Raw genomic sequence first — 115,343 nt, 5'->3', positions numbered from 1 at the left:
GCGTTTCGGGCTCCAGCTCGGCGATGATTTCGCAGGCGCGCACTTTTGGCGCGCCGCTGACCGTGCCCGCCGGGAATCCCGCAAACAAGGCATCGACAGACGAGGCGCGCGCGGTGTCGAGCTGCCCGACGACATTCGAGACGATGTGCATGACATGGCTGTAGCGTTCGACGGTATAGCTTTCGGTCACGCGCACTGTGCCCGCCTGGGCAACCCGGCCGACATCGTTGCGACCCAGGTCGAGCAGCATGAGGTGTTCGGCACGTTCCTTGGGATCGGCGAGCAGGCTGGCCTCGTTGGCGCGGTCTTCTTCCGCCGTTTTCCCGCGCGGGCGCGTCCCGGCGATCGGGCGGATGGTCACTTCGCCGTCGCGGATGCGCACGAGGATTTCCGGGCTTGACCCGATCAGAGCAAAGCCGGGCAGATCGAGGAAATAGAGAAACGGCGAGGGGTTGATCCGGCGCAGCGAGCGATAGAGCGCTGACGCCGGAAGCGGGAACGGCGTGGTAAAGCGCTGCGCCAGCACGACCTGAAAGATGTCGCCCGCCTCGATATAGTCCTTCGCCTTGCGCACCATCGCGGCATAGCGTTCGGGCGGCATGACCGGGTTGCGCGCTGGCTCGACCGGTTCGGCAAGGCGCGGCTCTGCGGGCAGGGGGCCGTTCAATCCGGCCAGCGCCGCATCGATCCGTTCGCCCGCGGCCTCGATCGCGCGCGCCGGGGCCAGCGAAGAGGCCCAGATCGGCGCGACGCCAAACAGTTCGTCGCTCAGCCGGTCGAACACCAGCAGCACGGTCGGGCGCACGAACAGCATATCGGGCAGTTCGAGCGCGCTGTCGGGCGCGCGCGGCAGTTTTTCGACGAGGCCGATCGTTTCATAGCCGAAATAGCCGACCAGACAGGCCAGCACCGGCGGCAATCCGGCGGGCACGTCGATGCGGCACTGATCGACCAGCTTGCGCAATTCTTCGAGGCTGTTGCCGGGCATCGGTGCAAAGGTATCGCGACAGGTGGCCCAGGCGCGGTTGATCTCTGCCGCCGTGCCGCGCGCGCGAAACACCAGATCGGGGGCGAGGCCGAGCAAGCTGTACCGCCCTCGCACTTCGCCGCCCTGCACCGATTCGAGCAGGAAATCGCCCCGGCCTTCGCGCATCAGTTTGAGCGCGGCGCCGACCGGGGTTTCGGTATCGACGATCAGCCGCCGCCAGACAAGCGCGGGGCGCCCGTCGCTCAGTGCGGCGAGCGCGGCGGCAGCGTTTTCCGGCGCCGCAAGATCGAGATCGGCGGTCGCGCTCACTGTTCGCCCGAGGGCTGGCTGCCTGCCAGATTGCTGCGCACGGTGCCGATGGCCTTTTCGTTGCGCTTCGAGCCGATTTCGCGCGTGATCGCCGAGCGCAGTTGCTCTTCGTATTCGTGGCCCGCGGCCTTGCCGAGTTCGCTCTGTGCCTGTTGCACCATCGGGTCATTGGCCGCGATCGTGCCCGGTTCGACCGAATCGAGCGACACGATCAGCCATCCGGCCTGATTGGGAGCGGCGAGCTTTTTCGCGCCGGGCCTGGACATCGAAAACATCAGCGCGAGCGGTGCAGGCACGCGGCCTTGCATCTGCGCGAGCTGTTCGCGCGTAATGCCAAGATGATCGATCGGCGGCAGCGCGACGCCGAGCGCCTTGCCCGCCGCATCGAGCGGGGTCTTTTTGGCGAGCGCGGCAAGCACTTTGTCGGCAGCGGCAGCGGCGGCGTCGGCGCCATGCTGACGCGTCCAGTCGGCAGCGACTTGCGCCTTGATTTCGGCCAGCGGGGCCGGGGCTGCAGGCGTGATCGCGCCAACGTCATAAACGGCAAAGCGCGCGATGCCGGCTGCGGCTGCGGGCACGGCGGCGATCTGCGCCATGCCTTCATGCTCCATGCCGAATGCGGTCTGGAGCAGGGCTTGAACTTCGGCGGGCAGCTTGGCCTCGGGCTTGCCGGGCACGGTGCCGTCGGACTGCACCGCGTCGGTGGTCTGCACGGTCAGTCCATAGGCTTTGGCCACATCGCCAAGGCTGGTGCCGCCTTCGATTTTTTCGCCGATCTGGGTGGCCAGTTCGGTCAGCGCCGCCTTGTGCTTTTCGCCGGCCAGCGCCGCGACGATTTCGCCGCGCGCTTCGTCGAGAGTCTTGCCCGGCTTTTTGGTGATTCCGTCGATTCGCGCGACGACCCAGCCGAGCGCGCCCTTGACGGGGCTCAGCGTCTTGCCTTGCGCGCCGGCAAAAACGGCGTCGGCCACGGCCTTCGAACCGTCGGTGGCCAGCTTGTCATGTGTCGCATCGGCAATCTTGGCGGGCGCAAGCCCTTTGGCGGTGGCGGCGGCCTCGATCGATTTTCCGCCCGCCACTTCGGCGGCAAACGCCTTTGCCGCCATTTCGGTCGGCAGGATCACCTGGGTGATCGAGCGCATTTCGGCGGGGGCATATTGGGCGGCATTGGCCTGATAGCGCTTGCGCACATCGGCTTCGCTCGGCGCGGGGACGGATTTCAACGAGGCTTCATCGATTACCGCATAGCGGATCGTGCGGCGCTCGGCACGGCTGTAGCGGGCGAGGTTCGCCTTGTAGAAATCGCCGATCTGGCCATCGTTGGGCGCGGTCTTGGGTGCAAAGGCGGCAGACGGCAGGAACAGCAGGTTGCCGGTGCGCTTTTCCTTGAGCAATGCGGCATAAGTTTGCGTGACGCCGGCCGGCATCAGCGCGCCTTCGGCGGCGCCGGCAAAGACCAGGCGACTCATCTGCCCTTTGGCGATGTCGTCGCGCACCAGTTTGTCGGTCAGCCCGCGCTGGGCAAGCAGCTGGTTATAGGCGTCCTGGCTGAACTTTCCGTCGGGGCCCTGAAACGCGGGCAGCTTGGCGATTTCGCTGTCGACCAGTCGATCGCTGATGCCCATGCCGTATTTTTTACCCCATTCCCACGTCGCGGCGCGGTCGATCAGCCCGGTCATGACTTCTTCGAGCACGCCTTGTGCCAGAAAATCCTTCATGGTCAGCGTCGGTGCGCGCTGACGCTGGCTTTCAAACGCGTTGCGGATGGTCTTGTCGAGCTCGCCGGTGGTGATCCGTGAGCCGCCCACGCTCGCCACGTTTTCCCCGCCGATCAGGCTGCCGGTGCGCATGCCGCCGACATCGGCCCCGGCAAAGGCGAGCACGATCAGGACAAGAAAGACAAGGCCCAGCACGGCGCCGAGGCGAGACCTGGTAATGGCACGGAAAAAGTCGAGCATGACAGCCGATCGATAGCAGGAACAATGCGCGCTGCCTTAGATAGAGTTTCGATGTTCGCCAAGCCCCACAGATAGGGTTCGGTCATGCATCGGTCATCCAGGGGCAACGATCCCCCGCATCACCCCATTGGCATTTTGCAATCGCGGCGCGCATTTGGTAGCCGCATTGGGAACAAGCCGATTCCCGATGAGCGTGCCGCCCGGCGGAAACGTTTGCGCGGAATGGGTGACAGAAATTCAGGAACAAGCAGGGGCTTATGGCGCATCGACCCTATATCGTGGGCAACTGGAAGATGAATGGCACCCGGGCCATGCTGGCCGAGGCGCGCGCCATCGACCGGGGCGCGCAGCGCTACAGTGGTGTTCAGGTCGCGCTGGCGCCGCCGTTTCCACTGCTCGGCCTGTTGCGTGAAGAAGTCTCGGCCATCGGCGTCGGGGGGCAGGATTGCCACACCGCCGTCAAAGGCGCGCATACCGGCGATGTCTCGGCGGCGATGCTGGCCGACATCGGTTCGGGCTTTGTCATCGTCGGACACAGCGAGCGTCGCCGCGATCATGGCGAGACCGACGCCGTCGTGCGCGCCAAGGCCGAAGCCGCGCTGGCGGCGGGGCTCGGCGTGATCGTGTGTGTCGGTGAAACGCTTGAAGAGCGCGACGGCGGGCATGCCGAATCGGTCGTCGGGCGCCAGGTCGATGGCTCGCTGCCTTTGGGCGAGGGGGCGATCGAGGCTGCCGCTGCGGGCAAGCTGTCGGTCGCCTATGAGCCGGTCTGGGCCATCGGCACCGGGCGCGTCGCGGCGGTCGAGGATGTCGTGGCGATGCATGCCGCGATTGCCGCGCGGTTCGATGCGCTGTTGGGTGATGCAGGTCAGGACGTGCGCATCCTTTATGGCGGGTCGGTCAATGGCGATAACGCAGCCGGGCTGCTCGCCGCCAAAGGGGTTGGCGGGGCGCTGGTCGGCGGAGCCAGCCTGACTGCCGACGCCTTTTTGCCGATCGTCGCGGCGGCAGGGACAGTCGAGGCCTGAGCTCTTTGCCCTTTGCGTGCCGTTCTTCGCGCCGCGCCAACTGGCCGGGCTTGCACTGTGGCGTCCTCGCGCCTAAGTGCGCCATCAATCCGCGATGCGCGGAAATCCATTCAGGCGAGTAGCCATGACCTTGTTTCTTTTCCTTACCGTGGTCCAGGCGATCGTTGCGGCGCTGCTGGTCACGGTGATCTTGATGCAGAAGTCCGAAGGCGGCGGCCTCGGCGTCGGCAGCAGCCCGTCGGGTTTCATGTCGGCGCGCGGCGCGGCCGACTTCATGACTCGTGCGACGAGCGTGCTGGCGACGGCGTTTGTCGTGCTGTCGGTCGTGCTGGCGGCACTGGCGGTCAATGCCACGGCGACTCACAAGATCGACACGTCGCTGAACCGTTCGGCCCCGGCGCCGGCCGATCCGCTGGCGGGTGCGCAAAATGCCCCTGCCGCTCCGGCGCAGGCTCCGGCTCCGGCGGTGAAGCCTGTCGCACCGGCTGACCCGCTTTCGGGCGCCGCGAAGCAGTAACACTGTCTCGGCAAGAAGATGGTCCCTAAAGGGGCCGCTTCGGTCGGCAAATTCAGCTTGGAAGAGGTGTCGGTCGCGCTTTCGCCATGATGGCGAGGCGGGGCCGCGCTTTTTCGTGATGTGAGTCCATGGACTCGGGGGTACGTGCGAATTGCGGGGGATATTTTCCCGGCAGACGCTTGCGCCCCTCCAACCTCTGACGTTAAGGCTCAACTCCCATGGCGCGGTACATATTTATCACCGGCGGCGTGGTCTCCTCGCTCGGCAAGGGTCTTATGGCGGCGAGCCTCGCGGCTTTGCTTCAGGCGCGCGGCTATCGCGTGCGGATCCGGAAATTCGACCCTTATCTCAATGTCGATCCGGGCACGATGAGCCCCTATCAGCATGGTGAAGTCTATGTCACCGATGATGGGGCAGAGACCGATCTCGACCTTGGCCACTATGAACGCTTTACCGGCGTCTCCGCGCGTCAGGCCGACAATATTACCTCGGGCCGAATCTATCGCGACATCATCACGCGCGAGCGCCGCGGCGATTATCTCGGCGCGACGGTGCAGGTGATCCCGCATGTCACCGACGCGATCAAGGAATTTGCCCAGGCTGAAACCGACGATCTCGACTTCGTGCTGTGCGAAATCGGCGGCACGGTCGGCGACATCGAAGGCCTGCCGTTCATCGAGGCGCTGCGTCAGCTGCATAATGAGCTGGAACGCGAACTCACCTGTTTCGTCCATGTCACGCTGGTCCCCTATATCGCGGCGGCGGGCGAGCTGAAGACCAAGCCGACGCAGCATTCGGTGCGCGAACTGACCGGGCTCGGCATTCAGCCCGACATCTTGCTGTGCCGCTGCGAAAAGCCGCTGCCCGAAGGCGAACGCGCGAAAATCGCGCAGTTCTGCAATGTGCGCAAATCGGCGGTGATTCCCGCGCTCGACGCCAGCAGCATCTATTCGGTGCCGCTGCAATATCATGCCGAAGGGCTTGATAACGAAGTCCTGCGCCATTTCGGCCTGACCGCGCCCGAGCCCGAATTGTCGCGCTGGATCGAAGTCGTCGACCGCTTTCACAATCCCGAAGGCGAAGTGACGATCGGCGTGGTCGGCAAATATGTCGGCCTGCCCGATGCCTATAAATCGCTCAACGAAGCGCTGGTCCATGGCGGCTTGGCCAATCGGGTCAAAGTCCATATCCGCTGGATCGACGCGGAGCTGTTTGAACAGGGCGATGCCGAAATCGCCGCGCAGCTTGAGCCGTTGCACGCGATTCTCGTCCCCGGCGGCTTTGGCGAACGCGGCACCGAAGGCAAGATCGCCTCGGTCCGCTTTGCCCGCGAACGCGGCGTGCCGTTCTTCGGCATCTGCCTCGGCATGCAGATGGCCTGCGTCGAAGGCGCGCGCAACACCGCCGGGATTGCGGGCGCCGGCTCGACCGAATTCGGCGCTGTCGCCGATCCGGTGGTCGGCATCATCACCGAATGGATGACGCCCGAAGGTCTGGAAACGCGCGCCGAAGGCGGCGACCTTGGCGGCACGATGCGGCTGGGCGCCTATGAAGCGCGGCTCGACGGCAATAGCCGCGTCGCCTCAATCTATGGCGCGACCACGATCAGCGAACGCCACCGCCACCGCTACGAAGTCAACGCCGCCTATCGCGCGCCGCTCGAAGCGGGCGGGCTCGTCTTTTCGGGCATGTCGCCCGACGGCCTGCTGCCCGAAATCGTCGAGCGCCCCGACCACCCGTGGTTCATCGGCGTCCAGTTCCACCCCGAACTGAAAAGTCGCCCCCTCGACCCGCACCCCCTGTTCCGCGACTTCATCGCGGCGGCGGTGAAACAGGCACGGTTGGTGTAAAGCACCGTATTATCGTCATTCCGGCGCACGCGGGAAACGCAGTTCACCGGAGGTAATCCAGTGGCAACGTAGCAATGACACGCGAAATTGATCCCATGGTCTACCTCATGGCGTCACAGCGCAACGGTACGCTTTTTACATCGGCATAACGTCGAATCTGCTGCAACGCATCGCGCAACACCGTCAGGGCACGCTCGGCGGTTTCACCGCTGCCCACAACGTCAAACTGCTCGTCTGGTACGAACCACATGCAACGATGGAGTCCGCCATTTTGCGCGAAAAGCGGATCAAGGCATGGCGCCGCGCCTGGAAACTGGACCTGATCGAAAACACCAACCCGGAGTGGCGCGATGTCGCGACCGACTTCGGCTTCGAACCGTTGCGCGAAACTGGATTCCTGCGTTCGCAGGAATGACGATGGTTGGGGCGGATATGCCAACAAGATTGGCCGGTCTTGTGTGGTTTCCGGTCAGGCAAGTTTCGGGCGGGCACATGTCGAAAACAGACATTGCGATTGGGGCATATGCCCGCGAATGGCGAAAATGTTATCGACTGCTACCTCAGAGGCTGGCTGTCCTCACTTCCCTTGCTGCTCGATGAAATGAGCCACAGTCTTGACCACGTTTGGCGCAAGCGGCAGATTTGGGTCAGCATAGGTGGCGAAGTTTGCCCGCCGGTCATCCGACGCGACTTGCTTCAAGACGTGATTTGTTTCGGGCAGCAGCATGAGCGTGGCGGACGGATCCGCTGCCATGAGACGGTGTGCGTCCGCCACGCTGACCTGAAGGTCTTTTTGTCCCTGTATCACCAGTACCGGCTTGCTGGCCTTGGCGATGAGCACGGCCGGGTCCACAGCAATTTCGCTGATCAGGAAGCCTTGTATTTGCGGCCTGAACAATGTGGTGGCCAGAGGTGGCGGCAGGCTCGCCGCATCGACACGCTGGCCTGCGGACAGCGTGTCGATTGCGCGGTTCGCTGCATCGAGGATCGGGGCGTTGGCCGGGTTGGCACCAAGCTGCTCCTTGAGCACCACGCCGAGCGGGCGGCCGGGAGTAGACACCAGCACCAATCCGCAAATGTGCTCTGCCCCGGAAGCGGCAGTGGCGAGCGCGACAAGGCCGCCCTCGCTGTGCCCCAAAAGCCAGACGCAGCGCGCGCCGGTTCGCTGCCGGATCGCGGCGATCCAGGATTTTGTATCCGTCACATAGTCACCGAGCGTCACGGCATTGCCATCGGGGACCGCCGCCGCGCTAGCCAAAAGGCCGCGCTTGTCTATCCGGACGCTCGCGATCCCGTTCTGGGCAAGGCCCTCTGCGAGGAGGCGGTACGTCGCGGCCTTTATGCCGAGTGGGCTGTCCCCGTTGCGGTCGGTGGGGCCAGAGCCGGGCAGAATGAGCACCACCGTCCCGACCGCGCCCGCATCGCCAGTGATAGTACCCTTCAGTGGTCCGTTGGGTCCTGCGGCGGCAATATCGGAAACCGTACCGTTTACCGGTGAGACGAGCGCAGCTGCCGTTCCCAAAACCAATGAAGCGAACAACATGCCATCTCTCCGTCGACTTGCATCGCCGCCTATAGCGACCGCACGTGAACGTATGAAGTCTGTAAGCGCAGGCGTGCCCACATGAACGACCGGCGATTAAATGGACTACTGTTTCGAGGTGGGAACGGCAGCTTGTGGTCGTGACCAGACGACGGATTCGAGCCCGCCAAGCATCTGCGAGAACCCGCCATGGCCCCCACGCAAAAAGGGCGGACCGTTGCCGATCCGCCCCACAGTCCGTACCAGTTGATCGCGGATCAGGCCGCTTCGCTCGATCCGCCGTCGATCACCGACAGCGGCTTTTGCGCGCCGATCAGCACTTTTTTCGGCTTCATCGCTTCGGGCACTTCGCGCACGAGGTCGACGGTCAACAGGCCATCGGCAAGATCGGCGTTGTCGACCCGCACGAAATCGGCGAGTTCGAAGCGCCGTTCAAAGCCGCGGTTGGCAATGCCGACGTGCAGGAACTGGCGCGCGTCGGGCTCGGCCTCGGTCTTGTTGCCCTTGACCACGAGCAGGTTCTGCTGCGCGGTGATGTCGAGCTCTTCGGGCTTGAACCCGGCGACGGCGAGCGTGATGCGATACTGGTCATCGCCGCGACGTTCGATGTTGAACGGGGGGTAATTGTCCCCGGTCTGGGCGCGCGCCTGCCGTTCGAGAAGGTCGAACAGGCGGTCAAAGCCCACAGTGGTGCGGCGATAGGGGGTAAAGTCAAAACGATTCATGGCATATCCTCAAACTGAGCAATCTGCACTCGACCCGCGCGGACCCTGAAACGGCGCCCTCACGAGCCATACGATGGATCATGCCCGACTTGCGGCGCATGGTCCGATGCGTCATGTGTGGTGGCCAAACCCAATTTCAAGAGGCCGTGATGAGTGATGCCGACGCACCCCAGCCGCCGCTGGTTGAAATCTACACCAAGTGGGGGTGCCCCTACTGCTACCGCGCCAAGGCACTGCTCGAAGAAAAGGGCGTGGCGCTGACCGAATACGACATCACGATGGGCGGGCCCAAGCGCGCGGAAATGCTCGAACGTGCGCCGGGCCGGACGACCGTGCCGCAGATCTTCATCGACGGGCGGCTGATCGGCGGCTGCGACGATCTGATGGCGCTCGATGCCAAAGGCGGGCTCGATCCGCTGCTCGGGCAATAGCCATGGCCGATCACCAGACCGCCGTGCGGATCGCCGTGTTGCAGATGACCAGCGGGATCGACCCCGCCGCCAATGCCGCGACGATGGCCGACGCGCTGACGCGCGCGGCGAGCGAGGGTGCGGCGATGCTGTTCACGCCGGAAATGGCGGGCTTGCTCGACCGTGATCGCAAACGCGCGCGCGAGCATATCCTTCCCGAAGCGCACAATCCGACGCTGGCCACTTTGCGCGACGCGGCGGCGAAGGCGGGGATATGGCTGCACGTTGGCTCGTTGCCGGTCTGCGCCGAAGGCGATGGCGAGGGGCGCTTTGCCAACCGGACATTCGTGATCGATCCGACGGGTGCCGTCGCGGCCCGCTATGACAAGATCCACATGTTCGACGTCGATCTCGCCACCGGAGAAAGCTGGCGCGAATCCGCCGCCTATCGTCCGGGCGAGCACGTCGTTACGGTCGATTGCCCGGTCGGTCGGCTGGGTCTCGCGATCTGCTATGACTTGCGCTTTCCGGCGCTGTTCGAGGAACTGGGGCGGCGCGGTTGCGATGCGATCGCCATCCCGGCGGCGTTCACCGTGCCCACGGGGCGCGCGCATTGGCACCTGCTGCAGCGCGCCCGCGCGGTCGAAGCGAGCGCCTTTGTCATCGCGCCGGCGCAGACCGGGCATCACGCCGACGGGCGCGAGACGTATGGTCATTCGCTGGTGATCGATCCCTGGGGCGATGTCCTGCTTGATATGGGCACGGATGCGGGGCTCGCCTTTGCCACGCTCGATCGCGCGCGGCTTGGCGAAGTGCGGCGGCAATTGCCCAGTCTCTTGAACCGGAAAACGCTGTTGAACAGGCACATCTTGTGAAACAGCGCGAAATCCCCAGATTGCGATCATGATTGTTTTTGACCTCGAATGCAGGGTGAACGGGCACCGTTTCGAAGGCTGGTTCGGATCGTCCGACGATTTCGCCGAGCAACAGGCGCGCGGCCTCGTCGCGTGCCCGGTGTGCGGCGCCAGCGATGTCATCAGGGCGGTGAGCGCGCCGCATATCGGCCGCAAAGGCAACCAATTGCCCGAACCGGTGCGCAAGAGTTCGGCGCCTTCTGCCGCCATGCCGCCGGTCAATGCGCAACAGGCCAATGGCGCGCTGCCGCCCGAAGCCCTGGCCGTGCTCAAGACGATCGCGACGATCCAGGCAGAGGCGCTGAAATCCTCAACCTGGGTCGGCAAGCGCTTTGCCGATGATGCCCGCGCCATGCATTACGGCGAAAAGGACGCCGCCCCGATCCACGGCCAGGCCACGCCCGAAGAGGCCAAGGCGCTGTTCGAAGAAGGCGTCGAAATCGCCCCGATCCTGTTCCCGCTCGCCCCGCCAAAAGAGCTCAACTAGTTGCGCCATGCTGCCAACCCCCTTATGGCAACCCGCGTGCGCCCGTAGCTCAGCAGGATAGAGCACCAGATTCCTAATCTGGGGGCCATGGGTTCGAATCCCGTCGGGCGCACCACTTTCCCAAACAGGACAACTGCATTCGCGCGGCGTGCCCATTGGGCATGGTCCATGTGGTGTCGATGGTTGAATGGGGTGATCTGCCTGCGGAGTTCCTTGCCTGGAACCCCTGTGATTGCCGCCGCGCATTTCCGGCTCGGCCCATCCTGAAACGGATGACGGGACAAGCCGGAAATGCATTGTCGATCCGCGCGGTTTGTGGCCAGTGGATTGTTTTTGACATTTGCATCCCGCCATCCGGATAGCACGGTCGCAAATGTCAAAAACGGAAAATCCACTAGAATCAAAAGTTTCTGGTGGTCCGAAAAGATTCTGACATTTGCGCACGACCTAGCCGAGAGCGGTAGCAAATGTCAGAATCGGACCACTAGTCGCCAGTGTAGACGGCGCTGCCGTCCGATGCTTTGAGCGTATCGGTCCATTGTTTGCGCACCAGATCCTTGACGCTTTTGGGCATCGGGACATAATCGAGCGCGCGCGCGGCATCGTCGCCGTTTTTGTAGGCCCAGTCGAAGAATTTCAACGCCGCCACGCCCTTTGCCTTGCTGGCCTGCTGCTTGTGCAGGAGGATGAAGGTGGCGCCGGTGATCGGCCAGCTGGCAGCGCCCGGCTGGTCAAGCAACAGCAGATAATTGCCTTTGGCATGGGGCCAGTCCGCGCCCGCTGCGGCCGCTGCGAAACTGTCGGCCGATGGCGCAACGAAGGCGCCGCTGGTATTTTGCATGTCCACATAAGTCATGTGGCTGTTTTTGGCATAGGCATATTCGACATAGCCGATCGCGCCATTGGTCTGTTTGACATTCGCGGCCACGCCATCGTTGCCCTTGCCGCCCAGACCCACCGGCCAATTGACCGAATCGCTCGCGCCGACTTTGCTCGACCACGCGGCATTCTTCATCGCAAGATAAGTGGTAAACAGGAAGCTTGTTCCCGATCCATCCGACCGATGAACAATGGTGATCGGCAATGCGGGCAGTTTGATCCCGGCGTTGATCGATGAAATTGCGGGATCATTCCATTTGGTGACTTTGCCAAGATAGACGTCACCAAGCAGCGCGCCCGTCATGTGCAACTGTCCCGATGAAATCCCCGGTACGTTGATCACCGGCACGACGCCGCCCATGACGGTGGGAAACTGATACAGCCCGTTCTTGTCGAGATCTTCGGGCTTCAAAGGCTTGTCGGATGCGCCGAAATCGACGGTGCCGACCGTGATTTGCCTGATGCCGCCTCCCGAGCCGATCGCCTGGTAATTGATCGAGCCATGGCCGCCGCTGTGATAGGTATCGGCCCATTTCGCGTAGACCGGCGCGGGGAAAGTGGCGCCGGCACCCGAAATGCTGTCCGACGCGTCAGCCCCGCCTCCGGGCGAACCGGGCGCCCCATGCGTGCCGCACGCGGCCAGAGCCATGCTCAACAAGAGCGGCCCCGCAGCAAGCGCGGGCAAGCGAAGAATTTGCGGAAGGATCATGACAATATTTCTCCACCTCTGTGGTAGCGCTTAATATTCATCTGAAATATTTTAAAATGAAGCATAAATTTTATAAATATATGCGCAAAAGCATTCTATTTGACCATTGGTGTTCGATGACGGGGCGTCAAGTCCATTCCTTGTGGAATAGGCCGCCTGCAGGGGGCGATGACGGTCGATCCGCTGCGCTGCAAATCACCATGTCGGCGTGCGAGAGAATAGCCCGATGTCGATGGCGAAGCCATAGGGCTCATCATCATCGAACGCGGCGCACGCACTTTACGCGCATGCCTCCTTATTGCGCAGCGCGATGGCGCAGGATCAGGCCGTCCTGGTGGCCACGCCAGAATCCTTTCCAGGTCGGATTGGTGCCGCCTTTGCTCATCGCGGCGTAGCCGGGCGCCTCGCCCTGCCATCCGGCGGGGTCGGAGGATTCGCTCGGGACGTCGAAATAGGCGTTGCGCGTGGTATCGTCTTTGAGGCGGCTGTCGAGGAATGCCGTGATGAAATGCGTGGCGATCGCGTTGATGCGGTCCTTGCGCCAGACCGGGTCGGCGAACCAGTCGAGATCCCACAGGCGGCCCTGCATTTCGGGCGGCGGGGGATTGGTGCCGATGTCGTGGCCCGCGCCCGCGAACACCAGCAGATGACGGTCGGCATGGATCGCGGCGGCAAACAGCGCTGCCGGGCCCTGTTCATAGCCGACCGTGCGATCGTGGCTGCCGACGATGATCAGCAGGGGCGTGGTGATGGCTGCAAGACCGGCGCCGTCGGGGCCCCAGACGGACCAGGGCGCGCCGCCTGCGGGGGAAATGGCCACGATCGCGCGGAGGCCCGCGTCGGTCACGTCCGTTCTGCCAAAGGCCGCAATCAGCGCGGGTGGCAGCGCTGCGACAGCCGGGCTTTTGGCATCGAGCCGTCCGCCGGCCACGGTCAGCGCGCCATAGGCGCCCATCGAATAGCCGGCGAGCGCGATCCGGGACGGGTCGGCCAGCTTGCCCAGCATGCCCCCGCGCAGCACCTTGATGCAGTCGACAATGTCGAGCGGGCGCGTCAGCAGCGCGGCAGGCACTTTTGCGCGGTCCCAGATCGGCGGATCGCGATGTTCGGGGGCGACTACGACATAGCCCTTGGTGGCGAGGTTTTCGGCCAGCCAGCTGAGCATGACCGGATCGTTGTTATACCCGTGGCTGAGCACGACCAGCGGGAAATGGTCGCCCGACGGCTGCGCATCGGCCAATGCGATGCCGGGCACGGTAAAGGCCGCGTCGGGATGCCCCTGTTCGCCGGTCAGTGTCGCCGAATAGGTCACCGGCATGGCGCCGGGAACCGCGCGCGCCGGATACCAGATGCGCAGGCGCAGCACCCGGTCGGTATGCACTTCATGGCCGGCGAGCAGCGAGGCCAGCGGATCGAGCCGGTCATGCACGGCGATCGTGCGCATGGTCACCCCCGCCGCAGCGGGGCCCGGCGCGGCGAGTTCGGGCGCATCGATGTCGGGCAGGCTGGGCGGACGGGCGATCGCCGTGCCCGGCGCGATCAGCAGCGCCGCGATCAGCGCGAGCTTTGCGGCTCGGGGTCTCGGGCGGTGGATCAAAGGCGTACTTCGATTAGATATGGGCCCGCCTCGCGCGCCGAGCGCAGCATCGCCTGCGTCAGATCCTCGACGGTATCGACCGCGCAGGACGGCACACCCATCGATTTGGCCATGGCCTGCCAGTCGATGCGCGGACGGTCGAGCTCGATCATCGCCAGCGCGCGCTCTCCGGGCGTTCCGGCGCGCATGTTGGCATATTCGGCTTTCAGGATGGCATAGCTGTTGTTGGCAAAGATGATCGTGGTGATGCCCAGGCTTTCGCGCGCCTGGGTCCACAATGACTGGATCGTGTACATCGCGCTGCCGTCGCCGGTCATGCAGAACACGCGCCGATCGGGGCAGGCGAGCGCGGCGCCGGTGGCGACCGGGGGCGAATAGCCGATCGACCCGCCCATGTTGTTGATCATGTCGTGCGGGCGCGCACCCATCGTATAGCCCATCGTCTCGCGCCCGGTGGTCAGCGATTCATCGACGATGATGGCGTTTTCGGGGATGGCATGGGCGAGCGCGTGGGCGATGCTGATCGGACCCAGCGCGCCGGTGGGGCAGGCGGTCTCGATCCGGGGCTGCATGCGCGGTGCGTGCCGTGCCCCCAGCGCGTCGAGCAGCATGGTCAGCGCGAGCTCGCTGTCTTCGTCGCGCTCGGCCAGCACGTGGACGGCTGCATCGGGGCCTTTCAACAGACTGGGCTGATCGGGATAGCTGAAAAAAGCGACCGGCTCGGTCGTTTCGACCGTGATGATATGTTTGAAATCCTTCAGATAAGCCAGCGCGGGGGCGACCGAATAGGGAATCCGTTCGAGCGGGACGCGCCCGGCGCCGCGTTCGCAGCGCGCGGTGAAAAACTGGCTGGCAAGGCGGACCCCGGTCGCCGCCGCAACGCTGCCCGCCAGATCGAGCGCGCGCCCGCGCGTCGCCTTGTTGGCCAGGATCAACAGCGCGGGCTCGCCGCTTTTGAGCACTTGCGCGATATGTTCGACGCGGGCGAGATCGGGGGTGCGGCGTGTGCGCACGACCGGTGGCACGGGCAGGGGCTCGCCCGCATCCTGCCAGCTGGCATCGCCAGGCAGGATCAGCGTGGCGATCTGTCCCGGATGGCTCGATGCCGCCTGGACCGCGGCGGTGGCGTCCCAGGCGATGCTGCGCGCGGAATCGACGCGGCGAACCCAATGCGACAAGGGCCGCGCCAGCCCCTCGATGTCCGAGGTCAGCGGGGCGTCGTATTGCAGGTGTTTGGTCGAATGCTCGCCCACGACATTGACCATGCCCGACGAGGCCCGCCGCGCATTGTGGATATTGGCAAGCCCGTTGGCGAGCCCGGGGCCGAGATGGAGCAGCGTCGAGGCCGGGCGGTCGGTCATGCGATACCAGCCGTCCGCCGCGCCCGTCGCGACCCCTTCGAACAGGCACAGCACGCTTTTCATCGCCGGGTTGTCGAGCGCGGCGAGGAAATGCATTTCCGAAGTGCCGGGATTGGCGAAACAGATGTCGACGCCCAGCCCGGTCAGCGTCGAAACCAGCGCCTGCGCCCCGTTCATGCTGGCCCCGTTCATGCGCGCCTCCATCATGCTGCCACCCGGCGTTCGAGCCGACGTTGCTGCTCGGCCAGTTCGTCGGGCAGAGTGCCAAAGCGGGCAAGGTCTCGCGCGTTGCCTTCGGCTTCGCCGCGCCAGGCGGCGGGATCGACCGCCATCAGCTCGGCCAGCGCCGCTTCGCCGATCGACAGGCCCTCAAGATCGAGATCGCCGTCGAGCGGGACACGGCCGATCACGCTGTCGCGGGCATCGAGCGTGCCGCAAACGCGCCCGACGATCCATTTGATCACGCGGATATTGTCGCCGAAACCGGGCCAGAGGAACTTGCCCGCCGTGCTTTTGCGGAACCAGTTGACGAGGAACACGCGCGGCAGATTGGCGCCGCCTGCGGGCGCGGTCCGGGCAAGGCCGATCCAGTGCGCGAAATAGCGGCCCATGTCGTAGCCGCAGAACGGCAGCATGGCGAACGGATCGCGGCGCAGCGCCCCGACGGTGTTTTCCGCCGCCGCCGTGCCTTCGGACGCGAGATTGGCGGCAAGGTAGACCCCGTGATCCCAGTCGAACGCCTCGGTCACCAGCGGCACATTGGTCGCGCGGCGCCCGCCGAACAGGATGGCGCTGATCGGGACGCCGGCGGGATCGTCCCATTCGGGCGCGATCGAGGGGCATTGCCCGGCCGGAACGGTAAACCGCGCGTTGGGATGTGCGGCGAGCAATCCACCGGCCGGATCCCAAGGCTCGCCGCGCCAGTCGATCAGGTTTGCGGGCGGCGTATCGCTCAATCCTTCCCACCAGACATCGCCATCGGCGGTCAGCGCGCAATTGGTGAAAATCGTGTTGCGGGTCAGTGTGTCGATCGCATTGCGGTTGGTCGCGGGGCCCGTGCCGGGGGCAACGCCAAAGAACCCCGCTTCGGGATTGACGGCATAGAGCCGCCCATCCTCGCCCAGCCGCATCCAGGCGATGTCATCGCCCACGGTTTCGACCGTCCATCCCGGCAAAGTCGATTGCAGCATGGCCATGTTGGTCTTGCCGCAGGCGGACGGGAACGCGGCGGCGATATAGTGCGCCGCGCCTTCGGGGGGCGTGACTTTCAGGATCAGCATGTGTTCGGCCAGCCAGCCTTCGTCACGCGCGATGACGCTGGCGATGCGCAGCGCCAGACATTTCTTGCCGAGCAGGGCATTGCCGCCATAGCCCGAGCCATAGGACCAGATTTCGCGCGTTTCGGGGAAATGGACGATCCATTTGTCATCGTTGCAGGGCCAGGCGGCATCCGCCGCGCCGGGCGCGAGCGGCGCGCCGACCGAATGGACGCAAGGCACGAAGAACCCGTCATCGCCCAGCTCTTCGAGCGCGGCGCGGCCCATCCGCGCCATTGTCCGCATCGACAGCACGACATAGGCGGAATCGGTGATCTCGACTCCGATCACACTGCCCGGCGAGCCCAGCGGGCCCATGCAGAACGGCACGACATACATCGCGCGCCCGGCCATCGCCCCGGCAAACAGGTCCGCCAGCGTGGCGCGGGTCTGCGCCGGATCGCGCCAGTTGTTGGTCGGGCCGGCGTCTTCTTCGCGCGCGGCGCAGATGAACGTGCGGCTTTCGACGCGGGCGACATCGCGCGGGTCGGATCGCGCGAGATAGCTGCCGGCGCGAAGATCGGGATTGAGCGGGATCAGCGTACCCGCCGCAACCAGTTCGGCGGCCAGACGATCCCATTCCTCCTGAGACCCGTCGCACCAGACAACCGCATCCGGCTTTGTCAGCGCGGCGATTTCGGCGACCCAGGCGTTCAGCCCGGCATGGTGTGTCGGACCTGCCACAGCGGCGTCGGAAAAAGCGGATTGGTCGTTCATCGCTCAGGCCTCGCTCCGGTCATTTTGCGGCGATCGTGCTGGCGATCGGCGGTTATGCGGGCAAGTTGCCGTGTCCCGGGGCCGCGCACAAGCCCCATGGCGCGGGTTTCTTGACCGGCTGCTTTCCGTTGCAGTTTTATGAAATTTGATTAGATGCGGGATATTGCGCTGCCGCGAAAACGCGGGTTGCACCGAAAAAGTGCGTGGGAGAGGCCCAACATGAGGGGGAACCATGCTTAAAACAGATAAGACTTCGCTGGCTGCTTCGACGGCTTGTGCTCTCGTTCTTGGCGCTTTTGCGCTGGCCCTGCCGGGTTTGGCCCATGCCGATGAACCGGCGCCTGCCGCGCCTGCGGCTTCGAGCGGCGAAATCGTCGTTACTGCGACGCGCCGCAGCGAACGGGCGCGCGATGTGCCGATCGCTGTGACTTCGATCTCGGGCGACAAGCTCGACACGATCAATTCGAGCGGCCTCGACATCCGTTTCCTGTCGTCGCGCACGCCCAGCCTGCAGATCGAAAGCTCGTTTGGCCGCGCCTATCCGCGCTTTTACATCCGTGGCCTTGGCAACACCGATTATGATCCCAACGCGGCGCAGCCGGTTTCGGTGGTCTATGACGATGTCGCGCTTGAAAACCCGATGCTGAAAAGCTTTCCGGTGTTCGACTTGTCGGCGGTCGAAGTCCTGCGCGGTCCGCAGGGTACGCTGTTTGGCCGCAACACGCCGGCGGGCGTGGTCAAGCTCGATTCGGCCAAGCCGACCGATACTTTCGGCGGCTATGGCTCGGTCGAATGGGGCACGTATGATACGATCAACGGCGAAGCCGCGCTGAACGTGCCGCTGGGCGGCGGGTTCTCGTCGCGCTTTTCGGGGATCGTGCAGCACCGCGACAACTGGGTGACCAACACCAATTACGGTGCGGCAGGCTCGGTCGCTCCGGCCAAGCTCGAAGGCTATACCGATATCGCCGGTCGTGCGCAGATCGCCTATGTCTCGCCCGATGGCAGCTTCCATGCGCTGTACAATCTCCATTTGCGCGGGCTCGACGGTTCGCCGCGCCTGTTCCGCGCCGGGATCTTTCAGCAGGGCAGCAATGCTTTTGTGCCGGGGTTTGACCCTTCGAAAGCCGGCATCGACGGTTTTTCCAGCCAGTCGATGTCGCAGTGGGGCACCAACCTTCACCTCGACAAGCATTTCGACGGTCTGGGTACGCTCTACTCGATCACCGCCTATGAACATGCGCGGGTGGAAAGCACCGGCGACATCGACGGCGGGGCGAACTACGTCTATCCGACGACCGGGCTCGGCAATGCGCTGTTCGCCGACAACACCGGCGGCGTGACCCGGCCCGACGAATTCAGCCAGGAACTGCGTTTCGTTTCCGACGAATTCAACGGCATCCGCCTTCAGGGCGGCGCTTATGTCTTCACGCAGAAGCTGACGTACAGCGAATTCGATTATGCCTATAACTACGCGGGCGCAGGCTACACCACGCGGAAGGCCGATCTCGATCAGGATATCGAGCATAACGACCGCAACACCAACATCGGCGTCTATGGTTCGGGCGAATACAAGACCGGCAAGCTGTCGTTGCGCGCCGGTGCCCGCTATTCGCATGATCGCAAGCGCGATACGGTGTGGGGCTATTCGTCCGGGCTGAGCTCGGTCTATGCCGACCTTGGCGCGACCGCGATGGCGCCCAACGGCAATTCCTATCCGGCTCTGGCGCCGCAGACCGCCTCGGTCAGCGGCGGCTATGTCACCTGGGATGCCAGCGCGACCTATGCGATCACGCCCAAGGTCAATTTCTACGCCCGCGCCGCCACCGGCTATCTCGGCTCGGCAGTTCAGGACCGCGTGACATTCGGCTCGATCCAGAATGTTGCCGGCAAGCAGACCACGCTCTCGGCCGAGGCCGGGTTCAAGGGGACTGTGCTTGACGGCGTGGTGAACTTTGCCGTCGACGCCTATTGGAGCCGCACCAAGGACATGACGCTGACCGAAGTCGGCGGGGTCGGCAACTCGGCGGCGCTGGTGACGGTCCCGCGCGTCTATGGCAAGGGCGCCGAAGCCGAGCTGGACGTGCGTCCGTTCAAGGGCTTTACCCTGTCGGGCAGCGGCAGCTACAACTATACCGTGATGCGCGCGCCGGGGCTGGGCATTCCCTATTGCGGGGATGGCTGCACTTTGACCAATCCGGTCAACGACAACGGCCTGGCCCTGATCGACGGCAACTCCTTGCCGCAGGCCCCGCGCTGGGTCGGCAGCGTCAACGCGCATTACGAATGGCCGTTGGCGAATGGTGGCAAGATGGTGTTCAACACCGACTGGGCCCATCGCAGCTCGATCAACTACTTCCTCTACGCGGCATCCGAGTTCAAGGGCCGCTCGTTGACCGAGGGCGGGATCAAGGTCGGCTACACGACGCCGACCGGATGGGAATTCGCGTTCTTCGGGCGCAACATTCTCAACCAGATCCGCGCGATCAGCGCGATCGACTTCAACAACCTGACCGGCATGATCAACGATCCGCGCATCTGGGGCGGTTCGCTTCGCAAATCGTTCTGATTGGGCAAGTCGTTCTGATCAGAGTGTAAATCCCGAAATTTGGCCCCTTTTCGCACCATGCGGAAAGGGGCCTTTTTCGTTATCGGGAAAACGAATTGACCATCAGCGCATAAAGCCGCCCGGCATCGACGCTGCGCACGACATCGGCGCTCTGTTCGCCAAGGCCGGGCTGGTAATGCTCGCTCCAGCTCAAGGTATCGCCATAGCCGGGGCCGAACTGGGTCGAAACATCGATATAGAGCCGGTCATGCGCGGTCACCAGCGAGGGATCGAGCCACACGGCAGCGGCGATTTCGTCCCACAGCGGCCAGTTTGCGGGCAACTGGTGCACCCAGGGTTTGAACGGTGCGGGAGCGGCGGCTTCGAGCCGGGCGATCAGGTCCGGGGACATCTGCGTGGCTGTCGACGGATCGACGGGGATCATCGTGATCGCGCGCCACGGGCTGCGCGAAACAAGGCTGGCGGCTTCGGGGTCAAAGCGGAAATTGAATTCCCGGCGCGGCGAATTGGCAAATTCACGCGCGAAATCGGCTGCCGAGCGATTGTTCAAGGCCTGATGCGGATTGAGGCTGCCACCCATATAGACCAGCGCCTTGACCAGATGGGCAAAGTCGGGATCGAGCTTTTCGGCGAGCGCCAGATTGGTCATCGGGCCACAGGCGACAATGGTGATTTCGCCCGGATATTTGTGCACCATGCGGATCAGGAACTGCGCCGCGCTTTCGGCGATCGCATGCGTTGTCGGATTGCCATAGGCGAGGTCGGTCACCGGATCGTTCGGGCCATGGTACGCGGGTTCGGGCTGCAAAGTCGGCTCGACCCAGTGGCGCATCCACACCCCGCGCCAGGTCAGCTTGCCGTAAAGCGTTTCCCAGCGGTCGGTCGCAGCCTCGCTGTTGACGAGGGGAAACGTTGCGCCTTGTGCCACCGGCACGTCGGTCCGTCCGAGCAGTTCGAGCCCGCGCAAGGCCTGCGCTGCGGCGCGATTGGCCCACAAATCGCCCGAAACGCTGGTGAGCCCCAAAACGTCGACATCGCCCGATTTGAGCAGCATGACCTGCATCATCGAAAACCCGTCGTCGTCGATGATCACCTTGCGCTTGTCTGCGGCATCGGCCGTTTGCGGCAGGGCCAGCGCAAGCAGCCCGGCCAGCAGGGACAATGTCAACAGGGGCAATTGGGACAGGCGCATCGAAAACTCCGTGATTGACGCATCCGCTCCGTCCCGCGCCCGTTGGCCGGACCGCGCTTGTTGCGGCGGTGTTTCGCAGACTTGCCGGTCATTTGGCAACCATGGCGCCGTCCCTTTGTAATGCCCTGTGGTGGCCCGCGTCGGTGAAGCGGATTTTAACTGTGGTGTTGCGCGCTGCCGGTGCGCAAGATGCATCAAACTCGTTGTCGCCTGCCTATGCATTAACCCCTGTTTAGCGCATTTCGTTCATGGTCGCCGAGGTCAACAGGGTGGGAGCCGCTGGTGGGTACGGGAATCAACGGGTTTGCTGCAGACATCGCCGTGGTCGAGGCGCCGCGCGTTTCGACGTGGCAATCGACCGCGCTTTGGCAGCGACTGACCGGCAGTCTGGCCCGCTATCTCGCCGCAGGGGTGATTGCGCTATGCGCCGATACGGCCTTTTTGATGGCGTTGGTGCGGGTGGGCGCTTCGCCGACCTGGGCTGCGGCGGCGGGCTTTACACTGGGCATCGCGGTCAACTGGCTGGTGGCGAGCCGCCTGATGTTTGCCGATGGCGTCGCCGCGCCGGGGCCGGAGCGCCGCCGCCAATTGGTGATCTTTGTCGCGACGGCGATGGTCGGCATGGCGTTGACCATGGCGATTGTCGGTGGTGGAGTGGCGGTGGGGATCAGCGTGCATGGTGCCAAGCTGATTGCCGTCGGCGTCAGCTTTGTGGTCACGACCGGCATGCGCCATGTCCTGGTGTTCGGCCAATCGCGCTTCGGCTGATCGATAGCGCAGCGGAGAGGGGCATGGATTTGAACAGCGTCGCGGGGCGGGGGGCGCCCGGCGCCGGTTCCGGGCGAGCGTCGGCATGGCAGGTGCTTGCCTTTGCGCTCTATGCCGTATGGGTGATCACGATCGGGCTTCATCACGAAGCCTGGTTTGACGAGATGCAGGCCTGGTTGCTGGCGCGTGACAACAGTTTCGGCGCGCTGATCGGGACGTATGCGCGCTATGAAGGCACGCCCGGATTGTGGCACGCGATCTTGTGGGTCGCTGCGCGCGCGGGGCTGCCGTTTGCGGCAATCTGGGTCCTGTCGGTGGGCTTTGCGATCCTCGCGGCGGCGGTTGTCGTGTGGCGCGCACCGTTTCCGCTGCCGCTTCGGCTCGGGCTGCTGGCCACCTGGTATTTCGGCTATCAATACAGCGTGGTCGCGCGCGGCTACTGCCTTGATCTGCTGCTGGTATCGATCGCGGCGAGCCAGTTTGCCGATCGCGTCAGACGACCGCTGCCTTATGCGCTGGTGGTCGGCGTGATCGCCAATATCAATGCATTCAGCTTCCTTGCCGCCGGTCTGCTCGGGCTCGATCTGGCGATAGGGCTGGTGATGGCCCGCAAATTGGGCGATTGGCGCGCACTGGCCGCGCTGGCGCTGGCCGCGGGGCTTGGCCTGTTTGCGATGTGGACCGCGTGGCAGCCTGCCGACAATGGCTTCATGGCGCAAGTCACGCGGATGAATCCGCTGGCCAGCGCGCTGGTCTTTGTCGCCAATGCGCTGTTCGACCGGGTGACCCCGTGGAGCGCGGCGCACCAGAATGGCCTCGATGCCGTGTTGGGCATGGTCTTGTCGGCGGTGTTTCTGGGGCTGATCGCGCGCCTGGTGATGGCGGGGCGCGATCGGGCGCTGATGCTGACGATGCCGGTTGCGCTGATCGTGTTTTCGGGCGCCGTGCTCGCCAGCAGCTGGCATGGCGGCGTCTTGTTCATGATCGTGCTGTTCGTGCTGTGGACGCAGTGGGACAATCCGGTTGACCGGCAAACCCGGCGCCTGATGATCGGCGCTTTGGCCCTGCTCGAAATTTCGCAAGGGGTGCAGACGCTGCGCAGCGGGATCTATGATCTGACCCATGCCTATTCCGCCGGGCGACCGGCGGCGGCGGCGGTCACCGCCTGGCAGGCCGACCATCCCGGCGGACGGATCGCCGCGTTTGGCGGGCAGAGCTTTGAAACGCAGCCGTGGCTCGCGCGCAATGTCTTTGCCAATTATCACGGCGGCGCGCCGCATCCGCAATTCGTGCGCTGGAATACCGACGAAACCTGGCATGCCTTGCCCGCCCCGCGCGAATGGCCGGCGTTGCTTGCCACGCGTCCCGATGCCGTGCTGGCCGCAGTCGTCTGGTTGCCCGGCCCGGTGCAGCGCGATCCCGCCGGGCAGGCTTGTCGCGCCGGTTATGTCATCGATCGCGCGTTTCCGGCGGCGATGGTCTGGCGCGGGATTCCCGAAGACAATACCCTGTTTCTGTTTGAACGCGCGACAAGCGGGCGCTGTTTCCATTCGGCATAACGGAAAAGAAAAAGGCCCGGCTGTGGGGGAACAGCCGGGCCTTTGCCGTGATCACGCGTGAGGGGTTCGCGGATCAGAAGTGGTAGGCAACGCCTGCCAGAACCTGGTTACGGTTCCACTTGCCGGCGCCTTCGCTCAGGTCGGTATAGCGGTATTCGAGACGACCGGTGATGTTCTTGGTCACCGCGCGTTCGACGCCCGCGCCCAGAAGCCAGCCGTTCTGGCTGCCCGATGCATAGACCGGCACAGTGGCGACCGACGTACCGGCGCGCACGTTGCTGTAACCGCCGCGCACATAGAGCAGCGTCTTGGTGTCGACGAGGTAGCCCGCGCGGAGCGACAGGTCGATCGAACGCTTCGGGTCGATCGTGGTGTTGCCGTCGCCGAAATGCGCGCTGATCGGGAAGTTCAGTTCGGCCTGCGCGCCGATCACGGCATGCGGGGTCAGCTTGTAGTCATAGCCCGCGAAAATGCCGAGCGTGCCGGTGTCGCCCTTGGCATGAAGCGAAGTCGCGCCGACGCCGGTGGTGGGATCGTTGACGCTGTTCTGTTCCCAGCCGCCCTGCACACCGACCGAAGGGCCGGAAAAGGTATCGGCATGAGCAGACGTGGCAGCGAGCGCAACAGCCGCAGCGGCAACAATAGCAATGGTCTTCATTTTCTAGTCCTCCAGGTTTCCGGCCATGCGCCGCGCCGTAGGCGCGGCATGGGGGGGATGATCGTGGGCCCCGTTGTTTCTGCGGGGTTCGCGATCACGACCGGAACGAGGGGGGAAATGGGCGCGTTTGGGCCTGAGGATAAGATGTCGGATTTGTGACAGATTGTTGTCGGATTGCGTCTAATTGAAACTGATTTTGGTTATCATCTGAGGCCATTTGGCCACAGGTTGGTCGTGAGAAAATCGATGAAGCTGCGCACCGACGGCAGAATTCCGCGCGGCAGCGGATAGACCAGATGCAGGCTGTATTCCGGCGTCGACCAATCGGGCAGGACATGATGCAGCCGGCCATCGCTCAGCGCAGGCGCGGCTGTGGTTTCGGGCAGGAGGGCAAGGCCGATCCCGGCAACCGCGGCGGACAATTGAATGTTGAGATCGTTGGTCAACAGTCGGGGCGCGCCGGTGACGCGGCAGGCGGGGCAATCGTTGCGGGTCAATTGCCAGCGCACTTCGCTGTCATAGAGGTCATCGGCGCGCGCGATCAGCGGGATACCGGCCATGTCGTCGGGATGCGCCAGCGCGGCGGTGGTGTCGGCAAGCGCGGCACCGGCAACGAGAATGCGGCGGACCCGGCCTATTTCGCGCGCGACCAGGCTCGATCCGGGCAAGTCTTCGACACGCGTGGTCAGCGCAAGATCGAGATCGCTGTCGAGCGGGTTGATCCAGCGGTCGCCGTGTTCGACGATCACCGTGACTTTGGGATGTTCGGCCAGATAGAGCGGCAGGATCGGCGCGATATAGATTTGCGCCGCGACCACGCTGCAGCCCAGCCGAACGGTCCCGGTGGGCTCTTTCTGCAATTCCGCAACGCTTTCGAACGCGGCGCGCGCGCTGCCGAGCACGGTCTGGCATCCCTGGTAAAACCGCTGCCCCGCGTCGGTCAGCGAGATGCTGCGAGTCGAGCGATGGATCAGCCGCACCCCCAGCGTCTCTTCGAGCATCGCCACACTGCGGCTGAGCCGGGCCTTGTCGACGCCGATCGCGCGTGCCGCAGCGGTAAACCCGCCATGCTGGGCAACGGCGGCAAAATACGTGAAGTCATTGAGATTCATGGGTGCTCTTCATCAGCCGAGTGGCGGGCCTGTGACAGGGCAAGGCTTGCCCTGTGATGAACCGTCATGTCGGGATGATGCGTGCGCCGATCAAGCCCAGCTGGCAAGTGGGCGCAATTGCGGGGTTTTCTTGTGCAAGTGATGCTCCATGCGGCCGAGCAGCGTGTCGAGCCAGTCGATCGCTTCGAGCAAGTAGGGCCCCTTGTTCAGCATCACGCACTCGGCCCGCGCGCCCATCGCCGCATCGGTCAGCTCGCCCCGATTGGGCATGCCTTCCTTGACGAGTTGTTCGAGCACTTGCGTCGCCCAGATTACGGGCACTTGCGCGGCCTCGGCGATCCACAGGATCTCTTCCTGCATTTCGGCAAGCCGGGCAAAGCCGATCTCGATCGCCAGATCGCCGCGTGCGATCATCACGGCGACCGGCTGACGCGCGGCGGCGCGCACGATGATCTCGGGCAATTCGCTGACCGCGCGCGCCGTCTCGATCTTGAGCACCAGCGCCATGCGGTCCCAGTCGTGCGGGCGCAATCGCGCCAGTTCGGCCTGAAGCGCGGCGACATCGTCGGCATTCTGCACAAACGAATAGCCGATTCCGTCGGCGTGTTTGGCGACAAAGGCCAGCGCGGCGCGATCCGCTGCGGTCAGTGCGGGAATGGCCAGAGCCGTATCGGGCAAGTTGATGCCCTTTTCCGAGCGCAGCTTGATCCCCTTGTCGCGCGTGCGGACCACATCGGCGAGCAGCATGGGCCCTTCGCGCGCGGTGATCATCGCCGCGACATGGCCGTCGTCGATCAACAACCGCTGCCCGGGAGCGGCGGCGGCAATCGCTTCGGGCAGAGTGCATGTCACGGTGAAGCGGACATCGGCGGGGACTTTGCAATCGATCGCGTCGGGCGCGACGATGGCGATCCGGTCGCCGGTGAACACGTGTCGCGCGTGATGGTGCGCGCGGATTTTTCCGGTGCGCAGCTTTGGCCCGGCGAGATCCATGAACACTTTCATGGGCGGCGCCCCCGGCAGTGTCGCCGCGCGTGCGTGGGCAATCATCCGCTCCCACTGCGCAGGGCCGTCGTGGGCGCAATTGATGCGCAGGGCTTCGACCCCGCGCGCGGCCAGGTGCTGCATGAATGCGGGATCGTCGGCCGCTTCGGTCGGGCAGGTGACCATCAGCGCGGCGCTGCGTGTGTGCCGGGCGGTGCCAAACAGGGCCTCGGCAGCGGCGGCAAGGCGCGCGTCGCCGGCAAAGAAGGTATCGTCATCGACCGGCGCGCGCCAAATTTCGCCATTCAGCGCGGCAAGCGCGGCGCGCACCGTGATCAGCGCCGGTACGACCCGGCTTTCGAGCCTGCCCAGCGAGGAAAGGCCCAGGCGCATCAGCGCGCGCTGCAGCGGCCGCAGATCATGGCGGCGCAACGCGAGATAATCGGCGAGGTTTTGCGCGCAAGGCTGAAATCCGGGGGCGATATCCCATTCGCGCCATTCGGCAAGCATGGCTTGCGCATCGACGGCAATGCTTTGGATCAGGGCATCGATTTCGATGATGAGCGTGGCAGGTGGGACAAAGCGATCGGCCATGAGCGAGTCCCGTAGTGCGCAATTGCGTCAGGTTCGCGTCATTGTGCGGCGATTGCCTTGACCTGCGGCAAGTTGTGCGCGTCTTTGCGATGTTAGTATTGCAAGTCATTCGCATCTACGGCAAAGGGAGGATGAGAATCGTTCGCAAAAAGGGACCAGCATGACTCACGCCTCGACGCAGATGCCACCACGCAGCAGGACGTCATTCGTGCCGCCCGCATGTGTTCCCCGGGGCCTCGCGATCGGCGCGCTCGGGCTGTTTGCCCAGGCTTTTCCGGCGCTTGCCGCCGCTCCGGGCGAGTCCGGGGCGCAGGCGAGCACGCCCGCGCCGCCGCAGCTCGGTTCGGTGACCGTCACCGATACCGCGATCGACGAAGGCAGCTTGCGCGCCGATCGGCAGCATTCGGACAAGGCGACTGCCGACCTGATCGACACGCCGCGCGCGATTACCGTGCTGACCCGCCAATTGCTCGATGACACGCGTTCGACCACGCTGGCCGAAGCGCTGCGCATGGTGCCGGGAATCACGCTGGGCGCGGGCGAGGGGGGCAATCCGCTGGGCGACCGGCCGTTCATTCGCGGCTCCGACAGTTCGAACGCGATCCACATCGACGGCATTACCGACATCGCCGCGCAAAGCCGCGAGACATTCGACATCGAAAGCGTCGAAGTGACCAAAGGGTCCGACGGGATCACCAATGGCAGCGGCAATGCGGCGGGATCGATCAACATCGTTTCCAAGGCGCCCGAGGCGCGTCGCTTCGTCGCGGGCGAAGCCGATGCGGGCACGGCGGCCTATCGCCGTTTCACGCTCGATGTGAACCAGCCGCTCGCCCCATCGGTCGGCTTTCGGCTCAATGTCATGAGCCATGATCAGAATGTCGCGGGCCGCGCCGAAACCTGGCAACGGCGCTGGGGGATTGCCCCGTCGGTGGTGTTGGGGATGGGCGGGTCGACCAGCCTGCGGCTCGACTGGTATCATCTGCATACCGCCGAATTGCCCGACGCCGGCATTCCCTACACGACTGCGGCAAGCGCGCTGTCGCCGGGGGTGACCGAAATCGCGCCGCTGGACACCACGCCCTTTGCCACGGCCAACGGGCAGACGATCAGCCGCGCGCGCGATGCGTTTTACGGCCTGGTCGATCGCGATTTCCGCGTGACGACGACAGACGCCGGTTCCGCGCGATTTGAACACGCGCTGGGCGACGGTTTTCGCCTGACCGATACCTTTCGCTACAGCCATATCAATCAGGCCTATCTCTGGAGCCAGCCCGACGATTCCAAAGGCAATGTCTATGCCTATGGCACCGTTTCGCGCCGTGCCATCAGCCGCCAATCGCGCGAGACCGGCATCGTCGATCAGCTCGGCGTGACCGGCGATGTCGGCACTGGCGCCCTGAAGCACAGCCTTGCCGCCGCGCTCGAATACAATTGGCAGCAATCGGGCTATGGCAGTTATTATGCCGACACGGCGGGGACCGCGCTTCCGCTGGCGATTGCCTGCCCCACGGCAAGCAGCGGCAGCAACGCGATCTGCACCAGCGCGGCCAACCCGCACCCGTTCGACGTGTGGAGCGGCGCGATCGTCGCCGGTTCGCCGCAGACGCGCACGCTGGCCAACTGGACCACATTGTCGGCATCGCTGTTCGACACGATCCGGATCGGCGACCGGTGGATCGTCAACCTTGGCGCTCGGTATGATCACTATGCCACCCATGCCAGCGCGGGCCTGTCGCCCACCGCAACCACGCCGCGCAACTGGGTCGGGATCGACAACGATCTGTTCACCTGGCAGGCGGGGCTGCTCTATAAACCGCGCTCGAACGGCACGATCTATGCCAGCGCGTCGACGTCTGCCATCGCGCCCGGCTCGTTTCTGGCGCAAGGGTCGGAAGACAACGCGATCGTTTCGTCCACGACCACGATCGACCCGCGCGCTCTGCAGGTCCAGCGCACGACCTCGCTCGAACTCGGCACCAAGTGGAACCTGCTGTCCGATGCGCTGACGCTGACGGCTGACGTGTTTCAGACGCGCACGACCAATGCCCGCGCAACCGATGCCGACGGCAATGTCAGCTATATCGGGCTCAAGCGCGTGCGCGGTATCGAGCTGGGTCTGGCCGGGAACCTGACGTCGCAATGGAGCCTGTTCGGGGGCTATACGCATACGCCTTCGGTGGTGCTTGGCGGTGGTTATGCACTGGTGGCCGGGGTCTATGCGCCTGTGGCGGGCACCGGGCGGCGCGCGCCCAATACCCCGCTCGACAGTCTGACGCTGACCACGCAATACAAGGTCACGTCCAAATTCACGCTCGGCGGCGGCGCGATCTATTCCGCCAAAGTCTATGGCGGGTTTGCCTATGGCGCGACGTCGCAAGTGGTGCGCGCGGTCTATGTTCCGGCGTATTGGCGGTTTGACGCCGATGCCGGCTATCGCTTCAACGAGCATGTCACGGTCAAGCTCAATGCGCTCAATCTGACCGACACGCTCTATTACGATCAGGCCTATGCCAGCCATTATGCGCATCAGGCGGCGGGGCGCACGGTGCTTGCATCGCTCGCGCTGAAGTATTGAGCGATGATGCGCAGCGTCGAAAACTGGTGCGCGCTGCTTGGCGGCCCGCCTGAGGCGCTGGCTGCGGCGCTGGCGGGCGCGGCGCGCGCGGGCGATCCCCAGGCCTTGCTTCAATATGGTCAATGCCTGCTCGACGGAGCCGGTGTGGCGCGCGATCCCCGCGCTGCGCTGGCCGCGTTTCACCAGGCGGCGCAGGCCGGATTGCCTGCGGCGATCAACATGGTCGGGCGCTGCCTCGATCAGGGTTGGGGCGCGCCTTCTCTGCCCGGCGAAGCGGCGCTCTGGTTTGAGCGCGCCGCTGCGCTGGGGCATGATTGGGGGCAATACAACTGGGCGACCTTGCTCGCGCTTGGGCGCGGTGTGCCGCGCGATCGGGTGCGTGCGCTGGCGCTGTTTCGCCGCGCGGCGGAGCAGGGGCACGCCAAGGCGGCGGGCATGGTCGGCCTGTTTCATGAAGAAGGCTGGGCAGTCCCGGTCAATCGGACTTTGGCCGCGCATCACTATGCCCGCGCGGCGGAGGGCGGCGATTTTCGCGGCGCGTTCAACCATGGGCGGATGCTGCTCGATCAGGGGCGCGAAGGTTGCGCCGCGCACTGGATCGAGCGCGCGCGTGTGCTGGCGGGCGAGGCGGGGAATGCGCGGTTCGTGGCGCAGATCGACGCATGGCTGGCAGCACGGGGCTTTACGGCGCCTTCTGCAAATGCTAATGACTCGCAACAGATGGCATCCACGAATCCCTGAAAGCGCCAAGATGGTTTCCGATCGCATGGCTTTTCCGCAAATCACGCAAGCATCGGGGTTTGCGGCCACGCTCGCTCCCGATTGGCGCGGCTGGCTCGGACAGAGCGGCGCGGGGATCGTTTCCGCGCTCGTCGTCGGCGCGCTGTTTTCCGCGCTCGCGCTGATCGAGGCGGGGCCGATGAGCCAACGCGCCCGCCCGCCGCTCGTAGTTGCCATGACACTGTCGCCCGAATCTTCCCCTTCCGCACCGGCCAAGCCCCAAGCTCCCCCCCGGCCGGCGCGGGCGGCGGCGATGCCACCCCCTGCGATCCCATCCCGCACCCCGCAGGTTTCCCCGGTGGCCGTCACGCCGCAGCCGGTGTCCGTCGCTTCGGCGGCGGCACCGGCACCTGCTGCGCCATCCGCCCCGGTTGCTGCCGGGCCTGCTTCGGCGGCGGCACCCTCCGGGGCGACGACGGGGGCGCCTGTAGCAAACGCCGATCTCGATGCCCGCCTCATGTCGTTTGTCGCGCCCGCCTATCCGATCGAATCCCGGCGGCAGCGCGAACAGGGAACGGTCACGCTCAGCCTGCTGCTCGATACCGATGGGCGCGTGAAAGACATCGCGATCGCGCGGTCGAGCGGGTCGGGTCGGCTCGATCGCGCCGCGCTCGATGCAGTGAAACGCTGGCGCTGGGCGCCGCTGATGGTGCAGGGCATGGCCGCGATGGTGCGCGGCGAAGTGCGAATTCCTTTCGTCCTGAAGGGATGATGGCGGCGGCTGGCTGATTCCGTTGGGTTTTGCTAGGGCCGTCGCCATGACACTTTCCAGCGGCCCCAACGACTTGATCACCGATGTTGCCGGCCTGCGCGTCGGGCACGCGACGTCCGAGCGCCACGGCACCGGCGCCACGGTGCTGCTGTGCGACGGGCAGTGGCCGGCGGCGGCCGATGTGCGCGGCGGCGGGCCTGGCTTGCGCGAAATCGAAGTCATGGCGCCCGAAAACCACGTCGCGGGCATTCATGCGATCACGCTGGCGGGCGGATCGGTGTTCGGGCTGGCCGCAGCGGATGGCGCGCTGGTCGAACTGTCGGCGGCGGGAGTGGGGCTGGCGATGCGCCCCGGCGGGCCGACACTGCCGATCGTGCCGGGCGCGATTCTCTATGACCTTGCCAACCCCGGCGACAAGGATTGGGGCACCGAGCCGCCCTATCGCGATCTGGGCCGGGCGGCGGCGCGCGCGGCACTGGCTGCGCCATCGGGCGCGCGGTTCGATCTCGGTTCGGTCGGTGCAGGGCGCGGGGCGATGGCCGGGATCGTCAAGGGCGGGATCGGCAGCGCGTCGCTGGCGCTCGAACACGGGCTTATGGTCGGGGCACTGGTCGCGACCAATCCGGTCGGCGCGGTCAGCCCGGATGGCGCCTGGGGTTTTGATGGCGATCTGTTTCCCGACGAAAGCCGGTTGGCCTTGCTCGGGCGCTTGCAGCCGGGCGCCAACACCACGCTGGCGGTCGTCGCCTGCAACGCCCGGCTCGACAAGGGAGAGGCCAAGCGGCTGGCGATGATGGCGCAAGACGGGCTCGCCCGCGCGATCCGCCCGGTTCACACGCCTTTCGACGGCGACGTGGTCTTTGCCATGGCCAGCGGGGCGATCGAGCTCGATCCGCTCTGTGCCGAAGCGCCGCGCAGCCGTGCCTGGTGGCTCGCGCGGCTCGGCGCGGCGGCGGCCGATGCTCTGGCGCGGGCTATTGTACGGGGCGTGCGCGCCGCGTCGGAACGCCCGGAATAAGCCGACCTTCCGACAGGCGCCAGACCCGGTCGGCAAGACCTGCGATCATCGCGTGATCATGAGTGACGAACAGGAACGCGATTCCCGTATCGGCGAGCCCTGCGATCAGATCGAGGATGTCGGCGCGCACGGCGGCATCGAGCGCCGATGTCGCTTCATCGAGCACGATCAGCGCCGGCTCGACCACGAGAGCGCGGGCGAGCGCGATACGCTGCCGCTGACCGCCGGAAAAGGCGCCCGGAAAGGCCTCGGCGGCGCTGCCATCGAGCCCGACGCGGACGAGCGCGGTTGCAACACGCGCCGCGATCGCCTCGTGCGACAGACGTTCGGGCCAGAGCGCCAGCGGCTCGGCAACGATCCGGCCCACCCGCCAGGTGGGGTCGAGACTGGCGCCCGGATCCTGAAACACCGCCTGCATCCGCCGCCGCACATCGCGCAAGGCGGCGCCGCGCACACGGTGAATGTCGGTCCCGGCAATCTGTACGGTGCCCGCCTGCGGTGTTTCGAGCCCGAGCACGAGCCGCAACAGCGTCGATTTGCCTTCGCCCGAGGGGCCGACCAGCCCGGCGATTTCACCGGGGCGCAGATCGAGATCGATCCCGCTGAGCACGGTTTTGTCGCCATAGCCATGGATCAACCCGCGTACCGACAGCACGCTCGCGCCGGTTTGGGGGCGCGGGTGTCGGGCGGGAACATGGTCGAGCCGTTCGAGCAAGGCGGCGATGTGCGGCAGGGCAAGCGCGCCGGGCAAAGCGCCGGTTTCAACGATGCGCCCGCCGCGCAGCAGGACCACGCGGTCGGCATGCGCGCGAGCGAGCGCCAGATCATGCGTGACCAGCAGCAGCGCCATGCCCCGCTTGCGCGCCGCGCTGACGATCAGGGCGATGACTTGCGCGGTCGTTTCGGGATCGAGCGCAGTGGTCGGCTCGTCGGCGATCAGCACGGCGGGTTTGCTCGCCAGCGCCATCGCAATGCCCACGCGCTGCCGCTGGCCGCCCGACAATTCATGCGGATAGCGTGTCAGCACGGCTTGCGCATCGAGCCCGACGTCGTCGAACAGCTGCGCGGATTCGTCCAGCGCTTCGGCGCGGCTGGCCCGGCTGCGCGCGCGCACGGCCTCGGCGACTTGCGCGCCGACGCGCATCAGCGGATCGAGCGCGAGCAGCGGTTCCTGAAACACCATTGCCACCGGCCCGGTGCGGACAACTTGGCCTTCGCTCGCCGCGCCTTCGGGCAAGAGACCCAGCGCGGCGAGCGAAGCGGAAGACTTGCCCGAGCCGGTGCCGCCGATCAGCGCGACGACTTCGCCTGCGGCCAGGTCCAGCGAGAAATCGTGCAGCGCCACCCGGTCGCCATAGCGCACGCCGACACGATCGAAGCGCAGCACGCTCATGCCCGCCCCCGCCGGATGCGCAAATGCGCGGCCAAGGCATCGCCCAGCAATGTCAGGCCCGCGACCGCCGTGACGATTGCAATGCCGGGTACGATGGCCAGACGCGGCGCGCTGCCGATCAGGGTCTGCGCATCGGCGAGCATGCGCCCCCAGCTCGGCGCGGGCGGCTGCACGCCAAGCCCGGCGAACGACAACCCCGCTTCGCCCAGCAGCGCCATGCCGCCCTGAATGCTGGCCTGCACGATCAGCGGGCCGATCACATTGGGCAGGACATGCGTCATCGCGATGGTCAGCCGCGAGCGCCCCGCCAGCCGCGCCGCCGCGACAAACGGCGCGCTCCACACCGGCAGCGCGGCGCCGCGCGTGACGCGGGCAAACACCGGCACATTGAACAGCGCGATGGCCAGCGTCGCATCGAACGCGCCTGGCCCGAAAACTGCGCTCAACAGGATGGCAAGCAACAGGCCGGGAAAGGCAAACAGGACATCGGCGCCGCGCATCAGGCCCTCGTCGATCCAGCCGCGCCGCGCCGAAGCGATCAGCCCGATCGGCACCCCCAGCGCCAGCGCCGCCGCGATCGCCGCGACTGCCACGCCCAGCGAAACACCGCCGCCTGCCATGACCAGCGACAGGACATCGCGGCCAAACGGATCGGTGCCGAGCCAGTGTCGCGCCGAGGGGCCTTGCAGCCGTGCCGCGACATCGATCGCGGTGACATCCCACGGCGTCCACACCAGCGCGACGAGCGCGGGAACCACGAACAGCGCGGTCAGCGCCAGTCCGGCGATCAGCGAAGCCCGCCCGCGCATCATGCCCGCTCCTGCCGCACGACGCGCGGGTCGATCAGCGCCTGCGCCACATCGACGGCAAAGCTGGCGATGACCGTGGCCGTCGCCATCAGCAGGACCACCGCCTGTACCGTCACCAGATCGCGCTGCCCGATCGCCTGAATGGCCAACCGACCGAGCCCCGGCAATGAGAACACTTGTTCAACCAATGCCGAACCCGCGATGAGATAGGGCACTTGCAGCCCGATCACCGCCAGCACCGGCGCTGCCGCATTGGGCAGGGCATGGCGCCACAGCACGGCGCTGTCGGACAAGCCCTTGGCCCGCGCCGCGCGGATGAAATCGCGGCCCAGCACATCGGCGAGCGCTCCGCGCGTCACCCGCGCCAGAATTGCCGCCTGCGGTATGGCAAGCGCCAGCACCGGCAGGGCCAGCGCATGCAGCACAGGGCCAAACCCGGCCTCGATCCCCGGAAAACCCCCGGCTGGAAACCAGCCGGTGCCCAGCGCGAGCAGCAGGACCAGCAAGACTCCCAGCCAGAAATCGGGAATGGCCATGCCGAGCCGCGCAAAGGCGCCGACCAGATGATCCAGCACGCCGCCGGGGCGCCGCGCCGCCAGCGTTCCCGCCGGAACCCCGATCCCGATCGCGACCATCGCGGCAAGCCCCGCGAGCGGCAGAGTCACTGCCAGACGTTCGCCGATCAGCGCACCGACCGGCACCCGATAGGTAAAGCTGGTTCCGAAATCGCCGCGCAGGGCGCCGACGATCCAGCGCACAAACCGTGTGAGCGGCGAGGCATCGAGCCCGAATTCGGCATGGAGCGCGGCAATCGCGCGCGGGCTGGCATCGATCCCCAGCATGGTCACCGCCGGATCGCCCGGCGCGATCTGCAACAGGACAAAGATCACCACGCTCGTCGCGAACAGCGTGACCGCCAGCACCGCGATCCGCCCGCCCAGCCACCGCGCGCCGAGCCGTCGCCCGGTCATGATCAGCCCGCCCAACGCGAGCGCAGCGGCAATCCACGCCGCCCATGCTCCGGCGGCGCTTTTGCCTTGCGCCGCGTCGGTGCCGGCCCCGGAAAAGCGCGCCGCATGGTAATCGAGCACTTGTGTCGGGCTATTGACCCAGATTCCGCTCAATCGGCGGTCCTGCACCCCGAGCGCGGGATATTGGAACAGGAACGCATTGGGCGCGTCTTGCGCGATCTGGCGCTGCATATCGCCGAGCAGGCGGTGACGCGCCGCCGGGTCGGTGGTCGTGCGCAAGGCCGCGATCAGGCCATCGAACGCGTCGCTGTGATAGCCGAAATAATAGTCGTGCCGGGCATAGATGTCATAATCGAACGGTTCGGCGTGGCTGATCACGGTCAGATCGAAGTGGTGTCGTTGAAACACTTCGTCGAGCCAGGTCGGCCATTCGAGATTGCGGATCGTGGTGGCAATCCCGACCGATTGCAGTTGCGCCGCGATCAGTTCGCCGGTGCGCCGGGCGTAGGACGGCGGCGGCAGTTTGAGCGTGAGTATAAGGCCTTTGGGGTATCCCGCCTCGGCCAGCAAGCGCCGCGCCAGCGCCGGATCGTGGGCACAGACTCCGGTCAGGTCGACATAATCGGGGCTTTGCGGTGGGAAATGGCTGCCGATCGGGGTGCCATAGCCGGCCATGGCGCCGTCGATCAGCGCGCGGCGGTCGATCGCATGGCAGATTGCCCGCCGCACCAGGACATTGGCGAGCGGCCCCTGACGCTGGTTGATCGCAAGGATCACTTCGCCCTCGCTCGGGCCGATCACCAGTTTCAGCCGGGGATCGGCGGCCAGCAGGTTCAGCGTTTCGGGCGCGGGAAAGCTGGGATAGATGTCGATCGCGCCCGAACGGATCGCGCCATAGGCGGCATTGGGATCGGCGATGAAGCGAAAGGTGATCCGTGCGAGATGGGCCGGGGTGCCCCAGTAATCGGCATTCCGCTCGAGTGTCAGAGCGTCGCCGCGCTGCCATGCACCAAAGCGAAAGGGGCCCGTGCCGACAGGGTGCGTGCGCAGCGTCTCGGCGGCATCGGGCGGCACCATCGCGGCGTCCGACAGCGCGAGCAGGGTGGGCAAGTTGGCATCGGGCCGGGACAGGTCGATGGCCACCCGGTCGGGGGCGAGCACGCGGATCGCGGCGATTTCGCGCCAGGTTTCGGCATGGATGTTGAGCGATCCCGGCGCGGCGGCGCGGGCCAGCGAAAAGGCCACCGCCGCCGCATCGAAGCGCGATCCGTCATGAAAGCGCACGCCATGGCGCAGCGTAAACACGTAATGCTGCGCATCGGGCGAAACGGACCAGCCGGTAGCCAGCAGCGGGTGCAGCGTCCCGTCGGTGGCGATCCGCACGAGGCCTTCGTAAATCGTGTTGAAGCTGACTTCGGGTATCGCGGCTGCTGCGCCTTGCGTCGGGTCGAGATGCGGCGGCTCAAGCTGCACGCCCACGCGCAGCGCGGGCGCGGCGAGCGCCGGGGCGCCGAGGAACGTCCCAAGCACCGCCAACCAGAACAGCAGGCAGCGGATCATGCGGCGATGCGCGCCCGCGCGTCCGCGCCCTGTTCGGGCAGGCCCAGCGCGTCGTAGATCCAGGCCAGTGCGGTGTTGACCGGCACGCTGAGCGGATCGTGGCTGCGACGCAGTTCGAGCGCCTGTTGCGCATCGCCCAGCACATCGCTCCTGATCTGCGCATCGAGCAGGATCAGCGCAAACAAGTCGCGCTGCGCATGGCTGCCGCCGAGATGGGCAAGGCGCGGCACCGCTTCGGACAGCAGGCGCACGGCGCGCGGATAGAGCCCCCGCGCATGGGCGATCAGCCCCTCGGCAAGCGGCAGCGCGGCTTCGGCCCAGACGCGATCGGCGCGCGGCGCAAGCGCGCGGGTGGCAATCGCGGCAAGCAAGGCATCGGCTTCGTTGCGTCCGGCGCGGGCGAGGCCATAGGCATATTGCACGGACAGGAACGGCAGCGTGGTGTCCTGCGCGCGCGTCGCCAGCCAGGGGGCAAGCTCGGTCCAGCGGTCGCCCACATCGACGCCGACCATTTCGAGCCGCGCCAGCAGCGAAACCGCGCCGACCTGATCTTGCGAATAGCTGCGGTCATGCGCCCAGACATGCGCGTCATGGATTGCCAGCGCTTTGGCATAGGCCCCGCGCGCGATGTGAAACACCGCCAGATGCCACCACAAATGCGTGATCATGAAACTGTTGAGCCCGGTCCAGCCCGGCGACCATGCCTCCAGCGCCGTCAGCCCGCGATCGATCGACCCGCGCGTCAGCCAGACATGGGCCAGCGCGTGCTGCGCCCAGGGGTCGGTGGGCACCAGTTCCAGGCCCCGGTTTGCCGCGCGTTCTGCCTCGTCGAGCAAGTGCAGTTGTTCAAAGGCAAAGGCGAGCATCCCGCCGAGATAGGGCAGATCCCCGGCCCGATGTTGTACGGCGAGCGCGGGGCGCAGCATTTCGGGGAAATCACCCCGGTTGAAATGGTGATATTGCAAGAGTTTCAGCGCGGCGAGATCATGCGGCGCGAGATCGAGGATGCTGTCGAGCGCGGCCAGCGTCGAATCGATATTTTTGGCACACCAATGATCGAGGACGGCGATCCATTGCGCCTCGCGCGGTGTCGGCGCCGTGCGTTCGGCGGCATCGCGGGCCCGCTCGAGCCAGGGGCGCGCTGTCGCCTCTTGGCCGGTGGTTTCAGCGAGCAAGTGGAGAATCCCGGCAAAGACCGCGACCAGAACCGGCACCGCTTCACCCTTTGCCGCATCGAGAATGCGGACGATGCGCGTTTCATAGGCGATCAGCCCACCGATGAAATGGTCGATCGCGGCGATGTCTTCGGCGCTGGCCCCGGTCACCGGATTGCCCAGGAAATCGCGTGCATCGGTCATGGTTGCGTCGTCCCATAGTGAGTTTCGTCAAGAAACGCAGCAGCATCGGCAGCCGAGCGCGCGGGGATTTCCCATTGCGGCAAATGTCCGACACGCGGGTAGACGATCAGCCTTGACCCCGGAATCGCGGCATGAAAGCGGTGCGCCGCATCGACCGCGATCAACTGATCATCTTCGCCCCATTCGATCAGCGTCGGCGCGGTGATCCGGGCCAGCGCTTCGGGCGAGGCGGCAACGGAGCCGGGGCGCGCCGACATCAGGATCGGGCGATGGCCGGGATAGCGTTGCAGATCGGCCCAGCGCGTGATGAAGGCTTTGGTCAGCACCGATGGATCGACGACATCCTTTTTCAGCCCCTCGCGGATCAGCGGGGTATTGTCGATCGAGGCGAGCAGCGCCCGGCCAAGCCGGTATTGCATGATCCGAAACGCGAGCGGCGGCTTTTGCAACTGTGCGGCGGGCCAGCCTGCGGCATCGATCAGAATCAGGCGCTGCACCACATCGGGCTGGCGCGTGGCCCACAGCCAGGCCACCGCGCCGCCCATCGAATTGCCCGCCACCGCGACCGAATGCAGGCCGAGCTTTGCGGCAAAGCGTTCGGCTGCATCGGCCATGCTGTCGGGCGAGGCGACAAATCCGCCCGGTGCGGCGCTGAGGCCATGACCCGGCTGATCGAGCGCGATTACCCGATAGCGCGGGGAAAGCCGCTCGGTCCAGCCGTCCCACGAAAAGGCATTGTCGCCAAAGCCGTGAAGCAGGATCACCACCGGCGCATTGACCGGCCCGCTGTCGAGATAATGCAGCACCAGCCCGCCGCCCAGATCGGCATAGTGCGAATTGGCGCGGCCATAGCGCGCCTGCAACTGCTCTGCGGGGAAATCGGGCGCCCGCAGCGCCAGCCATGCGCCGCCTGCCGCCAGTGCGACAAGCCCGGCCAGCGATCCCGTGATCCGCGACAATCTGCCCATGCTCGTCACTCCTGGTGGATGTGTGCTCAGGGAACCTCTGGAACCTCTGATTAAGTCCAAACGGCACTGGTGGATTGTTTTTGACATTTGCATCCCGCCATCCGGATAGCACGGTCGCAAATGTCAAAAACGGAAAATCCAATAGAATCAAATGCTTCTAGTGGTCCAAAAAGATTCTGACATTTGCGCACTACCTAGCCGAGAGCGGTAGCAAATGTCAGAATCGGACCACTAGACCCAACACACCTCGTCATTCCCGCGAAGGCGGGAATCCAGCTTCTTTTTCCCTTTACCGTCAGAAAAGCTGGTTTCCCGCCTTCGCGGGAACGACGATGCGGGGGCAGGTGTGTCAGAATAACGGCTTGATTCCTAAGAAGAAGACTTGATCAGCGGTTCGTCAGAAATGATACCCGAGCTGAATGCCGTAGCTTGCCGGGCGACCCGGCTGGGCAACTTTGGCATTCGGCAGGAAGTAATTCCGCACGAGGTCATAATGCGCGTTGAACACATTGCGCCCATAAATCCCGATCGACCAGACACCCTGATCGGGGCGCAGCGTCAGATTGGCATTGACGATCCAGTGGCCGGGCAGATCATAGAGCGTGCCCAGAAACGAGGGCAGCCGCCCGCGATAGGAATAATCGGTTCCCGCTTCGAGCGCATAGCCGCCGATCGGGGCGGTATAGCTCGCGCTGCCCTGATAGCTCAGCCGCGCGATCGGCAGGGGCTTGCCGGCATAGTTGATCGTGCTGGCGGTATAGCTGCCGACGCTGCCTTGCAGGGATGACGTGTCGATCGCGTTGTAATCGAGATATTTGCCGTATTTCCATGCCAGCGATTGCGACATGCGCAGGCCCTTGACCGGGCTCAGCACCAATTCGCCTTCGACGCCGTAGATTTCCGATTTCGGCGCATTGGTGATCCGGCCGATCAGGCCCGATTGCTGATCGAGCACGGTGCCGAGCACTTGCTGGTTGCGATAGTCATAATAGAATGCCGCCCCGTTGAGCCGCACGCCCGGGGCAAGATCGCCCTTGAAGCCTGCTTCATAAGCATAGAGCGTTTCGGGCTGGAACGCGTCGATCTGGTTCTGATAGGGCGAATTGTACGCGGTAAAGCCGCCCGATTTCACCCCGCGGCTGGCATTGGCATAGAGCAGCAGCCCCGTTGCCGGGCGGTATTCGATGCCCGCCTTGCCCGAAACCTGATCGAACCCGGTGTTGCGGTTGCCGTCGGCAAACGTCACGGCGCTGCCGATCTCGGTCGAAAAATCGCGCAGGCGCCGGTTTTCATGTTCGAAGCGCAAGCCGCCGATCAGCGTCACCTTGCTGGTCACGTGATAGGCCAATTGCCCATATCCGCTGATCGAATCGACATATTGGCGGTAGCTGGTGTTGGTGGTGAAGCCGAGGCTCTGGGTGAAATCGGAGTAGAAGCCGTCGTTTTGCAACTGGTGCGAATAATAGACGCCGCCGACCCAGTCGAGCGCGCTCTTGCCCTGCGACGACAGGCGCAGTTCCTGCGACAGCACGCGCACGTTGCCGTACCAGAATTCCTCGGATTCCTCGGCGCTCGACGCATCCCACGATTGCAGTTCGCCACGGCGGAAATAATCGTAGGCGGTGATGCTGGTCAGCTTGACCGAAGGGCTGAGGTCGATCGCGGCGTTAAGGCTGACGCCTTGCGAAATGTTGTCGCGGCCCGGCTTGGAATTCGCGTTCCAGCCGATCAGCGAGGCGAAAGTTGACGACGTGCCCCAGCCGGTGGCGCGGTTGCTGGTATCGGCGGGAATGATCGCGCCCGGCGTGCCGACGCCATAGCCCTTGGTTTGAAACGGCTCGAACAGGTAAAGCCCGGTCAGTTCCGACTTGTCATAGCCGCCGTGGGCCGACAGCGTGATCGTCGCCGTCGACGACGGGCGCCATTCGAGCGTGGCTTTGCCGAACAGGCGGTTGGCATCGCCCAGGCTTTGCCCGGTGTTGCGGTTATACTGAAACCCGCCGCCCTGTTCGGTGATTGCGGCAACGCGGAAACGCAAGGTATCGGTCAACGGGCCCGAAATATACCCTTCGCCCTTGAACGCGTTGAACTTGCCGTAATCGAGGTCGATCCCCGCCGAAAGCTGATCGGTCGGCTTTTTCGAAACGAAATTGATCGCGCCGCCGGTGGTGTTGCGGCCATAGAGCGTGCCCTGCGGCCCGCGCAGCACTTCGACCCGATCGATGTCGAACAGCGCGCCCTGGGTCATGACCGGAACCGGGTAAGCCACTTCGTCGACATAGACGCCGACAGTCGGGGAGTTGTTGTCGGCATAATCGTCAAAGCCGACACCGCGCAGCCGGAACTGCGGCTGACCGCCGCCAAACGCGGGGACGATTTCGAGCCCCGGCACTTCGTCCTGCAACTGGTTGATATTGGTCACCCCGCGCCGCGCCAATTGATCGCCCGACAGCACGGTCAGCGCGACGCCGGTGTTTTGCGCGGTTTCGCGGCGGCGCTGCGCGGTGACGACGATGTCGTCGTTACGTGCGTCCGATGCCGCCGGGTCAGATGCGGCGGGGGCGGGGGTATCGGCCAGCGCCATCACCGGCAGGCCCGCCACCAAAAGGGCAAAGGCGGACGACGCGATCGGGCGAAATTTCATGGCTGGTTCCCTGTTGCATGGCGCCCCCTCTGGCGCAGTGCGGCAATTACTACCGATAAGGTAGAGATTGGAAAACAGTTTTGCTTTCAAACGGGAAAGCCAGCCATGTTACGTCAAGCCCGGATCAGCGCAAGCCAAAACCGAGCAGCCGCAGCGCGGCTTTGAGCCGGTCGCGACCGTTGAGCGCGGCGGCATCGCGCCCCCGGCTGATGATCAGCGCGCGCCAGCCGACGGGTTGCTGACCCTGGGCGATCTGAAACGCGCGGGCGGTTTCGTCATAGCGCGCGACCGGTTCGCGCTGCGCCGTCAGATCATACGTCTCCTGGTGCAGGACAACCTCTTGCGGCAGCCGCGGTTTGACCGACGCGGGCCGCGCCGGATCGGGATGGCCGACGACAAGCCCGAACATGACCGCCGCATGCGGGGGCAGGTCGGCCAGCGCGGCGACGGCCTCGGGATTGTTGCGCAGCGCGCCGATATAGACCGTACCAAGCCCCAGCGATTCCGCCGCGACCACGGCATTTTGCGCTGCCAGCGCGGCATCGATCGCTGCCACGGTATAGCTTTCGAGGTAGTCGTATCCTTCGGCCGAGGCGCCGGCGTCGCTGGCGATCAGATGGGCGCGGGCGAGATCGGCAACGAACAGCAGGATCGTCGGCGCTTCGATGATATGCTTTTGTCCACCGGCCACTGCGGCAAGGCGGGCGCGTTTGTCCGCGTCATGGATGGCAACGACGCTCCACACTTGCAGATTGGACGACGTGGACGCCGATTGCGCCGCCGCGATCAGCGTTTCGATCGTGCCTTCGGGCAGGGCATCGGGCAGATAGGCGCGCACCGACCGATGCGCGAGCAATCCGGCGATGGTCGGGTTCCAGCGCAGCCGGGCGGGACGGTCGGCGCCATAGCGCAAGGCAAGCGCAGCGGTGGCTGCATCGGAAAGCCGGGGGTCGTCAAGTGCCACGGGCAAGGTATCCTTCATCTGTTGCAACGGCTTTTGCACTGCGGCGCAGACGCCGCCACACCACCGTGATCGGTCGCGTGTTTCAGGTATTGGTCAGTGTGTTGCAAATTTATAATCGTGATCTGTCATGCAACATCTTGTTGTGCGCAGCCGGGCAGAATACCCCCGGCATCGTGAAAGTCCGGCGATTGAATTTCAAACTGTCCCTTGCGGTACTGTCTGCCTCTGGCGTTGTGGCCATGGCGGGCGGATGCATGCGCGTGCCGCCCGCGCCGGTCGACTTGCCCGCGCGGGCTGCGGCGCGCGTGGGCGGGGGGCTCGATGTGTCGGCGATTGCTGCACGAGCGGCGACGCTTGCGCCCGGAACGCGGCGCCCCGAAGGGGGAATCGACCGATTGGCACTGTTTGCCGCGATCCTGTCCGACGATCCGCGCGTGGCCGCCGCGCGCGCCGGTGTCGTGGCGGCGCGCCGCGATGCCCGGCTCGCGCACAAGGCGGCAAACCCGATGCTGTCGGTAGCGAGCGATTATACCAACGATCCCTCGATGCCCGCGCCCTGGACGATCGGCGCCACCGCCGATGTGCAACTCGATTTCGGCGGACGCCGGGCAGGGCGGATTCGCGGGGCAGACCTTGGCGTGGTCGGCGCCGGTTATGATCTTGTCGAAGTGGTCTGGGCGGAACGGATCGCGGCGGCGCGCGGGCTGGTCGATGTCTTTGCAGGCGAGCGTCAGGTCGCGCTCGGCGACGAATTGGTGGCGCTTTACGATCGGCAGTTGGCGGCGATGCGGCGCCGCGTCGACGGCGGCGAAATGTCCGCGCTGTCGCTGGCCCCGGTGCGGGCTGCCCGTGCTGCCGCTGCCCGCGCGCGCGATGATGCCCGCGCACGCATTGTCGGCGGTCGCGCCGCCATCGCCACAGTGCTTGGCGTTCCGGTTTCCGCGTTTGATGGCGTGGCGCTGCTCTGGCCCGATTTCGATGCGGTGCCGCCGGCGCCTGCGATCACGCCGGGCTTGAAACAGGCCGCCTTGGTCCATCGCGCCGATGTGATGCGGACAATGGTCGCCTATGATCAGGCCGAGGCGGCGCTGCGCGTCGAAGTGGCCAGGCAGACGCCCTCAATCAGCCTCGCGCCGGGCTATTCCTGGGAAGGCGGATTGATCCACATTCCGTTTGGGATCGCCCTTCAGGCACCCTCGTTTGACCTCAATCGCAGCGCCATCATGGCTGCCGAGGCGCATCGGGCGGCCGCCGGGCAAGCGATCGAATCCGCGCTCGCCGACGCGCAAGGCGCGATCGACACGGCGGCCAGCGAACGCGCCGCCGCCGAAGCCGCACTGGCGCGCCTGACACATGAAGAATTGCCGCAGGCCCGGCTTGCCGCCGATCGCGCCGATGCGCAATTGCGGCTGGGTGCGATCGATCGCGCGGACTGGGCTGCGGCAAAGAGCGCCGACGCTGCCGCGCGGCTTGCCGCGATCGATGCTCTGGCGCGGCTGCGTCTGGCGCAAATCGGCCTGGAAGCGGCGTTGCGTCGTCCGCTCGATGGTCCGGAAACCCTGATTTCGGTGCGTACCGACCCCGCCCTTGCTGGAGATGACCGACCGTGAAGCCTTGGCAAGGAGCCTTTCTGGGGGTGGCAGGGCTGGCGCTTGGCGCGCTCGGCATGCATTTTGCAGCGCCGCACCTGGTTGAGGCCGACGATCATGCCGCCGCAGCGGCAAAGTCGGACGCGGGGCCCGGTCTGCACGTCGAGGCCAGCGTGCAGCGCGAGGCGGGGGTGCGTATCGCGCCGATTGTCGCGCGCCGCGTGGCAGCGACGGCGGATGGCTTTGCCCGGGCGATCGATCCCGCGCCGCTGGGAGTGATCGCGGGCGAGATCGCTGCCGCGCGGGCCGCGCATGACGGATCGGCGCGCGAACTGGCCCGGCTGACGGCGCTGGTTGCTGCCGATGCCGGGGCTTCGCGCCGCGATCTCGATGCCGCACGAGCGCAGGAAGGGCAGGATGCCGCGCGCCTTGCGACGGCATGCCGACGGCCTGCGCTCGAATTCGGGCCCGCGCTGGGCAAGGCGGGGTGTGCCGGGGCGGAGCGGCTTGCTGCCGAAGCCGCGCACGGCGGCCTTGCCATCTTGCGCATCGATTTTCCCGATGGGGCGGTGCCTGCGGGCGCGGCGGTCGACGTCGATCTTGGGGCGACGCGTGCGACGGTGCGTGTGCTCGGCCCGGCCACGGCCGGGGATACCCAATTGCAGAGTGCGGGCGCGCTGGCGCTGCTTGAAGGACCGGCGGCGGCCCAGGCCGGGGTCGGACGCGTGCTCGCGGCGCATCGGGCGACCGGCACCGGGCGCGAAGGGGTGATCGTCCCGCGCGAAGCGATCGTGCGCGCCGACGGTGCACTTCAGGTCTGGCGCGCGACGGGCCCGGAAAACTTTGAACGCGTGGCGCTCGATGCGCCGGGCATGGCGGCGATCCCGGTCGGCGATGGCTGGTTCGTGCCGCTGGGCGGGGCGCTCAGGCCCGGCGACCGGCTGGTCGTGGCGGGCGCCGGGACGCTGCTCGGGCTCGAGCGGTCGTCGGCCCCCGGCGGCGGGGGCGACTGAGCCGATGCTGTCGCTTATCGTTCGCCAGTCGCTGCGCTATCCGTGGTTGGTGCTGCTTGCCGCGCTTGTCGTGCTTGTGCTTGGCGCGATGACGCTGCGCAGCGCGGCCTACGACGTCTTTCCCGAATTCGTGCCGCCGCAGGCCTCGGTTCAGACCGAGGCGCCCGGGCTTTCGGCGCGGCAAGTCGAAATGCTGGTCACGCGCCCGCTCGAAGCGGTGATCAATGGCGCCAACGGCGTCGATACCGTGCGGTCGCAGTCGATTCAGGGACTGTCGGTGATCGATGTCACATTCAAGACCGGCCTTGATACTTATCGCGCGCGCCAGCAAGTTGCCGAAGCGTTGGCCGATGCGGCGTCGACTTTGCCTGCGGGGGTGGATTCGCCGCGCATTTCGCCGCTCGTGTCCTCGACGATGGATCTGCTCAAAATCGGGTTTACCTCTGACCGGCTGACGCCGATGCAGTTGCGCGATCTTGTCCAATGGACGGTCAAGCCGCGTCTGCTCTCGGCATCGGGGGTGGCGCGCGCCAATGTGTTTGGCGGCGATGACCGGCGTATCGAGGTTCAGGCCGATACGGCGCGGCTCTATGCGCGCGGGCTTGGTCTTGCCGACTTGCGCGATGCGGTGTCGCGCACGGTGGCGATCACCGGCGGCGGCTTTGCCGATACGCCCAATCAGCGGATCGTGATCGATCCGGGTTCGAGCGCTGCCGATGCGGCCGCGATTGCCGCCGCCGTGGTCGGCAACGGCCCCGGGGGAAGCACGCGGATCGGCGATGTCGCGCGCGTGATCGACGCCCCGGCGCCGCGCGTGGGCGATGCGTTGATCATGGGGCGTCCGGGCGTGCTGATGACATTGTCGAGCCAGTATGGCGCCAACACGCTCGATGCGACTCACGCGGCGGAGGTGGCTCTGGCCGAGCTTGGCCCGGCACTGGCGGCGCAAGGGGTGACGGTAAGCCCGGCGCTGCATCGCCCGGCCAATTTCATCGATGCCGCGCTGCACGGGCTGACGATCGACCTGATTGTCGGGGCAGTGATGATTGCGCTCGTGCTGCTGTTCATCTTGCGCGATGCGCGCGTGACACTGATTGCCTTTGTGTCGATCCCCTTGTCGCTGCTGGCGACGCTGATCGTGCTCGACCGCGCGGGGCAGACGATCAACACGATGACGCTGGGCGGGCTGGCCGTGGCGCTTGGCGTGGTGATCGACGATGCGATCGTCGATATTGAAAACATCGTGCGTCGCCTGCGCGGGATCACCGACCGGTCGCAGCGCCGCGCGATCATCGGCGCCGCGTCTGTCGAAGTGCGCGCGCCGGTGGTCTATGCAACGTTCGTGCTGGTGCTGACCATGCTGCCGGTGATCCTGCTCAGCGGGTTGCAGGGGGCATTTTTCGCGCCGCTCGGGGTGGCCTTCATCCTGGCGACGCTGGCCTCGTTGCTGGTCGCGCTGACGGTGACCCCGGCGCTGGCATTCCTGTTGCTCGATGGACGGGCGCCCGCGCATGAGCCGGCGTTTCTCGATCGGATCAAGGATCGCCATGCCGGTCTGCTGGCGCGGGTTTGCGCAAGGCCGGGGCTCGCGCTGACGGTGGTGGGCGTGCTGGCCATGGTGGTCGTCGCAATGGCGCCGCTGTTTGGCAGCGAACTGCTGCCCTCGTTTCGCGAAAAGCATTACGTGGTCGGGATTTCCGGGCCGCCCGGCGCGTCGTTCGACTGGATGCGCGATACCGGCACACGGCTGTCGCGGCGGTTGCTGGCCTTGCCCGAAGTGCTCAGCGTCGAGGAGCAGGTCGGCCGAGCCGAAGCGGGCGAGGATACCTGGCCCCCGGCGAAAGGCGAATTTCATATCCGGCTGAAAGACGTCGGCGCGCGCGGCGAGGACCATGCGCAGGCCGAGATCCGCGCCGCGCTGGCGGCTACCCCCGGCATTCAAAGCGAAGTCACGACGTTTCTGGGCGATCGCATCGGCGAAAGCCTGTCGGGCGAAACCGCCGCGATCGCGGTCAGCGTTCAGGGCAACGATCTTGACACGCTCGACCATGTCGCGGCCGAGGTGGCGGCCGTCCTGCGCGCAACGCCGGGCGCGACCGATGTGCAATTGAAAGCGGAGCCGGGCAATCCGATGCTCGGCGTCGCGCTCGATCCTGCGCGCATGGCATTGCACGGGGTTGGCCGCGGCGATGCGGGAGACGCGATCAGGGCGGCATTTGCCGGGCTCGACGCGGGGCAGATCGTGCTGCCCGACCGCAGTGTGCCGATCGCGGTGACTTTGCCGCCCGATCTGCGCGGCGATCCCGAAATGCTGGGGCGCACACTGGTTCGCGGCACGGGCGGCAACGCGGTGCGGCTGTCCGACATCGCCTCGATCGGGCTGGGCGATACGCGCGCGGTGATCGAGCATCAGGGCGGGCAGCGGCGCCAGGTGGTGACCGCCAATGTCGCACCCGGCACGGACGTTTCGGGCGTGGTCGCGGCTGCCAAGGCGCGCATCGGCCGTGACGTCAAAATGCCAGCCGGTACGTTCCTGTCGTGGGCCGGTGCCGCCGAAGGCACGGCGGCGGCACAGCGCGACATCGCCTGGCATGTGGCCATTGCCGGCATTGCCATGATCGCTCTGCTGGTGGTGGCCTTTGGCGGGGTGCGCCCGGCACTGTTGATTCTCGCCGGGTTGCCGTTGGCGCTGCTGGGCGGGATGACGGCGGTGGCGTTGACCGGCGCGACGATTTCGCTGGGCGCGCTGGTCGGATTTATCTCGCTGTTCGGGATTTCCGCGCGCAATGCCATCCTGCTGGTCAGCCATGTCGATCATCTGGTCGATGAGGAAGGCGCGCCCTGGTCGCTCGAGACCGTCCTGCGTGCGACGCGCGAACGCGTGACGCCGATTCTGTTGACGGCGCTGGTCACCGGCTTTGCGCTTTTGCCGATCGCGGCGGAAAGCGGTCAGGCGGGGCGCGAGATCGAAGGGCCGATGGCGCTGGTCATCCTGGGCGGATTGATAACGTCGCTCTGTCTCGTGCTGATGATTCTGCCGGCGCTGATCTGGCGCTGGCGCCATGCGCCTCGGTCAGAGGTGCCCGATTTCGTCGTCGGCGACTGATTGGCGGGGCGACTGATCGTCGGGGGTGTATGGCTTCCATTCGAAGCCATGGCGCTTGCGGATCGGAGCGCCGCAGTGGCGGCAGGTGCTCACGAAATGGCACGCATCAATTCGCCGTGCTTTGCCTCGCTTTGCCTCATGCTTGCCGAGCAGGCAACGAGCGCGGATCTTGAGCCCAGATAACCAGTCGTTCACGCGTGTCGATGCCCCCTGGCCGGATGTACTGGGAATGCAGCCCCAAGTCTGGATAGGCGCGCTTTGCCCGGCGGATAAAGGGTGCCGGACGGCTTATGAACCGAAAATCCGTCAAAATGTCGCATGCATGCGGCGATCTGTTTCAATATGGGCGTTTGCAACCGCCCCGGCCCGATCCTGACGGCACAAGGATCGGGGGAGACCCGGTTGTCTTGCAGTACGCAACCTTACGGATTTCATCGTGTATCCGGCACGGTTCATCGTGTGATGGCGTCGGCGGGGCATGAAAGCATTGATTCCCGGTTGAATCCGCAAGGGGGATGTGATTCGGTGATCGGAATGCGGCGTAAACGACAAACTCTTCGGCTTCCGCGCGAAAGCCTGACCCAGACGATGGCGCTGATCGTCTTGCTGGTGCTCGGCGCGCTTGCGCTGGCCGGGCCGAGCGGGGTGCTGGCCTGGACCGAAAATGCCCGTGCGCTCGATCACAACCAGCGCGAGATCGCACGGCTGACCGCGCAGCGCGACCGGCTGCACAATCGCGTGGACCTGCTCGATCCGCGCCATGCCGATCCCGATCTGGTCGGCGAACTGTTGCGCCGCGATCTTAACGTCGCGCATCCCGACGAAGTCATTCTGCCGCGCAAATAAGGTCTTGGCGGATCATCCCGTGATCCCGGGCGGATCATCTGCGGTGGCCTGCCGCCTCTGCCGACCATTGCGATCCAGCGCTCGAGCGTCTACCTCGACGGGCAAAACCGTGTGCGCGATGGGCCGCAGGCGATACCCGCCGGCCAGACATGCGGGGGAAGGAAATCGGACACGCCATGACCAGTTGCGCCCAGGACATCGATGATGACGACGATGAACGCCTCGGCAAGATGCCGGTGCCCGACGCTGTGCAGGACGCGATTCGCACGCTGATCCGCTGGTCGGGCGATGATCCGACGCGCGAAGGCCTGCTCGACACGCCCAAGCGCGTGGCGCGCGCGTGGAAGGAATATTGCCAGGGCTATGGCGAAGATCCTGCACTCCATCTCGGGCGGCAGTTCGAGGAAGTGGGCGGCTATCACGAACTGGTGCTGCTGAAAGGTATCCCGTTTCAATCGCATTGCGAACATCACATGGCGCCGATCGTCGGCACGGCCTCGATCGCCTATTTGCCGCGTGACAAAGTGGTCGGGATTTCAAAGCTGGCGCGGGTGCTTCATGGCTATGCCCGCCGGTTGCAGATCCAGGAACGGTTGACCAGCGAAGTCGCGCAGTGCATCTGGGACAATCTGAAGCCGCACGGCGTGGCCGTGGTGATCGAGGCGCAGCATGGCTGCATGACCGGGCGCGGCGTGCGTACGCCGGGGGTCTCCATGATCACCAGCCGCCTGATCGGCGTCTTCCTTGAAGACAACCGCAGCCGCAAGGAAGTGCTCAGCCTGATGGGCTATTGATCATGCCCGAAAGCCCGGCGTCGTGCCGGGCTTTCGGGTCGATCGCTCAAAGGTGTTCGAGCACGTATTCGGCCGAACTGACCTTGAAGTCGCCCGGCGCTTCGACATGGAGTTGTTCGACCACACCGTCATTGATCACGGCGGCAAAGCGCTGACCGCGCAGGCCGAGGCCAAAGCCGGTGCCGTCGAGCACGAGGCCGAGCGCCTTGGCCAGATCGCCGTTGCCATCGGCCAGCATGGTGACATCGGCAGAACCCGAAGCAGCGCTCCAGGCCTTCATCACGAACGGGTCGTTGACAGCGGTGCAGGCGATTTCATCGACGCCCTTGGCCTTGATCGCGGCGGCCTTGTCGACGAAGCCGGGCAAGTGCTTGGCCGAGCACGTCGGGGTAAAGGCCCCGGGGACCGAAAACAGCACGACTTTCTTGCCGGCAAAATAGTCGGTGGTCTGCACCGCTTCGTTGCCTTCGGCAGTGGCCTTGACCACTTTCACGTCGGGCAGCTTGTCTCCAACTGCGATTGTCATCCCCAGATTCCTTTCTGATTTGATTCATCGGCTTCGGGTGCCGCCAGTGGCGGTGCCTTTGCGCCCGATTGATATAGGCGCGCGATGTGACAGCGCAACCGCGGGGTCATGCGAATCCACCGGTGACGAGGATCCTGGGTCCGCTACGGACGGAAGATATAAAGACATCTTTATATTATGCTCCGATACCGCTAAGGCGCGGGTCATGGGGCGCATCCGTGCCGGATGTCCCCGCCCGTCATGTCATCATTCATGCCCAAGGAGAGCCGCCCCGTGAGCCAGCAGGACTACGTGATCGCCGATATCGGCCTTGCCGACTATGGCCGTGCCGAAATCGCCATCGCGGAAACCGAAATGCCGGGGCTGATGGCCCTGCGCGAGGAATTCGGTGCGTCGCAGCCGCTGAAAGGCGCGCGCATCACCGGATCGCTGCACATGACGATCCAGACCGCCGTGCTGATCGAAACGCTGATCGCGCTCGGTGCCGAAGTGCGCTGGGCGACGTGCAACATCTATTCGACGCAAGACCATGCCGCCGCCGCGATCGCCGCGCGCGGTATCCCGGTGTTTGCGATCAAGGGCGAAAGCCTGGCCGATTACTGGGACTATGTCGGCCGCATCTTCGATTGGGACGACGGCAGCGGCCAGACCGCCAATCTCATTCTCGATGACGGCGGCGATGCCACGATGTTCGCGCTGTGGGGCGCGCGGATCGAGGCCGGCGACACCCTGCCCGAGCCGACCAATGCCGAAGAAATCGAATTTCAGCGCGCGCTCAAGGCGTTCGTGAAGGCAAAGCCGGGCTATCTGACGATGAGCGTTGCGCACATCAGGGGCGTGTCCGAAGAAACCACCACCGGGGTTCATCGCCTCTATCACATCGCCAAGGACGGCAAGCTGCCGTTCCCGGCGATCAACGTGAACGATTCGGTGACGAAGTCGAAGTTCGACAACCTGTACGGCTGCAAGGAATCGCTGGTTGATGCGATCCGCCGCGCGACCGACGTCATGCTGGCCGGCAAGGTCGCTTGCGTCGCGGGCTTTGGCGATGTCGGCAAGGGTTCGGCAGCGAGCCTGCGCAATGGCGGCGCGCGCGTCATGGTCACCGAAATCGACCCGATCTGCGCGTTGCAGGCGGCGATGGAAGGCTATGAAGTCGTGACGATGGAAGACGCGGTCAAGCGCGCCGACATCTTCGTCACCTGCACCGGCAATGAAGACGTCATCACCGCCGAGCACATGAAGGCGATGAAGCCGATGAGCATCGTGTGCAACATCGGTCACTTCGACAGCGAAATCCAGATTGCGGCGCTGTCGAACTACAAGTGGACCGAAGTGAAGCCCGGCACCGACCTCGTCGAGTTTCCCGACGGCAAGCAGATCATCATCCTGGCCAAGGGCCGTCTCGTCAATCTGGGCTGCGCCACCGGCCACCCCAGCTTTGTCATGTCGGCGAGCTTTACCAACCAGACGCTGGCGCAGCTTGAGCTGTATCTGCGCAGCGCCGAATATGAAAACAAGGTCTATGTCCTGCCCAAGCACCTCGACGAAAAAGTCGCGGCGCTGCACCTTGAAAAGCTGGGCGTGACGCTGACCCGGCTTTCGCCGAAGCAGGCGGCCTATATCGGCGTGAAAGCCGAAGGCCCGTTCAAGGCCGATCATTACCGTTATTGATGGCTTCTTCTTCCCCGATTCGGGGAAGGGGATCGACGCATACGCGACGCCGGTTCAAGCTTGTCTTGGCCGGCGTTTTGCGTGGAGAGGCGTCGCTTGCTCGTCTGGTGCTCCGGATCGGGGGCCAAATCGGGGGGATTGGCGTGGACGAACGTTGTAATTCGCGCGCGGCAACTCTAGCCATGTGATGATGTTTCTCAACCAAGCCGCATGGGCCGTGATCGGGCTGTTGTTGGCCGCGTGGACCGTTGCGGCGGCCTGGGCGGTGCTGGCGGCGCGTGCGCGACAGCGGCGGGCCGAGAGCAGCCTGCGGCTGGCCCGACGGCTTGGCCGGATGGTCGACGATGCGCCGGCCTTGCCGATGGTGGTCCGGGCGGACGGGCGGATCGAGGGACCGGCGCGGCTTGCCGGGTGGTTCGGCTTTGACGCGATGCCCGGCTATTTGTCCGAGCTCGATGCCATGGGCGAGGGGCGAGGGCATGGTTCGTCCGGGCGCGGACTCGATGAATATCAGCTCTCCTTGCTCAGCGATGCCGTGCGCCGCACGCAAAAGACCGCCGCCCCGTTTCGCCTGACGCTCGCGCTGCGCGGCACGGGCAAGGCGCTGGGAGTGCGCGGACACCTTGCCGATCCGCAGATTTCGCCCGGTGGCGCTGCGCTGGTATGGTTTTTCGACTTTACCGAAAGCGAAGAGGAGCTGCGGCGGCTACGGGCCGAGACTGCCGGTGCGCGGGCCGATTTTGCCGGGTTGTCCGGTCTGATCGAGGCGGCCCCGCTGCCGATGTGGTTTCGCGGGCCCGATCTTGCGCTGCGGCTGGTCAATACCGCGTATGTCCGCGCGGTCGGTGGGCGCAGCGGGACCGATGTCGTCGCCAATGCAACCGAACTGGTCGAGCCGATCGACGGCACGACCCCGCGCGACATCGCGCGCTCGGCGCTGGCGCGCGGATTGCCGATCGAACGGGTGGTTTCGGCGACGATCGGAGGGCAGCGCCGCTCGTTGCGGGTGATCGACCTGCCATTGGGTGATGACGGCGTGGCCGGATACGCCGTCGATATCGAGGAAATGGAGGAGCTGACCCGGCAGTTCCGCCGTTTCCGCGCGGCGCAGCGGCAGATGCTCGACATCATGTCGGCGGCCATCGCGCAGTTCGACGACCGCCGCAATCTGGTCTTCGTCAATCAGCCGTTCCTGCGCCTGTTTGGCATTCCGCAGTCGTTTGTAGTCGATACGCCGCCGTTCGACCGCGTGCTCGATCGCATGCGCGATGGCGGGCGGCTTCCCGAAGTGCGCGATTTTCCCGAATGGCGCCGCGAACGGCAGGGCTGGTTCCTCAGCCGCGAAGCGCGCGAGGAGCCCTGGCACTTGTCCGACGGCACGCATTTGCGCGTCGTCGCGCAGCCGATGCCCGATGGCGGGCTGTTGATGATCTTTGAAGATCGCACCGAGCAACTGCAGCTTTCCGCGACGCGCGACACGCTGTTGCGCACGCGCACGGCGACATTCGACAATCTGTTCGAATCGCTCGCGGTATTCGGCCCCGACAGCAAGCTGCAATTGTGGAACCGGCGCTTTGCCGCCGACTGGGGGCTCGACGAAGAGCTGTTGGCGACTCATCCGCGCGCCGACGTGATCCTGACGCATATTGCCGGAAAATTGCGCCGTCCGGCGCAAATCGCGACGATTGCCCAGGTGATCGAGGCGGCGACGCTCGAACGGCGCCAGCAGACCGGGCGGCTCGCGCTCGCCGACGGGCGCCATTTTGCCTTTGCCGGGGTGCCGTTGCCCGATGGCAATGGCCTGTTGACCGTGCTCGACATCACCGATTCGCAAAAAGCGGAAACGATGTTGCGCGAACGCAATGCCGCGCTGATCGAGGCCGATGCGGTCAAGACGCGCTTCATTGCCAACATGAGCTATGAATTCCGCACGCCGCTGACCTCGATCCGGGGGTTTGCCGAAATGCTGCAAGGCGGGCTGGCGGGCGATTTGACCGATCAGGCGCGCGATTATGTCGATGCGATTCTCGTTTCGGTCGAACGACTTGGCGAACAGATCGAAACCGTGCTCGACCTGTCGCAGGGCGAGGCGGGTACTTTGCCCCTGTCGCGCGATCCGGTGCCGATCTTTGCGCTTTTGACTGAGCTGGTTCACGAACGCGCCGACCGCATCGGGCAGGCCGGGTTGAAGCTCGATTTGCGCGGGACCGATGCGGTCGGCACGGTTATCGGCGACGCGCGCCGCCTGCGCCGCGTTTTCGGCCACTTGCTCGACAATGCCATGGCGGCAACGCCCGAGGGCGGGCGCATCCTGATCGATTGCGCGCGTCTGCCCAATCGCAAGGTGCAAGTGGTGGTGTCGGACAACGGTCGCGGGATGGAGCCGGCACAGCTTGCCCGCGCGCTCGAAGGGCTGGCCATCTCGCCTGACGGGCGCAGCGTCGAGCGCCGGGGCGGGCTTGGCCTGCCGCTGGTGCGTCAATTGATCGAGGCGCACGGGGGCACGATCGAACTGATGTCGGAGCCGGGACAGGGGACCAGCGCGCTGGTCATGCTGCCATGATCGCGATCGACCTGCCCGACATGGCCGCAACCGGGGCGCTGGCTGCAAAGATCGCCGCCGCGCTGATGCCGGGCGATGTCGTCGCGCTCGAAGGCGGGTTGGGCGCGGGCAAGACCACGCTGGCGCGCGCCATTCTCGCCGCGCTCGGGTATCGGGGCGATGTCCCGTCGCCGACGTTTCAGATCGTCGAGCTTTATGATCCGCCCGCTGTGCGCCTGCCGGTGGTTCATGCCGATTTCTACCGGCTGGCGCATCCGTCGGAGGCCGACGAGATCGGGCTCGACGATTATCGCCAGGGGGCGGCCCTGCTGGCGGAATGGCCCGATCATGCCGGCGGTTTCGGGCAAGAGCCGGGCTGCCTGACTATCCGCATGGAAATCAGGGAAAAAGGTCGAGGGGCCATTGTCGAGCCGGGGCGGCTTTGGCAAGAGCGAGGGTTATGGATCTGACCATTCCCGAAAGCGCTACCCCGTTTCTGGCTTCTGTCGGCTGGGTCGGCGCGACAATCGAACCTTTGCCGGGCGATGCTTCGTTTCGCCGCTATTTCCGTGTGCGCAAGCCTGACGGCGCGTCAGCGATGCTGATGCATGCACCGCCGCCGCGTGAAGACCCCGAACCTTATTTGCGCGCGGCGCGCTGGCTCGACGACAATGGCTTGCGCGCGCCGCGCATCCTTGGCGAGGATGTCGCGCGCGGCTTTGTCCTGATCGAGGATTTCGGCGATGTGCGGATGCGCGAATATGTCGATGCCTGGCCCGATGACGAGGCCGCGGTCTATCGCGGCGCGGTCGATGCGCTGATCGGTCTGCACCGCCTGTCGGCGGGGCCGTTCAACGATTATGTGCTGTCCGAATATCAGCGCGAGGCGCGGCTGTTCATCGACTGGTTTTGCCCGGCGCGCGGGCTTTATGTCGATGGCCGGGGATGGACGACGGCGTGGGAAGAGGTGCTCGCTCCGATGTTGCCGCGTCAGCGTCCAGGGGTGACGGTGCTGCGCGACTATCATGCGGAAAACATCATGTTGCTCGGCGGGATCGATCGGCAGGGGCTGCTCGATTTTCAGGATGCGCTGGTCGGCCATCCGGCCTACGATCTGGTTTCGTTGTTGCAGGATGCGCGCCGTGATGTCGCGCCGGAACTGGAAGCGGCCATGTTCGATCATTATTGTCGCGGTGTGGCCACGGCATCGGGCGGGCCGGTCGATGCCGAACAGTTTCTTGCCGATTATGCCCGGCTCGGGGCGCAGCGCAATGCCAAGATCGTCGGGATCTTTGTCCGGCTGTGGAAACGCGACGGCAAACCGCGCTATCTCGATATGATCCCGCGCGTATGGGCTCATCTCGAACGCGATCTGGCGCATCCGGCGCTGGCCCCGGTGGCGGCCTGGTTCGATCGCAACATCCCGGCCGAACTGCGCGATCCGGCAGGCATTCTGGGCGGGAGTTTTGCCGCATGACCGATACCCCTCGCCCTCTGCCGCGCCGCACCGCTCCTTTGCCCGGCGGGCCTCTGGCCAGCGATGTCGCGATGTTGCTGTCTGCCGGGATGGGCAAGCGCATGCGGCCCTTGACCGCGACCCGGCCCAAGCCGCTGGTGCGCGTCGTGGGCAAGCCGCTGATCGATTACAGCCTCGACAAGCTGGTCGAGGCCGGCGTTTCGCGCGCGGTGGTCAATGTCCATTACTTGTCCGATCAACTGGTCGCCCATCTGAAGGGGCGAAAGGCGCCGTCGATCGCCATTTCCGACGAAACCGACGGCTTGCTGGAAACCGGCGGCGGGATGGTGCGCGCCGCGCCGCTGATCGCGGCGGACCCGTTTTTTTGCCTCAACACCGATGCGATCTGGCTCGATGGGCCGCGCAATGCCTTTGCCGCGCTGAGCGAGGCCTGGGACGCTGCGCGGATGGACGCGCTCCTGCTGCTGGTCAGCCATGCGCAGGCCTACAATTACACCGGCATGGGCGATTTTCACCTCGATCCGCTGGGGCGTATTTCGCGGCGCAAGCCGGGGCGGGTCGCGCCTTATATTTTTACCGGGATTCAGATCGTGTCGCAGCGCCTGTTGCGCGACGCGCCCGACGGGGCCTTTTCGACCGGGGTCTTGTGGGACCGTGCGATGGCCGAAGGGCGGCTCTATGGCCTGTCGCATACCGGGCTGTGGTTTGAAGTGGGCAGCCCGGCAATGATCGCCCCGACCGAAGCGGCGCTGACCGGCGCCTAGGCGATGAAACCGCAGGTCTATTCGATCGCGGCGCATCGGGGCTTTGCCGATGCGCTCGTCGCCGGATTGATCCCGCGCTATCGGGAGGATCATTTCGGCCTGGCGCGGCTGACGCTGCTGCTGCCGAGCCGCCGCGCGGTGCGCACGGTGACAGAAGCCTTCGTCCGCGCAAGCGGCGGGGCGCTGATGCTGCCGCGCATGGCGGTGGTCGGCGATCTCGATCTCGATGAGACGCTGGGGCCGGTTTTCGATCCGCTGGGGATGGAGGCCGGGGCGGTCGCAGCCCCCCCGGCGGTCGATCCGACGGTGCGATTGCTGATCCTGTCGCGCCTCTTGCGCGAAGAACTCGCGGCCGAGGCCGGGGCCAGCGTGCCGGGCGAGGCTGCGCTGTTGCGGCTGGCGCGCGGCGTGGGCGAAACCATCGATCGGCTGTTGATCGAGGAAGTCACGCCCGAGCGCCTGCTCGATCCGGCGGTGATCGGGCTGGTCGGCGATCTGGCCGAACACTGGCGGGTGGCGACGCGGCTGTTTGCGCGGGTCATGCTGCGCTGGCGGGCGGAACTGGACGCGCGCGGCGCCTGCGATGCGCCGGAACGTCGCAATCGCCTGCTGCATGGGCTGGCCCAACGCTGGCGCGCCGCGCCGCCCGCGCATCCGGTGGTGGCCGCAGGGGTGACCTCGGCGGCACCCGCCGTCGCGGGGCTGTTGCGCGTGGTTGCCGAATTGCCCGGCGGGGCGGTGATCCTGCCCGATCTCGATCTCGCGCTCGATGATGCGGTGTGGGATGCGCTGGGCCATGCCGGTGCGCCCGCCGAGGATGGCCAGGTCTTTGCACGAGGCGACATCGTCACCCATCCGCAATACCATCTCAAGCTGCTGCTCCATCGCATGGGCATTGCGCGCGGCGAAGTGCAGCCCTGGCACCGCGCGGGTCTTTCGCCCGCCCGACCGGCGCGCAGCCGGGCGATTTCAAACCTGTTTCTGCCGCCGGTGGCCAGCGCCGTCTGGGCGACATTGTCTGCCGACGAGCGCAACCTTGGCGGCGTGCGGCTGATGGAAAGCGCGCATCCGGGCGAAGAGGCGCTGGCCATCGCGGTGCTGGTGCGCCGCGCGCTCGCCGTGCCAGAACGCCGCGTCGCGGTGATCACCCCCGACCGGGGCCTTGCCGAGCGCGTGATCGGGCATTTGCAGCGCTGGAATATCGCCGCCGATGACAGCGCCGGGCGTCCCTTGCCGCAGACGGCTGCCGGGCGCCTGCTGCTGCTGCTGGCCGAAACATGGGCAGAACGCGCAGCGCCCGTGCCGCTGATCGCGCTGCTGGGGGCGCCGCTGGTGCGCGCGGGCGAGGGGCGGCCTGCCTGGCTCGACCGCGTGCGCAAGCTCGATCTCGCTTTGCGCGGGCCGCGTCCGGCGCCGGGTGTGCTGGCGCTGCGCGATCATCTGGTAAAGGTGCGGCGGCCCGATCCGGATCTGATCGCATGGTGGGACGATGTCGCGCTGATCCTTGCGCCGATGCTGGCGATCGATGACGCACTGCCGCTCGCCGATGCGCTGGCCTTGCTGGTCGAAACAGCCGAGGCCTTGTGCGGCGAGGGGATCTGGGCAGAGGCTGACGGGCGCGCGCTGGCGATGTTTGTCGAGGACTGGAGCGCGGCGGCAGGCGATCCGATGGTCGCCGAAACGGCGGTCGACCCCGCCGAATTGCCCGCGCTGTTGCGCGATGCGCTCGATCTCGTGGCGGTGCGTCCGCCTTATGGCGGGCATCCGCGCCTTGCCATCTATGGCCTGATCGAGGCGCGGATGAGCCGTGCCGATCTGGTGATTTGCGGCGGGCTGGTCGAAGGCACCTGGCCCGCGACGCCGGGGACCGATCCGGTGCTCGCCCCGGCGGTCTTGCGGGCCTTGGGTATTCCCGGCGCCGATTTCCGCATCGGGCTTGCCGCGCACGATTTCGCCGCCGCGCTCGGCGCGCCCGAAGTCGTGCTGAGCCATGCCGCGCGCGACATCAGCGGGCCGACCGTGCCCTCGCGCTTTTTGCTGCGTATCCGGGCCATGCTCGGCGGCGGCGTTCATGAAGAGATCGATGCGGTGCTTTGGGCGCGCGGGATCGATCAAGCCGATCGCATGCCGCCGAGCCCCCGGCCACAGCCGATGCCGAGCGCCGAGCAGCGCCGGGTCGACATCGCCGCGACCGCGCTCGACCGGCTGCGCGGCGATCCCTATCAATTCTACGCGAGCGCGATCCTGCGCCTGTCCACGCTTGATCCGCTCGACGCCGATCCGACCCCGGCCTGGCGCGGCACCGCGGTTCATGCCATTCTCGAAGCCTGGCATGCAGCGGGCGCGCCGCCGGGCGAACTGGTGCCGCTGGCCGAGCGCGCGCTGGCCGAGATGAGCGCCCACCCCTTGATGCGGGCCCTGTGGCAACCGCGCCTGATCGCCGGGCTGTTGTGGGTCGAGGAGGAACAGGAGCGCCTGTTGGGCGAGGGGCGGCAGGTCGTCGCCTATGAACGCTGGGGCGACATCACCGTGCGCGGCGTGCGCATCAAGGGGCGCGCCGATCGTATCGACCGGCTGCCCGACGGGACATTGGCGATTGTCGATTACAAGACCGGCTCTCCGCCCAAGGCGCGGATGGTCGAAGAAGGCTTTGCGCTGCAATTGGGTCTCATCGGCCTGATTGCCGCCGATGGCGGGATTGAAGGGGTCTCGGGCCTGCCGAGCCGCTTTGAATACTGGTCGCTGTCGCGCCGCAAGGACGGGTCCGGCTTTGGCTGGTGCGACGAACCGATCCGCGACGGACGCAAACGCAGCGGCGTGCCCCGCGACGAGTTTCTCCCGATCACGCGCGACTATCTGCATGACGCGCTCGATCGCTGGATTTTGGGCAGCGACCCGTTCACCGCGCGGCTCAATCCCAATCTGGCGGGCTATAGCGACTATGACCAGTTGATGCGGCTCGACGAATGGCAGGGGCGTGACGTGCAGCGACTTGACGGGGCAGGAGGCGACGCATGAGCGCGGTCAAGTCGCTGGCACAGGAAGTGCACCGGCTTCAGGCCAACCAGATGGCGGCGGTGGCGCCCGACCGGACTGTCTGGCTGTCGGCTTCGGCGGGCACCGGCAAGACGCAAGTGCTGACATCGCGCGTGCTGCGCCTGCTGCTCGAACCGGGGGTCGAGCCCGACCAGATCCTGTGTCTGACCTTCACCAAGGCGGGCGCGGCGGAAATGGCGACGCGGATCGGCGAAAAGCTGGCCGACTGGGTGCGCATGCCCGACACCGTGTTGGCCACGCATTTGCAGGCCATTGGCGCGCCGATCGATCAGGCCACTCTGGCGCGCGCGCGCAGCCGCTTTGCCGCCGTGCTCGATTGCCCCGGCGGCGGCTTGCGGATCGAGACGCTGCACGCCTTTGCGCAATGGCTGCTGTCGGCCTTTCCCGAAGAAGCGGGCCTGCGCCCCGGATCGCGCGCGATCGAGGACCGCGACCGCGATCTGCTCGTGCGCGACGTGCTGGTGGACTTGCTCGTGCGCGCCGAAGACAGCGGCGATATGGCATTCATCGACGCGCTCGCCGCGCTCAGCTTGCGCATGGATGAAAGCGCGCTGACCCGGTTTCTGTTGCGCTGTGCGGCGGCGACCGAGCTGTGGACCGGCCCCGGCGCGTGGCAATCGCCGCTGCGCCCGCGGATCAATCGCCTGCTCGATTTGCCTGCCGACGCCGACCGGGGGCTGTTGGCGGATTGCTTTGCCGATGCGCGGTTTCCGACCGTCGCGCTCAGCCGTTGCCTCGATGCCTTGCGCGAATGGGGGACCAAAAGCGCCGACGGGATGATCGCCCCGATCGCATCCTGGATCGCCGCCCCGGCGGACGAACGCGCCGAACGCTGGCAGGAACTGGCGCGCGCCCTGTTCAACGACAAGGGCGAACCCAAATATGGCAAGAACCTCGCCAAAGTCGATCCGGGCTATGCCGATCATGCCGCAATCGTCGCCGAGGCGCTCGACGCCACGCGCGATCTTGCCCGCGCGCTGGCGCTGGTTGATCTGCTGGAGCCCGCGCTCGGCATCGGGCGGCGGTTTGCGCTGGCCTGGGATGAAGCCAAGACTCGCGAAGGGATCATCGATTTCGACGATCAGATCCGCGCCGCCGCCGCGCTGCTGACCGAGCGTGCGCCTGCCGACTGGATCCGTTTCAAGCTCGATAGGCGGTTCGATCACGTTCTGGTCGACGAGGCGCAGGATACCAATGCGGCGCAATGGCGGATCGTGCTCGACGGGTTGACCGGGGATTTCTTTGCGGGCGCGGGCAAGCCCCGGCCCGAAGAGACCCCGCGCACGCTGTTCGTGGTCGGCGATTACAAGCAGGCGATTTTCCGTTTTCAGGGCACCAGTCCGGAAAATTTCGAGGCGGCGCGGCGTCGTGTCGCGGCGCAACTCGACGAGCTTGCCCTCGCGGCAAACGAGCCGGAATTCGGCTTGCTCGATCTCGGGCTCGGTCGTTCGTTCCGCAGCGCGCAGCCGATCCTGCGCTTTGTCGACGATGCGATTGCCGCCATCGGACATCGCGCGCTGGGCCTGCCGCATCCGCCCGAGCCGCATGTCGGTCATGATATTCCGGGGCTGGTCTGCTTGTGGCAACCCGTCGGGCAAGAGGCAGAGCCCGATGAAGACGATTTGCCCGATCCCGGCGGCGAAGAGACCTGGCTTTCGGGGCCCGATCGCGAATTGGCCGGGCGGATCGCGCGGCAGGTGCGACAATGGCTGGACGACGGTTTTGCCCTGAGCAAGGGGCGGCCGCGCCGGGCGACGCCGGGCGATGTCATGGTGCTGGTGCGCAAGCGCGGCGCGCTGGCCGGGCTGATCGTCGCGCGGCTTCATGCCGAAGGCGTGCCGGTCGCGGGCGTCGATCGCTTGCGGCTGGGCGCGCCGCTGGCGGTCAAGGATCTGGTCGCGGCGCTGCGCTTTGCCGTGCAGCCGGGCGACGATCTCAATCTGGCCAGCCTGCTCGTTTCGCCGCTGATCGGCTGGAGCCAGGAAGACTTGCTGGCCCACGGCTATCGTCGCCCCCAGGCGGCTCATGGCGGCGTGCGGCTGTGGGATCATCTGCGCGCGCATGAAAATGCGGCGACTCATCGCGCGATGGGCCAATTGCGCGATCTTCTGGCGCGGGCGGATTTTACCTCTCCGGCGGGGCTGCTGACCTGGATTCTGGTCGGGCCATGGCAGGGGCGGCGCGCCCTGATCGCGCGGTTGGGCGAAGAAGCGGGCGATCCGATCGACGAACTGGTCAACGCGGCGATGGCCCATGCCGCCAGCCATGTCCCGAGCCTTGCCGCATTCCTGCACTGGTTCGCCGCCGGCGACGGCGATGTAAAGCGCGAGGCAGGCGGGCAGAGCGATCTCGTCCGGGTGATGACGGTGCATGGGTCAAAGGGCTTGCAGGCGCCGATCGTGATCCTCGCCGATGCGACCACCAATCCCGACAATGCGCTGTCGTCGCCGGTCGAGCTCGACGATGGCGGGCGCCGGGTGCCGCTGCCGCCCTTGCGCAAGGAGGAAAAGCCCGCCGCGATCCGCGCCGCCGAAGAGGCTGCGCGTCAGGCAGAGCGCGCCGAACACTGGCGCCTGCTTTATGTGGCGATGACTCGCGCCGAAGAGGCCCTGTTTGTGACCGGCGCGCTCGGCCCGCGCGACAAAGGCGAAGTGCCGCCCGAAAGCTGGTACGGCGCGCTTGCCCAAATCATGCCCGAGGCTGCGCAGGCCGACGATCCGATCTGGATCCGGCGCTGGCAACGCGGCGAATTGGGCCCGTTGCCGCCGCGCGATGCGGGGACGGCGCCCGCCGCGCCCGTCATTCTGCCGCCTGAATTGCGCGAGGCCGTGGGCCCCGAGCCGCGCCCGCTGCGCCCGCTCGCGCCGAGCGCCTTGGGCGAGGATGCTGCGCCTGCCGCGCCGACACGGCCCGGCCCCGGCGCGCGCGTCGCGGCAAGGCGCGGGACATTGCTGCACCGCCTGCTCGAACGCCTGCCCGAAGTGCCCGCCGCGATGCGCGATGCGGCGGCGCGGCATTGGCTGGCGCGCATGGCGGGCGAAATGCCCGATGACGAGCGCGCGGCCCTGATCCGCTCGGCTCTGGCGGTCCTCGACGAACCGCAATGGCAGGCGGTGTTCGGCCCGGGCTCGCTTGCCGAAGTGCCGATTGCCGCGCTGGTCGGCACGCGCATGGTCAATGGCACGATCGACCGCCTGCTGATCACGTCGGACCGGGTGCAGATCGTCGATTTCAAGACCGACCGGCGCCCGCCCGACAGCCTTGCGGCGATCCCTGTCGCCTATTTGCGCCAGATGGCCGCCTATGTCGCGGCGCTGCAAGTGATCCATCCGGGGCGGCGGGTCGAGGCGGCGCTGCTCTATACCGCGACACCGCGCCTGTTCGCCTTGCCCGATGACGTGCTGGCCGCGCAAAAGCTGGGCCTTGGGCCGGCGGAGGAAACCTTTTCCGCCTGATCGCCCGCCCACCTGTTGCATGCGCCGCGCAGAACCCTAGATTGGGCGCAAGTTGTCTTTTTTCGGAGTTTTGAATTATGTCCACCAAAGCCGTCACCGATGCCAGCTTCGCCGAAGACGTGCTCGCTTCGGACAAGCCCGTGCTGGTCGATTTCTGGGCGGATTGGTGCGGCCCGTGCAAGATGATCGCCCCCGCGCTTGAGGAAATCGCCGAAGAGCTCGCCGATCGCGTTACGATCGTGAAAATGGACATCATGGAAAACACCGGCGTTCCGGGGCAGATCGGCGTGCAGTCGATCCCGCTGCTCGTGCTGTTCAAGGATGGCAAGCCCGCCGCGCAAAAGCTTGGCGCCGCGCCCAAGAGCCAGCTCAAGGGCTGGCTGGAAAGCGTTCTGTAACGAAAATCCGGGAACCTCTGTTTAAGACCAGGCAACATTGGAACCAACCTACCTCGTCCCGCGAAGGCGGAAATCCAGATTTCGACGTATGATCAAGACGTTAGGTTGACTGGATTCCCGCCTGCGCGGGAATGACGATGGTTTATACCTCATTGATTTCACGGTATAAATTTCGTGGTTCGTGATGTGTGAATGCCGTAGGGATCAAGTCCGGGGTGACGATGTGTGAATCTTTTTTCGCGCCCCCCGACAAATGTCTATACATAATGAATCGGGCGTGCCAGATTTGACCTCGCGAGGAATGAAGGGGTTTCAGGGCGCGTGGTGGCACAGGCCGGGATCGGGCAGGGCAGGGCGGAGCGCGCGATCGTGCGCGTCGCGTCGCTTGTTGCGGTGCCCTGGGCCAATGGCGGCGGGGTTACGCGGGTTATGGTCGATCGGCTCGGCGCGTTTCGGCTGAGCCTGGCGACGATTGACGGCGCGGGGCCGTTTTCCCGCTTTCCGGGTGTCTTGCGGCAATTTGCGCTGGTGGCGGGGCGGGTGGATTTGTCGGGCCCTGCGCCTTTTCCGGTTTCGCTCGATGCGCTGTCGCCGCCGGTGACGTTTGGCGGCGATGTCCCGGTTCATGCTGTGCCACGGGGCGGGGCGGCGCTGGCGCTCAATCTGATGGTGCCCGATGGCGCGCCGCGCTTGCGGCTGGTGCGCGGCAAGGGACTTCTCGATGCCGTCGCGATCTTTGCCTGTGGGCCGGTCACCGTCGATGGGGTGCCGCTGGGCGCGCATGATTGCATGCTGGTGGACGTGCGGGTGCAGGTTTTGGGGCCGGTGCAGGTTTCGGGGCCGGCGCTGGTGGTGCTGCGATGATCCGCGTCGCCGGTCTTGCGCTGCTGCTCCTGCTTGCAGCGTGTCATCCCCGCGCGCCGGAGGGAGCGCGCGAACTGGTGATCGGCACCGAGGGGCTTTACCCGCCGTGGAATTTTACCCGCGCCGATGGGCGGCTCGACGGGTTTGAGCCCGACTATATGCGCGACCTTTGTGCGCGGTTGCATCGGCGTTGTCGCATGGTGGCGATGGATTGGGACGGGATGGTCGGCGCCTTGCAGACCGGCAAGATCGATCTGATTGCCGATGCCGTGCAGATCACGCCCGAACGCGCCGCCGTGCTGTGGTTCAGTCGGCCTTATGCCCTGACCACGGGGGTTATCGCCACTTTGCGCGATAGTCCTTTGGCGGGGCTGCCCGATCGCGGCGCAATGATGGATTTCGACCGGCATGGTCCCGATCTCGATGCCAGGATCGGGCGACTGCGCAAAGGGCTTTCCGGCAAAGTCGTCGGGGTCGAATTGTCGGGTGCGTTCGACAATTTCCTCAACCAGTCGATCGGGCCCCATGTCACGATCCGTTATTACCGCACGATGGGCGAACGCGATCTCGATCTGCTCAATGGCCGGATCGACGCGACGCTGGAAGATGAATCCTATATCCGCCCCTTGCTCGCCACGCGCGATGGTGCAGCGCTGGCACTGGCGGGGCCGCGCATGATCGGCGGGTCGATGGGGCGGGGCGAAGCGCTGGCCTTTCGCCCCGGCGACGCGGCGCTGCATGATGCGTTCGACGGCGCGATCGCGGCGACTCTGGCTGATGGCACGGTGCGCCGACTGGGGCTGAAGTGGTTCCGCATGGATGCGACGCCTCCTGTCGCGGGCAAGCTGCGCTGATGGACGCGGAGCTTTCCGTTCCGGCGCTGCTGGGCCTTGGCGCCGATGGCTGGGGCTGGGCGCTGATGGCCGGCGCCGGGCTGACTTTGGCCGTGGCTTTGGCGGCGATGGCGATCGGTTCGATGCTGGGGGCTGCGCTGGCGGCGGCGGAGGCTTCGCGCCGGGTTTGGCTGGTGCGGATTGCCGCGACATATGGGCTTGTCATGCGCGGCGTGCCCGAATTGCTGGTGGTCCTGCTGCTCTATTTCGGCGCGCCGGGGATGCTGGCCGGGGTGGCCGGGCTGTTCGGCCTGCCTGCGCCGGGCTCGCCGCCTGCATTCCTGACCGGCAGTCTGGCCATCGGGCTCGTCTCTGCCGCCTATCAGGCCGAAGTGTTTCGCGGCGGCATGCTGGCCGTGCCGCGTGGGCAGATCGAGGCGGCGATGGCGGCGGGGATGGGGCCTGTCGCGCGGTTGCGCCGGGTGATCCTGCCGCAAGTGCTGCATCATGTCCTGCCGCCACTGGGCAATATCTGGCAATTCAATCTGAAGGATTCGGCGCTGGTGTCGATTACCGGGCTGGCGGAGCTGATGCGAGTCAGCCTCGTTGCGGCGGGCTCGACGCGGCGGCCTTTCGTGTTCTTTGCGGCGGCGATGGTGCTCTATCTGATCCTGACGAGTGCGAGCTCGGCCTTGTTTCGGATGATCGAACGGCGCGGATCGCGCTGGGCGGGGGGGCGCTGATGGACTTCCTCGGCACGACTTCGCTGGGCCTGTTGCGTGCGGTTCCGGTCACGGTTTTGCTGTTTCTGGCGAGCGCGCTGGGGGCGAGCCTTGTCGCGGCGGTGCTGGTCGCGATGCAACAGGCGCGCGTGACGCAGGGCTTGGCGCGGGCGTGGATCTTCGTGTTTCGCGGGACGCCGCTGCTGTTGCAGATTTTCATGGTCTATTACGGGATCGCCGCGCTGGGGCCGATCCGCCATGGTTTTCTGTGGCCTGCGTTTCGCGAGCCGCTGTTTTGCGCCTGGCTGGCGATGACATGCTGTTGTTCGGCCTATATCGCCGAAGTCCTGCGCGGTGCGCTTGGCGCGATCCCCGTGGGGCAGATCGAGGCGGCGCTCGCTTGCGGCATGGGGCGCTGGACGCGGCTGCGGCTGATCGTGGCGCCGCAAGTGCTGCGGCTGGCGCTGCCCGCTTATGGCAACGAACTGGTGATGATGATCAAGTCGACCTCGCTCGCCAGCTCGATCACCGTGCTCGACGTGACCGGCGTGGCGCAACAGGTGATCGCCCATTCCTATCGCACGCTCGACGTGTTCTGCCTTGCTGCGGCGGTCTATCTCGGCATGACTGCGGCCTTGACCGCCGTATTGCGCCGGATCGAGCGCAGCCTTGATCCGCTTGGGAGCGCCCCTCGATGACCCAGACCAGCCCGTCCGTCCTCAGCGCGCGCGGGATCACCAAAAGCTTTGGCGGACGCGCGGTCTTGCGGGGTATCGATCTCGATGCGCAGCGCGGCGATGTCGTGACGATCCTGGGCGGCAGCGGGTCGGGCAAGAGCACGTTTCTGCGCTGTCTCAATCTGCTCGAACTGCCCGATGCGGGTACGATCGAAATCGCCGGTACGCGCGCGCCGCTGGCCCATGATCGCCATGGCAAGGCGCGCATTGCCAATCCGAAAGCGCTGAACGCCTTGCGTACGAAAACGGCGATGGTGTTTCAGAATTTCAATTTGTGGTCGCACATGACCGTGCTCGACAATGTGATCGCCGCGCCCGTCCATGTCCACGGCGTGCCGCGCGCGCAAGCGGTCGATCGCGCGCATGGCTTGCTTGAAAAGGTCGGCATGGCGGGCTTTGCCGGGCATTGGCCGCGCCAGTTGTCGGGCGGGCAGCAACAGCGCGTGGCGATTGCCCGCGCGCTGGCCACTGATCCCGATCTCATGCTGTTCGACGAGCCGACGTCGGCGCTCGATCCCGAACGCGTGCGCGAAGTGCTCGATCTGATGCGCGCGCTCGCCGGAGAAGGGCGCACGATGCTGATCGTGACGCACGAAATGGCCTTTGCCCGCGATGTGTCGAGCCATGTTGTCCATGTGCGCGACGGGGTGATCGAATCGATGGGGCCGCCCGCGCTGATGTTCGGGCCGGATGCCTCGCCGGTTTTCCGGGCGTTCCTGTCGCCCTAAGGTTTCGGCAAACCGGCGCGAACGAGGTCTGCCCCTTGTACCATGACCGCGTGCATCGGCCGATCATCGGCATAAGGCGCGATCGTTGCGCGGACATGGCTGTGAAGCCGGGCCGTGGCCGGAGCGCGCGCCTCGGGCGGCACGGCGATGTCGTGCGCCTGGGCTGCGGCGGCCAGTTCGATGCCCAGAATCGCCTCGACATTGGCCACGATCGTCAGCGCCTTGATCGCGGCGGGGGTCTGGTGCGAAAGGTAGTCTTCCTGCAAGCCCGACGTGATCCCGCCGTCGAGGCTGGCCGGCGCGGCAAGGCGGCGGTTTTCCCCGACGAGCGCGGCGGCGCTGTATTGCGCGATCATGAAGCCGCTCGATACGCCGGGCTCCGTAGCGAGGAAGGCGGGCAAGCCGCTGACCAGCGGATTGACCAGCCGGTCGAGCCGCCGTTCGGACATCATGCCCAGATGCGCGACTGCGATGCCGAGTGAATCCAGCGCGAGCGCCAGTCCCGCTGCCACGGCATGCGCCTGCGACCCGGCGCGCGGCGCTTCGGGTGTGCCCATCACGACCGGATTGTCAGTGACGGAGGCCAATTCATCGTCGATCATCGCCGCCACATGCGCCAGCGCATCGCGCACCGCGCCATGGACTTGCGGAACGCTGCGCAAGCTGAGCGGGTCTTGCAGTCGTGCAGGGCCGCCAAGGTGTGCGCTTCCGGCAAGCCAGGCGTTGAGCGAAGCGCCGGTCTCGGCAATTCCTGCCGAACGGCGCAAGGCGAGAAGATCGGGCGCAAACGCCGCCGGATTGCCGCCCAGCGCCTCGAAGCTGAGCGCGGCGATGCCGTCGGCAGACGCGACCGCACGTTTTGCGCGGGCGAGCGCCAGCGCGCCGAGCCCGGTGGCGCACGGCGCGCCGTTGATGAGGCTGAGTCCCTCTTTGGCTTCGAGCACCAGCGGGGCAAGCCCGGCGCGCGCCAGAGCTTCGGCCCCGGTCATGCGCTCGCCGTCGATCCGCGCATGGCCTTCGCCGATCAGCACGAGCGAAATATGCGCCATGTGCGCCAGGTATCCGACCGAGCCTCCCGCGGGCACTTCGGGCATGACACCATGCGTCAGCAGCGCGAGCAGCGCCTCGACCACCGCAACGCGCACGCCGGAATAGCCGTGGGCATGGTTGTTCGCCTGCGCCGCGATGATCGCGCGCACCTGCGCCTCGGGCAGCGGCGCGCCCACGCCGCAGGCATGGCTCATCACCAATTGGGTTGACAATCGGCGTTGCAGAGCAGGCTCGACGGCGCGATCGACGAGCGCACCGACCCCGGTGTTGACTCCATAGGCGGGCACGGCGCGCGCGACGATGGCGCGCACGAGATCATGCGCAGCCGCGATCCGTTTGCGCGCCGCATCACCCAGCGTCAGCGTCGCGCCTTCGGCCACGGCGGCCAGCGCGGCGGCATCAAGCGGTTGGTCGAGCGTGAAAGTCTTGGGGCTCACCGGGGCTGCTCCATGGTGTCTAAAAGGGTGGTGCAAGATTGCCGAAACGGCCTTGTCAACGGCGTCTTTATGTATAGTCATATTGGCAAGAGAACGTCCAGAGCAAGGACGGTAAACGGGCGCGTGGTCTTGCGCCATGCCCTTTCGGTCTGGCATACGGGCGGTACAGGGCCTGACCAAAATGAAGAAAACAGGAGACTTGTTTCATGAGGGATACCACCAGGATGGCGCGCAGCCTTGCGCTGCTGTTGGCGAGCGGTTCTGCCGCCGCGTTCGTCGCAACGCCTGCGCTGGCGCAGACTGCGGCCCCGGCTGCCGATACGGCGTCCGCCAACGCATCGGGCGAAATCGTCGTGACCGCGCAAAAGCGGTCGGAAAGCATCCAGCACGTGCCGATCAGCATGCAGGCGCTTGGCGCGGCGACGCTCGAACAGCATCAGGTCCAGTCGTTCGATGACTATGCCAAGCAATTGCCGAGCGTGTCGTTTCAGTCGATGGGGCCGGGTCAGAGTCAGCTGTTTTTCCGCGGCATCACTTCGGGCGGTGATGGCCTGCCGTTTGGCGCGCTGCCGACGAGCGGCGTCTATCTCGACGAAATCCCGGTCACCACGATCGGCGCTCTGCTCGACGTCCATGTCTATGACATGCAGCGCGTCGAGGCGCTTTCGGGGCCGCAGGGCACGCTGTTCGGGGCGAGTTCGCTGTCGGGCACGCTGCGCATGATCACCAACAAGCCTGTTCTCGACAAGCTTGAAGGCAGCTTTGACGTCACCGCCGACAAATATGGCAAGGGCAATGCCGGCGCCACGGTCGAAGGCATGATCAACGTGCCGGTGGCGCATGGCGTAGCGGTGCGTGCGGTCGGTTTCTACGAACACGACGGCGGCTATATCGACAACCTGCCGGGCAGCCGCACCTATAACCGCACCTATACCGATCCTAATAACAAGGATAACACGCTCACCAGTCCGATGACGGTGACCAACTCCGCCTATGCCAAGAACAACTACAACGATGTCGACAGCTATGGCGGGCGCATCGCGCTCGGGATCGAGCTTGAGAACGGCTGGAAGATCACGCCGCAGTTGATCGCGCAGCACATGCACAGCAACGGCACATTCCTGTATGACCCGGCTGTGGGCGATCTGGCGGTTCATGATTATACGCCAGAATACAATATCGACGAATGGTTTCAGGCTGGCCTGACCATAGAAGGAAAGATCGGCGACTGGGACTTGCTCTATTCAGGCGGTTACATGAAGCGCAAGATAAACACGGCTGCGGATTACAGCTATTACACTGTGGCCTATGCTTCGCATCCAGGATATACCTATTTTACCGATAGCAATGGTAAAAATATTGATCCCACTCAGCAGTTTACGTCGATTCAGCGGTTGACCAAGCAAAGTCACGAATTGCGTATCAACTCGCCGTCATCTTCGCCGGTGCGCGTTACCGCAGGTCTTTTTTATCAGCGGCAGACCAACCATGCCAACCTGAACTATTTTATCCCCGGAGTCAGCGCTGCGAGCCAGGCTTCGACGGTCTATGGCGACGACGTGTTCGTCACCAATGCCTATGTTACCGATCGCGACTATGCCGCCTATGGTCAGGCGAACTTTGATCTCACGTCAAAGCTGACGCTGACCACCGGCATCCGCGGGTTCATCTACACCAACTCGCTCGACGGTTTTTCCGGCTATTCGTCCGCCGCGACGAACGCGGGCTGCACGGTTCCGCTGGCAACGCTGGACAGCTGCAACAATGCCATCGACAAACGCTCGCATGGTTCGGGCGAAACGCACAAGATCAACCTGACCTGGCAGATCGATACTGATCACATGCTCTATGCGACCTATTCGACCGGCTTCCGCCCGGGCGGAAACAATCGCTATGCCGGCATCAACCCCTATAAGCCCGACACCCTCGATAACTTTGAATTGGGGTGGAAAACCAGCTGGTTCAATCACATGCTGCGCTTTAATGGTGCGGTTTACTATGAAAAGTGGAAAGACCTGCAATACGCGCTGCAATTGTCCGGCGCGGGCATCACCAATATCTACAACGCAGGCGACGCGCGCGTCTATGGTGTGGAAATGGATGCGCAGTTGCGCCCAATGAAGGGGCTGACGCTGTCTGCTTCGGGGGCGTACAACGATGCCGCGCTGACCACCGACTTCTGCTCGATCAGCCCGACAACCGGAAACCCGGACTGCGCGAACGGTACACTTGCTGCGCCCGCCGGAACGCGTCTTCCGGTTCAGCCGCGTTTCAAGATGTCAGCGAATGCGCGCTATGAATTCCCGGTCGGGTCGATCGACGCGTTTGTCCAGGGTTCCATGAACACGCAGTCTAATTCGACCAGTCTGCTTGGCGTCAATGACAATGCCACGTTCGGCAACAGTGCAGGCTTTACCACGGCGGACTTCTCGGTTGGCGGTAAAAAAGGCAACTATACCTTTCAGCTGTTCATCCAGAATGCTTTCGACAAGCGCGGGTCACTGTCGCACAATGCGCAGATATCTCCGGCAGACATCGAAAACAACCCGAGCCTGGGTATCGCGCACTTTTCGCGCATCTATCCAATCAAGCCGCAGTATTTCGGCATCAAGGTCGGGACCAAGTTCTGATAGGGAAAGGGGGGGGCTGGTCGGCCCCCTTTTTTCATTTTGGCCTTTTCTCAATTCGGTCCGAAGCGCGCGATCAGTTCATAGCGATCTGCGACGAAATGCTGGCGCACGCGGGTTACGGTGTCGGGCCCGCGCCAGGTGCGGCGTTCGAGCGACAGGACCGGCGCGCCGCGCGCTATGCCCAGTGCGCGCGCAATTGCGGGCGGGGCGGCGGTCGCGCTGATCCGGTTTTCCGCCTCGGTCCACGGGACATGCGCGATCAGCCACGATCCGGGCGGGGCCTGCGTCAAGTCCGCCTCGGCAATTTCGGGCACGAGCGCCAGATTGATCATGCGTTCTTCGTGCGCCAGCGGCAATCCGTCGGCATAATGCACGCCGGTCACGCTCAGGACATGCGAAGGCGTGCCCAGCGCATCGGCCTTGACGACTTTGCGGCTGACCAGATCCCAGCGATAATCCTGTCCCCGGCCTTTGATTTGCGCGGCAAGGTCTGGCACGTCGAGCACCATCGATTGCGTGCGCGGCTGTGCGACAAAGCTGCCCGCACGTTTGCGCCGTTCGAGCATTCCGGCGCCCGCCAGCGCCGACAGCGCCTTGTTGACCGTCATCCGCGCGCAGCCATATTCGGCCATCAGGTCGGTTTCCTTGGGAATCCGGTCGCCGGGGCGCAGGCGCCCGGCCATGATGGCGCTTTCGATTTCGGCACGAATGCGTTCGTGCAACGGAACAGGCTTCATTCCAGCAATCCGCTAAGCGCGGCGCGATACCGATGGACAATCGCTTCGCGCGCGTGATGACGCCCCCCCGATACCAGCTTGACGCCATGGCGCCAGACGCAATCGATGGCGCCGCGCCCGGCGGCAAACAGCCATCCGTCGATCAGGGCATCATCGCTGCGCCCGATCAGACAGGGATGATCGGCCGCCAGAGTGACCAGATCGGCGCTATGCCCCACGGCAATCCCGGCGGGTGTGCCCAGTGCCGTCGCGCCGCCGGCCAGCGCACTGCCAAACAGCGCCGCGCCCGTGCTCGTGCCGGGGGCAGGGGCGAGCATGTTGCGTCCGCGATGGAACAGCCGCTGGCCATATTCATAAAGCCGCAGTTCTTCGGCTGCATCGATCAGCACGTTGGAATCGCTGCCCACGCCCCAGGCGCCGTCGGCATAGTCGCGCGCGGGAAACAAGCCGTCGCCAAGGTTTGCCTCGGTGATCGGACACAACCCGGCGACTGCGCCGCTTTGCGCCAGCCGACGGGTTTCGTCGGGCGTCATGTGCGTTGCGTGGACGAGGCACCAGCGGCGGTCGACCGGGGCATGGTCGAACAGCCATTCGACCGGGCGCGCGCCGCTCCAGGCAAGGCAGTCGTCGACTTCGCGGGTCTGTTCGGCGATGTGAATGTGGATCGGCGCAGTGCCCGCCATCGCGGCGAGCGCGGTCAATTCGTCAGGCGTCGTCGCGCGCAGCGAATGCGGGGCGAGCCCGAGCACGGCGTCGGGCAAAAACGCCAGCGCGCGCGCCGCATGGTCGCGAAGGCGCGCAAATCCGTCGAGATCGAGAAGGAACCGGCGCTGCCCCGCCGTTGGCTCCTGCCCTCCAAACCCGCCATGGGCATAGAATACCGGCAACAGCGTCAGCGCGATGCCGGTCTCGGCGGCGGCTTCGGCAATCGCCACGCTCATCGCCGCCGGATTGGCATAGCCGCGCCCGGCGGGATCGTGGTGCAGGTAATGAAATTCGCCGACGCGGGTAAACCCGGTTTCGAGCATTTCGACATAAGCGAACGCGGCGATCGCGACGAGATCGTCGGGGCCCATGCGTTCGAGAAAGCGGTACATGACTTCGCGCCAGGTCCAGAAACTGTCGTCGCCCGCGCCACGCCGTTCGGCCAGGCCCGCCATGCCGCGTTGAAACGCGTGGCTGTGCAGATTGCCGAGGCCGGGGACGGCAATCGCGTGACGCTCGTCATCCGGGGCAGGGGGCATACCGGTCTCGATTCGGGCGATTCGGCCCCCCGCAACGACTACGCGCACATCGTCATGCCAGCCGTCGGGCAGCAGCGCCGTGCCGAAGTGCAGGGGTGGGTTCATCGCGGATTTCCTTTCAACACGGTCGTGCACAAGGCGCTTGCGACGCGCAATTAATGTCTATACATATTTGCTCAGCGAGGCAATGCTTCACGAGGTTTGACGATGTCCGAAACGGCCCCTTCCTGCGATACCGTGTGGACGGGCGCGCGTCTCCTGCCGATGAGCGATGGGGCGCGGCCCGATGGCCTGCCCGATGTCCTGATCGAGGATGCGGTGATCGCGGCGCGGGACGGGCGCGTGATCTATGCCGGACCCGCAGGCGAGGCGCCCGCATTTCGGGCAACGCGGACCATTGATTGCGCAGGACGACTGGTCACCCCCGGCCTGATCGATTGTCACACGCACCTTGTCTACGGCGGCAGCCGCGCGGGCGAATTCGAAGCGCGGCTGGTCGGTGTCAGCTATGAAGACATTGCGCGCGCAGGCGGTGGTATCGTTTCGACGATGCGCGCGACCCGCGCCGCGAGCGAGGCGGAGCTCGTCGCGGCCAGCGCCCCGCGCCTTGGCGACTTGATCGCAGACGGCGTCACCACGGTCGAGATCAAGTCGGGCTATGGGCTCGAACTGGCCGCGGAACGGCGCATGCTGCGCGCCGCACGCGCGCTGGGCGAAAAGCTCGGCGTGTCGGTTTCGACCACATTTCTCGGTGCCCATGCCGTGCCGCCCGAATTTGCCGGGCGTGCCGACGCCTATCTCGATGACGTGATCGACGGCATGCTCCCGGCACTGGCCGACGAAGGGCTGATCGATGCCGTCGATGCCTTTTGCGAAGGGATTGCGTTTTCCCCCGCGCAAGTCGAGCGGCTGTTTCAGGCGGCGCAGGCGCGCGGGTTTCCGGTCAAGCTGCATGCCGAGCAATTGTCGAACCTGCATGGTGCAGCGCTTGCCGCGCGCCATGGCGCCTTGTCGGCGGATCATCTCGAACACCTCGACGCCGCCGGGATCGCCGCCATGGCCGCTTCGGGCACGGTCGCGACGCTGCTGCCCGGCGCCTATTATTTCACGCGCGAAACGCATCTGCCCCCGGTCGCCGCCTTGCGCGCGGCAGGCGTGCCGATCGCGCTGGCGACCGATTGCAACCCCGGCACCAGCCCGCTGACCTCGCTGTTGCTGGCGATGAACATGGGTGCGACGCTGTTTCGCCTGACCGTGGCGGAATGCCTCGCGGGGGTGACGATCCATGCCGCGCGGGCGCTCGGGCGCAAGGACATTGGCGCGCTGGTGCCCGGCGCCTGGGCCGATCTGGCCGTGTGGGATGTCGCGGCGCCTGCCGAACTGGTCTATCGCATCGGGGGGCGGCCCCTCCATGCCCGTTATTGGAGAGGTCAATGACCACGCTTGTGCTTACCCCCGGTGCCGTTGGTCTGTCCGACTGGCGCGCCATCTGGCGCGGCGCGCCCGCGCGGCTCGATCCGGCCTCGGCCCCGGCGATTGCTGCCAGCGCGGCGGCGGTCGCGCGCATTCTGGCGAAAGGCGAGCCGGTTTACGGCATCAACACCGGCTTTGGCAAATTGGCGAGCGTGCGTATCGACGACGCCGATCTCGCCACGTTGCAGCGCAATATCGTGCTCAGCCACGCCGCCGGGACCGGCGCGCCGTCGCCGGTCGCGGTCGTGCGGCTGATGATGGCGCTCAAGCTGGCCAGCCTGGCCCAGGGCGCGAGCGGGATACGGCCCGAGACGGTCGCGCTGCTCGAAGCGATGCTCGAACGCGGGCTGACCCCGGTGGTCCCCGCGCAAGGCTCGGTCGGCGCGAGCGGCGATCTGGCGCCGCTGTCGCACATGACGGCGACGATGATCGGGGTGGGCGAAATCGACTATGCCGGCGAACGCCTGCCCGCAACGGTCGCGCTGGACCGCGCCGGGCTCGCGCCGATCGTGCTTGGCCCCAAGGAAGGGCTCGCGCTGCTCAACGGGACGCAGTTTTCGACCGCCAATGCGCTTGCCGGGCTGTTTGGCGCGGAGCGACTGTTTCAGTCCGCGCTGGTTACCGGCGCCTTGTCGACCGAGGCGGCCAAAGGTTCCGACACGCCGTTCGATCCGCGCATTCATGCGTTGCGTCGCCATGCCGGGCAGATCGAGACCGCCGCCGCGCTGCGTGCGCTGATGGCCGGCAGCACGATCCGAGCCAGCCATCGCGACAACGATGCGCGCGTGCAGGATCCCTATTGCCTGCGCTGTCAGCCGCAAGTCATGGGCGCCGCGCTGACCGTGCTGCGCCAGGCGGCGGCAACGCTCGATGACGAAGCAAACGGGGTTTCGGACAACCCGCTGATTTTTCCCGAGGCCGACGAAGCGCTGTCGGGCGGCAATTTCCATGCCGAGCCGGTTGCCTTTGCCGCCGACATGATCGCGCTGGCGGTGTGTGAAATCGGCTCGATTGCCGAGCGGCGCATTGCCATGCTGGTCGATCCGGCGCTGTCGGGCCTGCCCGCATTCCTGACGCCGCGCCCGGGGCTCAATTCGGGCTTCATGATCCCGCAAGTCACCGCCGCCGCGCTCGTTTCGGAAAACAAGCAGATGGCCTATCCGGCGAGCGTCGATTCGATCCCGACCAGCGCCAATCAGGAAGATCACGTGTCGATGGCCGCCCATGGTGCGCGGCGACTGGCGGCGATGGTTGCCAATGCCGAAGCGGTGATCGGCATCGAATGGCTCGCAGCCGTGCAGGGGTGCGAATTTCATCAGCCGCTGCCTTCGTCTGTCGCGCTCGAAGCGGCGCGCGGGGCCTTGCGCGCACAAGTGCCCGCGCTCGATGAAGACCGCCATTTTCACCCCGACATGGAGGCTGCCAATGCGCTCGTTCGCGCCGGGCGTCTGGTCGAAGTGGTGAAGCAGGCGCTTCCGGGGGTTTGCTGATGGATTGGCTGCGGGTTCATCGCGGCGACGCGCCGCTGATTGTCGCGTTTCCCCATGGCGGCACCGGTCTGGCGGGGCTCGACGCGCAATTCGTCTCGCCCTGGCTGGCGCAGCGCGATGCCGACTGGTGGATCGCCGCGCTGTATGCCTTTGCCCGCGATCTGGGGGCGACCACCGTGGCGACCGGGATCAGCCGCAGCGTGATCGACTGCAACCGCGATCCTTCGGGCGTGTCGCTCTATCCCGGGCAGGCGACGACCGAACTGGTGCCGACGACGACGTTCGACGGCGATCCGCTCTATGCCGGTGTGCCGCCCGACGAAGCGGCGGTCGCGGCGCGGCGAAGAGCTTATTTCGATCCCTATCATGCCGCGCTGACGGCAGAAATTGCCCGTTTGCGCGCCATGCACCCGCGCGTCGTGCTCTATGACGCGCATTCGATCCGCAGCCGTATTCCGCGCCTGTTCGACGGCGAACTGCCGCAATTCGCTATCGGCACCAACAGCGGGGCGAGCTGCGCCGTCGAGCTGGAAGCCGCGATTGCCGAAGAGTGCGCCGCATCGGGGCTCGGCCATGTCGTCAATGGCCGCTTCAAGGGTGGCTGGACCACGCGCCATTACGGCGACCCGCAGCAGGGCGTCCATGCCGTGCAGATGGAACTCGCGCTGCGCGGCTATGTTGACGAACCCGTTTCCATCGATCCGACCAACTGGCCCGCGCCGCTCGATCCGGCGCCGGTCATCGCCCCCACTTTGCGCCGCGTTCTGGACGCCGCGCTTGCCTTTGCCATCTCGGGAGAATCCGCATGAGCAACCGTCTCGACAACACCCGTGTCATCCGTCCCGCCACCGGCACCACGCTGACCGCGAAATCGTGGCTGACCGAGGCGCCTTTGCGGATGCTGATGAACAACCTGCATCCCGATGTCGCCGAACGGCCCGAAGAACTGGTGGTCTATGGCGGGATCGGCCGCGCCGCGCGTGATTGGGACAGCTATGACAAGATCGTCGCCGCGCTGACCCGGCTGGAAGAGGATCAGACGCTGCTCGTCCAGTCAGGCAAGCCGGTCGGCGTGTTTCGCACCCATGTCGATGCGCCGCGCGTGTTGATCGCCAATTCCAACCTCGTGCCGAAATGGGCGACCTGGGAGCATTTCAACGAGCTCGATCGCAAGGGGCTGGCGATGTATGGCCAGATGACGGCGGGCTCGTGGATCTATATCGGCACGCAGGGCATCGTGCAGGGCACCTATGAGACGTTCGTGGAAATGGGGCGGCGTCATTATGGCGGCGACCTGGCGGGCAAGTGGATCCTGACCGCAGGGCTTGGCGGCATGGGGGGCGCGCAGCCGCTCGCGGCGGTCATGGCCGGGGCCTCGTGCCTGGCCATCGAATGCCAGGCCAGCCGCATCGACATGCGCCTGCGCACCGGATACCTCGATCGCCGCGCCGACACGCTCGACGAAGCCATGGCCATCATCGACGAAACCACTGCCGCGAAGACCCCGGTTTCGGTCGGGCTGATCGGCAATGCCGCCGAAGTGCTTCCCGAAATGCTGCGCCGGGGCATCCGGCCTGATTTGCTGACCGACCAGACCAGCGCGCATGACCCGATCAACGGCTATCTGCCCACCGGCTGGACCGTCGCCGAATGGGTCGAAAAGCGCGAGCGCGAGCCCGAAGTCGTGGCCAAAGCGGCCAAGGCGAGCATGGCGCGCCATGTCGAGGCGATGCTGGCGTTTCAGGCGCTGGGCGTACCGACCACCGATTACGGCAACAATATCCGTCAGGTCGCGCTCGATGAAGGCGTCGTCAATGCGTTCGGCTTTCCCGGTTTCGTCCCCGCCTATATCCGCCCGCTGTTTTGCCGGGGGATCGGCCCGTTTCGCTGGGCGGCGCTGTCGGGCGATCCGGAAGACATCTATCGCACCGATCAGAAGGTCAAGGAACTGATCCCCGACGATCCGCATCTGCATCGCTGGCTCGATATGGCGCGCGAAAAGATCCGGTTTCAGGGGCTCCCGGCGCGGATCTGCTGGGTCGGGCTTGGCGACCGGCACCGGCTCGGCCTCGCGTTCAACGAAATGGTCGCCAGCGGCGAATTGAAAGCGCCGATCGTGATCGGGCGCGATCATCTCGATTCGGGATCGGTCGCCAGCCCCAATCGCGAAACCGAGGCGATGCAGGACGGGTCCGACGCGGTGTCCGACTGGCCCTTGCTCAATGCCTTGCTCAATTGCGCCAGCGGGGCGACCTGGGTCTCGCTGCATCATGGCGGGGGCGTGGGCATGGGCTATTCGCAGCATTCGGGCATGGTCATCGTTGCCGACGGCACCGAGGCGGCGGCGCGGCGGCTTGAGCGCGTGCTGTGGAACGACCCGGCGACGGGGGTGATGCGCCATGCCGACGCGGGCTATGCCATCGCGCTCGATTGCGCGCGCGAAAAGGGGCTCGATCTGCCCGGCATTCTGGGATGATCTGATCCGTCAATGGGTTTGAGACATGCGGGGGTTGGGAGAGCGTCGCACGCTCCTCCAACCCCTTGGATTGCATGTTTGCAAACGATTGTTGCCAGAGGACGCGATTTGTGACATGACCCCCGCCATGAGGGCCGTTGAAGCCCCCGGGGGAGAGTTGCCGTGCCTGTTCACCGCCCGCGCTTGCCGCTTGGCCGCATTCTCGAAATGAACCTCGGGTTTCTGGGGCTGCAATTCAGTTTCGGGCTGCAACAGGGCAACATGGGCCCGATCTACAGCTATCTGGGGGCCAACGAGGCGCAATTGCCGCTGTTGCAATTGGCCGGCCCGATGACCGGCCTTTTGATTCAGCCGCTGATCGGCGCGATGAGCGATCGCACCGCCGGACGGTGGGGGCGGCGCACGCCCTATTTCCTGCTCGGCGCGCTGCTGTGCTGCATCGGCCTGTTCACAATGCCGCTGTCTTCGTCGATCCTGATGGCGGCGTCGCTGCTGTGGCTGCTCGATGCGGGCAACAATATCACGATGGAGCCCTATCGCGCCTATGTATCGGATCGGCTCGATCCGGCGCAGCGCCAATTCGGGTTCCTCTCGCAAAGCGCGTTTACCGGCCTTGCGCAAATGCTGGCGTTCTTGACACCCGCGATCCTCGTTGGCCTGGGCATGAACCAGGACTGGGTCGACGCGCATCACATTCCCTATACCGTGCGCGTGGTGTTTTCGATCGGCGCGGTGCTGTCGCTGTCGACGATTGTCTGGTCGATCTGGCGCGTGCCCGAATTGCCGCTGTCGGATGACGAGCGCGCCGAAATCCTGGGGCGGCCGCGCGGATTTGGCGCAACGCTGATGGAAATCGTCGATGCGATCCGCACCATGCCGCGCGCGATGCGCAAGCTCGGGCTGATGAGCCTGTTCCAGTGGTTCGGCATGTCGGGCTATTGGACTTATGCGGTCTATGCGATGGGGCGCACGATCTATCACACCGCCGATCCGCAGACATCCGCGTTTCACAGCGCGGTGCTGACCAATGGCGAAGTCGCCGCGTTCTACAATGCGGTCGCGTTTCTGGGCGCGTTTGGCATGGTTCCGCTGGCGCGCCGGATCGGGCCGGGGCCGCTCCATGCGCTGGCGCTGGTCTGTGGCGGGCTGGGCATGATCGCGCTGCCGATGGTGCAGGCCAAGGCGCTGCTGTTTGTCCCTGCCATCGGTGTCGGGCTGGCCTGGGGCAGTATCATGGGCAATCCCTATACGATCCTGACCAGTTCGATCCCGTCCGCGCGCACCGGGGTCTATATGGGCATTTTCAACATGATGATCGTCATCCCGATGCTGGTCTTTGCGCTGTTGATGAGCAGGCTCGATCTCGGTTTCGTGTCGATCGGGTTCGATGTCTATCATCGCGCGCTGAACAACGATCCGCGCGCGATGTTGCGGCTGTGCGGCGCCTGCCTGATCGTGGCCGGGATGGCCGTGGCCTGGGTCGAGGAAGGGCGTGCGCGCCCGGCGCCGATGAAAGCCACCGTGGCGTGACTGTCCTGGCGCTTCATGCCGGTGACGGCACGATTGTCATCGAACCCGTTGCGGGCGGGGCTCCGCTGTGGCGCCATTGCGGCGCGCGGGTCGTGCCGGGCACATTGCCGCCGCTGGCGCAAACACGCACGGCGGCGTCCTATTCGCTCGACGATGATTGCCCTTTGTCGACCGCGCCGGTCTTTGCAGCGGGCTGGTTCGGCCCGCCCGTGGCTGTGCTGCACCGCGACGGGGTGGCCTTGCCGCTGCGCTGGACTGTGGTCCACGTCGAATACGCCGACAACGCGATCCGCATTGCGTGCCGCGATGAAGTCGCGCGCGTCGAGCTGGTGCAGACGTTCCGTGTCGAGGCGGCGTGCGGCTGGCGGATCGGCGCAGAGCTGATCAACCGGGGCGATGCGCCGGTCGCGCTCGATTGGCTGGCCAGCGTCATGGTGCCTTTGCCCGATGGCGCCGACCGGGTGGTCTCGTGGCGCGGGCGGCACAATGCCGAGCTGGTCGAAGCGGTCGAACCTTTGCCCGCGCAGGCATGGTTGCGCGAAAGCCGACGCGGGATTTCCGGGCATGGCGGCGCGCCGGGGGTCTATGTGCTGGGCGCCGATGCGGGCTGGCATGCGGGCGAGGTGCTTTCGCTGCAACTATGCTGGTCGGGCGACAGCCGCATCGCGATCGAGCGCGACGACGAAGGGTTTCATGTCCTTTCGGCGGGCGCCGTCCTGCAACCGGGCGAAGTGGTGCTTGGCCCCGGCGAAAGCTGGTCTGCGCCCGACGCGTTGCTGGCGATCGGCCAGGGGCGCAACGGCGCGATGGCGGCGCAGCATGCCATGGTGCGCACAATGCTGCGCTGGCCGGGCGGGACAATGCCCCCGCGCAAGGTCCATCTCAATAGCTGGGAAGCCTGCTATTTCGATCATGACGCGGCGCGTATCGCGGCCCTGGCCCGTGCGGCGGCGGCGGTCGGGGCCGAACGTTTCGTGCTCGATGACGGTTGGTTCAAGGGGCGCCGCGATGACAGCGCCGGGCTGGGCGACTGGACCCCCGATCCGCAGACTTATCCGCAAGGGCTTGGCCCCCTGGCCGAGACGGTGCGCGCGCTGGGCATGGAATTCGGGCTGTGGGTCGAGCCGGAAATGGTCAATCCCGCCAGCGACCTCTATCGCGCGCACCCCGACTGGGCGCTGCGCCATGACGGGCATCGCTTGCTGACCTCGCGCGGGCAACTGGTGCTCGACATGCGCCGGACGGATGTGCGCGACTATCTGTTTGCCGCGCTCGATACGGTCTTGCGCGCAGTGCCGATCGGCTATCTCAAATGGGATCACAACCGCGACCTCGTGCCTGCGGGCGGCGCCGGGCAAGTGCGCGGAGCATACGACTTGCTCGCGCGGTTGCGCGCGGCGCATCCCGATGTCGAGATTGAATCGTGCGCAGGCGGGGGCGGGCGCAGCGATGCGGGAATGGTTCCGTATGTTCACCGCTTCTGGACCAGCGACACGATCGACGCGGTCAGCCGCGTGGCGATGCAGCGCGGATTTCTGAGCTTTCTGCCGCCCGAAGTGATGGGCAGCCATATCGGCGCCAGCCCGGCCCATGCCACCGGGCGCAGCCAGTCGATGGCGTTTCGCGCCGCCGTGGCGAGCATGGGTCATTTCGGCGTGGAGCTCGATCCCGACGCGCTCGACCCTGCGGATCGTGCCGCACTGGCGCGCTGGATCGGCTTTGCCCGCTGGGCGCGCGATCTCGCGCATGGCGGCGGGGTGTGGCTGGGCGAGGGGGGTGATGGCCTTGTCTGGCAGGCGCAAGGCTCGCTCGACCGCGGCCTGCTCGTCTGGGTGATCCGCACGGCGCCGCCGCTCGATCGCCGCCCGCGGCCGCTGGCGCTGCCGTTTCTGGACGCGGAAGGGCCGCTTGCAGTGCGCCTGCTGGGAATTGCCGGCGGGCTTGCGGGCCATGCCGCGCCCGTTCCCGCGCTTTGGGCGGGGCAGGCGCCGGTCGCCTTTGCCGCCGACTGGCTGGCGCGCGCAGGGCTGCCGCTGCCGCCATTGCGCGCGGAAAGCGTCGCGATCTTTCATTGTGTCAGGAGCCACGGCGCCGGCGCGCTGCCCCTGGCGTCATTTCCTGCCTGATTCCCCGCTTTTTCAGATTCCCACACAAAGACGGTCCTCCCCATGTCTCACGATCCCGCTTTGCGCCTGCAACCGATTGGACAATCGATTGAAAATTTCGGTGCCAGCCGTTGGGCGCCGCAGGCGTTTGGCGATCCGCCGACTCTGCCGCGCATAACCGCCGCCGATGTGGCGCCGATCCTGCCCGGCATCGACTTGTGGGATTGCTGGCCGCTGGCGCACGAAGACGGCTCGACGGTGATCCGCCGGGGGCGCGCGCTGTGGTTCCTGCTCAGCGCTCCGGTCCTGCCCGATCCGGCCGATCGCCATGTCTTTGCCCGCATCCGGCTGATGTCGCATGGGGCGGATGGCTGGCGCGACCATGGCCATGCCCTGCCCGACGGGCTCAATCCCGGGTCGCGCGAATGGGCGGGCAGCGCGGTTCTGGCCGATGACGGCGTGACGGTGACACTGTATTATACCGTTGCCGGGCGGCGCGGCGGGCCGTTTTCGTTTGAACAGCGCCTGTTTGCGGTCGACGGCCGGTTGGACGATGATGCGGCTATCGGCCAATGGCAGACCCCGCGCGAAATCGTGGTCGCCGACGGGGTGCGCTATGTCTGCGATCGTCAGGAAATTGCCGACCCCGTTCCGGGCACGATCAAGGCGTTTCGCGATCCGGCGTGGTTTCGCGATCCCGCGACGGGCAAGGCGCATGTGGTGTTCACCGCCAGCGCGGCATGGAGCCGCGATGCGTGCAACGGGATCGTCGGGATCGCTACGCGCGAAGGCGAGGCATGGGTGCTCGGCGATCCGCTGGTCGAGGCGATCGGGGTCAACAACGAACTGGAACGGGCCTGCCTGGTCTGTCGCGCCGGGCGCTATTACCTGTTCTGGTCAACGCAGCGGCACACCTTTTCCCCTGATACGCTTGCAGGCCCCAACGGGCTTTATGCCATGGTCGCCGACCAGATTTCGGGCCCCTGGCGCCCGGTCAACGGCAACGGACTGGTCGCCGCCAACCCGCTCGACGAACCGGCCCAGAGCTATAGCTGGTGGGTCACCGGCGAAGACGAAGTGTGGAGCTTCATCGATTACTGGGGCATGGAGGGGCGCTCGCCTGCCGACCATCCCGAACTGTTGCGCAGCCATTTCGGCGGCACGCCCGCGCCGGTGTTTCGTTTGCGCTATGACGGCGATCGGGTGCTGATCGCGGGGTGATCAATCGCCCGGTGATCATGCGCTTTCGCGGATGATCAGTTCCGGCTGCAGGATCGTGGCCGGGGCCGCGACGCCCGCGATGCGCTGCATCAGGGCGCCGACCATCGCCTTGGCCCCGGCGGCGATGTCCTGCCGCACGGTGGTCAATTGCGGCACGGTGCGCGTGGCCAGCGGCAAGTCGTCGAACCCGACCACCGCGATTCCCTGGGGTACGCGCGCGCCACGTTCGTGCAGAACACGCAAGACCATCATCGCGATCACGTCGGACGCGGCGACAATCCCGTCGAGATCGTCGCCCAGTTCGGCCAATTGTTCTGCGACTTGTTCGGCCATGGCTTCGCTCGACAAAGGGGTCGGCATGACGCGCAAGGTCACGTCGCTGCGCCCGGCGATGGCATCGCGCACACCGGCCAGACGGTCGGCGATTTCGGGTCCGCGCGTTTCGCCCAGAAATGCGAGGCGGGTCTTGCCGATCGCCAGCAGACGCTCGGCGGCAAGGCGCCCGCCCAGGCGATTGTCGACTCCGACCGTGCAATGCACCTGATCGGGTCGATGCGATCCCCAGACCACCAGCGGCAGATAGCGCGCGGCCACGGCATCGATCACCGCGCTTTGATCCGATTGGCCGATCACCAGCGCGCCGTCGAGCATGCCCGAATCGACGATCCGGTCGAGCCATTCGGTATCGCCGGGAATCACGCGCGACAGCATGATGTCATGCCCGCTTTCGGTCAGTTCGTCGGCGAGATAGCCGAACAGCGACATGAAGAACGGGTCGGAGATGTGTTGCCGGTTTTCATGACCGAGCGGAAAGACCACGCCGATGACTCCGGTGCGCTGGGTGCGCAGGCGACTCGCCATCTGATTGAGTCGAAAGCCGTGTTCGCGCGCCAGCGTCTGGATGCGTTCGCGCGTTTGCGGATTGACCAGCGTCTTTCCGGCCAACGCGCGCGAGACCGTGCCGGGCGAAACGCCGGCGAGCTGGGCCAGTTCGGTAATATTGCGAATGCGTTGTCGCGGCGCGGCGATGCCCGCTTCCGGCATGCTCGCCTCTCCGGTATTATCCTCGTTCATGGCGTTGTGTCTGGCCTTTGCACTTGCGGAATGCAAGCCGGGCGCCGCCCAATGGAGGGGTGGTGCGCCCGCGCCACACTCGTCGAGCTTGCACCAATGGTCAATGCAATCCTTTGCAATTGGGGTTGCAAACGTTTGTAATAGGATTTATGCCGTCCTCATTCGACCCCCGCCTGTTGAGGCGGGGGCGTTCCATGGGGGAATACCTGATGAAGCGCCCAGCATTGCATTCGTGTGTCTCGTTCGCGGCTTTGACCGCCGTTGCCGGCATCGTCGCGTTTTCTGCGGCGCCCGCGTTTGCCGCAGAGCAGGCGCCTGCCGACAAGTCGGTGGACGCGAGCAAGGACACGCTTTCCGAAATCGTCGTGACCGCGGTCAAGGGCGGCCAGAGCAAGCTGAACACATCGGTCTCGGTCTCGTCGGTCAGCAACGATCAGATCACCAATTTCAACCCGACCAGCGATGCCGAATTGATGCGGTTCCTTCCCGGGATCCAGGTTCCGGGCAATAGCGGCCCCGGCGGCAATGCCAATATCACCATTCGCGGGTTGACCACACCATCGGGCGGGTCGCCGTTTCTGCAAGTGCAGGAAGACGGTTTGCCGGTCGTACTCAATGGCGACATGTCGTTTGCGAATAACGACTATTTCACGCACATCGGCCCGATCGACGAACGCGTCGAGGCGATCCGGGGTGGTTCCGCCTCGACATTCGCTTCACAGGCGGTCGGCGGTGTCGTCAACTATATCAGCAAGACCAGCAAGAGCGACGGCGGCTATGTCGAGCTCGAAAAGGGCCTCAATTACGACTACACCAAAGTCAAAGGCCTGCTGTCGAGCAGCGTGAACGACAGCACCTATTTCAATGTCGGTGGCTATTTCGACATTGGCCACGGCACGCGCCATGCGTCATACAATGTCAGCGATTCGTATGAAATCAAAGGCAACATCACCAAGGAATTTGCGGATTCGCGCAATTTCATCCGCATCTTGTTCAAGATCGCCGATACGCAGGAGCCGACGTACAACGCGGGTCTCGTCACCGGCAATCTGAACGGTTCATCCTATTCGGGTTTTGCCGCGGCGCCGGGCTTTGATTATCGCGATCAGGCCGGGACTTATTCGATTTTCAATCGGCAGTGGACCGTCGTCAACTATGACGGCACCGATGCTTCGCGCGCCAATACGCAAACTGTGCAAAACAACGGCATCGTCACGCACCAGCGCCTGTTCCAGTTGCAGTTCCACTACAACCTGAGCGATGCGATCACGGTCGATGAAAACGGTCGCGTCGGCTTCGTCAACGGCTCGTTCGCGGCGGGCTTTTACGGCGGCACGCTTGCCTCGGGCCTGATCGGGTCGACCATTCCCAATTCGGCGAACACCATCGGTTCGTTCATCTATGCCAACGGTGCCAACGCAGGGCAGGTCTATTCGGGATCGGTGATCAATACCAATACCGACATCTATTCGCACATGCGCGATCTCAACAGCGTCGCCAACGACCTGTCCTTGTCGGGCAAGTTTACCATGGGCAGCCTGCTGGCCACGGCGCACGCCGGCTGGTTCTATTTCGACCAGCATGTCGGGATCGACTGGCACCCCAACGTGACGTTCTCGGAAGGCTCGAACGGGGCCAATCCGGCGATGCTCGACCCGGTTTCGGGGGCCAACGGCACGGGCAATCTGCTCGCGGTCAATGGTCAGGCGGGTTACAACAACAACTGGGGGACCGGTGGTTGTTGCGCGCAGAGCTATGATCTCGATTACGCGATCAATGCGCCTTATGCCAATCTCGTGCTCGACCTCGACAAGTTCAGCCTCGACGGCAGCGTGCGCGAAGAACTGTTCCATTATCAGGGCACGCAATGGGGCGGCTCGGGCGCCAGCTCGGTCAGCACGGTCAATGTGACCCAGATCGATCCGCGCACCGGCAAGCCGGTCGTGACGGCGATACCCTATGCCTTTCTCGACACGCCGACCTATTTCAACTTCAACCAGCACGCGACGAACTGGACCGTCGGTCTGCTCTACAAGGCGACGGGCAACACGTCGGTGTTTGCGCGTGCGGCGCATGGCGTGCGTTTCAACGCCGACCGGCTTGCCTGGACCGGCAATGCCAATCCCGACGGTTCGCTCAATGCGGCAGGGCTGGCATCGGAACGCTATCCGGTCGATCAGTATGAAATCGGTGTGAAGAGCCGTGGTGCCCTGTTTGGCGGGCACTACACGGTCGAAGCGACGCTGTTCAAGACGAAGTATTCGATCTCTTCGTTCGGCATCGGCGCGAACTGTGCGCCGATCGATCCGAGCTATTCGGTCAACACGACGTGTACGCTGACCAGCCAGTACAAAGATACCGGGTACGAGCTGTTTTCGACTTATGCGCTCGGTCGGTTCAATCTCGTTGCCAATCTGACCGGCGATTTCTCGAACTATACGACTCCCGGCGCGGCGTCGAAGCATTCGGCTCTGGCGCATCTCGCCTATACGGTTCAGGCAAGCTATCGCCCGACCGACGCATCGACGCTCGGGGTCAGTGTGACGGGCAATACCAGCACGCCGCAATATGTCGGCGCGACCGAATACAGCTATCCGGGCTCGGCGGTGTTTACGGCCTTCGCCAAGATCTGGCTGACCAAAAATCTCCAGGCCGGGGTCGACGTGTACAACCTGTTCAATGCGCTGGCGCTCCAGGGCGGTCAGCCGGGCACGGTCGGCGGCGGATTCTACAGCGCGACGGTCGCCGACGGCCGCAGCGTCAAGGGTTCGCTCAAGTTCACGTTCTGAAGCGGCGCGTGATCGTGTTCGTGTGATAAAGGGGGGCGGGTTGGCGCGGAGGCGTCGGCCCGCCCTTTTTCGGATAAGGCGACGGCAATGGACGATACGCGCATTCGCAAGGTGCTGATTGTCGGCGGGGGTTCGGCGGGGTGGATGACGGCGGCGATGCTGGCGCAGATCCTGCGCCACGAATGCCAGGTCACGCTGGTTGAATCCGATGATATCGGCATTGTCGGCGTGGGCGAGGCGACGATCCCGCCGATCCGCACGTTCAACGAAACCCTGGGCATTGCCGAAAAGGATTTCCTGCGCGCCACGCAAGGCACGTTCAAGCTGGGCATCGAATTCGTCGGCTGGGGCGCGCGCGATGGCCGCTATTTTCACCCCTTTGGCCCGCACGGGCGCAATTTCGATGTCGTTTCGCTGCACCATTACTGGCTGCGCGCGCGGGCGATGGGCGATACCTCGTCATTTGACGAGCATGCAATGGCCTGGGCTCTGGCGCGCGCCGGGCGGATGGCCAAACCGGCGACCGATCCGCGCAGCGTGATGTCGACATTCGACTATGCCTATCATTTCGACGCGGCGGGCTATGCCCGGTTTCTGCGCGGCTATGCCGAAGCGCGCGGGGTGACGCGGGTCGAGGGCACAATTGCGGCGGTGGATCAGCATGGCGAGACCGGTTTTGTCGAAGCGGTGCGGCTCGATGACGGGCGACGACTTGAGGCGGACCTGTTCATCGATTGCAGCGGGTTTCGCGGCCTGCTGATCGACGGGGCGATGCACGAGCCGTTTGAAGACTGGAGCCACTGGCTGCCCTGCGATCGCGCGGTGGCCATGCCCTGCGCACACCCGGCAGGATCGACCAATCCCACGCCGTATACCCGCAGCACGGCGCAAGAGGCGGGCTGGCAATGGCGCATCCCGCTGCAACATCGCATCGGCAATGGCTATGTCTATTGCAGCGCGTTTCTCGACGACGATCGCGCCGCGACATTGCTGGCCGGGCGGCTCGACGGCGAAGCTTTGGCCGATCCGCGCTTTATCCGCTTCAAGGCCGGGCGGCGGCGGCGGCATTGGGTCAGGAATGTCATCGCCATCGGGCTGTCGAGCGGCTTTCTCGAGCCGCTTGAATCGACCAGCATTCACCTGATCCAGGCGAATATCTCAAAGCTGATCGCGTTTTTCCCGGACAAGCGGTTCGATCCGCTGGTGATCGACGAGTTCAATTGCGTAGCATGCGGAGAGACCGAGCGGATCCGCGATTTCATCATCCTGCATTACAAGCTGATGCAGCGCGACGATGCCGAGCTGTGGCGCCACACCGCCGCGATGGACGTGCCCGAAACACTGGCGCTCAAGATCGCGCATTTCCGTCGGCACGGTCGGTTGATTGCGCGCGAGCTGGATCTGTTTGGGCCCGACAGTTGGCTGGCGGTGCATCTGGGGCAGGGCAATGTGCCTGAGGATTGCGATCCGTTGATCGATTATCGCGGCATCGACGCGCGCGACTGGCTGGCCAAGCTGCGCGCGGCGATGGCGCAAGAAGCCGCACGCGCGCCCGACCATGCCCGCCATATCGCGCAAGTCATGGCCTGACGCCTATCGATCGGCGAGCGCCTGATGCCCCAGGGCAATGGCGCCGGTGATCCCGGCATCGTCGCCGAGCGCCGGGCCGACGATATAGGTTTCAAGCCCCGCATCGAGCCGGGGGTGGCGGATATAGCCGTTAAGCCGCGCGAGTGTGCGCCGCCGCACGGCCTCGATCAGGCCGGGCGCCTTCATCACGCCGCCGCCAAAGATCAGCCGGTCGGGCATGTGCATCAGCACGAGATCGGCGGCAAGATCGGCGATATAGCCGCCGATCAGCTCGATCTTGTCGGCATCGCCCGCCAATTGGTCGAGGCTCTTGCCCCAGCGCTTGATGATGCCGGGCCCTGCAACCAGCCCTTCGAGGCAATCGCCGTGATAGGGGCACCAGCCGGGGAAGGGATCGGCGACGCGGTCGTGATTGGGATGGATATGCCCCATCTCGTAATGCGAAAAGCCCATCATCGAGCGGCCATCGCGCAAGACCCCGGTGCCGACGCCGGTGCCGATCGTGGTATAGGCGAGCGTGCGCGCACCTTGGCCTGCGCCGTGGAGATATTCGCCCAGCGCCGCGCCGTTGACATCGGTATCGACGACAAAGGGCACGCCGAACGGATCGAGCACGTCGTGAAACCGCGCCCCCTGCCAGCCGGGCTTGGGCGTGGTGGTGAATGTGCCATAGGCAGGCGATGTCGGATCGATGTCGATCGGGCCGAAACTGGCGACGCCGAACGCGGCGATCGGGCCATGGGCCTCGCTGCTTTCGCGAAAGAATGCGGCGAGATCGGGAAAGCATTCCGCCGGGGTGCGCGTGTCGATCCGCGCGCGCGCGACGATCGTGCCGTCGCTTTGCGCCAGCGCGCAGATGAACTTGGTGCCGCCGGCCTCGATCGCCCCGATCAGACCGCTATTCTGGCTTTGCATGTCCCGTCCTCTCAAACTTCGCTCGCTTGCGCGGCAGGGCTTGAGTGGCACGGGCGGCGGGTCTCTGCCAAGCCTTTACCGCATTTATGCAATCGTTTTAACTGGGCGCATCGCCAAGCCCGATCAGGGGCGGCGATAGCTGCGCACGATCTGGCCGCGGGCGAGGACATGGCCGCTGGTGGCATAGTCGTAATCGGCTGCCGTCGCGGTTTCGGGCAGGCCGAGCGTGGCCAGATCGAGCGCATAGACGGTGATCACGTAATGGTGCGCCGGATTGCCCTTGTCGGGGCAGGGGCCGTAATAGCGCGGGGCGGGCGCATCGCCATCGGGGCGAACGTTATGCGCGCCCGCAGGCAGCGCCCCGCCGGGATTGCCCGCACCGCGCGGCAGGCCATGGGCCGCTGCGGGAATGTCGGCGACGATCCAGTGCCACCAGCCCGATTGCGGCGGGCGATAGGGGTCGTACATCGTCACGAGGTAGCTTTTCGTCCCTGTCGGCGCACCGTGCCAGTCGAGCGCGGGCGAAACCTCGCCCCCGGTGCAGCCGAAATCCTTGCCGGTGAACAGCACCGGAATGTCCTTGCCTGCGGGCAAATCCGGGCTGGTCAGCGCAAGAACGGGCTCGGGCTTTGCCGCAGCCGGTTGCGCCAGACCCGCCATTGTCAGCAGGGCCGGCAGGGCAAAGGGGGCAAGACGCATCAGCGCGTGCCTTCAGTGATCGCCACGACCGGGCTGCCATGGCGCGCGCGCAACTGATAGGCGAGCACGCAAAGCGCAAACACGCCCGTCGACAGCTCGACTTCGGTGCGCTCTTCGCTCGACAGCAACATCATCACCAGCACCGCCAGAATGCTCAGCACCGCAGCATAGCTGACCACGGGAAACAGCCAGACCTTGATCTGCAGCGCTTCGCCGGTGCGTTCGAGGCGCTTGCGCAAATGGATCTGGGCAAACGCGATCAGCAGATAGACGCACAGGATCGTCGCGCCCGACGATTGCACGAGGAATGCGAACAGGCCGTTTTTCGACAGGACCGAGGTCATCACCACGCCAAAGCCGAGCACCGCCGAGACCAGGATGCCTTTTGCGGGAACCTTGCGCGCGGACAACAGGCCGAACGGGCCCGGTGCGTCGCCGCGCTGCGCCATTTCGTGGAGCATCCGGCTCGTCACATAGATCGCCGAATTGAGGCACGAGATGATCGCGGTAAAGATCACCGCGCCGATGATCGCTTCGGCGCCCGGAACGTGAATAAGCCCAAGCGCGGCCACGAACGGCGATTTGCCCGGAACGACCTGATCCCACGGCAGGATGGCCTGGATCACCGCGATCGAGCCAAGGTAGAAAAACATGATGCGCAGTGCCACGGTGCGCCCCGAGCGCACGACGTTGCGCGCGGGATCTTCGGTTTCGACCGCCGCGATCGTCGCGACTTCGCTGCCCATCATCGAAAAGATGACGGTCGGAATGGCCAGGAAAATCGCGCTCCAGCCCGAAGGCAGCGCCCCGCCATGCGCGTTGAATTGCGCGGCCAGCGCGGCCAGCCCCGGACCAAAGCCGAACACATAGCCAAGCCCGAGCGAGATGAAGCCGACGATCGTCACGACCTTGAGGCTGGCGAACCAGAATTCGAATTCGCCATACGTCTTGACCGAGAACAGGTTGACCGCCGTCATCGCCCCGATGAGCAGCGCCGCCAGCGCCCACATCGGCAAAGGGACGAACGGCATCAGCATGTTGGCCCCGGCGATCGCTTCGACCGCGATCGTGATGACCCAGAAATAGTAATAGAGCCAGGCATTGGTGAACCCGGCCCAGGGCCCGAGGCCGAGCGAGGTATAGCCCGTGAACGAGCCCACGCCGGGGCGCGCCATGGCCATTTCACCCAGCATGCGCATGATCACGAAGATGAGCAGGCCGCACAGGAAATAGGTCGCGAGCACGGCAGGGCCGGCAATGTGGATCGCCACGCTCGATCCGACGAAGATACCCGCGCCGATGATCCCGCCGATCGAGATCATCGTCACGTGGCGCGGCTTTAACGAATGCGCGAGCGTGGCGTCGTGTGACAAAGGTCTTTCCCTGAATTTGGCCGACGATCAGTTGCCGGCGGTTTTTTTATGCTGCGCCTCGTAGCCCTGTTTTTCCTGATCGAGCAAGTAGGCATGGATGGCCTCGACATCATCCTTGCTGACAACGTCGTTCAGGGGCGCCATGCCGAGCGGCGCGAGCGCGCCCTTGAGCACGATGTCGGCAAACATCGCGTGGACTTCGGGCGGCAGGCGCGACAGGTCGGGAGTCACGCCGGGGCCGAAGCCGTGGCAGCGCGAGCAGTATTCGGTGAACTTTTCCTCGCCGTGCGCGATCTGGGCCGCCGTGGCGGTGAATTTGGGCGGCTCGGGATAATCGAACGGATTGACGCGCGGTTCGGGCGGCGTGACCGCGCCGCCGCCCAGCTTGAACACCAGAATGCGGTTGGTGTTCATGTTGCGATAGGCCGCGCTCGACGGCGGGATCGGAAAGCTGATGCCCGACCCGCCGTAGCCGGCCTGAACCGCGATATATTGTACGCCGCCGACTTTATAGGTCATCGGCGCGGCCATGATATGGCTGCCGGTCTGGATCGTCTTGATCGGTTGACCGGTAGTCGCATTATAGACCCAGATCGTGCCGTCGCCGCGTCCCTGGACGACGATGTTGCCCGCCGTCGACAGCACGCCGCCGTCATAGCCGCGGTTGCCTTCGGACGTGACCTGGCTCCACACCACCTGGCGCTTGACCGGATCCCAGGCTTTCAGGATTTCGCGCACCATCCTGGTGCCGGGGCGCTCCTTGGCCAGTTCCGCCTTGTCGGGCAGGGCGCCGAACAGCCGCTTCATGCCCGCTGGATCGTAGGTGTCGTCGGGGATCAGGCCGTCGGCGTTGAAAAACCCTTCGACGTGTTTGAGCGCGCCGCCGTTGCCGGCCATGTTGAGAATGACATTGGGCACGTCGAGCGTCGGGATGTAGACGAGCCCCGTCTTCGGGCTGAACGACATCGGATTCCAGGTGTGGCCACCGGCCCATGAGGGATAGACGTTTTTCGGCCGTTTCGAATAGTCGGCGACTTCGGTGAACTGCGGCCGACCGGTGGCCAGATCGACGCCCTTGGCCCAGTTTACATACGTAAACGCATCGGCGGCGAGCAGTTTGCCGGTCTTGAGATCGAGCGTGTAGTAAAACCCGTTTTTCGACGCCTGCATCACCACGCGGCGCTTTTCGCCGCCGACCGGCAGATTGGCGAAAATGAACTTCTGCACCGCGTCATAGTCCCAGGAATCGCCCGGAGTTTCCTGATAATACCAGTTCATCCGCCCGTTTTGCGCGTTGACCGCGATGATCGAGGCGTTGAACAGGTCGTCGTGGCGCTCCGCGCCGGTCTTGACGCGCAGATAGGGCGAGGCATTGGCCGTGCCGAACACGATCTGGTCGGTCTGCGGGTCATAGGACAGCCCGTCCCACACCGCGCCGCCGTTCTGGTACTTGCCGTCGCGGTTCGGGCCCCACGATTTGGCCGCCATGGCCAGCTCGGGGTGTTCGAACGGCTGATCGGGCGCGGGCGGCACCGTGAAGAAGCGCCACTTGAACTTGCCCGTCTTGATGTCCCAGGCTGAAATATAGCCGCGCGACGATCCGTCGCCGAGGTCGGCGCCCGAATTGCCGATCACCACCGCGTCGCTCGTCAGGATCACGGCCCCGGTCGAGGCGTAGACCTGCTTGCGATTGATGATCGTGTCGGCGGTCCACTTTTCCGCGCCGGTTTTCGCATCGAGCGCGTGCAGCTTGCCGTCTTCGGAGGCGACGAAGACCACGCCGTCGCGATAGGCAACGCCGCGATTGACCGTGTCGCAGCAGGCATTGCGCGCCGACATCGGATCGATGCCCGGATCGAATTGCCAGATCAGCTTTCCGGTCGTGGCGTCGAGCGCATAGACGATGCCCCATACGCCCGACGTATACATCACTCCGTCGATCACCAGCGGGGTCGCTTCCTGCCCGCGATCGGTGCCCATGTCATAGGCCCAGGCGAGCCCGAGCTGGCCCGCGTTGGTATCGTTGATCTGGGTCAGCGCGGAAAACCAGGTGCCCGACTGATCCCCCCCGGTCAGCGGCCATTGCTCCGCCGCGACGGGATAGGACAAGCTTGATGGATCGGGCAGCCCGGCCAGCGATGCCGTCGCCGCGAGCGCCAGAGCACCCCCCAGCGTGAGCGTGCAGGCAAGACCAAGGACACGGTTGCGAAGATTCGCAGAGGCGGTGCGGTTTGGCTTCATCTGGGCTTGTCTCCGTTGGATTGGGGGCAATGGCAAGGCCGCATTGCACACGGACAGGCATTTTGGGTACGCCCTTTATCGGCGATGCCCCGGCGCCTTGCGGCCCGGGGCATCGTTCTGCGTCAGCCTGGCATCGATTGGAAGTAATACCGGGATCAGAAGTGATACCGGGCCGTCACGCCCCAGGTGCGGGGCTTGCCATAGATCCCTTCGGTCGAGCCGAAGAACAGCGACCCGTCGTAAGCGTAGATGCGATAGGCGCGATTGAACACGTTGTTGACGTAAACCGCGAGATCGAGATTGCTGTCTTTCGGGCTAAACGAAATGCGCGCGTTCTCGGTGTGGTATCCCGGCTCCTGCTCGACGGGCGCACACATCACCGTAAAGCACATGTGCGACTGATAGAGCGCGTCGGCCTGAACTGCCGCATTGCCCCCGGCGAGCGGGAATTCATAGCGCAGCAGCGCGTTGCCCGACCACTGCGGCGCCTGCGGCAGATCGTGGGTGACCACAGTCGCACCATCGGGCAGCAGCACGTCGTGGACATGGCTTTCTTCCCACGAGCCGGACAGATTGATAGTCAGTCCGGGGATAGGGTGCGAGGTGAATTCGGCCTCGATCCCGCCCGCCTTGGCCGGAAGGTTGCGGATTTCCTGGGTGTAGCCGACCTGCACAAACGCCTGGTAATTGTGATAATCGTAGTAATAGGCCGCCAGGTTGAATGTCGAATGGCCGGGCAGGTTGGTCTTCACCCCGATTTCATAGTCGTTGAGCACCTCGGGGCGGAATGCGATACCGTTGATCGTGTCATAGACCGCCTGATCGGTGGCCGACAGTGTCGGCGTGCCGGTCGAGAAGGTAAAACCGCCCGACTTCGACCCACGGTTGTAACTGGCATAGAGCAGCGTGTTCGTCGTCGGCTTGTAATCCACTTCGGCGCGGATGGTGACGCCCCGGAACGTCGGGTCCGCCTGCGACGGACTGGCGGTAAAGCTGCCGGCGGCGGTGCTGCCGGAAAGAAGATTGGCCGGGTCGTTGAAGCTCAGCCCATCGGGGCAATAATGCATTGTAAAATTGCTATAGTACTCTTTCCCGTTATAGCAGCCTTGCTTGTGATCCTGCCAGTACCGTGCGCCAAGGATCAGCTTCAACTGATCAGTGGCCTTGAATTCGTCCTGGGCAAAGAAGGCAAAGCTCGACGTGTGCTGGTAGAACGTCACCGTCGGGTCGTAGCTGTCAAACGGGGTCGCATATTGTGCGGCAAAATGGCTTTCGATCGCCATCCCGAATGCGCCGAATACCAGGTAGTTCTTTCCGAAGCTGGTCGCGGCGCGCAGTTCTTCGGAGACCTGGTTGGTTTTGTCCTTTTGATAGAAGATCGTGCCCGGCGCATAGCATGTGACCGAAGTCAGGCCGGGGCAGGGGCCCGGGGTATAGGAAGCGCCCTGAACATAGGGAAATTCGGGCTGGCTGTCGCCCATTTCGTTATAGAACTTGTTGACGTACTGGTAATCGGTGATCGAGGTCAGGTCGAACAGGCCGACTTTGGCATCCATCCGGTAGGTTGCGCCGAAGAACTGGCGGCTGACGCCCGGATCACCGGTGGCTGCGATCGACCATGGGTTGCCGCCCTGCCAGGCGATCACCGACTTGTTGGTATAGCCGGTCGCCATCGTTCCGGTCGTGCCCCAGTAAGAGCAGGTCTGGCCGGGATAGAGGTTCTCGCCCTGCATTTGCGCATTGGGGCATGATGGCGACAGGGCGTACATCGCGGCCTGACGCTCATGATCGGATTCGGTATAGCGCAGTGTCAACTTGGCGGTGAAATCGCTCGACGGCGTCCATTTGAAAATGCCGCGCAGGGCCCAATGGTTGTTCCCGCCGCGGTTGGGCTGGCCGGGCAGGATGTCCTTGATATAGCCGTCGTCGTGATCATAGATGCCCGAGACGCGCACGTCGAAGTCTTTGGCGATCTTACCCGACAGCGCGCCTTCGACAGTGGTCTGGTGAAAGCTGCCGAATGTCCCCGACAGATAGCCTTCGGTGTGATCGGTCGGCTGGGCCGAGATAAACTGTACCGCGCCGCCGGTGGCATTGCGGCCAAACAGCGTACCCTGCGGCCCGCGCAGCGCTTCGGTGCGCGCCAGGTCGAAAATCGGGAAGCTGGCGGTGGCCATCGACGACGAATAGCTGTCGTCCTGATAGACCGCGACCGGCGGTTCCTGCTCGTCCCCATAGTCGTTCTGCGCGATGCCGCGCATGTTGAACACCACTTGCGACGAGGCATAGGCGTTGAAGCGCAAGTTCGGAATGGCGCGAATGACGTCGGTCGCGTTGGTGATGTTGAGGTTCTTGATCGTTTCCTTGTCGAGAACCGTGATCGCGATACCGACATCCTTGAGCTTTTGCTCGCGGCGCTGCGCGGTGACGACGATGTCGGGCGCGACTGTCGGTTGGGCGACCTCGGCCTGGGCCATCGCGCAATCGGGGGCGAACGCGATCAATGCGGCCCCGGCCAGCAGGCTGCCGGTCAAAACGGTGCGCGTGGTTGCGGTCCGGCGTGTGGTCGACGTCCGGCCCTTCGGATCCTCATGTGTTGTCATTGTCATTGATAGCTTCCCTTCAAGCCATCTGAAAACCGATCGCGCCATGCACGATCGGCCCATTCCCTGTGAGCAAAAGGTGCATCAAACGTCGCAATTCGGCAAGCGGGCCGAGGCGTCGATTTTGACGCGATGCGGCATTGCAGCAATTTCAAACTGGTAGCGAAAAGCTCAATAAATCAATTTGTTGAGATGATTTTTCGGGGTGCGACCATTTTAAAAAATGCTTATGAAAACGATAACTTTTTCCGATGGAGGGCGCTGACGGAGATCTTTGCTGCTGCAGCAAAATCATGAATTTCAGCGCGTTGCTTCCTGCGGTGGAGGCGCCGGAAAGTCAGCGCGGGGGCCTTTGATCGCCCCGCCTGCGGCAATCGGCAAATGGCTGCGAACAGGCGTGCGAAGGGATCGTCGAGAACGCCTTTTGCGCCGGTAGTGCCAAAAATGCGACAGGGGCCATGAAAAAGACCGTCAGGAAATAAAATTTATTGCCGATACAAAGTGGCCGAAAGAGTAAGTTGCCCCAAAAATACCGCATAACATATTGATAATATGTTATATTAAGGAATTTTTACGACGCGTTTCGAGGCGTCTCGAACCCTAAAAAGGGTGGGGCGGACGTCTTGCTGCGTTGCGGCGCTTGAGGCACCTTTTGGCACTGGGAACGGGTTGATCAAGAAAAGCGCCATCGGGTTTCAGATGGCTTGAAGGGGAGCTATCAATGTCAAGGACTGTACAACAGGGCCCGATGGGCCAAATGCCGGGCAAGAGTCGAACGGCCGCCCACCGTGCCATCACCGCCGGTCTGATGGCCGGGGCCGCGCTGATCGCGTTCGGCCCCGATTGCGCGATGGCCCAGGCGGCGCCTGCCGACGCAAGCCTGTCGACGACCGGATCGACCGACATCGTCGTGACCGCGCAGCATCGCGAGCAGAAGCTGAAGGACGTCGGCATCGCGATCACCGTGCTCGACAAGGAAACGATCAAAGACCTCAATATCACCAATGCGACCGACGTCGTTCGGGCCGTGCCCAATTTGCGCTTCAATGCCTATGCCTCGTCGCAGGTGGTGTTCAACATGCGCGGGGTGGCACAGAATTCCTATGGCGACGAACAGGAGCCGCCGGTCGCCGTCTATCAGGATGACAGCTATTCATCGACGATGTCGACCGCCGGCTTCCCGATTTTCGATCTGGCACGCGCCGAAGCGCTGCGCGGGCCGCAGGGCACGCTGTTTGGCCGCAATGCCACCGGCGGCGCGGTACAGTTCATTTCCACGCAGCCGACCGACCAGACTGCGGGCTATCTGTCCGCGACTTACGGCCGGTTCAACGAGGTCATTGTCGAGGGCGCGTTGCAGGGGCAGATCGCCAAGGATTTCGACGTGCGCGTCTCGGGCCTCTATGACCGCGACGATGGCTATATCAAGGACGTGATCCCCGGCCAGCCCAACCGTGGCGCCAACAACCATTGGGCGCTGCGCGGCATTTTCAAATGGGAACCGTCGAGCGATTTCAAGGCCAAGCTGACGCTGCGTTATACCGAGGCGGATCACGAGCGGCAGGGGGCGATGTACGCGCTGTCGCCATCGTGCCCCAATGCGCAGGACCAGGGTGTAAACCTCGCACCCAACCAGGTCTGCGGCCTCTGGGCCGCGACGAGCGGCAACAAGCCGGGCGCGATGGGCACGGGCTATTTCAACCCGTCGGTAATCGCGTGGCAAGGCGGCAATCCCTGGACGATTGCGGCGACCGGCGACCCGGGAGTCGAGCGCCAGTTCTTTGGCGCGACTTACCGGATGGATGCCAAAGTCGGCTTGTTCGACCTGACGTCGATCACCGACTATCAATACCTCAACAAGTTTTACAACGAAATGGGCGATAGCCAGCCCGAATTTCCCTATGTGCAGGGCGCGACCTATACGCCCGGTCCTTGCCCCGGCATTCCCTCGGTGACCTGCTACGCGCCGGGTACGATCTTCAATCAGCGGGACCGGATGAACCAGGTTTCCGAAGAACTGCGCGCGGCGACCAGCTTCGGCAAAAACTATCTGGTGTTCGGCGCGTTCGGGATGTCGATCGAAAGCCATTTTGCCGCGCAATATGCCACGCCCTTCGATCAGTATGATCCGCAGGTGCAGTTCTATCAGCAGACCCGAAGCTTTGCATTTTTCGCACAGGACGAATTCAAGGCCAATGATCAGTGGAAGCTGATTTTGGGCGCGCGCTATTGGCATGACCACAAACTTGGCTGTTATAACGGCCAGGAATACTGGTCAGGCTTTACCATGCACTATTGCCCCGACGGGATCTCGTTCAACGATCCTACCGGCGCGACTACCGGCGGCACGATCACGGCGACGCCCGCTGACACCCACCCCAACTACTCCGGGGTGACCGTGCGGGCCGAAGTGGACTACAAGCCAACGACCAACACGCTGCTTTATGCCAGCTACAACCGGGGTTCCAAGTCGGGCGGCTTCAGCTTCTCGACCGGCACGCCGTTCCCGGGGCAGGCGGTCTATGACACGATCAACGGCATCGCGTTCCGCCCTGAAGTGCTCAATGACTATGAAGTGGGCATCAAGACCAGTCTGCCCGGCCATTCGAGCCTGAACATCGTCGCCTACTATTACGATTACCACAATTATCAGGCGTTCGAGCAAGTCGGTTATACGCAGGAAATCGTCAACCTGCAGGCCAAGGCAAAAGGGATCGAGGCTGAATTCAGTTCGCACCCGATTGACGGCCTGACGCTCAATCTGACGGGTTCATGGGAAGAAAGCCATGTCCCCAACGTGACGTTGCCCGACGGCGTGACGGTTGTCGAACATGACCTGCCGCAGGCGCCGCACTGGTCGGGCAATGCGCTGGTGCGTTATGAATTCCCGCTGGCCGGCGGCAATGCGATGATCCAGGCTGATGCCATGTACCAGTCGCACATGTGCTTTACCTTGATGTGCGCTCCGGTCGAAGAGGAGCCGGCGTACCATGTCGAAAACGCGCGCATCGGGTTTACCCCGAAGGGCAGCAATGTCGATCTGGCCTTTTATGTGAACAATATCTTCAACCGGGCCTATCGGATCTATGCTTACGACGGGGTGTACTATTCCGGCGCAACCCAGTCGGTTTACAACCGGCCGCGCACCTGGGGGATCAATGTCCGCTATCACTTCTGAGGTGTTGCCGATCTGAACGCCGAGATGCCCCGGTTCCGCAAGGTTCCGGGGCATCGTGCGTGAAAAAGGGGCGCCATCATGACTGCGCCCGGTTTGCGCCTTTGATTTAAGTTTTGCTGATATTGGTCATTAGTGTTTCGTATGAGGATAAGCGGCCTTGGCGAGGGGGGCGTGAAACTGGCATACCGTGGGTTCACATCGGTTTGAAAAGCCTGAGGGGCGAGCATGAAGACGACAGCGCGCGTGGTGGTGATTGGTGGCGGGGTGGTTGGCGTCAGTACGCTGTATCACCTGGCCAAGCTCGGCTGGTCGGACGTCGTGCTGATCGAGCGCAAGGAGCTGACCTCGGGTTCGACCTGGCATGCCGCAGGTCTTTTGCCGCTGTTCAACCTCAGCTATTCGGTCGGCAAGCTGCATCAGTATTCGGTCGATTTCTACCCCTCGCTTGAGGCGGAGACCGAGCTGAATGTGGGCTTTTCCAGGGTTTCCAACATCCGTCTGGCGACCAGCCAGGACCGCATGGACGAATACCGCTATTACGCGGGCGTGGCCAAGACGATCGGCGTCGACGTCAACTGGCTGACCCCCGAGCAAGTTCGCGAAGTGTGGCCGCTGGCCGAAACCGACGGCATTCTCGGTGCGATCCAGCATCCGGCCGACGGCTATATTCAGCCTGCCGACCTGACTCAGGCGCTGGCCAAGGGGGCGCGGCAGCGCGGCGCCACGATCTATCGGAACACCACCGTCACCGGCATTGTGCAAAAGGCCAATGGCGAATGGGTGGTCACGACCGATCAGGGCGAAATCACCTGCGAACATGTCGTGTCGGCGACCGGCAGCTTTGCCCGTCAGACCGGCGAAATGATCGGGCTCGACATTCCGGTGGTCCCGGTCGAGCATCAATATATCGTGACCGAGCAGCACCCGGCGATCATGGAGCGCAAGCGTCAGGGCCTGCCCGAAATGGGCGTACTGCGCGAATCCGACGCCAGCTGGTACATGCGCGAAGAAGCCGGCGGTCTCTTGCTCGGGCCCTACGAAATCGGCGCGCCTGCATGCTATGTAAAGGGTCCGGCGGCGAACAGCGAATACGAACTGTTCCCCGACGCGCTCGATCGGCTTGAGCCCTATATCCTTTCCGCCATCGCCCGCGTTCCCGCGTTTGGCGAAGTCGGCGTGAAGAAAGTCTACAACGGCGCCATTGCCTATACGCCCGACGGGTCGCCCATCGTCGGACCTGCCTGGGACAAGAAGAACTTCTGGCTCAACGAAGGCCATTCCTTCGGCATCACCGCAGCCGGCGGTGCCGGTTGGCAGCTGGCGGAATGGATCGTCAACGGCGAGCCGACGATCGACATGATGGGTGTCGATCCGCGCCGCTTTGGCGACTATGCCGGCGAAGGCTATCTCATCGAAAAGAATGAAGAAGCCTATGCCAAAGTGTTTTCGATCCACTACCCTGACGAAGAGCGCGAAGCGGCGCGCGCGCTGCGCCGCACGCCGTGCTATGATCGGATGAAGGATCTGGGCGCGGTGTTCGGTTCGGTGTTCGGCTGGGAACGCCCCAACTGGTTTGCGCCCAGGGGCTATGAGCTGACCGAGGCCGATCTCGACAAGGCCGATACCATTCTCAACGAAAATCACCCGGTCGTGCCGGGCGAACCGATCCGCGAAAAGTGGTCGTTCCGTCGCTCGAACTATTTCGAATTCGTCGGCGCCGAATGCCGCCACGTTTCGGAAAAGGTCGGCCTTCAGGACATGAGCGCCTTTGCCAAGTGCCTGATCACCGGCCCCGGTGCCGAGGATTGGCTCAACGGCCTGTTGTCGAATGTCGTCCCCAAGAAAGTCGGCAAGCTGTCGCTGTCGTACCTTTTGACCGACGAAGGCGGGGTCCGCGCCGAATTCACCGTCTACAAAAAGGCGCCCCAGACCTATTATCTCGTCTCGGCAGGGGCGCTTGAACGCCATGACCATGATTATCTGTTGAAGGCGCTGCCGACCGATGGTTCGGTGCGGTTTGAACGGCTGACCACGGCGATGGGCGTGCTGGTGCTCGCCGGGCCGCGTTCGCGCGACGTGCTGGCCAAAGTAACCGGCGCTGATCTGTCGAATGCGGCATTCCCGTGGTTGACCGGAAAGCCGATTTCGATCGGCGCGGCGCGGGTCGATGCGCTGCGCGTCAATTTCATCGGCGAACTGGGCTGGGAAATCCATCACCCGATCGAGATGCAGAACTACATCTTCGACACGCTGATGGCGGCGGGCGCGGAATTCGACATCAAGCCGTTCGGCATTCGCGCGATGACCGCGATGGCGCTGGAAAAGAGCTACAAGCTGATCCCGCGCGAACTGTCGATCGAATACAATGCGCTCGAAAGCGGCCTCGAACGCTTTGTCAGCATGAAGAAACCGGCGTACAAGGGGCGCGAAGGCGTTCTTGCGCACAAGGAAGCCGGGCTGAAGTGGCAGCTCGTGACGCTCGAAGTGTTTGGCGTGACCGACGCCGATGCGCGCGGGTCGGAGCCAATCTATCGCGATGGCGCGCTGATCGGTCGCGCGACGTCGGGCGGTTATGGCTGGCGCGTGGGCAAAAGCCTGGCGCTGGCGATGGTCGGGCCGGACCATGCTGCGGTCGGCACCGAGCTTGAAATTTCGATCCTGGGCACCGCGCACCGGGCCGTGGTCATCCCCGAATCGCCGTTTGATCCTGAAAACAACGCCTTGCGGAGCTGATCGCAATGCATACTTTCGACACAATCGCCGAACTGCTCAAACACGACCGGGCGGGCATGACCTTGCCGCGCGATCTGTACGTCGGTGACGAGGCGTTTCATTTCGACACCGAGGTCATGCTCAAATCGGTGTGGCTGTATGCCGGTACCGTGGCGCAGGCGAAAAATCCGGGCGACTGGTTCATTTTCGAACTGGGCAACAACCAGGTGATCATCGTGCGTGGGCGCGATGGTGAAATCCGCGCGTTCTACAATTCGTGCCGCCATCGCGGTGCCCGGATCTGCGAGGCGGCAAGCGGCAATTCTCCGCGCCTGATCTGCCCCTATCACTTCTGGACTTACGGGCTCGACGGCAAGCTGCTGGCGGCACGCAACATGCCCGACGAATTCGAAAAGGCCGATCACGGGCTGGTTTCGGTGGCGCTGGAAAACGTTGCCGGATTGCTGTTCGTGTGCCTGTCGGACAACCCGCCGCCGTTTGGCCGGGCCAAGGCTGACATTGCCGAACAGGTCAGCCTCTACAATCTCGACACGCTGAAAGTCGCGGTTCAGGATTCCCTGATCGAACCGGCCAACTGGAAGCTGGTCATGGAAAACAATCGCGAGTGCTACCACTGCGACCAGAACCACCCCGAACTGCTGAAATCGCTGTCGACCTACGGGTTCGGCAAGGGCCTGCCCGAAGATGGCGCGGAAGATGTGGTCGACGATGCCGCGTTCGATGCCATGCTCGAGGCGCAGCGCCAGCATTGGCGGGATCTGGGGATCTATCACGACCTGATCGAGTTCCCCGAGGAAAATGGCCGGACCGGCTGGCACCGCGTCGCCCGATTGCCGCTGGCGCATGGCGCGGTGTCGCAGACGCTCGACGGTAAGCCGGCGTGCCGCATCCCGATCTGGGCGCACGGGCTTGATGAACCGAGCAGCCTGTCGGTGTGGACCCAGCCCAATAGCTGGCACCATTTCTGCAACGACCATGTCGTGACGTTTTCGCTGACCCCGCTCGGCCCAGACAAGACGCTGTTGCGCACGACCTGGCTGGTCCACGAGGACGCGGTCGAAGGCGTCGATTACGATCCCGAAAACCTGGCCGCCGTGTGGCGCGCGACCAATGCGCAAGACAGCTATCTGGCGGCGCTGAACCACAAGGGTATCATGACCGACGGTTATCGCCAGGGGCTGTATTCGGTCGAGGAAAAGCTCGTCGATGCGTTCAAGACATTTTACGTCGAAGCCAGCGAACGCGCCATCGAAGCGGCCTGAGAAATGGACTGGATCATTCTGTAATGAAGCGCTTTTCCGGACTTAACCTCATCGCCGAGGCGATGAACGGGCACAAGGGCTGGCCCGAGCACTGGCCCGAAAAGGCGCCAAAGCCCGCCTATGATGTGATCATCATCGGCGGCGGCGGCCATGGTCTTGGCGCGGCCTATTACCTGGCCGCGAAATACGGCATCACCAATGTCGCGGTGATCGAAAAGGGCTGGATCGGCGGCGGCAACGGCGGGCGCAACACCACGATCATCCGCTCCAACTATCTCTATGACGAAAGCGCGCATCTTTACGACCATGCGGTGAAGATGTGGGACGGATTGAGCCAGGAGCTCAATTACAACGTCATGTATTCCAAGCGCGGCGTGCTGATGCTGGCGCACAATATCCATGATATTCAAAGCTTCAAGCGGCACATTCATGCCAACCGGCTCAATGGCGTCGACAACGAATGGCTGACCCCCGAAGAGTGCAAGGCTTATTGCCCGCCGCTCGACATTTCGCCCAATGCGCGCCATCCGGTGCTCGGCGGCGCGCTGCAGCGGCGCGGCGGCACGGCGCGGCATGATACCGTGATCTGGGGCTATGCGCGCGGCGCCGTCGCGCGCGGGGTCGACATCATCCAGAATTGCGCGGTCACCGGCATCCGTCGCGGCCCCGACGGGGCTGTGCTGGGCGTCGATACCGAAAAGGGCTTCATCGGCGCGAAGAAGATCGGGGTATCTGCTGCGGGCAATACTTCGGTGGTGATGGACATGGCGGGGCTGCGTTTCCCGCTCGAAAGCTATCCCTTGCAGGCGCTGGTGTCGGAGCCGGTCAAACCGATCTTCCCTTGCGTCGTCATGTCGAACACGGTGCATGCCTATATCAGCCAGTCCGACAAGGGCGAGCTGGTGATCGGCGCCGGGACCGACCAGTATGTCAGCTATTCGCAACGCGGCGCGCTGCACATCATCGAGCATACGCTGGCCGCAATCTGCGAGATTTTCCCGATCTTTACGCGAATGCGCATGTTGCGCTCGTGGGGCGGGATCGTCGATGTCACGCCCGACCGTTCGCCGATTCTGGGCAAGACTCCGGTTGCGGGGCTCTATGTCAATTGCGGCTGGGGCACCGGCGGCTTCAAGGCGACGCCCGGCGCTGCCGATCTGCTGGCCTATACGATCGCGCATGACGCGCCCAATGCCATCAACGCAGCCTTCAATCTCGATCGGTTCCGCACGGGCCGGTTTATCGACGAGGCTGCTGCCGCAGCCGTTGCGCACTGAAATTGCGAGACCCGCGATGATTTTGATCCATTGCCCTTATTGCGAGGAAGATCGCCCCGAGGTGGAATTCACCTATGGCGGCGAGGCGCATATCGCGCGCCCGCTCGATCCTTCGGCGCTCACCGACAGCGAGTGGGAGGGTTATCTCTATATCCGCAGCAACACGCGTGGGCTTCATGCCGAACGCTGGCGCCATGCGCATGGTTGTGCCCGTTTTTTCAATGCAGTGCGTGACACTGTTAGCGATCGGTTTGAAGTGACGTACAAGACCGGCGAAGCGCGTCCTGCCAAGATCACCCAGACCGGTGGCGCGGCATGAGCGGGTATCGTCTTTCCAGCGGCGGGCGCGTCGATCGCAGCCGTGCCTTGAGCTTCAGCTTCGACGGCGCGGGCTATCAGGGTTTTGCCGGCGATACGCTGGCTTCGGCACTGGTCGCGTCGGGCGTCACGCTGTTTGGCCGGTCGTTCAAGTATCACCGCCCGCGCGGTTTGCTGGCGACGGGCGTCGAAGAGCCCAATGCGCTGGTCAGCGTCGATCGCGGCCCGGCACGGGTCACGCCCAATGTCCGCGCCCCGCAAGTCTCGCTGCACGAAGGGCTTGTCGCCGAGAGCCAGAACCGCTGGCCCTCGCTGAAATTCGACGTCGTCTCGATCAACGACAGGTTCAGTGCGCTGTTTCCGGCGGGGTTCTACAACAAGACGTTCATGTGGCCGCGATCGGCTTGGGAAAAGCTCTACGAGCCGGTGATCCGCCGTCTCGCCGGGCTTGGCGACAGCCCGGTCACGCGCGATCCCGATCATTATGACGCGACCTATGCGCATTGCGAAGTGCTGGTCGTCGGCGGCGGCATCGCCGGGATCGAAGCCGCGCTGGAAGCTGCCAAGATGGGCAGTCGCGTCATCCTGATCGACGAACAGGATGAACTGGGCGGCGCCGCGCTGGCCGATCCGGCACTGTGGTCCACGCTCGACGCGCTCACGGCGCAGCTGTTTGCGGCAGACAATATCACCGTGCTGACGCGCACGACGGCGTTTGGATACTACCACCAGAACTTCGTCGGCGCCTCGCAACAGTTGACCGATCATCTCGCCCCATCCGAGGCGCAGGGCCCGCGCGAAAAGCTGTGGCGCATCCGCGCGGGCGAAGTCGTGCTGGCGCAAGGCGCGATCGAGCGCCCGCTGGTGTTCAACGGCAACGACGTGCCGGGCGTGATGCTGGCGAGCGCCGGGCGCACGCTGGCGCTGCGCTATGGTGTGGCGGTCGGGCGCGCGGTGGTGATCATGGCCGCGCATGACAGTGGTTGGCGCGATGCGCTCGCGCTGATCGAGGCGGGGGTTCACGTTGCCGCGATCGTCGACATTCGCACCGTCGTTCCCGCCGATCTGGCCGATGCGGCGCGCGCAGCGGGGATTGCGCTTCATCTCGGCAGCGCGATCACGGCGGTTGCCGGGCGCCATGCGGTCAAGGGCGTGACGGTTGCGGCGGGCGGAACGGGCCCGGCGCACAAGATTGCCTGCGATGCGGTGTTGATGGCGGGCGGTTGGACGCCCAGCGTTCACTTGTGGAGCCAGGCCAAGGGCAGCCTGGTCTGGAACGAAGCCTGGGGCACGTATCTGCCGGGCAAGCCGCAGGAAAAGTGCCGCGTGGTCGGCGCCGGGGCGGGGGCCTGGCATTTCGGCTCGGGCGCGATCACTTCGGTCCTGCCCAACAGCCTGCCGGTTTCCAGGCAAAAGGCTTTCGTCGATTTCCAGAACGATGTGAAAGCGCGCGACATTCAGCTCGCGGTGCAGGAAGGCTTTCGCTCGATCGAGCACATCAAGCGCTATACCACCAACGGCATGGCGACCGATCAGGGAAAGACAAGTAATCTCAATGCCTTGCAGATCGCTTCGGGCGTGCTCGGGCGACCGGTGACCGAAATCGGGCTGACCACGTTTCGCCCGCCTTATACGCCGCAGACGTTTGGCGCGCTGATGGGGCACCACAAGGATGCGCTGTTTCAGCCGGTGCGCAAATCGGTGATCGATGACTGGGCAACTGCGCAAGGCGCCGTGTTTGAAAACGTCGCGAACTGGCGGCGCGCGCGCTATTTCCCCAAAGGCGGCGAAGACATGGACGCCGCAGTTGCGCGCGAATGCCGCGCGGTGCGGCAGTCGGTCGGCATCTTTGACGCCTCGACGCTCGGCAAGATCGAAGTGGTCGGTCCCGATGCCGCCGAATTTCTCAACCGCATGTACACCAACCCGTGGAAGGCGTTGCAACCGGGGCGCTGCCGCTATGGCCTGCTGCTGCGCGAAGACGGGTTCATCACCGACGATGGCGTGTCGGCGCGGATGGCGGACGATCGGTTTCATCTGACCACCACCACAGGCGGCGCGCCGCGCGTGCTGGGGATGATGGAGGATTATCTTCAGACCGAATGGAGCGATCTTGACGTCTGGCTGACCTCGACCACCGAACAATGGGCGGTGATCGCGCTGCAAGGGCCGCGCGCGCGCGACGTGATCGCGTCGCTGGTCGGCGGGATCGATCTGAGCCCCGAAGCGTTTCCGCACATGGCGGTGCGCGAAGGGACCATTGCCGGGGTGCCGACGCGGCTGTTCCGGGTCAGCTTTACCGGCGAACTGGGCTTTGAAATCAATGTCCCCGCCAGCGAAGGTCGCAAAGTGTGGGAAGCGATCTTCGATGCCGGTCAGCCTTATGGCATCACCCCCTACGGCACCGAAACGATGCACGTGCTGCGCGCCGAAAAGGGGTTCATCATCGTCGGGCAGGATACCGACGGCACGATGACGCCGGGCGACATGGGGCTCGACTGGGCGGTGGGCAAGAAAAAGCCCGATTTCGTGGGCAAGCGCTCGCTGGCGCGCCCCGAAATGACGCGCAAGGGGCGCAAGCAGTTCATCGGGCTTCTGACCGAAGATCCGCAGGAATTGCTGGAAGAAGGCGCGCAAGTGGTCACCAACCCCGATGCGCCGATCCCGGTGCCGATGATCGGCCATGTCACTTCGTCCTATCACAGCGCGACGCTGGGCCGGACGATCGCGCTGGCGGTGATCGCCGACGGACGCGCGCGGATCGGTGAAACGATTTTCGTGCCGATGGCCGACAAGGTCATCCGCGCCAAGGTCACCGCGCCCATGTTTTATGATCCCGAAGGGAGCCGCCTCAATGATTGAGATCGCCCCGCTGGCCATCGGCGCCACCGATCTTGCCACCGGCACTGCGCCGCACACGGGCGCGGTCAACGGCCTGTCGGTCAGCCTGTCGCCTGCCGAACCGCGCGTGCGCCTGTCGCTCCGCGCCAAGGACGTCGGCGTGTTGTCGGCGGCGCTGGGCCGCGCCTTGCCTGAACGCATCGGCACGCAGCTTGACGGTATCGCCCGTCTCGGCCCCGACGAATGGCATGCGCTTCTGCCCGAAGGCAGTCCGGTGCCTGCCGTATCGGGACAACCGCTCAGCGTGGTCGATGTCACGGCGCGTTCGGTCGGCTTTACCGTCGAAGGCCCCGGCGCCGTCGCCGCGCTGATACGCGGCTGCCCGCTCGACCTTGCGAATTTCGCTCCGGGCCGTGCGACGCGCACCGTGTTCGAAACTGTCGAAATTCAGCTCTGGGCCATGGCCCCCGACCGCTTCCACGTCGAAGTCTGGCGCAGCTTCGCGCCTTGGCTGTGGCATTCTATCGCCGACGGCATCGTCTGATCAAACCGGTTCACCCTGACTGGCCCGCACATCCCTCGGGATTTGCGGGCCATTTTTTTGTCTTATTCGGCAAGCCATTCGATACCCAGCCATTGAGCGACAGCGTCTTCGGCATCCGGCGACAAAGTCAGCCCGATGGCAGAAGCCCGGTCGAGCACTGCCCCGAGGAAGGCGCGGCCAATATCGTCCGGTTCGGGGGCTACGTCCGCATCCAGCCGGGCTCCGCCGAATTGTGCCACGCGCATGATGTAGCCGACCGCGTTGCGCGCGGTCTGCACGCCCTCGTCGGCGAGCGTGTCGCGGCACCAGCGCGTCGCTTCCGTCAGATTGAATTCGTGATTTTTTGCATAGCGCGAAAGAACATCAAAGACTTTTGGCCAATCGGCCTGTTCGATCCGGGGCAGATCCAGCTCGCGTGAAAGCAGAGCCACAGGCGGCGGAAACTCGCTGCCAATGTTCGATCTTTCCGCAATTGGCGGCTCGTGCCTTTCGCTATCCCACATGTGATGCTGCGAAAACCGGACGTTTGGCAGATCCAATGCCGAGACGGCAGCGGAAAAACCGGCTGTGCCGAACCAGCCGGACTGTTTTGCGCCGGGGCAGGTGCGTGCTGCCTCGAACGCCAGCGCGGCGAGATTCAAGGCCGTACCGGCTTGTGCGTATCGCTTGCGGATGAGCTCTGCAAATTGGGCTTTGCTGTCCGGAAGGTTTACGGGGCCATTGATCGCCTCGCGCTGTTCGTCGCCATCGGATGCAGCATTGGCATCGGCGGCCAGCAAGTCCATCATCGCATCGAAATCGACAACGCGGTCGGCGATCGCGGTATAGGCGGAAGAGAGGTAGCCTGGAGAGATGATGGTAATGCGGCGGTCTTCGGCGCGCAGGCGCTGAAGCAGGGGGGTAAAGTCGGAATCGCCCGACGCCAGCACAAACTCGTCGAAGTGCGTGCGATGGCCGAGAAGATCGAGCGCATCGACCACCATGCGTATATCGGCTGCGTTCTTGCCGCCGCGCGACACCACAGGGCAATCGATCACCTCGAACCCGGCGCGCACCAGGCTTGGCCGAAAACGGGAAAAATAGAGCCGATCGTTGGCTTCACCGGGCGTGGGCGCATATCCCGCCGGATTGAGATAGCATCGCGCCACGAGCCATCGGCGCGGCTCGCCGGTGAGGCAGGAATTGGCAAGAACCTGCAGCCAGTCGGCCGGCTCGGATGCGAACCGGAGCGCCGCGTTGCGGTCCAAACCCCAAAGTGTCGTGAAAACATTGTCGAAATCGACAAAAATGGCGCATCTGGCCGACATGAAAATATCCCGAATATAAAAGGAAACGCACGACCATTCGTGCGATATCCTGAAAGACGCTGGCCGAAAAATTCATAGCATGGGGCTATGAAATGCAAGGCTGGCTGGCGTCTCCTGATAATATACACAAGCGAACGGGGCGATCCAGGGGTAATCCGCCGGTGCGAGGTGGTTACTTCATCAAGTCCTCCACCCAGGGCAGTTGCTGATAGAGCGGGACGAGGCAATCGACCATCATCACTTCGCGGGCCATCTGGGCGGTCTGTTCGGCTAGGTTGCCCAGTTCCGCGCTGCGGCCGACGACTTGTACGCGGCGGGAAAAGCGGGCGCGGGGCAGGGGTTCGATGCGGAGTTGATCGACCAGCGATGGCATCGCGGCGAGGCACAGGACCGACGTGATGCTCCAGCCGATACCGAGCGCGACCGAGGTCAATTGCTGATGGATGATGTCGACTTCGACCACATTGGGCATGCGCAGTTTCATCCGCGTGAGCTGGCTTTCGATGCGCTGGCCCATGCCGTGGTCGAGCGAGTAGCGGATGAAGGGCAGGCGGCTTGCGGCCTCGGTCGGGTCGCCGCTGCCGCTGTAATCGCGGGGGAAAATCAGGACGAAGGGATCGTCCATGACATCGTGATGTTCGATGCCGGGATGCTTTTCCAGCGTGTTGCTGCCGGTCACCAGCATGTCGACGCGGCGCGCGAGGAAATCCTGTTGCTGGAGCAGCGAAATACCCGAGCGGATGCGCCAGCGCCCGACGCGCATGCCAAAGCGGTGGAGCAGCGGCGCGGTCAGTAGCGTGGCAAAGGTTTCGGACATGGCGATGGTGATCTGGTCGACCGGCAAGTTGGCGCCTTCACGCACTTCGTCGATCACCGTGCGCGCCGTGGTCAGCAGGCGCCGCGCGCGTTCATAAAGCGCACGCCCCGCAGGCGTCAGGCCCAAAGGGCGCAGCGAACGGTCGAACAGCGGCGTGCCGATTCCCGCTTCGAGCCGGGTAATCGTCTGCGACACGGCCGACTGGGTAATGCGCAATTGCGTGGCGCTGGCGGTCATGCCGCCCAGCTCGACAGTGACTACGAAAACTTCCAGCGCGTGGAGATCGAATTCCGATGGCAAGCGCAGCATTGATGTCCCCTCGATCATGCTCCCTTAAGCTATGTATCATTCCTCCTTATCTGATGCCAAGGCAATTCCCGTTGCGCGCGCGCCGCAATAGACAGTGTGTGCAACAAGGGTGGTCGCGCCCTTCGAGGAGCATCGTTGGACATGACGCAAAGAGCTGATTTCACTCGGCCGGATTTTGTGCTGCTGGTTTCGTGTCAGGACCGCAAAGGGCTGGTCGCGGCCATTGCCGGGTCGATCGCCGCGCAGGATTGCAACATCGCCCACAGCGCGCAATTCGATGACGCGCATAACGGGCGCTTTTTCATGCGCGTTGCGTTCAAGGGGCCCGAGGGGCTGACCCGCGAAAAGTTCAGCGAGGCGTTCCTGTCGGTCGCCGCTGCCTATAATCTCGATTGGAGCGTCCACGATCTGCGCGTGAAACAGCGCGCGATGATCATGGTCAGCAAAGGCGGGCACTGTCTCAACGACTTGCTCTATCGCACCGCGACGCGTTACCTGCCGATGGAGGTGACCAGCGTGGTGTCGAACCACACGATCTGGCAGCGCCGCGTGGAACATGAAGGCATTCCCTTTTTCCACTTGCCGATCACGCCGGAAAACAAGGAAGAGCAGGAAGCGAAACTGCTCGCGATGATCGAGGAACAGCGCGTCGACCTGATCATTCTGGCCCGCTACATGCAGGTCTTGTCCGACGCGACCTGTCGCAAGCTCGAAGGCCGGGTGATCAATATCCACCATTCGTCGCTGCCCGCGTTCAAGGGCGCCAAGCCGTATCATCGCGCGTGGGAACGCGGTGTCAAACTGATGGGCGCAACGGGGCATTACGTGACGGCAGACCTCGACGAAGGGCCGATCATCGCGCAAGATGTGTCGATGGTTGACCATGCCGACACGATCGACGACCTGATTGCCCAGGGTCAGGAAACCGAAAGCCGCGTCCTGACCCGCGCAGTCAAGGCGCATTGCGAACATCGCGTCATGCTCAACGGCAATCGTACGGTGGTGTTCAAATGAGCGAGGGCAAGCTTTACGCCGATCTCGAATCGCTTGGCATCGCCTGGACCGCGCTGGAACACGAGGCGGTGTTTACCGTCGAGGAAAGCGAGGCGATCCATGCCGCGCTGCCCGGTGCGCATACCAAGAACCTGTTTCTCAAGGACAGCGGCGGCGCTTTTTTCCTCGTCACGGTCGATCATGCCGTGCGCGTCGATCTGAAAGCGCTGGCCCCGGTGATCGGCGCCAAAAAGCTGAGCTTTGGCAAGGCGGAGGATATGGAGGCGCTGTTGGGCGTGACACCCGGCGCAGTCACGCCGCTTGCCGCGATGAATGATGCGGATGGCAAAGTGCGCGTGGTGCTCGACGAGCGGCTCGCTGGTGCGGATACGGTCAACGTGCATCCCTTGCGCAATACCGCGACGATCGGCCTGAGCGGCGCGGACCTCATGCGTGCCCTGGCGCACTGGGGCCATCCGCCGCAGATCGCCGCGATCCCCGAACGCGCCTGAAAGGCAAGCCATGATCGCTGGTGTTTTTGACCTCTTCAAGATCGGCATCGGCCCTTCCAGTTCGCATACCGTCGGGCCGATGGTCGCGGCGCGGCGCTTTGGCGAACGGCTGCGCGAAAACGGGCTGCTGGACAAAGTCGCGCATGTGGAAGTGTCGCTTTATGGCTCGCTGGCGCTGACCGGCAAAGGCCACGCCACCGACAGCGCGATTATCCTGGGCCTGGCGGGCGAAATCCCGGCGCTGGTCGATCCCGACCGCGTGCCGATGATCGTGGCGCAAGTCCATCAAACCGGGCGGCTCGCCTTGATGGGCGAATACGATGTGGCCTTTGCCCCGGCGCGCGATCTTCATTTCTATCAGCGGGAGCGCAAACCGTTTCACAGCAACGCCATGGCGATCGTTGCGCACGATGCGGATGGTGCGGTGCTGGATGATCGGATGTATTATTCGATCGGCGGCGGCTTTGTTCTCGATGAAGACGAAGCGCTCGGCAACATGCGCGACGGCGATCTGGGCCCGGACTTGCCGCACGATTTCGTCTCGGCGGAGGAACTGCTCGAAATCGGTGCGCGTGAAGGGCTCAGCTTTGCCGACATCATGCTCGCCAACGAATGCGTTCGGCGGCCGCTCGGCGAAGTCGAGGCCGGGCTCGATCTGATCGCCGATACGATGGCGCAATGCATCGATCGCGGTTGTCGCAACGAAGGCGTGCTGCCCGGCGGATTGAAAGTGCAGCGCCGCGCCGCCGCTCTGGCGCGCGAACTGGCGGTGCGGCAACAGACCACGCTGGGCGATCCGCTGGCCGTGCTCGACTGGATCAATCTGTGGGCCATGGCGGTGAACGAGGAAAATGCTGCGGGGGGCAGCGTTGTCACCGCGCCGACCAATGGCGCGGCGGGGATCATTCCGGCGGTGCTGCGCTATTATGTGCGGTGTTATCGCGGCACGCGCGAAGGGACGCGCACGTTTCTGCTCACGGCGGCGGCGATCGGCGCGCTCTACAAGCGCAATGCTTCGATTTCGGGCGCCGAAGTCGGCTGTCAGGGCGAAGTCGGGGTGGCCTGTTCGATGGCGGCAGCCGGGCTGACCGCAGTGCTCGGCGGCAACATCGGCCAGGTCGAAAATGCCGCCGAGATCGCGATGGAGCACAACCTCGGCCTGACCTGCGATCCGGTCGGCGGTCTGGTGCAGATCCCGTGCATCGAGCGCAATGCGATGGGCGCGGTCAAGGCGATCGACGCATCGCGGCTCGCGCTGCTGGGCGATGGCACGCACATGGTCAGCCTCGATAAAGTGATTGAGACGATGCGCCAAACCGGGCACGACATGCGTGACAAGTACAAGGAAACGTCGCAAGGCGGCCTTGCCGTCAATGTGGTCGAATGTTGAGGAACAGGAAAGCAAGCAATGAAAGCGCTGGTCACGGTAAAGCGTGTGATCGACTACAACGTGAAGCCGCGGGTGAAAGCGGACGGCACGGGGGTTGATCTCGCGAACGTCAAGATGAGCATGAACCCGTTTGACGAGATTGCGGTCGAGGAAGCCATTCGCCTGAAGGAAAAGGGTGTGGTCACCGAGATCGTGGTGGTTTCGGTCGGCCCGGCGAAGGCGCAGGAAACCTTGCGCACGGCGCTGGCGATGGGCGCGGATCGGGCGATTTTGGTGTCGACCGATGACGAAGTCGAACCGCTGGCCGTGGCCAAGATCGTCAAGGCGATCGCGGACGAAGAACAGCCGGGCCTGATCATCACGGGCAAGCAGGCGATCGACGACGACAGCAATCAGACGGGGCAGATGATTGCCGCGCTGCTGGGTCGCGGCCAGGGCACCTTTGCCAATGAAATCAGCGTCGAAGGCGATGCTGTTGTGGTCAAGCGCGAAATCGACGGCGGTCTTGAAACGGTCCGTCTGGCGCTGCCGGCGGTGATCACGGCGGACTTGCGGCTCAAC

Annotated in this window: 84 protein-coding genes, 1 tRNA gene and 1 pseudogene (1 of these 86 only partly in view); 55 read left to right on the top strand and 31 right to left on the bottom strand. The window is 64.8% G+C overall.

What is annotated here, in order from left to right:
• Together AQZ50_RS04305 and AQZ50_RS04300 are read right to left on the bottom strand one after the other, a co-directional pair.
• Positions 1-1,297, bottom strand: the 5' portion of a protein-coding gene (locus AQZ50_RS04305; protein ID WP_082703403.1) for an anthranilate synthase component I family protein. It extends 239 nt beyond the left edge of the window; only the first 1,297 of its 1,536 coding nucleotides appear in the window; it begins with the start codon at positions 1,295-1,297; the stop codon falls past the left edge of the window.
• Positions 1,294-3,255, bottom strand: coding sequence for a peptidylprolyl isomerase (locus AQZ50_RS04300; protein ID WP_067743073.1), 1,962 nt, complete (start codon positions 3,253-3,255; stop codon positions 1,294-1,296). The genes AQZ50_RS04305 and AQZ50_RS04300 overlap by 4 nt, the downstream gene beginning before the upstream one ends.
• A gap of 257 nt (positions 3,256-3,512) precedes the next feature.
• On the opposite strand from AQZ50_RS04300, the gene tpiA reads away from it, so the two are divergent.
• The 5 genes and pseudogenes from tpiA (at position 3,513) to AQZ50_RS21225 (ending at position 7,065) form a co-directional block, all read left to right on the top strand.
• Positions 3,513-4,283, top strand: a complete 771-nt coding sequence (tpiA, locus tag AQZ50_RS04295) for a triose-phosphate isomerase (protein WP_067743070.1) — start codon at positions 3,513-3,515, stop codon at positions 4,281-4,283.
• 130 nt (positions 4,284-4,413) lie between these two features.
• Positions 4,414-4,800: a preprotein translocase subunit SecG gene (gene secG, locus AQZ50_RS04290; RefSeq protein ID WP_067743815.1), complete on the top strand. Its 387-nt coding sequence runs from the start codon at positions 4,414-4,416 to the stop codon at positions 4,798-4,800.
• A gap of 218 nt (positions 4,801-5,018) precedes the next feature.
• A complete protein-coding gene (locus tag AQZ50_RS04285; RefSeq protein WP_067743068.1) occupies positions 5,019-6,650 on the top strand; it encodes a CTP synthase in 1,632 nt (543 codons plus the stop codon).
• A 139-nt stretch (positions 6,651-6,789) separates the two neighbouring features.
• Positions 6,790-6,906, top strand: a pseudogene (locus AQZ50_RS21230) (GIY-YIG nuclease family protein); the annotation flags it as partial.
• On the top strand, positions 6,907-7,065 hold the full coding sequence (locus AQZ50_RS21225; protein WP_369801376.1) for a GIY-YIG nuclease family protein: 159 nt from the start codon (positions 6,907-6,909) through the stop codon (positions 7,063-7,065).
• A gap of 162 nt (positions 7,066-7,227) precedes the next feature.
• Here the strand turns inward: AQZ50_RS21225 and AQZ50_RS04275 are convergent, their stop codons facing one another.
• The gene (locus AQZ50_RS04275) at positions 7,228-8,193 is read right to left on the bottom strand and encodes an alpha/beta hydrolase (protein ID WP_067743065.1); all 966 of its coding nucleotides are present in this window, start codon (positions 8,191-8,193) and stop codon (positions 7,228-7,230) included.
• A 257-nt stretch (positions 8,194-8,450) separates the two neighbouring features.
• Entirely contained in the window at positions 8,451-8,918 is a 468-nt protein-coding gene (locus AQZ50_RS04270; RefSeq protein ID WP_067743062.1) for an Hsp20 family protein, read from the bottom strand.
• Positions 8,919-9,067: 149 nt separating this feature from the next.
• Here AQZ50_RS04270 and grxC point away from each other — a divergent pair, with 149 nt between their 5' ends.
• The 4 genes from grxC to AQZ50_RS04250 all read left to right on the top strand — a co-directional run bounded on the left by grxC (position 9,068) and on the right by AQZ50_RS04250 (position 10,844).
• Positions 9,068-9,349 carry a glutaredoxin 3 gene (grxC, locus tag AQZ50_RS04265; RefSeq protein WP_067743059.1) on the top strand — a complete coding sequence of 94 codons (282 nt, stop codon included), beginning with the start codon at positions 9,068-9,070 and terminating at the stop codon, positions 9,347-9,349.
• Positions 9,350-9,351: 2 nt separating this feature from the next.
• A complete protein-coding gene (locus AQZ50_RS04260) occupies positions 9,352-10,203 on the top strand; it encodes a carbon-nitrogen hydrolase family protein (RefSeq protein ID WP_067743056.1) in 852 nt (283 codons plus the stop codon).
• Positions 10,204-10,231: 28 nt separating this feature from the next.
• Positions 10,232-10,729 (top strand): DUF1178 family protein, encoded by a 498-nt coding sequence (locus AQZ50_RS04255; RefSeq protein ID WP_067743053.1) that lies wholly within the window; start codon positions 10,232-10,234, stop codon positions 10,727-10,729.
• Between the two features lie 38 nt (positions 10,730-10,767).
• Positions 10,768-10,844: transfer RNA gene (locus AQZ50_RS04250), tRNA-Arg, on the top strand.
• A 369-nt stretch (positions 10,845-11,213) separates the two neighbouring features.
• Here the strand turns inward: AQZ50_RS04250 and pstS are convergent.
• The 4 genes from pstS to AQZ50_RS04230 form a co-directional block, all read right to left on the bottom strand.
• The gene (pstS, locus tag AQZ50_RS04245) at positions 11,214-12,317 is read right to left on the bottom strand and encodes a phosphate ABC transporter substrate-binding protein PstS (protein WP_231730105.1); all 1,104 of its coding nucleotides are present in this window, start codon (positions 12,315-12,317) and stop codon (positions 11,214-11,216) included.
• Between the two features lie 295 nt (positions 12,318-12,612).
• Positions 12,613-13,914, bottom strand: a complete 1,302-nt coding sequence (locus AQZ50_RS04240) for an alpha/beta hydrolase family protein (RefSeq protein WP_067743050.1) — start codon at positions 13,912-13,914, stop codon at positions 12,613-12,615.
• Positions 13,911-15,467: an acetolactate synthase large subunit gene (locus tag AQZ50_RS04235; RefSeq protein WP_231730104.1), complete on the bottom strand. Its 1,557-nt coding sequence runs from the start codon at positions 15,465-15,467 to the stop codon at positions 13,911-13,913. The genes AQZ50_RS04240 and AQZ50_RS04235 overlap by 4 nt, the downstream gene beginning before the upstream one ends.
• A gap of 11 nt (positions 15,468-15,478) precedes the next feature.
• Positions 15,479-17,308, bottom strand: a complete 1,830-nt coding sequence (locus tag AQZ50_RS04230; protein WP_067743047.1) for a phosphoenolpyruvate carboxykinase (GTP) — start codon at positions 17,306-17,308, stop codon at positions 15,479-15,481.
• A gap of 232 nt (positions 17,309-17,540) precedes the next feature.
• Here AQZ50_RS04230 and AQZ50_RS04225 point away from each other — a divergent pair, with 232 nt between their 5' ends.
• The gene (locus AQZ50_RS04225) at positions 17,541-19,877 is read left to right on the top strand and encodes a TonB-dependent receptor (protein WP_067743043.1); all 2,337 of its coding nucleotides are present in this window, start codon (positions 17,541-17,543) and stop codon (positions 19,875-19,877) included.
• 79 nt (positions 19,878-19,956) lie between these two features.
• Here AQZ50_RS04225 and AQZ50_RS04220 read toward each other — a convergent pair whose 3' ends face one another.
• Positions 19,957-21,069, bottom strand: a complete 1,113-nt coding sequence (locus tag AQZ50_RS04220) for a nucleoside hydrolase (RefSeq protein ID WP_067743040.1) — start codon at positions 21,067-21,069, stop codon at positions 19,957-19,959.
• Between the two features lie 282 nt (positions 21,070-21,351).
• Here AQZ50_RS04220 and AQZ50_RS04215 point away from each other — a divergent pair, with 282 nt between their 5' ends.
• Together AQZ50_RS04215 and AQZ50_RS04210 are read left to right on the top strand one after the other, a co-directional pair.
• Complete coding sequence (locus tag AQZ50_RS04215; RefSeq protein ID WP_067743037.1) at positions 21,352-21,837, top strand: GtrA family protein; 486 nt, start codon at positions 21,352-21,354, stop codon at positions 21,835-21,837.
• Positions 21,838-21,860: 23 nt separating this feature from the next.
• Complete coding sequence (locus tag AQZ50_RS04210) at positions 21,861-23,396, top strand: hypothetical protein (protein WP_067743034.1); 1,536 nt, start codon at positions 21,861-21,863, stop codon at positions 23,394-23,396.
• Positions 23,397-23,469: 73 nt separating this feature from the next.
• Here the strand turns inward: AQZ50_RS04210 and AQZ50_RS04205 are convergent, their stop codons facing one another.
• The 3 genes from AQZ50_RS04205 to AQZ50_RS04195 all read right to left on the bottom strand — a co-directional run bounded on the left by AQZ50_RS04205 (position 23,470) and on the right by AQZ50_RS04195 (position 26,744).
• Positions 23,470-24,054: an outer membrane protein gene (locus tag AQZ50_RS04205; RefSeq protein ID WP_067743032.1), complete on the bottom strand. Its 585-nt coding sequence runs from the start codon at positions 24,052-24,054 to the stop codon at positions 23,470-23,472.
• Between the two features lie 203 nt (positions 24,055-24,257).
• A complete protein-coding gene (locus AQZ50_RS04200; RefSeq protein ID WP_067743030.1) occupies positions 24,258-25,166 on the bottom strand; it encodes a LysR substrate-binding domain-containing protein in 909 nt (302 codons plus the stop codon).
• Positions 25,167-25,256: 90 nt separating this feature from the next.
• A complete protein-coding gene (locus AQZ50_RS04195; RefSeq protein WP_067743027.1) occupies positions 25,257-26,744 on the bottom strand; it encodes a pyruvate kinase in 1,488 nt (495 codons plus the stop codon).
• Between the two features lie 160 nt (positions 26,745-26,904).
• On the opposite strand from AQZ50_RS04195, the gene AQZ50_RS04190 reads away from it, so the two are divergent.
• The 4 genes from AQZ50_RS04190 to AQZ50_RS04175 are packed head-to-tail and all read left to right on the top strand — an operon-like array spanning position 26,905 to position 31,832.
• On the top strand, positions 26,905-29,322 hold the full coding sequence (locus AQZ50_RS04190; protein WP_231730103.1) for a TonB-dependent receptor: 2,418 nt from the start codon (positions 26,905-26,907) through the stop codon (positions 29,320-29,322).
• A 3-nt stretch (positions 29,323-29,325) separates the two neighbouring features.
• Positions 29,326-30,063: a tetratricopeptide repeat protein gene (locus AQZ50_RS04185; RefSeq protein ID WP_082703401.1), complete on the top strand. Its 738-nt coding sequence runs from the start codon at positions 29,326-29,328 to the stop codon at positions 30,061-30,063.
• Positions 30,064-30,088: 25 nt separating this feature from the next.
• The gene (locus tag AQZ50_RS04180; RefSeq protein ID WP_231730102.1) at positions 30,089-30,814 is read left to right on the top strand and encodes an energy transducer TonB; all 726 of its coding nucleotides are present in this window, start codon (positions 30,089-30,091) and stop codon (positions 30,812-30,814) included.
• Between the two features lie 46 nt (positions 30,815-30,860).
• Positions 30,861-31,832: a P1 family peptidase gene (locus tag AQZ50_RS04175; RefSeq protein ID WP_067743021.1), complete on the top strand. Its 972-nt coding sequence runs from the start codon at positions 30,861-30,863 to the stop codon at positions 31,830-31,832.
• Here AQZ50_RS04175 and AQZ50_RS04170 read toward each other — a convergent pair.
• From AQZ50_RS04170 to AQZ50_RS04140, 7 genes are all read right to left on the bottom strand, one after another.
• Positions 31,789-33,225 carry an ATP-binding cassette domain-containing protein gene (locus tag AQZ50_RS04170; RefSeq protein WP_067743018.1) on the bottom strand — a complete coding sequence of 479 codons (1,437 nt, stop codon included), beginning with the start codon at positions 33,223-33,225 and terminating at the stop codon, positions 31,789-31,791. The genes AQZ50_RS04175 and AQZ50_RS04170 overlap by 44 nt on opposite strands.
• A complete protein-coding gene (locus tag AQZ50_RS04165; protein WP_067743015.1) occupies positions 33,222-34,037 on the bottom strand; it encodes an ABC transporter permease in 816 nt (271 codons plus the stop codon). Before AQZ50_RS04165 ends, AQZ50_RS04170 begins: the two co-directional genes overlap by 4 nt.
• Entirely contained in the window at positions 34,034-36,565 is a 2,532-nt protein-coding gene (locus AQZ50_RS04160) for an ABC transporter substrate-binding protein (protein ID WP_067743012.1), read from the bottom strand. The genes AQZ50_RS04165 and AQZ50_RS04160 overlap by 4 nt, the downstream gene beginning before the upstream one ends.
• On the bottom strand, positions 36,562-37,923 hold the full coding sequence (locus tag AQZ50_RS04155; protein ID WP_067743009.1) for a tetratricopeptide repeat protein: 1,362 nt from the start codon (positions 37,921-37,923) through the stop codon (positions 36,562-36,564). The genes AQZ50_RS04160 and AQZ50_RS04155 overlap by 4 nt, the downstream gene beginning before the upstream one ends.
• Positions 37,920-38,891, bottom strand: coding sequence for an alpha/beta fold hydrolase (locus AQZ50_RS04150; RefSeq protein WP_067743007.1), 972 nt, complete (start codon positions 38,889-38,891; stop codon positions 37,920-37,922). The genes AQZ50_RS04155 and AQZ50_RS04150 overlap by 4 nt, the downstream gene beginning before the upstream one ends.
• Positions 38,892-39,288: 397 nt before the next feature.
• Complete coding sequence (locus AQZ50_RS04145) at positions 39,289-41,535, bottom strand: TonB-dependent receptor (protein WP_067743004.1); 2,247 nt, start codon at positions 41,533-41,535, stop codon at positions 39,289-39,291.
• Between the two features lie 124 nt (positions 41,536-41,659).
• A complete protein-coding gene (locus AQZ50_RS04140; protein WP_082703429.1) occupies positions 41,660-42,499 on the bottom strand; it encodes a nitroreductase family protein in 840 nt (279 codons plus the stop codon).
• A 254-nt stretch (positions 42,500-42,753) separates the two neighbouring features.
• Here AQZ50_RS04140 and AQZ50_RS04135 point away from each other — a divergent pair, with 254 nt between their 5' ends.
• The 5 genes from AQZ50_RS04135 to folE all read left to right on the top strand — a co-directional run bounded on the left by AQZ50_RS04135 (position 42,754) and on the right by folE (position 49,847).
• Positions 42,754-44,109 carry a TolC family protein gene (locus tag AQZ50_RS04135; protein ID WP_231730101.1) on the top strand — a complete coding sequence of 452 codons (1,356 nt, stop codon included), beginning with the start codon at positions 42,754-42,756 and terminating at the stop codon, positions 44,107-44,109.
• The gene (locus AQZ50_RS04130; protein WP_067742998.1) at positions 44,106-45,101 is read left to right on the top strand and encodes an efflux RND transporter periplasmic adaptor subunit; all 996 of its coding nucleotides are present in this window, start codon (positions 44,106-44,108) and stop codon (positions 45,099-45,101) included. Before AQZ50_RS04135 ends, AQZ50_RS04130 begins: the two co-directional genes overlap by 4 nt.
• Positions 45,102-45,105: 4 nt before the next feature.
• Positions 45,106-48,207 carry an efflux RND transporter permease subunit gene (locus tag AQZ50_RS04125; RefSeq protein WP_067742995.1) on the top strand — a complete coding sequence of 1,034 codons (3,102 nt, stop codon included), beginning with the start codon at positions 45,106-45,108 and terminating at the stop codon, positions 48,205-48,207.
• Positions 48,208-48,741: 534 nt separating this feature from the next.
• Positions 48,742-49,053: an FtsB family cell division protein gene (locus tag AQZ50_RS04115; protein WP_067743801.1), complete on the top strand. Its 312-nt coding sequence runs from the start codon at positions 48,742-48,744 to the stop codon at positions 49,051-49,053.
• 176 nt (positions 49,054-49,229) lie between these two features.
• Positions 49,230-49,847 (top strand): GTP cyclohydrolase I FolE, encoded by a 618-nt coding sequence (gene folE / locus AQZ50_RS04110; protein WP_067742989.1) that lies wholly within the window; start codon positions 49,230-49,232, stop codon positions 49,845-49,847.
• 46 nt (positions 49,848-49,893) lie between these two features.
• Here the strand turns inward: folE and AQZ50_RS04105 are convergent, their stop codons facing one another.
• Positions 49,894-50,373: a peroxiredoxin gene (locus AQZ50_RS04105; protein ID WP_067742986.1), complete on the bottom strand. Its 480-nt coding sequence runs from the start codon at positions 50,371-50,373 to the stop codon at positions 49,894-49,896.
• A 252-nt stretch (positions 50,374-50,625) separates the two neighbouring features.
• Between AQZ50_RS04105 and ahcY the strand changes: the two genes are divergently transcribed.
• From ahcY to AQZ50_RS04040, 13 genes are all read left to right on the top strand, one after another.
• Complete coding sequence (gene ahcY / locus AQZ50_RS04100; protein WP_369801374.1) at positions 50,626-52,047, top strand: adenosylhomocysteinase; 1,422 nt, start codon at positions 50,626-50,628, stop codon at positions 52,045-52,047.
• A 190-nt stretch (positions 52,048-52,237) separates the two neighbouring features.
• Entirely contained in the window at positions 52,238-54,610 is a 2,373-nt protein-coding gene (locus tag AQZ50_RS04095; RefSeq protein ID WP_067743798.1) for a sensor histidine kinase, read from the top strand.
• Positions 54,607-55,059: a tRNA (adenosine(37)-N6)-threonylcarbamoyltransferase complex ATPase subunit type 1 TsaE gene (tsaE, locus tag AQZ50_RS04090; protein WP_067742980.1), complete on the top strand. Its 453-nt coding sequence runs from the start codon at positions 54,607-54,609 to the stop codon at positions 55,057-55,059. The genes AQZ50_RS04095 and tsaE overlap by 4 nt, the downstream gene beginning before the upstream one ends.
• Positions 55,050-56,066: an aminoglycoside phosphotransferase family protein gene (locus AQZ50_RS04085; RefSeq protein ID WP_067742977.1), complete on the top strand. Its 1,017-nt coding sequence runs from the start codon at positions 55,050-55,052 to the stop codon at positions 56,064-56,066. Before tsaE ends, AQZ50_RS04085 begins: the two co-directional genes overlap by 10 nt.
• Positions 56,063-56,830 carry a nucleotidyltransferase family protein gene (locus AQZ50_RS04080; protein ID WP_067742975.1) on the top strand — a complete coding sequence of 256 codons (768 nt, stop codon included), beginning with the start codon at positions 56,063-56,065 and terminating at the stop codon, positions 56,828-56,830. Before AQZ50_RS04085 ends, AQZ50_RS04080 begins: the two co-directional genes overlap by 4 nt.
• Positions 56,831-56,833: 3 nt before the next feature.
• A complete protein-coding gene (addB, locus tag AQZ50_RS04075) occupies positions 56,834-59,848 on the top strand; it encodes a double-strand break repair protein AddB (RefSeq protein ID WP_067742972.1) in 3,015 nt (1,004 codons plus the stop codon).
• Positions 59,845-63,342 (top strand): double-strand break repair helicase AddA, encoded by a 3,498-nt coding sequence (gene addA, locus AQZ50_RS04070; protein ID WP_067742969.1) that lies wholly within the window; start codon positions 59,845-59,847, stop codon positions 63,340-63,342. Before addB ends, addA begins: the two co-directional genes overlap by 4 nt.
• Positions 63,343-63,419: 77 nt before the next feature.
• Entirely contained in the window at positions 63,420-63,740 is a 321-nt protein-coding gene (trxA, locus tag AQZ50_RS04065) for a thioredoxin (RefSeq protein ID WP_067742966.1), read from the top strand.
• Positions 63,741-64,061: 321 nt separating this feature from the next.
• Positions 64,062-64,604 carry a HutD/Ves family protein gene (locus AQZ50_RS04060; RefSeq protein WP_067742964.1) on the top strand — a complete coding sequence of 181 codons (543 nt, stop codon included), beginning with the start codon at positions 64,062-64,064 and terminating at the stop codon, positions 64,602-64,604.
• Positions 64,601-65,458 carry a transporter substrate-binding domain-containing protein gene (locus AQZ50_RS04055; RefSeq protein WP_067742962.1) on the top strand — a complete coding sequence of 286 codons (858 nt, stop codon included), beginning with the start codon at positions 64,601-64,603 and terminating at the stop codon, positions 65,456-65,458. Before AQZ50_RS04060 ends, AQZ50_RS04055 begins: the two co-directional genes overlap by 4 nt.
• On the top strand, positions 65,458-66,180 hold the full coding sequence (locus AQZ50_RS04050) for an ABC transporter permease (protein WP_067742960.1): 723 nt from the start codon (positions 65,458-65,460) through the stop codon (positions 66,178-66,180). The genes AQZ50_RS04055 and AQZ50_RS04050 overlap by 1 nt, the downstream gene beginning before the upstream one ends.
• Positions 66,180-66,857 carry an ABC transporter permease gene (locus tag AQZ50_RS04045; protein ID WP_231730100.1) on the top strand — a complete coding sequence of 226 codons (678 nt, stop codon included), beginning with the start codon at positions 66,180-66,182 and terminating at the stop codon, positions 66,855-66,857. The genes AQZ50_RS04050 and AQZ50_RS04045 overlap by 1 nt, the downstream gene beginning before the upstream one ends.
• Complete coding sequence (locus tag AQZ50_RS04040) at positions 66,854-67,624, top strand: ATP-binding cassette domain-containing protein (RefSeq protein WP_067742959.1); 771 nt, start codon at positions 66,854-66,856, stop codon at positions 67,622-67,624. The genes AQZ50_RS04045 and AQZ50_RS04040 overlap by 4 nt, the downstream gene beginning before the upstream one ends.
• Here AQZ50_RS04040 and hutH (AQZ50_RS04035) read toward each other — a convergent pair.
• Positions 67,621-69,111, bottom strand: coding sequence for an HAL/PAL/TAL family ammonia-lyase (hutH, locus tag AQZ50_RS04035; RefSeq protein ID WP_067742957.1), 1,491 nt, complete (start codon positions 69,109-69,111; stop codon positions 67,621-67,623). The genes AQZ50_RS04040 and hutH (AQZ50_RS04035) overlap by 4 nt on opposite strands.
• 206 nt (positions 69,112-69,317) lie before the next feature.
• On the opposite strand from hutH (AQZ50_RS04035), the gene AQZ50_RS04030 reads away from it, so the two are divergent.
• Positions 69,318-71,741 carry a TonB-dependent receptor gene (locus tag AQZ50_RS04030; RefSeq protein ID WP_067742955.1) on the top strand — a complete coding sequence of 808 codons (2,424 nt, stop codon included), beginning with the start codon at positions 69,318-69,320 and terminating at the stop codon, positions 71,739-71,741.
• Positions 71,742-71,791: 50 nt separating this feature from the next.
• On the opposite strand, the gene AQZ50_RS04025 is transcribed toward AQZ50_RS04030, so the two are convergent.
• Entirely contained in the window at positions 71,792-72,478 is a 687-nt protein-coding gene (locus AQZ50_RS04025) for a UTRA domain-containing protein (RefSeq protein WP_067742953.1), read from the bottom strand.
• A complete protein-coding gene (locus AQZ50_RS04020; RefSeq protein ID WP_067742950.1) occupies positions 72,475-73,827 on the bottom strand; it encodes a formimidoylglutamate deiminase in 1,353 nt (450 codons plus the stop codon). The genes AQZ50_RS04025 and AQZ50_RS04020 overlap by 4 nt, the downstream gene beginning before the upstream one ends.
• Before the next feature lie 102 nt (positions 73,828-73,929).
• On the opposite strand from AQZ50_RS04020, the gene hutI reads away from it, so the two are divergent.
• From hutI to AQZ50_RS03985, 7 genes are all read left to right on the top strand, one after another.
• A complete protein-coding gene (gene hutI / locus AQZ50_RS04015; RefSeq protein WP_067742947.1) occupies positions 73,930-75,159 on the top strand; it encodes an imidazolonepropionase in 1,230 nt (409 codons plus the stop codon).
• Positions 75,156-76,685: a histidine ammonia-lyase gene (gene hutH / locus AQZ50_RS04010; RefSeq protein ID WP_067742944.1), complete on the top strand. Its 1,530-nt coding sequence runs from the start codon at positions 75,156-75,158 to the stop codon at positions 76,683-76,685. Before hutI ends, hutH (AQZ50_RS04010) begins: the two co-directional genes overlap by 4 nt.
• Positions 76,685-77,494 carry an N-formylglutamate deformylase gene (hutG, locus tag AQZ50_RS04005; protein WP_067742942.1) on the top strand — a complete coding sequence of 270 codons (810 nt, stop codon included), beginning with the start codon at positions 76,685-76,687 and terminating at the stop codon, positions 77,492-77,494. Before hutH (AQZ50_RS04010) ends, hutG begins: the two co-directional genes overlap by 1 nt.
• Entirely contained in the window at positions 77,491-79,161 is a 1,671-nt protein-coding gene (gene hutU, locus AQZ50_RS04000; RefSeq protein ID WP_067742939.1) for a urocanate hydratase, read from the top strand. The genes hutG and hutU overlap by 4 nt, the downstream gene beginning before the upstream one ends.
• A gap of 207 nt (positions 79,162-79,368) precedes the next feature.
• Positions 79,369-80,691 carry an MFS transporter gene (locus AQZ50_RS03995; protein WP_067742936.1) on the top strand — a complete coding sequence of 441 codons (1,323 nt, stop codon included), beginning with the start codon at positions 79,369-79,371 and terminating at the stop codon, positions 80,689-80,691.
• Positions 80,688-82,817, top strand: a complete 2,130-nt coding sequence (locus AQZ50_RS03990; RefSeq protein WP_067742933.1) for an alpha-galactosidase — start codon at positions 80,688-80,690, stop codon at positions 82,815-82,817. Before AQZ50_RS03995 ends, AQZ50_RS03990 begins: the two co-directional genes overlap by 4 nt.
• A gap of 42 nt (positions 82,818-82,859) precedes the next feature.
• Complete coding sequence (locus AQZ50_RS03985; RefSeq protein ID WP_082703398.1) at positions 82,860-84,017, top strand: glycoside hydrolase family 68 protein; 1,158 nt, start codon at positions 82,860-82,862, stop codon at positions 84,015-84,017.
• Positions 84,018-84,032: 15 nt separating this feature from the next.
• On the opposite strand, the gene AQZ50_RS03980 is transcribed toward AQZ50_RS03985, so the two are convergent.
• Positions 84,033-85,091, bottom strand: coding sequence for a LacI family DNA-binding transcriptional regulator (locus AQZ50_RS03980; RefSeq protein ID WP_082703397.1), 1,059 nt, complete (start codon positions 85,089-85,091; stop codon positions 84,033-84,035).
• A 209-nt stretch (positions 85,092-85,300) separates the two neighbouring features.
• Between AQZ50_RS03980 and AQZ50_RS03975 the strand changes: the two genes are divergently transcribed.
• Together AQZ50_RS03975 and AQZ50_RS03970 are read left to right on the top strand one after the other, a co-directional pair.
• Complete coding sequence (locus tag AQZ50_RS03975) at positions 85,301-87,880, top strand: TonB-dependent receptor plug domain-containing protein (RefSeq protein WP_197412376.1); 2,580 nt, start codon at positions 85,301-85,303, stop codon at positions 87,878-87,880.
• A gap of 87 nt (positions 87,881-87,967) precedes the next feature.
• On the top strand, positions 87,968-89,470 hold the full coding sequence (locus tag AQZ50_RS03970; protein ID WP_067742927.1) for a tryptophan halogenase family protein: 1,503 nt from the start codon (positions 87,968-87,970) through the stop codon (positions 89,468-89,470).
• Between the two features lie 3 nt (positions 89,471-89,473).
• On the opposite strand, the gene AQZ50_RS03965 is transcribed toward AQZ50_RS03970, so the two are convergent.
• The 5 genes from AQZ50_RS03965 to AQZ50_RS03945 form a co-directional block, all read right to left on the bottom strand.
• Complete coding sequence (locus tag AQZ50_RS03965; protein WP_067742924.1) at positions 89,474-90,385, bottom strand: ROK family protein; 912 nt, start codon at positions 90,383-90,385, stop codon at positions 89,474-89,476.
• A gap of 123 nt (positions 90,386-90,508) precedes the next feature.
• The gene (locus AQZ50_RS03960; protein WP_067742921.1) at positions 90,509-91,084 is read right to left on the bottom strand and encodes a YbhB/YbcL family Raf kinase inhibitor-like protein; all 576 of its coding nucleotides are present in this window, start codon (positions 91,082-91,084) and stop codon (positions 90,509-90,511) included.
• Positions 91,084-92,457 (bottom strand): amino acid permease, encoded by a 1,374-nt coding sequence (locus AQZ50_RS03955; RefSeq protein ID WP_067742918.1) that lies wholly within the window; start codon positions 92,455-92,457, stop codon positions 91,084-91,086. The genes AQZ50_RS03960 and AQZ50_RS03955 overlap by 1 nt, the downstream gene beginning before the upstream one ends.
• 27 nt (positions 92,458-92,484) lie before the next feature.
• Positions 92,485-94,698, bottom strand: coding sequence for a PQQ-dependent dehydrogenase, methanol/ethanol family (locus AQZ50_RS03950; RefSeq protein WP_082703395.1), 2,214 nt, complete (start codon positions 94,696-94,698; stop codon positions 92,485-92,487).
• Positions 94,699-94,853: 155 nt separating this feature from the next.
• The gene (locus tag AQZ50_RS03945) at positions 94,854-97,307 is read right to left on the bottom strand and encodes a TonB-dependent receptor (protein ID WP_231730099.1); all 2,454 of its coding nucleotides are present in this window, start codon (positions 97,305-97,307) and stop codon (positions 94,854-94,856) included.
• A gap of 715 nt (positions 97,308-98,022) precedes the next feature.
• Between AQZ50_RS03945 and AQZ50_RS03940 the strand changes: the two genes are divergently transcribed.
• The 7 genes from AQZ50_RS03940 (at position 98,023) to AQZ50_RS03910 (ending at position 109,454) form a co-directional block, all read left to right on the top strand.
• Positions 98,023-100,479 (top strand): TonB-dependent receptor, encoded by a 2,457-nt coding sequence (locus AQZ50_RS03940; RefSeq protein ID WP_156427218.1) that lies wholly within the window; start codon positions 98,023-98,025, stop codon positions 100,477-100,479.
• Between the two features lie 225 nt (positions 100,480-100,704).
• A complete protein-coding gene (locus tag AQZ50_RS03935; RefSeq protein WP_067742912.1) occupies positions 100,705-103,212 on the top strand; it encodes a GcvT family protein in 2,508 nt (835 codons plus the stop codon).
• 5 nt (positions 103,213-103,217) lie between these two features.
• Positions 103,218-104,474, top strand: a complete 1,257-nt coding sequence (locus AQZ50_RS03930) for an aromatic ring-hydroxylating oxygenase subunit alpha (RefSeq protein ID WP_067742909.1) — start codon at positions 103,218-103,220, stop codon at positions 104,472-104,474.
• Positions 104,475-104,497: 23 nt separating this feature from the next.
• Positions 104,498-105,751 carry a sarcosine oxidase subunit beta family protein gene (locus AQZ50_RS03925; protein WP_067742907.1) on the top strand — a complete coding sequence of 418 codons (1,254 nt, stop codon included), beginning with the start codon at positions 104,498-104,500 and terminating at the stop codon, positions 105,749-105,751.
• A gap of 16 nt (positions 105,752-105,767) precedes the next feature.
• The gene (locus AQZ50_RS03920; RefSeq protein WP_067742905.1) at positions 105,768-106,070 is read left to right on the top strand and encodes a sarcosine oxidase subunit delta; all 303 of its coding nucleotides are present in this window, start codon (positions 105,768-105,770) and stop codon (positions 106,068-106,070) included.
• Positions 106,067-108,931 carry an FAD-dependent oxidoreductase gene (locus AQZ50_RS03915; RefSeq protein WP_067742902.1) on the top strand — a complete coding sequence of 955 codons (2,865 nt, stop codon included), beginning with the start codon at positions 106,067-106,069 and terminating at the stop codon, positions 108,929-108,931. Before AQZ50_RS03920 ends, AQZ50_RS03915 begins: the two co-directional genes overlap by 4 nt.
• Positions 108,924-109,454 carry a sarcosine oxidase subunit gamma gene (locus AQZ50_RS03910; RefSeq protein WP_067742899.1) on the top strand — a complete coding sequence of 177 codons (531 nt, stop codon included), beginning with the start codon at positions 108,924-108,926 and terminating at the stop codon, positions 109,452-109,454. The genes AQZ50_RS03915 and AQZ50_RS03910 overlap by 8 nt, the downstream gene beginning before the upstream one ends.
• 62 nt (positions 109,455-109,516) lie before the next feature.
• Here the strand turns inward: AQZ50_RS03910 and AQZ50_RS03905 are convergent, their stop codons facing one another.
• Positions 109,517-110,761, bottom strand: a complete 1,245-nt coding sequence (locus AQZ50_RS03905; protein ID WP_067742896.1) for an NYN domain-containing protein — start codon at positions 110,759-110,761, stop codon at positions 109,517-109,519.
• 172 nt (positions 110,762-110,933) lie between these two features.
• Positions 110,934-111,887 (bottom strand): LysR family transcriptional regulator, encoded by a 954-nt coding sequence (locus tag AQZ50_RS03900; protein WP_067743780.1) that lies wholly within the window; start codon positions 111,885-111,887, stop codon positions 110,934-110,936.
• A 141-nt stretch (positions 111,888-112,028) separates the two neighbouring features.
• On the opposite strand from AQZ50_RS03900, the gene purU reads away from it, so the two are divergent.
• From purU to AQZ50_RS03880, 4 genes are all read left to right on the top strand, one after another.
• On the top strand, positions 112,029-112,901 hold the full coding sequence (purU, locus tag AQZ50_RS03895; protein WP_067742894.1) for a formyltetrahydrofolate deformylase: 873 nt from the start codon (positions 112,029-112,031) through the stop codon (positions 112,899-112,901).
• On the top strand, positions 112,898-113,392 hold the full coding sequence (locus AQZ50_RS03890; protein ID WP_067742891.1) for a prolyl-tRNA synthetase associated domain-containing protein: 495 nt from the start codon (positions 112,898-112,900) through the stop codon (positions 113,390-113,392). Before purU ends, AQZ50_RS03890 begins: the two co-directional genes overlap by 4 nt.
• Positions 113,393-113,402: 10 nt before the next feature.
• Positions 113,403-114,782, top strand: a complete 1,380-nt coding sequence (locus AQZ50_RS03885; protein ID WP_067742888.1) for an L-serine ammonia-lyase — start codon at positions 113,403-113,405, stop codon at positions 114,780-114,782.
• A gap of 18 nt (positions 114,783-114,800) precedes the next feature.
• A partial coding sequence (locus tag AQZ50_RS03880; RefSeq protein ID WP_067742885.1) for an electron transfer flavoprotein subunit beta/FixA family protein occupies positions 114,801-115,343 on the top strand: 543 nt, incomplete at its 3' end.

Source organism: Novosphingobium sp. Fuku2-ISO-50, from assembly GCF_001519055.1.
Classification (GTDB): Bacteria; Pseudomonadota; Alphaproteobacteria; order Sphingomonadales; family Sphingomonadaceae; genus Novosphingobium.
Note: the sequence above shows the minus strand (reverse complement) of the source record. Positions and strands in the feature narration are given on the sequence as shown.

What these genes read in the sequence shown, in the direction of transcription:
- AQZ50_RS04080 (WP_067742975.1), top strand. Translation starts at nt 56,063, where the DNA reads ATGACCGATACCCCTCGCCCTCTGCCGCGCCGCACCGCTCCTTTGCCC.
- hutU (WP_067742939.1), top strand. Translation starts at nt 77,491, where the DNA reads ATGAGCAACCGTCTCGACAACACCCGTGTCATCCGTCCCGCCACCGGC.
- AQZ50_RS03965 (WP_067742924.1), bottom strand. Translation starts at nt 90,385, where the DNA reads ATGCAAAGCCAGAATAGCGGTCTGATCGGGGCGATCGAGGCCGGCGGC.
- AQZ50_RS04105 (WP_067742986.1), bottom strand. Translation starts at nt 50,373, where the DNA reads ATGACAATCGCAGTTGGAGACAAGCTGCCCGACGTGAAAGTGGTCAAG.
- pstS (WP_231730105.1), bottom strand. Translation starts at nt 12,317, where the DNA reads ATGATCCTTCCGCAAATTCTTCGCTTGCCCGCGCTTGCTGCGGGGCCG.
- AQZ50_RS04190 (WP_231730103.1), top strand. Translation starts at nt 26,905, where the DNA reads ATGACTCACGCCTCGACGCAGATGCCACCACGCAGCAGGACGTCATTC.
- hutH (WP_067742944.1), top strand. Translation starts at nt 75,156, where the DNA reads ATGACCACGCTTGTGCTTACCCCCGGTGCCGTTGGTCTGTCCGACTGG.
- AQZ50_RS04135 (WP_231730101.1), top strand. Translation starts at nt 42,754, where the DNA reads ATGCGCGTGCCGCCCGCGCCGGTCGACTTGCCCGCGCGGGCTGCGGCG.
- AQZ50_RS03935 (WP_067742912.1), top strand. Translation starts at nt 100,705, where the DNA reads ATGAAGACGACAGCGCGCGTGGTGGTGATTGGTGGCGGGGTGGTTGGC.
- AQZ50_RS03995 (WP_067742936.1), top strand. Translation starts at nt 79,369, where the DNA reads ATGAACCTCGGGTTTCTGGGGCTGCAATTCAGTTTCGGGCTGCAACAG.
- AQZ50_RS04230 (WP_067743047.1), bottom strand. Translation starts at nt 17,308, where the DNA reads ATGAACGACCAATCCGCTTTTTCCGACGCCGCTGTGGCAGGTCCGACA.
- AQZ50_RS04185 (WP_082703401.1), top strand. Translation starts at nt 29,326, where the DNA reads ATGATGCGCAGCGTCGAAAACTGGTGCGCGCTGCTTGGCGGCCCGCCT.
- AQZ50_RS03970 (WP_067742927.1), top strand. Translation starts at nt 87,968, where the DNA reads ATGGACGATACGCGCATTCGCAAGGTGCTGATTGTCGGCGGGGGTTCG.
- AQZ50_RS03980 (WP_082703397.1), bottom strand. Translation starts at nt 85,091, where the DNA reads ATGAACGAGGATAATACCGGAGAGGCGAGCATGCCGGAAGCGGGCATC.
- AQZ50_RS04270 (WP_067743062.1), bottom strand. Translation starts at nt 8,918, where the DNA reads ATGAATCGTTTTGACTTTACCCCCTATCGCCGCACCACTGTGGGCTTT.
- AQZ50_RS04045 (WP_231730100.1), top strand. Translation starts at nt 66,180, where the DNA reads ATGGACTTCCTCGGCACGACTTCGCTGGGCCTGTTGCGTGCGGTTCCG.
- AQZ50_RS04155 (WP_067743009.1), bottom strand. Translation starts at nt 37,923, where the DNA reads ATGACCGATGCACGCGATTTCCTGGGCAATCCGGTGACCGGGGCCAGC.
- AQZ50_RS04095 (WP_067743798.1), top strand. Translation starts at nt 52,238, where the DNA reads ATGTTTCTCAACCAAGCCGCATGGGCCGTGATCGGGCTGTTGTTGGCC.
- AQZ50_RS04145 (WP_067743004.1), bottom strand. Translation starts at nt 41,535, where the DNA reads ATGAAATTTCGCCCGATCGCGTCGTCCGCCTTTGCCCTTTTGGTGGCG.
- AQZ50_RS04165 (WP_067743015.1), bottom strand. Translation starts at nt 34,037, where the DNA reads ATGATGCGCGGGCGGGCTTCGCTGATCGCCGGACTGGCGCTGACCGCG.
- purU (WP_067742894.1), top strand. Translation starts at nt 112,029, where the DNA reads ATGACGCAAAGAGCTGATTTCACTCGGCCGGATTTTGTGCTGCTGGTT.
- AQZ50_RS04025 (WP_067742953.1), bottom strand. Translation starts at nt 72,478, where the DNA reads ATGAAGCCTGTTCCGTTGCACGAACGCATTCGTGCCGAAATCGAAAGC.
- AQZ50_RS04285 (WP_067743068.1), top strand. Translation starts at nt 5,019, where the DNA reads ATGGCGCGGTACATATTTATCACCGGCGGCGTGGTCTCCTCGCTCGGC.
- AQZ50_RS04300 (WP_067743073.1), bottom strand. Translation starts at nt 3,255, where the DNA reads ATGCTCGACTTTTTCCGTGCCATTACCAGGTCTCGCCTCGGCGCCGTG.
- AQZ50_RS21225 (WP_369801376.1), top strand. Translation starts at nt 6,907, where the DNA reads ATGGAGTCCGCCATTTTGCGCGAAAAGCGGATCAAGGCATGGCGCCGC.
- AQZ50_RS04175 (WP_067743021.1), top strand. Translation starts at nt 30,861, where the DNA reads ATGACACTTTCCAGCGGCCCCAACGACTTGATCACCGATGTTGCCGGC.
- AQZ50_RS04255 (WP_067743053.1), top strand. Translation starts at nt 10,232, where the DNA reads ATGATTGTTTTTGACCTCGAATGCAGGGTGAACGGGCACCGTTTCGAA.
- AQZ50_RS04195 (WP_067743027.1), bottom strand. Translation starts at nt 26,744, where the DNA reads ATGGCCGATCGCTTTGTCCCACCTGCCACGCTCATCATCGAAATCGAT.
- AQZ50_RS04275 (WP_067743065.1), bottom strand. Translation starts at nt 8,193, where the DNA reads ATGTTGTTCGCTTCATTGGTTTTGGGAACGGCAGCTGCGCTCGTCTCA.
- grxC (WP_067743059.1), top strand. Translation starts at nt 9,068, where the DNA reads ATGAGTGATGCCGACGCACCCCAGCCGCCGCTGGTTGAAATCTACACC.
- AQZ50_RS04085 (WP_067742977.1), top strand. Translation starts at nt 55,050, where the DNA reads ATGGATCTGACCATTCCCGAAAGCGCTACCCCGTTTCTGGCTTCTGTC.
- AQZ50_RS04115 (WP_067743801.1), top strand. Translation starts at nt 48,742, where the DNA reads ATGCGGCGTAAACGACAAACTCTTCGGCTTCCGCGCGAAAGCCTGACC.
- AQZ50_RS04200 (WP_067743030.1), bottom strand. Translation starts at nt 25,166, where the DNA reads ATGAATCTCAATGACTTCACGTATTTTGCCGCCGTTGCCCAGCATGGC.
- AQZ50_RS03950 (WP_082703395.1), bottom strand. Translation starts at nt 94,698, where the DNA reads ATGAAGCCAAACCGCACCGCCTCTGCGAATCTTCGCAACCGTGTCCTT.
- AQZ50_RS03890 (WP_067742891.1), top strand. Translation starts at nt 112,898, where the DNA reads ATGAGCGAGGGCAAGCTTTACGCCGATCTCGAATCGCTTGGCATCGCC.
- AQZ50_RS04225 (WP_067743043.1), top strand. Translation starts at nt 17,541, where the DNA reads ATGCTTAAAACAGATAAGACTTCGCTGGCTGCTTCGACGGCTTGTGCT.
- hutG (WP_067742942.1), top strand. Translation starts at nt 76,685, where the DNA reads ATGGATTGGCTGCGGGTTCATCGCGGCGACGCGCCGCTGATTGTCGCG.
- AQZ50_RS04220 (WP_067743040.1), bottom strand. Translation starts at nt 21,069, where the DNA reads ATGCGCCTGTCCCAATTGCCCCTGTTGACATTGTCCCTGCTGGCCGGG.
- tpiA (WP_067743070.1), top strand. Translation starts at nt 3,513, where the DNA reads ATGGCGCATCGACCCTATATCGTGGGCAACTGGAAGATGAATGGCACC.
- AQZ50_RS04040 (WP_067742959.1), top strand. Translation starts at nt 66,854, where the DNA reads ATGACCCAGACCAGCCCGTCCGTCCTCAGCGCGCGCGGGATCACCAAA.
- hutI (WP_067742947.1), top strand. Translation starts at nt 73,930, where the DNA reads ATGTCCGAAACGGCCCCTTCCTGCGATACCGTGTGGACGGGCGCGCGT.
- addB (WP_067742972.1), top strand. Translation starts at nt 56,834, where the DNA reads ATGAAACCGCAGGTCTATTCGATCGCGGCGCATCGGGGCTTTGCCGAT.
- AQZ50_RS03960 (WP_067742921.1), bottom strand. Translation starts at nt 91,084, where the DNA reads ATGCGTCTTGCCCCCTTTGCCCTGCCGGCCCTGCTGACAATGGCGGGT.
- AQZ50_RS04170 (WP_067743018.1), bottom strand. Translation starts at nt 33,225, where the DNA reads ATGAGCGTGCTGCGCTTCGATCGTGTCGGCGTGCGCTATGGCGACCGG.
- AQZ50_RS04210 (WP_067743034.1), top strand. Translation starts at nt 21,861, where the DNA reads ATGGATTTGAACAGCGTCGCGGGGCGGGGGGCGCCCGGCGCCGGTTCC.
- folE (WP_067742989.1), top strand. Translation starts at nt 49,230, where the DNA reads ATGACCAGTTGCGCCCAGGACATCGATGATGACGACGATGAACGCCTC.
- tsaE (WP_067742980.1), top strand. Translation starts at nt 54,607, where the DNA reads ATGATCGCGATCGACCTGCCCGACATGGCCGCAACCGGGGCGCTGGCT.
- AQZ50_RS04050 (WP_067742960.1), top strand. Translation starts at nt 65,458, where the DNA reads ATGGACGCGGAGCTTTCCGTTCCGGCGCTGCTGGGCCTTGGCGCCGAT.
- trxA (WP_067742966.1), top strand. Translation starts at nt 63,420, where the DNA reads ATGTCCACCAAAGCCGTCACCGATGCCAGCTTCGCCGAAGACGTGCTC.
- AQZ50_RS03905 (WP_067742896.1), bottom strand. Translation starts at nt 110,761, where the DNA reads ATGTCGGCCAGATGCGCCATTTTTGTCGATTTCGACAATGTTTTCACG.
- AQZ50_RS04260 (WP_067743056.1), top strand. Translation starts at nt 9,352, where the DNA reads ATGGCCGATCACCAGACCGCCGTGCGGATCGCCGTGTTGCAGATGACC.
- AQZ50_RS03925 (WP_067742907.1), top strand. Translation starts at nt 104,498, where the DNA reads ATGAAGCGCTTTTCCGGACTTAACCTCATCGCCGAGGCGATGAACGGG.
- ahcY (WP_369801374.1), top strand. Translation starts at nt 50,626, where the DNA reads ATGCCCAAGGAGAGCCGCCCCGTGAGCCAGCAGGACTACGTGATCGCC.
- AQZ50_RS03900 (WP_067743780.1), bottom strand. Translation starts at nt 111,887, where the DNA reads ATGCTGCGCTTGCCATCGGAATTCGATCTCCACGCGCTGGAAGTTTTC.
- AQZ50_RS04055 (WP_067742962.1), top strand. Translation starts at nt 64,601, where the DNA reads ATGATCCGCGTCGCCGGTCTTGCGCTGCTGCTCCTGCTTGCAGCGTGT.
- AQZ50_RS03915 (WP_067742902.1), top strand. Translation starts at nt 106,067, where the DNA reads ATGAGCGGGTATCGTCTTTCCAGCGGCGGGCGCGTCGATCGCAGCCGT.
- AQZ50_RS04205 (WP_067743032.1), bottom strand. Translation starts at nt 24,054, where the DNA reads ATGAAGACCATTGCTATTGTTGCCGCTGCGGCTGTTGCGCTCGCTGCC.
- AQZ50_RS04125 (WP_067742995.1), top strand. Translation starts at nt 45,106, where the DNA reads ATGCTGTCGCTTATCGTTCGCCAGTCGCTGCGCTATCCGTGGTTGGTG.
- AQZ50_RS04150 (WP_067743007.1), bottom strand. Translation starts at nt 38,891, where the DNA reads ATGGGCAGATTGTCGCGGATCACGGGATCGCTGGCCGGGCTTGTCGCA.
- AQZ50_RS03910 (WP_067742899.1), top strand. Translation starts at nt 108,924, where the DNA reads ATGATTGAGATCGCCCCGCTGGCCATCGGCGCCACCGATCTTGCCACC.
- AQZ50_RS03930 (WP_067742909.1), top strand. Translation starts at nt 103,218, where the DNA reads ATGCATACTTTCGACACAATCGCCGAACTGCTCAAACACGACCGGGCG.
- AQZ50_RS04235 (WP_231730104.1), bottom strand. Translation starts at nt 15,467, where the DNA reads ATGAACGGGGCCAGCATGAACGGGGCGCAGGCGCTGGTTTCGACGCTG.
- AQZ50_RS03975 (WP_197412376.1), top strand. Translation starts at nt 85,301, where the DNA reads ATGAAGCGCCCAGCATTGCATTCGTGTGTCTCGTTCGCGGCTTTGACC.
- AQZ50_RS03945 (WP_231730099.1), bottom strand. Translation starts at nt 97,307, where the DNA reads ATGACAATGACAACACATGAGGATCCGAAGGGCCGGACGTCGACCACA.
- AQZ50_RS04180 (WP_231730102.1), top strand. Translation starts at nt 30,089, where the DNA reads ATGGCTTTTCCGCAAATCACGCAAGCATCGGGGTTTGCGGCCACGCTC.
- AQZ50_RS03985 (WP_082703398.1), top strand. Translation starts at nt 82,860, where the DNA reads ATGTCTCACGATCCCGCTTTGCGCCTGCAACCGATTGGACAATCGATT.
- AQZ50_RS04160 (WP_067743012.1), bottom strand. Translation starts at nt 36,565, where the DNA reads ATGATCCGCTGCCTGCTGTTCTGGTTGGCGGTGCTTGGGACGTTCCTC.
- AQZ50_RS03920 (WP_067742905.1), top strand. Translation starts at nt 105,768, where the DNA reads ATGATTTTGATCCATTGCCCTTATTGCGAGGAAGATCGCCCCGAGGTG.
- addA (WP_067742969.1), top strand. Translation starts at nt 59,845, where the DNA reads ATGAGCGCGGTCAAGTCGCTGGCACAGGAAGTGCACCGGCTTCAGGCC.
- AQZ50_RS03940 (WP_156427218.1), top strand. Translation starts at nt 98,023, where the DNA reads ATGTCAAGGACTGTACAACAGGGCCCGATGGGCCAAATGCCGGGCAAG.
- AQZ50_RS03885 (WP_067742888.1), top strand. Translation starts at nt 113,403, where the DNA reads ATGATCGCTGGTGTTTTTGACCTCTTCAAGATCGGCATCGGCCCTTCC.
- AQZ50_RS04030 (WP_067742955.1), top strand. Translation starts at nt 69,318, where the DNA reads ATGAGGGATACCACCAGGATGGCGCGCAGCCTTGCGCTGCTGTTGGCG.
- AQZ50_RS04020 (WP_067742950.1), bottom strand. Translation starts at nt 73,827, where the DNA reads ATGAACCCACCCCTGCACTTCGGCACGGCGCTGCTGCCCGACGGCTGG.